We start from the raw sequence: 115,343 nt of genomic DNA on the forward strand, positions 1-115,343 counted from the left end.
CTAGAAATAGTTCTAGCGTTCATTTGCCAGGCATTCAGCGTAATTAAGTCTTGCTCCTTTGCAATCATTGGAATAATCGATTGCAGTGCAGGCATATAAAAGGCAGCTGCTATTTGCAATGTAATTAAAAATAAAATCATCCATACGACCGAATTGGTATAAAGTGCGATAAACATAAATAAAACACTCACTATTCGCCCAATACTTGCCATTTGTACAACCGTTTTTTTCTTCGATTGATCAATAATGCGACCTGCCATAGGCCCTACGACCAAGCCCGCTAAAATCCCACAAGAAATAATTAATGATTTGTGAAAGTCTGAAGGCACTACCTCTTGCATAAAGGCGAGATTTCCAATAATACCAGCCCATAAGCCGAGACCTACGACAAATTCACCTAATAAAATAATCCAAACATTTCGATTTCGCCACATGCTGTTCTCCTCGTTGTTCTTACAATGTCATAAAGTCTATCGTAACAAAATTTTAAATATTCGTACATAGCGATATAAAAAATTATGACTAGCTTCTATGCCATTCCGCCCAATTCTATCTTTTTTAAGAAGTATACTATTTTTCCTATAAAAAATACTCATCCAAAAGTTTGAATTATTCAAGGAAAAAACACCGTTTGATGAAATCATCAAACGATGTTTTTTATTAGGATAGTTCTAGTTTATGCACAAGCGCCTTTCTTCTACGCTCGATTATTTTTTGACTAATTAATGTCATGATAAATAATAAGCCTACAGTTGTGGCCATCATCCCTGCTATAGAGGTATCCCATAGCTTCGCTAAATAATAGCCAATGACAGAAGCACCAGCACCAAAGAGCATACTGTAAATAAACATTTGCTTAATCGTCTTACTAATTAAATAAGAAGTTGCGGCCGGTCCAATTAGCATGGCAACGACTAAAATGGCTCCTACGCTATCAAATGCTGCAACCGTTGTAAATGAAATTGAGGTCATAAATCCATAGTGGAGAAAGACAACGGGTATACCAATCGTTGCGGCATAGACAGGGTCAAAGGTTGCAACCTTCATTTCCTTAAAGAATAGTAGCAAAAATACAATATTGATCACTAATACAAGTAAAAGCATCCATACAGCCTTAGGCATGGCTAGACCTAAAATCGTCCATCGATCCCATGGAACGAAAGCAATTTCTCCCATTAAAACATGCTCTACATCCAAATGGACATTACTTGCAAATAATGTAATGAGCAGAACACCCGCCGCGAACAAGGATGTAAATACCACCCCTATCGCTGCATCCTCTTGAATACCTGAAGAATGTAATAATTGTACGAGATAAGCTGTTAAAATACCCGCAACTGCTGCACCTATTAGCATCCAAAAGCCATTCAATGATTGGGTAATGATATAGGCCATCACAATACCAAAGAGGACCGTATGGCTAATGGCATCGGCTATCATAGACATTTTACGCAAAATAAGAAAAACGCCTGCAATCCCACATGTTACACCCACTAATAAGCCAGTTAATACAACCCAAAACTCTATCATCCTATACCACCCTGCTTTCGAAATTGCATTTTTCTACGATATTTATTAATTTGACCAGCAGGACTTATAAAATAGGAGATAAAGAATATACCTGCCGCCACTAGAACGATAATTGGACCGGTTGATAATCCTGTTCGAATCGCGCTAATAAAAGTACCTGTCACACCTGAGATACCTCCAATCGCTGCACTCAATAGGAGCATCGTACTCAGTTTTTTCGTCCATAATTTGGCGCTTGCAGCAGGAATAATTAATAAAGCTGACATTAATATTACACCTACAGCTTGGATACCTGTAACAATCGTCATGACAATTAATACGGTTAGCGTAGCCTTTAAGGCCTCAATCGGTAAGCCAATTCCTTTTGCATAAACAGGATCAAAGATGAGTAATTTCCATTCCTTATAAAAGAACAGACTAACTAAAATAATGACAGCTGCACTGATGAACAGCCACATTAAATCAGCCTTTGTCATCGTTGCGGCTTTACCAAAAATAAAGTTATTAAGACCACTCTGGTTTCCAATTGGACTTCTATTAACAATAGTTAAAAACACAACACCGATGCCAAAAAATACGGTCAGTACTAACCCAATAGCTGCATCCGCCTTCAACTTTGAAAAAGATACAATCCATTGTATACAATACACAGATAAAGCAGATGTAATACCCGCTCCGAGCATTAAAATTGGTAATTCCTTTTGTCCTGTCAGGAGGAATGCAAGCGCGATACCTGGTAAGGCTGCATGTGCCGCAGCATCGCCCACTAAGCTTTGTTTTTGCAAGAAGGAGAAGGTACCTGTTATGCCTGCAGCTATACCGAGTAACATAGTGCCACTAAGTACCCACAATAAGTTACCACTTATCATCATGAACCCTCCCTACGCATGCTGCATCATGAATAGTTTACCACCATATGTTTTTTGCAATTGTTCTGGTGTAAAAACATCTTCTGTTGCACCTGATGCTAATATCGTTTTGTTTAATAGAATTGTATAATCAAAATATTCTTTGACCGTTTGAAGGTCGTGATGCACGACAAAAATACTTTTTCCCTGAGCCTTTAATTCTTTTAAAATATCAATGATCGTTTTTTCTGTTGCAGCATCGACCCCAGCAAATGGTTCATCTAAGAAATATATATCTGCATTTTGTGCTAAAGCTCTTGCTAGGAATACACGCTGCTGCTGTCCACCCGAAAGCTGACCTATAGAACGCTCTGCAAAGTCCAGCATCCCTACACTTGCTAATGCTTGCCGAGCGACTAGTTTATCCTGTTTCGTCGGTCTTTTAAATAAACCTGTATGGCCATATCTCCCCATTAACACAACATCGAGAGCATTTGTCGGGAAATCCCAATCAACGGCATTTCGCTGTGGTACATACCCAACTACTAAACTTTTCGGCTCAAATATTTTCCCTAAAATTTCTACTTTTCCAACTTTATTTGGAAGTTGATTTAATATTGCCTTTAAAAACGTTGATTTTCCTGCACCATTTGGCCCGATAATCGCAGCTAGATGACCTTTAGGAACCGTCACACAGGCATTTTCCAATACTGTTTTCTTATCATAAGCGACTGAAAGATTTTCCACTGTTAATGCATCCATTTTATCCACCTACTTTAATGCATCGACAATTGTGTCGATGTTATATTGATACATCCCTATATACGTACCTTCTGTTGTGCCTTCCGCACCCATTGCATCCGAAAATAGTTCTCCACCGATCACAATGTCATGTCCCTTTTCTTTAGCCCCTTCTATAACCGCCTTCATCGCTTTATCAGATACACTTGACTCGATAAAAATAGCCTTGATTTTATGAGCGACTAAGAAATCAACCATTTCCTGAACGTCTTTGACTCCATACTCTGAATCTGTACTTAAGCCTTGTAAGCCACGCACTTCAAAGCCTTGACTTCGACCGAAATAATTAAAAGCATCATGGGCAGTTACTAAAATCCTTTGTGTCTCTGGAATTTCTTCGACACGTTTTTTTGCATAGCCTTGTAAATCATCTAGCTTTTTTAAGTAAGACATTTCATTCTGTTGAAAATCCTCTTTGAATTCTGGGTATTCTTCTTGGAGTTGCAAACTGATTGCTTGGACAACTCCCTTCCAAAGCTCAATATCGAACCATATATGAGGATCATGTAGCATGGCATCACTATCACTAGCAAGTAATTGCTTAGTATCTAATGTTTCCCCAACAGCTAACACGGTTTTATCTTTTGCCATTTGTTCAAAAATGTCGAGCATCTGTCCTTCTAAATGTAAACCATTGTAAAAAATAACTTCGGCCTTATCCAATTTCGATAAATCGCTTTGGGTAGCCTTGTATAAATGGGGGTCAACCCCTGGTCCCATTAATGCTGATACTTGTAAATGATCGCCACTAATTTCTTTTATAGCATCTGCAATTTGTCCTGTTGTGGCGACAACAATTCCTTTTTTTTCTCCATCTGCTTCAGTTGAACAACCGAATAACAGAAGGGAGAGTGATAGTACGAATACACCTAACCATTGTTTCATTGACTTACCTCTACTTTCATTTTATTAGCCATTGCTTGAAAAAAAGCAGTCATGATGCACCTATAAAGGGGGTGGCGGACATGCCTTATTAAATCTTTTGGCTACGCCCGCCTTGTCAGACCTACATCATTACATGCATCGCTCTTTCTCATACAGCCACTTTATTTATATAATTTTCCGAATAAACTGGCGCCAGCTCATCCAGAAAAGGATTAATATTATGCCTGCTCCTACAGACTCTGTAAGTTTCCAAAGAATCGTAAGAAGTAATAAAACAACCATTGGAAGAATCGTCAGCTTGAATTCACCTAACTCTTTCATTCACGCACTCTTCTTTCTTTAGAGATATTTTGTTTCCCTTAGGAAAAATATATGCTTAAAACAAAAATAATTCAACTACTTTATGAAAATTTCTTTAAAAAAATTTTTTTCTAGAGGAAAATTTACTTTCGCCCAAACAAAAAAATCTCTAATGCTATGATTAGAGATTTTTAATAAAATAGTGATATTAAATATGGGTCAATCGTTGATTCCTAGCGGTTTCCCTATATATTCAAATGCATAAATATGTGTCCGAGTCAATTCAATGACGTCTGTTATTAAAGCTTCTTCTGATTTTTCATAGCCGCTTGCAATCCATTGCATCATTAAACCGTAGAAGCCATAAGAGGTATAATGTTTGAACATATCCATATTCACCGGTTGATTGTTTATGGTCTCAAAGTTAAATTGCTCTTGATAAATTTTCGTAATCGTCAAAGGCATGCGCGTATGCAATCCAGGAATCGTATCTTCAAAATTTAATAGCTCAAAAAATGTACGATTCTGATACATGTAATGAATAATATTAAATGAAGGTGCTTTGAGCTTCGTTGTGTACACTTTTTCCCCAAATAGATAGGGTTCCCCCACTGCTTGTTCTAGCCCATTCAACATCTGCTCTAGCAAATTTTCTGCTAGCTCAAATTTATCCTGAAAATGCACATAAAAAGTACTACGATTATAGCCTGCTTGTTCTACAATATCCTTTACTGTAATTGCCTGAAATCCCTGTTTTTTAATTAATTCAACTAAAGTGCTATAAAAATGACGACGGGTTCTTTCCTGTCTTTGTGTCCATTTTGTCACTATTTCTTCCTCCCTTTTAGACATTTTACATAGATATGTCTACTAGTTAGACAATTGCCATCACATTAATGATTGTTTCTGTTTTTTAGAGTTTTACAATAAAAGTACACCGTGATTGACACAGTGTGCAAGAAAATTTACTTTTATGGGAGTGTCATATATGGGGAAATTACAAGATAAAGTTGCAATTATTACAGGTGGTGCTTCAGGAATTGGAGCAGCAACTGCTGAATTATTTGTAGCAGAAGGTGCTAAAGTAGTACTGGTGGATCTTAATGAAGAAAAAGGCCAAGCATTTGCAGCCCAACTGCAGGCAGGCGGAGCAGAGGCTCTCTTTATGAAAGCGAATGTAACAGATGAAAATGAAGTGGCCGCTATTTATCAAACAACACTAGAGACATTTGGCAAAGTCGATGTTCTATTTAATAATGCAGGAATTGGACGAGTAACGCCAACTGAGGAGTTACCTTATGCAGAATGGCGTCAAACAGTGAATGTGGATTTAGATGGTGTATTTTTAATGGCACAGGCTGCCATTAAGGAAATGCTAAAAGCGCAAGGCGGGACAATTGTCAATACTGCCTCCATGTATGGATGGGTTGGTTCACCAGGGTCTGCAGCCTACAATGCAGCGAAAGGTGGCGTTATCAACTTAACACGTTCACTAGCACTAGAGTTTGCTACACGCGGTATCCGTGTCAATGCCCTTTGCCCTGGTTTTATTGATACACCAATTATTCCTGAAGAAAGCAAAGAGCCATTACGTCAAGTAACACCTATGCAACGTTTAGGTCAACCAGAGGAAATGGCAAAAGCCGTTTTATTCATGGCCTGCGATGATTCAACATTTATGACAGGCAACACATTAACGGTGGATGGTGGCTATACTGCCCAATAAATAACACTAAATAATCGCTTCCCCTTTAGAGGGTAGCGATTATTTTTTTATTGAGAAAAATTTGCAGTTTTTATCCATTTCCTGCAAACTATTAACATATCGAGCAGGAAAGGATGAAGATGACAAATGAAAAAATTAATAGCTATATTATTATTTTCCATTCTTATCGTAGGCAGCGCAAGCAATGTACAAGCTGCTGGCTTTAAAGATGTGTCAGAGGATCATTATGCCTATGAAGCTATCTTATGGGCAGAAGAATATGATATTGTGAATGGTTTTGCAGATGGTACATTTAAACCGAATGCTACTATTACCGAACAGCAATTAGCTAAACTTTTAGCTATTTTTTATGAGCTTGAATCTCCGATCGATGAATTAAAAAAACAGACCCCTTCTACCATCTGGTCGGATGAATTTTATAACCAGCTTGCTAGCTATGGTGTCCCTTTAAACGGCTATTTCGATAATCGGCTACGAGCTGCTACCGTGAAGCGTGGTGTCGTGGCACAGGCTATTACTCATTTAGCTAGTGGCAAAAAAGGATTAGATTCATCTATTCAATTTTTACTTGATTACTATATTTCTTCTGGACAAAATCCACAGTATGAAGACCGTAATTTACAAAAGTTTTATGGTGTGAGCAACAATATGACACGAGCACAGGTTGTGACAATGCTGTATCGCATGGATGAACGAAATTTTTATGAAATTTCAGGGGATGCACAAGCCATACATGACAATGCCAACAAATTATCGTTAAACACTCGTGCTAAAAATGCCCAAAATCAGCTCGATAAATCCATGCAACAAACTACACCTAACAAGAGTGCTTGGGAAGGCGTTTATACGTATTATTATAAATGGGGTAAAGGAACAAATGACTTTAACCGTCGAGATGCTATCATTTCAAACGCCACAAGCAATAGCTTTTCCATAGCTTTAACTGCGAATGATGGAACAGCTACAGGGAAAGTCAACGGAACTGCCACGATAACAAGCTCGAATAAGGCATTAATGAATAAGTCCTCAAACGGCAATCGTTGTGTTGTTGAGCTAGAGCGATTAACGAATAATGCGCTGAAAGTTACAGAAGTGGATTGTCGTGCAGAACGTAGTGAAGGCACCAATTATTCTGGTACTTTAAAACAACAATAGTACACAAGAGAGTCTGATTCGTTCAGGCTCTTTTTTGAGCACCCAAAATTTTATATTGCTCCTTGGCTATGGCAATAAAATCTAGAAGGCCAGGCTGCATATGTTTATCTTTATGCCAAGCAATGTCTGTAAAAATTGGTGCTAGGTTGATTGTCGAGTGAATTTCCTCTAATTGTCCATTTGCTAATTCCTTTTCTACGACCATTCTCGGTAAAAATGTAATACCTAAACCAGCTATCACACATTGCTTAATCGCTTCTATGCTCGCAAACTCTATCATTTGTAGAGGCAAAATATTTTCCTGCTGTAGCTGTGCTTCTAAATGATTGCGATAGGAGCACCCAGTTTCCGTTAGTAGCATGGTTTCTGTTGAAAGATGGGAAGCGACGAGAGGCTCCCTTCTAGCTTTCGAGGCACTCACAAAAATAAGCTGTTCTTCGAGTAAACGTTCTCGATGTAGCATCGCTGTTTCCTGATATGTATCTGTAATAAATGCCACATCTAACTTACCTGATTGCAATAACTCCTTGGCAATGTCAGTCGTATGCACAGGCTTAAATATAATTTTCACATGGGGATGCGCCTGTTGAAATTGCTGCAAAATGCTTGGCAGTCGATAAACACATTGACTTTCCTGTGCCCCTACTTTTAACACGACTTGTTCTTGTTCATTGGACATCGCCTTTTTAATTTCACGGTCTAGCTCTAGCATTTTTTCAGCATACTGTTGGAAACGCTTGCCTTCCTCTGTTAAAATAATCCGCTTCCCAAGCCTCTCAAAAAGTATAACCCCTAACTCTTGTTCCAATGTTTTAATTTGCGCAGTAATACTTGATTGAGCGTAGTCTAGGCGCTGTGCCGTTTGTGTAAAGCTTAATGTGTCTGCTGCTGTTAAAAATGTTTGAAGCTGCTTTATATCCATTTCCGCACCCCTCTTAATCAACTTTTTCGATATATTTTTATGAATCATTCCCTTTTATCGATAGTAAATCCAGTTTACACTAGCTCAGCAAAAGTGAACAACTTTTCAACCAAAGGAGGTTATAAACAGAAAAGGATTTGGAAACGTTATCGTCCAAATCCCTTTTTCATCTCATGCTATTGAAGTTTTTTTCGAAGACATTCGGCTGCTGACATCGCTTTTAAATCTTGAACTATATCTCCTGGTTTATTTCCTTCCCCTAAAATATATCCTTCAAATGATGTCCCCATAAAGTCAAAGATGTGTTGAAACTGCTGGATCATTGGTAGCCCTTTTATATAGGGCATATCACCACCAACTGCAATGACATATGCTTTTTTAGAAGACATATTGTCCTTGAAATTAGGGTAATTTGAATCTCTTATAGTTTGTGACCATCGATCAATAAAGTTTTTCATCTGCCCTGTCATGCTATACCAATAAATAGGTGTAGAAAATAGTAGAATATCATGCGGAAGTATACGTTCAATGATGGAATTATAATCATCATTGACTGTAGAAAAACCCTCCTCTGTATGGCGTTTATCTATTATAGGTAGAATTGAATAATCCTTAAGATAAATTTCTTCAACTTTTAAATCTTGAGTGACTAATTTTGTTAACGTTTCTGCATTGCCATTCGGACGATTTCCACCATAAATAACGGCTATTGACATGTTGGTGATCCCTTCTTCCTTAAAGTTTTCTAGTATTGTTCCCGAATAGTTATATCTTATTATGATTTCACAAATCGATAAAGATGATTATTTCGATAAAATGAATCGAAAAATCCGATTATAGAGCAGTGACTAGCATGGGAATTACATCATGAAAACTTTCAGAAAAAGGATTTTTTTAATGGGATAAGAACTACCTTCCAAATGAACAGACCACCACATTATAATGAATCAAAAATGTTCTTTACCCATTCAAGATACTCACGCATATAGTATTGCTGCTTAAAGCCATGATTCTGACCTTCCGCTACAATTACAGTGACATCACCATCTGCATTACGTGCGGACTGAATATATTCCTGTGGTCCTTTTACCCCTACAGCTGAATCCTTCGTTCCATAAGCAATAAATTGAGGGATATGAGCCGTTCTGAAATGCTTGGATAGATCAGTCTTATGCAAAAGCTCTTCTCGTTCTTCTGGATCTCTAACCACTTGATCATCAAAAGATGCAAAGAGCATTGGGACATTATAGCGGTACGTTAATGCCGGGTAAATCATAGCTGCAGTTGCTACTTGGTCATCAACTGCATCGATAGCATCCAGCTGATAATTTTTTGGAAGCCGTTTTTCTCCCTGAATGAGATTAATAAAACTTCCTGTTTGAAAACCTCCGGCACTAAAGCCTATCAATCCAATTTTATTAGGTTGTATTCCATAATCATTTGCATGGTAACGTAAATAACGGACAGCACGCTGCACATCTAATTGGGGAATGGGCCATTCATAGGGATTAGAACGATAATGTAGAACGAACGCGTTGATACCTGCCTTAGTTAATGATTCAGCGATATCCTTTCCTTCAGTAGTGCCGCCATCCATTTCCTTAAAGCCATAGCCACCACCTGGAATCACAATGACCGCACTATCACTGTTTGACACCGTATATGGAATCAAATAGGGCTCATCCTCATAGGTAGACTTTTCATAGCCTCCCTCAATTTCATGGACATATGTAAACGTATCAATGGCAGCCTCATTATTTTGATAGTCTTCTCCTACAATATGGCCGATAAATTTAAATGTAGCGAGCAGTCTATTAGGATTGCCTTTAATATTCATATCGTCTAGCTTGCTTCCAGAATGATTACCTGCAACTTCTTCTCCCCAAATTTCGACCTTTCGTTCAATATCGGCAACTGGCTTACCTGGTTTATTGCCAAATGGATTGATCTCAAGAAAAACATAACCAAATCCTATAATCAAAACCAATATAGCTAGCAATATTCCCACAAACTTGGCTGTTTTCTTCATTATTTTCATCATCATTAACCTCCGTCAGTAGAGAAAAAGTTAGACGAGCATCTACGAATTACCTAAAGATGATTTCCTTGACAACTCAAGCATCTTATTGGCCTTAGCCTTCGTATTTTTTACTTCACTATATGTGCCGCAGGTGAATCTTTTTCAAGTCTAAAATCAAATTTGTCCATGTTTTTATATTGAGGATCTAGATAACTAGTTGTCGCATCACTATTGGAAGCGATTTTAAACTTTTTAAACGAATCATACTCGGTATCCTTCCATATCCAAATACCATCCTGCCCTTTTTCTTGATGAAACACATTCCTCGCCAATTTATTATTTTTATTACTAGTAAAATAGTTGGCTATAAATATTCGAGAAGATCCAGCTGTTAGTATATTTTTTTCGATAATATTATTGTGAGTATCATGCTGTAATAAAAGCTGACCTCCATTTAATTCCATCGTATCATTACGGTAAATAATATTGTGAGAGATAGTTGAATTTTTCGTCCCTCCTCTTTCTTCATCATACCCACCAATCGATATTCCTGTGAAAAAATTATTATATACTGTATTATTTAGTACTTTTATATTATCCGCATACTTATTTGCATGTTCAGATGTTACTTCAATTCCGATATCATTCTTATAAAGCGTATTGTTCTCTATCGTTATATTCTTTCCACCATCGACATATATTCCCCCAGCAGAATAATTCTCGCCATATGCTGGATTACCATAGGAGGAAATTTCATAAACTTGATTATTTTTTACAACACCGTTTCGTACATAGTCCAATTTTTTATCATTTGAAATTCCTTCAAACCCAATCAGATCAATTCCGATATTATTGCTTCGACGGACTACATTATTTTCTATTGTAAATCCATCAATGTTCCCATTCAGGACCACCGATTCACTTGCACCTATTATTAAATCCTCCACTGTATTACCTATAATATTTATATCTCTCATTGAACCTGTTCCATAGACAGCGATTCCATGGCCATTTCCATCCTCGGCAAAGGTTTTTATCCTTTTCACATGATTATTTGCTACGGTAATATGGCTACTGGAGCCTGTTACATAGATTCCCATCACTGTTTCATCTAGTTGTTCCGTCGTTAAATCCTGGATCGTGAATCCACTAATGGTAATGTAATTTTTATTCTTTATCGTTACAAGAGTTGCATTATCGTCAGTATTCTTCATCGACTCTCCACTAAGAATAACTTCTTCATTTTCATACGCCCTGAAAATAACGGGGTTTAATTTTGTACCACTATGTATAACAGCAAGCTTTTCCTGATAAATGCCTTTCCGTATCAATACGGTTGTCCCTGCTTCCGCTTCTAATGCCGCCTTTTTTAGTGTTCGGTATGGGCTTAATTTTGTACCATTATTGGCATCACTTCCATTGCTGTCTACAAATATTGTCCTATCCTGTTTTGTTTCTGTATCATTCGTTGTTAAAACGATCATCACAGCAGCTATCATCAAAAAAAATAAAATCCATTTTTTCATATATTCTCCCTTTTCACGATAATTTCTAAAATCCTTTGTCGAAACGACGTTAAATGGTCGATTTTCTAATCACAATCTCTGCTAATACTAAATTAATTATAAAAGCTAACCATGTTGCTAACGAATATGAAAATCCATATGGAAGACCCGCTACATAATGCAATATCGTCACAAGTATGTAAATAGTTAGATTGGCAAACGTTAAGAAAAAGCTTCTTAGCATCCAGCTCCGATGACGATGAACTTGTCCTTTTCTTATAAAGCGATAACCGTTTATCGTCGTAAGCAACCAAAGTGTATTTAAAATGAAGAAACCAATCGTACTCCATATACCCCCATTTGCGTAGAGCGCTACATAATAGCCTGGAAGTATATTAAATACAATCACCATTACGTAGATTCGACCATTCCAGCGGTGTAGATGAGGGTTTTTCTTTCTCATCGCTCTCGAAAGACCTAATGGCCCAGTAATTAAAGCAATAATGGCTAAAGCAATATGCAGTTGGATCATGACAATCCATAATTTTGCATTCGGAAGTTCTATTTCCTTGTTCGAAAGAAATGTCGAAAATGTCGGATCGACCATAAAATTTTTAGATGTTGTATGTAAAATCCACATCACAGCTATCACCGATAAACTAATGACTAAGCCTTTTCTACTTCTCATGTCCTGCTTCCTCTCTGTTTGTAAAGTGCCCTTCGATCGATACACTAGTGTCCGATCAACATCGTACATCTGTCTATCTCAAAGTATCTATAAACAGTCTATCATTAAGGACTCTTCTTCCGATACTAATCATTAACCTTTGTTACTAGACAATTTTAAGCGAAAAAATGACCTAATCGCTTTTCGCAACTAGGTCGTTTTTTCTATGCTTCCACTGCTATATGCTGAAAGGTTGTTACATCAAATAACCCTGTATCTGTTAATTTTAAAGCAGGAATTACTGGTAATGCCACAAAAGAGAATGTCAGTAGAAAATGAAAATCTAAAGTTGGGTTGAGCTTCTGTAAAGCACCGTGTAAGCCAGCTAGCTGTTCCTTCGCCTGCTGTGCTGGTACATCTGTCATTAAGCCTCCAATTGTTAAAGGCATCTCCGCGAGAATTTCACCGTCTGCTACAATAACGAAGCCACCTTGGATTTCCTGAATGCGGGAAAGTGCCAGAACCATATCCTCATCATTTGTGCCTACAACAAGAGCATTATGTGAATCATGGGCTACTGTAGTAGCTACTGCGCCTTTTTGTAACCCAAATCCTTTCACAATGCCTAAGCCTGTCGTATGCAATTGATGATGGCGTTCGATAACCGCTAATTTCAATAAATCCTCCTCTACCGATGGGACAAATACGCCGTCTTTCACAGGTACATCTATGACTAAATGATTGGTAATTAGCTGATTAGGCACAATTTCCATCACATTCGCCTTCGTCCCCTTGGTGAATGATAATTGTAGTCTATCCTTTGTGATGCTTGGTAAATTAACAGAGTGATGAATATGGGCAGGAACTATTGTCTCCTGACGATTTGTCAGCATTTCCCCATTTTCAGCAACTTTATGACCATTCTTCCAAACTGCTTTTGCCTGCATCGTCGATAAATCATCTATACGCACAAAATCAGCCTTATAGCCCGGTGCCAATACCCCTCGATCAAATAAACGATAGCATTCTGCTGTGTTCACGGTTGCTAGCTGGATTGCCTGCAAAGGTGTCATCCCTTCTTCTATTGCCATCGCAACATCGTAATTGATGCTACCTTCATCAATCAGCTCATCCACATATTTATCATCCGTACAAAAACCAAAGCGGCGGGCAGTGTGTGGCTGAACAGCCGGTAATAAATCACGTAAATTCTTCGCTGCTGATCCCTCTCGAATCAGGACATACATCCCCTGCTCTACACGGTCAATGGCTTCTTCTGCTGTCACACATTCATGATCCGTCTGAATACCTGCAGCCCGATAGCCTGTAATTTGCTCACTTTGTAAGCCCGCACAATGCCCATCAATTACTAGATTGGCTTCCTTTGATAATAAAATTTTTTGAAGCATTCCCTCTTCTCCATTTAACACAGCCGGGAAATCCATAACCTCCGCTAAGCCACGAACTTGTTCATGGTGCAGAAATGGCTCCAAATCTTGGGCTGTTAATGTTGCGCCAGCGTTTTCAAACTGTGTCCCTGGCACACTTGAAGGAAGCATCACAAAAATATCCATATCCGCCTTTTGTGCATCATCCAGCATAAATTGGATTCCTTCTGCTCCTGCTACGTTTGCGATCTCATGTGGATCTGTCATCACGGTTGTAATACCATGAGGAATTAAGACACGACTGAATTCCCCCGGCGTTAGCATCGATGATTCAATATGTATATGGCCATCTATTAATCCAGGGATGACGTAGCTCCCCACTGCATCCTCTACCACTTTTGCATGAAATCTGTTGTTAGTATCCAGAGCCACAATCATGCCATTCTTCACAACAATGTCCGCTTTCTTCCACGTTAATGTAAAGACATCGGCAACTTGTGCATTTTTAAGAATAAAATCTGCCTCTAATTTACCTTGAGATGATAAAATATTTTGCGTTAATTGTTGTAATTTTGTTGTCATAGCCTATACTCCTTTTTCTTTTAAGAACTATCATGCCTGAAAGTTGTCTATCATTGCAACTATTAATCGTCAAGTCAGTAAAAAACGACCATTGTTTAATGGTCGCTCGAAAATTCTAGCTCTTTTGGTGGTTGTCCTTTTTTATTCATCAAACGCATACGAATAGGTTCAATTTTTAAGGTCACCATTTCATCCTGATTGCCAATAAAAATACTCGTGAAAATTTCTGCAATTTTATTTTTAATTCCTTCTTCGTGTACTTCTGTGAGCTTGCCCTCTATCTCCACATAGGAATCACCAAAGCCTCCATTTTCATAGCCATATAAAATATGGGTATATGGATTTTTACGGAGCTCCTCCATTTTTTCAGAATGCTTATTTGTCACAGTATATAACACAAAATCCTCATGCTGGAACGTCATATAGCGCGAATAAGGTTTCCCGTTTTCTACAGTAGCCATCGTTCCAATTTTTTCACGGTTCAAAACTTCTAAAATTTCTTCGCGTACAGAAGTCATTTCATCTCATCCTTTCTTCTATACCTATATTTTGCCCTTCTCCACCTAAAGCTAAACTGTTTTTTTTGAAAAATGTGAAATGACAAACTTCGGGCAATTTGAAAATCTCTTGTTATAATAATGGGATGGACAACAGGAATTTACGGATGAATGAGGGTTAAAAAATGAAACAAGCTTTTTTTACGCGCTGTTTATTTTTCATAACAGGCATTATCGTGCTATCTTTTGGCATCACATTAACCATTAAAGGGCAGCTTTTTGGCGTAGGCTCTTGGGATGTTTTACATATTGGCTTAACTAACACACTCGGGCTAACAATCGGTTCTTGGTCCATCATTTTAGGACTGGCTATTTTAGCGTTCGATATGCTAATAACAAAAAAATTCCCATTGCCAGGAACTTTTATCGATATGTTTTTAGCTGGCATCTTCATTGATATTTTTAATTATTGGCTACCTGATATCGACGGCTTTTGGATGCAACTTGTTTCTTACCTAACAGGCTTAGTATTACTAGGCTGGGGCTGTGGTATGTATATGGTGGCTAATTTAGGGATTGGTCCTCGTGATACCTTAATGCTAATGATGGTTCATAAACTTGGCTGGAGCGTCACACGTTCCCGTACAACCATGGAAGTTACGGTCGCTGTACTCGGCTTCTTACTCGGCGGTCCTATCGGCATTGGTACAGTGATAATGGCCTTTGGACTTGGACCAATTGTACAATTTGCCTTAACTTATAACGAAAAATTATTTATGAGATGGACAGGCGTGAAAAGCGCCGTCATTTAAGCTTTATGACAATGCAAAGAATGCATTGTCTTTTTTTAGGGAAATAAATAACAAGGAGCCATGTTGGGAAATGGCTCCTTGTTTCACGCTATGCTTCTGGCTCAGACGTATTTTGACCTGTCGCTTCAATCACTTCAGGCGTGTCGTCCACAGTGTCATCTTCTTGAACATTTTCAGCAGATGGTGGTGTAATCGTCACGAGTGTGTAGTCATCTTCTTGTAAAATTTCAAATGAAAATTGTTGACGTATATCTCCCACGTATAGGGACGTCCCAATTGCTACATTCGTGACATCGATTTCAATTGCTTCGGGAATTTCTGTTGGCTTTACTTTAATACGAACCTCACGATTAGGCTGTAGGAGGAAGCCTCCATCTGCTACTCCGATGGCATCACCCATTACAGTTACTGGAATTTCTACTTCCAGCTCTTCTGACATATTGATTGATTTAAAATCAACATGTTTAATATTCCCCTTTAAAGCACAGCGCTGAACTTCTGATAAAACAGCATTAATACGCTTTCCATCAACATCTAATTGAAAAACACTTTTTGTACCATGCGCTGCAAGCAATTTCGCAAATACTCTTGCGTCTAATGTAATGGCTGTTGATTCCATTTGAAAGCCATAGACAACACCTGGGATGGCACCGTTTTGTCGAAGCTGTGTTAAGGAGGATTGACGTCCTTTTTGGCGTTTATTGGCTGTTAAAACCGTATTCATCGTATATTTCCCCTTTCATGGAAACTAGTCTCATAAATGGTTTTGCCCTTTCCTCGGTTTTTTATACCTGCATGACCTGTTCAAAAAATGAGCAAAAAAAAGCACCTCTCTGTCTAAAGAACAAAGAAGGTGCCTGATGCTTACTTATAGTGCTACTTTTTGATTCAGTAAGTCATGTAAATCCTGCAATTTTTTAATTTCATAATGCGGTTCAATGCCACTTGTATTTTCAACATTGCGGATATTAAACCAACAAGTATCGATACCAGACTGTAAACCACCCTTTATATCGGATGTCAAAGAATCACCAATAATTAACGCTTTTTCTTTATCAAAATGATCAATTCGTTCAAACACATAATCGAAAAAGTCTGGCATAGGCTTTTGATAGCCCGTTTGCTCCGAAATAAAAATGCCTTTAAAATATTGCGCTAAATTCGCATCCACAAGGCGTTTATTTTGTGTAATGGTTACCCCGTTCGATACTACATATAAATGATAATGATTGGCTAGCTGAGCGATTACCTCATAAGCACCCTCAACATAATGGTGGGCCTCACGCAAATATTTTTGGAAAAGTGATTCAAAATAGGTCCCATCAATTTCTATGCCAAATTCCTTGAAAGCAATCGAAAAACGGGTATTATGTAATGTATTTTTCGTTACTTCTCCACGCTCAAACGCCCGCCACATCGACTCATTAATTTCTTTGTAACGTGCAATCATCTCGGAAGTAACTACTATGTTTTCTTCTTTAAACATGCGGTCAAGTGCAGCATTTTCAGCCAAATCAAAATCTAGTAACGTATCATCCACGTCAAATAATAATATTTCATATTTCGTCATGTCCGTACCTACTTTCTATGATGCATTGTGCTATTTTCTCTATCCATGATAACGTTTTTTTAGAAAAATAACAGTAAAACCACCTTTTTCAGAATAGTAGGACTTGTAGACGCTTTATCCTCATGGATTTCGGAGTTAATGGATTTGCGAGCATTTTCCTATCTTAGGTAAAAAAATGTTCATCTCATCCTAAAATAGCCCTTTCAGTAATTTCATATTTGAAATTATCGTTGAATATGAGACAATAGGATGCTAGAAAGGAAGATGTACGAAAGATGACGACCTTACAAAAAATAACGCCTGTCTTTGATCCATGGGAAGCGTATTTAGATGTTGAACAACATGGACAAATGACTCTATCTAATATTGAATTTACAACAACTAACCTTTGTAATATGCGTTGTGCACACTGTGCAGTCGGCTATACATTACAAAATAAAGACCCTGAGGCATTGCCAATAGATTTAATTTTACGTCGCTTAGACGAAATACCTCATTTAAAAACACTTAGTATTACAGGTGGAGAACCGATGATGAGTAAAAAGTCGGTCCAAAATTATGTGTTGCCACTTTTGAAATATGCTCATGAACGAGGTGTACGCACACAAATTAACTCTAATTTAACATTGGAGCCAGCACGATACTTATTAATTGCCCCTTATTTAGATGTATTGCATATTTCACATAACTGGGGTACGATTGATGAGTTTGTGGAAACGGGCTTTGCCATGATGGAGCGCAAGCCTACCTATGACCAACGTGCAGCTCTGTTCCAACGCATGATTGATAACTCAAAGATGCTTGCAGAACACGGTGTCATGGTTTCAGCAGAAACCATGCTAAACAAAAAAACTTTACCATACTTAGATCATATTCATCACCAAATTATCCATGAAATGAAATGTGCACGTCATGAGGTGCATCCAATGTACCCATCAGATTTTGCTAGTGCCCTCACATCCCTCTCACTAGAGGAAACACGTGAAGCAATCCATCATCTACTAGATATTCGTGATAACAATACATGGATGTTATTCGGAACACTGCCATTCTACCCTTGCAGTACGAATGAAGAAGATCGACGATTACTTCAACGTCTTCGTACAGCGAAAAACGTCACAATGCGTAATGATCCAGATGGCCGTTCACGTTTGAATATCAATATTTTTACGGGTGATGTCATCGTTACTGATTTCGGTGATACACCAGCTCTAGGTAATATTGTACATGACGAGCTTCCAGCTGTATTTGATAAATGGATGGCAACCGATTTAGCTAAATCACTCAATTGTCATTGTCCAGCTGTTAAATGCCTTGGTCCTAACGTTTTAGTAAAAAATATGTATTATCAAGATCAAGCGTTTGTTAGTGGCTCTGGCCGCGTTTAAGCGACTCATCACTAAAGAAACTCCCTCTTGAAGAATCTGTATCAAAAAGGAGTTTCTTTTTATTGTTTTTAAAAATTTTTTCAACTATGTATAAAAAATATGTCGTGGTCTATACTATTAAAGATTTCACTTCAAATCCTATGACTAGGAGGGTTAACCCGATGAGTGCGATTGATCGATAACTCAAAAGGACCATCAAAGCTGAGTAAAGTACAGTTCTTAGGAATATCTTAAGATTCTATGCGGAAGCGAGGCAGTGTGTCATGGAGTATTTAATGTAAGTGGTAATCGAACCCGGAAATTTTATTTCCGGGTTTTTCTATTTTATGTGGTAAAAAGCAGACAAGCCTAACCCCATAAAAAATCACCTCGAAGCGTAACAACGAGGTGATTTTGTTCTATAATAATTCCTTCGCTAGGAATTTATACGTATTTAAACGACTTGCTAATTCATATTGATTACAGTTCAGCATGACTTCATCAAAGCCATATTGTTCTTGTTCTTTCACTAAAAATGCGGCAATATCCTTTGGTGTACCGACAAGATTTGCTTTGCGATTATTGGCGATTGTCATTTTATCCATTTCTGTTAATGGATAATCCTTTGCTTCTTCAGGTGATATAGTTTGAATAATTTGCCCCTTCATCAGCTGAAGACGAGAAATATCGATTGGTTTTGCCAAGTATTCCGCTTCCTCTAAAGTGGGTGCCACCGTCGCCGCATAGGTCACAATAATTTGTGGCTTTTCCATATAATAAGAAGGCGTAAAATAGGCTTTATAGGCATCAAAAATATCCTTTGACATATTGCCTGTGAAAAATTGGGCATAGGAATAACCTACACCTAGCTGCCCGGCCTGCATCGCACTTTGACCACTTGAGCCTAGTAGCCACGCCTCTGGTAATGAAATATGAACGGGTGCCGCAACAACTTGATCATAGACATGTTCACCCGTTTTTTGGTTATTCATTAGCTTTAAAATAATTTCAAGCTTATCATATTGCTCGGTGAAGCGTTGTCTTCTTCCTTCTGCAAGCGCATAAATGGAGGCATGATCACCACCTGGCGCTCTCCCCACTCCGAAATCAATTCGATGAGGCGCTAATCCTGCCAATGTTTTAAAAACCTCAGCAATCTTATAAGGTGAATAATGCATCATCATGACGCCACCTGTCCCAATACGAAGTCGCTGTGTTTTGGCAGCTAGAAATGCAGCGGTTACTTCGGGAGCTGAACTTGCCAGCGACTGACTATTATGATGTTCAGCTAGCCACATACGATGATAACCGAGTTCTTCCCCTAATAAAGCTAGTTGTTCTGTACGTTGGAAGGCTTCCTCTGCCGAATGACCTTTTGGTATAGGCATTTGATCTAATATACTTAACTTCATTCAAAACATCCTCTCTGTCTGTAAGCTCCCCCTTTTAACTGTAATATAGTTCTGCTTATTTACAAAGCAAAAAACCTTACTCATAAGCTAGTTGTTTCATTTCCCACGTTTGATAGACCATGCCAACGAGTTTCTGTTTTTGTTCCGCATTTAAAACATTTTCATTAAATTTCATCGCACGAAGGGAAAATTGCTTTGTTTGTTCGTCAACAACGAATTGTAAAATAGCATGTCCTTTTTCATCTTGAAACGTAATATCCCCTGATAATTCTACAACTTGCTCCCCTGTTTTCGCTTGATAATATCGCCAATATGGTTCAAAGAATGCGTAGTTAAATGCATTACGAACCGTGACATCTGAAAAATTCTCCAAATAACCTTCTTTGACGATATCAATATACTCATGATCTGTTATATCTTTTTTTGCATTAAAGACATATCCAACAAGCATCCCCATAAACACGACACAGAGAAATACACGTATATGATTTCCTAAACTCATGTCATCACGTCCCCTTTACGTAAAAACACTATCATTTACATAATACATCAAATTTCTAACTCTAAGTAGAAAATATTTGATTATTGTAGAAATTATACGAATACTCTATTTTCAAGCTCCGCAAAATTATAGAAAGAGTATTTACAGTCCAACCTCAGTTCGCTACTATCAGATTATTATGATAGAAAAGAGATGACCAGTTGTGCCATTTGATTTAGATTTAAATATTTTAGTCATTCTAATCGTTTTTGGTTTTTTAGCCGCATTCATTGATTCAGTTGTTGGCGGCGGTGGACTTATTTCTTTACCAGCCCTTATGTTTGTAGGTCTCCCACCTTCTAGTGCTGTAGCAACCAATAAATTAGCAGGTACAATGGGATCACTTACGAGTACTTTGACATTTTATCGCTCTGGCAAGCTTGATATTAAAGCGGTCTATAAGCTATTTCCATTTGTCTTTTTCGGATCTATGCTTGGAGCATGGATTGTCCACTTAATGGATCCTAGTATCCTAAAACCGCTCATGCTGATGATGCTGGCTGCCGTAGCAATCTATACGATCTTTAAAAAAGATTGGGGAAGCATCACTACCTATAAAAAGTTAACACCAAAACGTTATTTCTTTTTTGTAGTAGTAATTACTGTCATTGGTTTTTATGATGGTTTTTTAGGTCCTGGTACAGGTTCATTCTTATTATTTGCCTTTCTCATGGTCGGTTTTGATTTTTTACAATCTGCAGGTAATGCAAAATTTTTAAATTTCGGTAGTAATGTTGCAGCCCTTCTTATGTTTATATACTTAGGGCAAATCAATTATGCCTATGGTTTACCAATGGGACTTGCGCAAATTGCTGGGGCCATTGTGGGCTCCAAATTTGCGATTAAACGTGGCAGCGGGTATGTACGTAAGTTATTTATTGTTGTGACCATTCTATTACTCTTAAAAAATACATATGACTATTTCTCATTATCATCTGTTATGCTGACGTATGCCAACAGTATAGAAGGCTAAAACTTATCTCATATTGGGGTAAGTTTTTTTTATGGCTTTCAACTTTTTCCCTCATTTCGTACGTCTAGTACATGTATACAATTTAACAATGTTAAAAAAGGAGCTTCTTTGGACATGAAAACAAGAAATGCATTTCAACATGAAGAGGTGTTTGTCCAATTCATTCGTGAACAAAAAGAGCGTTTTTATTTGCTCGCGTATAGCTATACAAAAAATGAACAGGACGCACTAGATGTTGTACAGGACAGTGTTCAAAAAGCCATGCTGTCATTAGATCGACTTGAAAATGTTGATTATATGAAAAGCTGGTTTTATAAAATAGTCGTTCGTACAGCCATTGATTTTTTACGAAAGCATAAACGCTTACAAGTAACTGATGATGATACTTTGCAATATTTAACCCCCGCTCAAGAGGATGTCTATGAAAACGTCGATTTAGAGCATGCGTTAGATGAGCTACCGCAAATGTATCGAGAGGTTGTGATTCTCCATTATTTCGAGGATTTAAAGCTCGCAGACGTTGCGAACATCCTCGATATTAAGTTAAGTACAGCCAAATCGCGTCTTTATAAAGCACTAAAACTATTGAAAATACAATTGGAAGATGTGAAGGGAGAAACTGCACATGGATAAAAAATTAAAAAATTTAGAAAAACAATATACAGATGTTTCTATTCCTAAGGAATTAGATTTGGTGGTAGAACGAGCATTAAAGCAAGGACGAAAAAAGAAAAAGAACCGTACTCCTCAATGGTTGCTTGGCTCGGCAGCGGCAGCTATGCTATTTACTGCTAGTTTAAATGTAAGTCCAGCAATGGCTCGAACACTTTCAGACATCCCTGTTGTAGGAAGTGTTATTAAAGTATTAACTTGGACAGAATATGAGGTGGCAGAAGATAATTTTGATGCCAATATTAAAGTACCTGCTATAGAAAATTTAGACAATCAAGATCTTGCCAATACATTAAATGAAAAGTATCGTGCAGAAGGGAAAGCTCTTTACGATGAATTTATCACTGAAGTCGGTGATTTAAAAGCCAGTGGGAGTGGTGGTCATTTAGGCGTTGATAGTGGCTTTGAAATTAAAACTGATAATGACCAAATTTTATCGATTGGTCGTTATGTGGTAAATACTGTCGGCTCTTCTTCTACTGTGATGGAATACGATACGATCGACAAAGAAAACGAAATTTTAATTACTTTACCTATGCTTTTTAAAGATAAAAATTATATTGAAGCTATTAGTGAAAATATTAAGGAACAAATGCGTACGCAAATCACCGAATCCAATCAGGATAAAGTTTATTGGGTGAAGGGTGCTGGCATGGCCGATGAAGATTTGATGGAGGAATTTACAGCCATTCAACCTGATCAGCAATTCTATATTTCAGATAAAGGGAAGCTTGTGATTTCCTTTGATAAATATGAAGTGGCACCAGGCTTTATGGGCGTTGTGGAATTTGAAATCCCAACAGACGTCTTAAAGAATGATCTTGTGAGCACAACATACATCCATTAATAACTAGGACTTAACGAGGTATTTGATGATAACATCATCAAATACCTCGTTTTTTTCATGGAGAAGAACCCATTTTCTGCTTATAAAGCTACTGTTTTTTGTCAAAGCTAATATGTATCAATCAATGTTAGAGGGTTTTCATCATGAAAAGTGTAGGATCCATCAGTATTTTACATGTAATCTTCCTATCAATGACCGTTATTGGCTTAAAAAATCATGTAACTATTATTCCTCCACTGCTAGACGCAGCCAAAAGAGATGGCTGGCTATCTGTATTATTTGCGGGGGGTATTATTTTCTTTTGGCTATTTTTATTAGTTTATATCCAAAAAAAATCGAAACAGGAACCCATTCGAGACTGGCTCAGTGAAAAAATTGGAAAAGTCGCTTCTACTACCATCATCTATATTGTCGCCATTTTTCTATTGATTATCGCAGCTTTTACAATGGTGGAAACATTACAGTGGGTAAATAGCACATTTTTACCACAAACACCCGTCCTTATATTATTGTTTGTTTATACTATCCTTTGCATTTTACTAGTGACAACTAGCTTACAAACGATTGTTATTGTCAATGTCTTTGTATTATTTGGAGTTGTAATCCTTGGTTTTTTTGTCGCCTTTACCAATATACAAGTAAAAGATTATAGCTTGTTGCGACCCTTTTTCGAGCATGGTTTTCAGCCTATCATACACGGTATGATTTTTCCTGCATCAGGGTTTATAGAGCTATTATTACTATTATTTTTGCAGCACCAATTTAAAGAACGTCTTCGTTGGTACCATTTCACGATTATTTTGGCTATCTTAATTGGCCTTACATTAGGTCCGCTAATTGGAGCTATTACTGAATTTGGGCCAAGTGAAGCATCGAAACAACGTTATCCTGCTTATGAAGAATGGGGATTAGTGACCATCGGACGCTATATTGAGCATCTAGACTTCTTCTCTATTTACCAATGGTTAACTGGGACTTTCATTCGTGTGAGCTTCCTGTTATATATTGTGGCAGACTTATTAAAAATGACGGGTGATCCGAAGCGTATCTGGCAAATGCTCGCTCCCCCCTTCTTCATCATTTGTTTACCGTTAATTATGTTAAATGAAAGCTTATTTTTAAAAGTAAAGGGACATTATATTTTAAGTGCTACGTTTATTTTCTTTTTTGCTTTATCAATTTTTTTCATTGTCGTTGCTTACTTATCGGATAAATCTTCTAAAAAGGGGAAAACTGAAGAACAAGACATGAAAAGTGGTGAATCATAATGTCTCAACAGGAGCATGAGTTTGATTTCAATACAATAAAAAAACTATTTCAAAAATCTGCAGATATACAATTTCAGGAATATAGCTTTAATGAACAAAAGGTACAATTTATCACTTGTGATGCCATGATTGATCAACAAATGCTGAACGGTGTCATTATCCAGCGGATCCAGTATTTATATGATCATTTGGATGACGTATCTTTTGAGGAAAATATAGCGAGGCATCTCCATGTTCCAAGCCTTCAGAAAATCGAAGATAAGGAACAGCTTATTTCATCCGTTTATAGTGGCTTCCTGTTGATGTATTTTGAGCAGGATAACCTTTTATACGCAAGTAATATCGCTAAAAAGCCTAATCGTAAGCCAGAAGAAACGCGTATGGAGGTTCTTATTAAAGGGCCAAGGGATAACTTTATTGAAGATATCCGCGTCAATATCGCTTTAATCCGCAAACGATTACCGACCAATTCATTTTGTGTCGAAAAGGTGGAGCTCGGAAAACGCTCAAAAACAACTGTTGCCATCCTGTACTTTGAAGATATTGTGGATATGGACATTTTGCATGGTATTAAGAAACAGCTAGCAGCGGTCGATACCGATATCGTTTTTAGTGGTGATTTATTAATGGAACGCGTTAATAAAAATTCAAAATTATTTCCAAAGTTCGATTATACAGGGCGACCCGACTATGCCGTTCAAGCATTAGCAAGGGGACGCTTTGTTATTTTCGTAGATGGGGTTGCTTATGGCATTGTCACACCTGTAAATCTTTTCTTATTATTGAAATCTGCCGAGGATAATGAATATCCGATCATTTTCAGCTCAGTAGAACGAGTACTACGGATAATCGGTATTCTTATAGGATTGCTACTGCCTGCCTTTTGGCTCGCTTTAACAACTTACCACCAAAATCAATTACCATTACAATTACTGGCAACTGTTGTACAAGCCAAGGCTGGATTACCCCTCCCTTCTTCACTTGAGATGCTCATCATGCTTTTGATGTTTGAATTGTTCCGTGAAGCAGGGCTACGGCTCCCTTCAGTTATTGGGGGAACCATCAGTGTTGTAGGTGGAATCATTATCGGAGATGCTGCAATACGAGCAGGTGTAACAAGCCCTGAAATGATTGTTGTCATCGCCATTTCTACTATCGCATCATTTACGTTGGTCAATCAATCACTTGTGACCTCAGTTAGTATATTACGAATTGCCTTCATCCTTGCTAGCGCCTTTTTGGGTTTATTTGGCTTCTTTGTTTCTTTATATTTAACAATTCTGTACCTAAGCAATATTCGCATTTACGGATACTCTTACATGAACCTTGCAACAGATTTAAACTGGTCCACCATCAAAAAATCTATTTTTCGTCTATCACCTAAAGGTTACTCGGAGCGCAATAAAGCTCTGGCTCCTCAGGATTCAACCCGTTCAGCTGATGCTCATAGCGTAGACAATAAAGACCAAGAAAATAACTAGCATCCCCTCATATATGGAGGAGATGCTAGTTATTTTTGGCTACATCTTTTGTATGCTCTCTTCGATGGATGCTAACCTCGATTGCCAATATCGCTTCATTTCTCCTCTTATTTGCTGATCGGCAAGATGTTCCTGATGAAAACTAATGGTCGTTTTATTATTTTCTTTGGAAAGGATTCGAATTTGTATGGTAGAAGGTCGTTGCCACCCCTCCTTTTGCCAAGTAAGACGAAGTTGCACAAGTGGTTTGACAATCCGAATTTCTCCTGTTCCCACCATTGTACGATATTGATGGCCAGGTTTAAGAATTATATTTTCCCCTCCTCCTATCCATGCATTTAAACCTTCCTCCCCTGTAATAAGAGACCATGCCTGCTGTTGCGAGATTGGAAACGTTTTTCTAACCCCTACTTGATAACCAACTGCTTTGGTTAATCCAATATTTTTGTGGCTGTCCATGTCTTAACCTCCATCTATTAATCTGTCATTTTCTATTCACTACTAGTAATTCCTCTCCTCTTCTAAAATTCCTTGTCCTATTAATCCTTATCCTTTGCGATAAATATTTAAAAATAGGAAAAGGCAGAAATGCGCTCACACATTTCTGCCTTTTAATCATCGAGCTGACAGGATGTTACGTCAGCTTTACATAATCATGTTGAATGCTTTGTTCGTTTTGTCCCTTACGGAATTGGATGTGATGGAGTTTCGCAAAGATTCCATTGTGAGCCACTAACTCATCATAAGTACCATCTTCTTCAATACCTTTTGGCGTCACGACCATTACCCGATCTGCGTTTCTTATAGTTGCCAGGCGATGGGCAATCACTAAAGTAGTACGGTTTTCAGCTAGCTCTGATAAAGATTGCTGAATAATCATCTCTGTTTCGGTATCTAATGCAGAGGTCGCTTCATCTAAAATTAAAATAGGTGGGTTTTTCAAGAACATACGCGCAATGGCTAATCGTTGTTTTTGTCCACCGGATAATTTCAAGCCTCGTTCTCCAATTTGCGTATCATAACCATCAGGTAGCTCAGCGATGAATGCCTCTAAATGGGCCTTTTTCGCTGCTTCACGAATTTCTTCTTCACTGGCATTTAGCATTCCATAGGCAATGTTTTCACGAATTGTCCCTGTAAATAAGAAGACATCCTGCTGTACGATACCAATTTGAGATCGTAAGGAAGCCTGAGTCATATTGCGAATATCGATACCGTCAATCGAAATAGCACCTTCTGAAACCTCATAGAATCGAGGAATCAACGAACAGATGGTCGTTTTACCAGCACCTGAAGGGCCAACAAATGCAATAGTTTGTCCAGCTTTTACATCGAATGAAATATCTTTTAAAACCTGTTTCGAAGTATCGTAATTAAAGTGAACATTATTGAAGGAAATATTACCATCTAAATGGTTAATGACCTTCGCATTTTCACGATCTTGAATTTCTGGTTCCTGCTCAATTAATTCACGGAATCGCTTAAAACCAGCCATTCCCTTCGGATAAAGCTCTAATAAAGCACTAATCTTATCAATTGGTTTTATGAGAACATTTGTATATAAAACAAAGCTCACTAGCTCCCCATAAGTTAATTTTCCATTAAAGCTTAGCCAAGCGCCGACTACTAACACCATTAATGTAAGGAGGCGTGTCATCATATAAATGCTCGAGTGAGTACCTGCCATTATTTTATAGGCATATAATTTAGCCGTACGGAAAAACCCATTCTGCTCCTTAAAGCGTTTGATTTCAAAATCTTCATTTGTAAAAGATTTCACAACACGGACGCCGGACACACTATCCTCTACACGTCCGTTAACATCAGCAATTTTGCCATACATCGTTTTCCAAGCATTATTCATTTTTATATTACTAAATGTCACAAGCCATGTTAAAAATGGCACCATGATTGCTGCAATTAGAGCGAGTGTTGGGTTCACATTAAACATAATGGCGAAGGCACCAACAAAGGTCATAATGGCAATGAATAAATCCTCAGGTCCATGATGGGCAAATTCCCCAATATCAAATAAATCATTGGTAATACGGCTCATGATATGTCCTGTTTTCGTATTATCAAAGAATCGGAATGATTGCCTTTGTACATGCGTAAATAATTCCTGACGCATATCTGTCTCAATATTAATCCCCAATTTATGCCCTAAATAGTTCACGATAAAGTTTAAAAACGTACTTATTGCGTACACTAGCAGCAATAATACACTTATTTTTACAATCATTCCCCAATCGCCTGTTGGTAATAGCTCATCAATAAACCACTGAACGGCTAATGGAAAGGCGAGCTCTAAAATGGCTACAATGATTGCACTTGAAAAATCGATGACAAACAATCGTTTATGCGGCTTATAATAGGAAAAAAATTTTCTATACATGTTTGTCTCCTTTCTAAGTTGTAAAAATTTCGCCTATCTTTTAATAGTACCATTTGTGCAAACGTAACGGAAAAGTATTTTTTCTCCATAGCAGTATATTTTTATTTACTTTCAGTTTTTCGCATGCTATGATTGGTGTAAGAATTGAATAGCTTTTGACTTTATTGTCAAAGGGGAGTAGCTAGCGGATGCGATCGAAGCATCTGATTCACATTCGTCATTACATGGTTCCTACCATCGGGTGTGATGGCATAAATTGTCTCACAGAATAATTTCTGTGCAACGAACAGTAAATTGCTTAGCAAGACCTTTGCCTATTTTTTAGGCAGGGGTCTTTTTCTTTTGCTTAAAATTGGGAAGAATATGTTAGAAGCAACCATTCATTTCTGTTCAATAATTAAAGGAGGAAACAAATTTGGAGGCAATTATTTTAGAATACGCATGGGTACTCGTCGTATTAATAGTATTAGAAGGATTGTTGGCAGCTGACAATGCAGTCGTCATGGCAGTTATGGTTAAGCATTTACCAAAAGCACAACAACAAAAAGCTTTATTATATGGATTGGTGGGGGCGTTTGTTTTCCGCTTCGCCGCATTATTCCTGATTACAACACTCGTTAATTTCTGGCAAATTCAAGCAATAGGTGCAGCTTATCTATTGTTTATGTCTATTAAGCATATTTATGATTCACGGAAAGCATCGCAAAGCTCCGATGATATCCAAGAGCCGAAAAAGCAATCCGGCTTCTGGATGACGGTTGTAAAAGTAGAACTTGCTGATATCGCGTTCGCGGTAGATTCTATTTTAGCTGCGGTTGCTATTGCTGTAACACTACCACATATCGGTGATTTTGATATTGGTGGTATTAATGCAGGACAGTTCGCCGTTATGTTCTTAGGTGGTATTATCGGGGTTATCATGATGCGATTCGCGGCTCGTTGGTTCGTGAAAGTTCTTGATAAATTCCCTTCACTAGAAACAGCTGCCTTCCTAATCGTTGGTTGGGTTGGTGTGAAATTAGCGGTGTTAACATTAGCACATGAAAAATTAGGCATTATTCCACATGAGTTCCCACATTCTACAATTTGGAAAGCTATTTTCTGGATTGTCCTAGTAGCAATTGCCCTAGGTGGTTACTTAATTGGGGTCAAAAACCAAAAAACTCAAGCACAATAATGATGAAAAAAATCGCCACGACCTATGTCGAGGCGATTTTCTATTTGAGGCTAAACAAATCGCCCTATCCAACTCCCCCACTAATACTTAACTTTACGAACGACACAATAGCCTTTTCCTGCCGTTGTATCGAAAAATAAAGAAGTGTAAATTTTCTAATTGAGAACGGATATCAATTAAGTTTTGCACATATTTCCATGAAATTTAAAATTTTTGTATGAAGAACCTCTAACATTGTATACTAGTGAAGAAGGCATTTACTGCAAAAGGAGGAAAACTTTTATGTTATCTGAAAAACTACACACAGCACTTAACGAACAAATGAATTTTGAATTTTACTCGGCCCATGCTTACATGGCAATGGCGGCTTATTGCACAGACCAGGATTACGATGGTTTCGCTAACTTCTTTTTAGTACAAGCCGAAGAAGAACGCTTCCATGCGATGAAATTTTACAATTTCTTAAGTAATATGGGCTACCGTGCAACCATTCAAGGCTTTGATAGCCCAGGCAATCATTTTGAATCGATTTTAGATGCCTTTAAAACAGCTCTTTCTCATGAAAAAGAAGTGACGCGCCGTATTTATAATTTATCTGATATCGCTTTAGACGAACGTGAGCATGCGACAATGGCCTTTTTAAAATGGTTCATCGATGAACAAGTAGAGGAAGAATCTACATTTGATACATTAATTCGAAAAATCGAACGTATCGAAAACGACTCCAACGCTATCTTTATGCTAGATGCAGAATTAGCTACGCGTACATTTACGCCTGATGCAGAAGCATAACTTACTTACTAAATTAGCGAACCCATGACAAAGGCTACGAAGTTTCATCAAAGAAGCTTCGTAGCCTTATTTTTAGGCTTTAAATACACTATAAAACTATAGCTATTTTTTTATAAGAAAAACGTCAACAATCAACGTTTCTCTTTTCTTTTTTTATGATTCTGCTGGCTCTCGAACTTCTCCATCAAACGCAGACCGATAAATAGCATAAATATCTTCTCGTTCTAATGGCATCGGACTTCGGGCTAAAATTCTTGTTTGCTTTGTTGCATCGTCCGTTAATTGTTCTAGGGCTTCTTCTGGTATAGTAAATCCCTTTAATGTGGAAGGAATTTTTACATCTTGAACGAGCTGTTGTAATGCATCCACACATTTATAGGAAGCCTCTTCTTGCGATAAGTAGGTAGATGCTAAACCCATGGCATCTAAAATATCTTTCATTCGTTTTTCACAGCTTTGACGAATATATCCCATGACATATGGTAAGAGCACGGCATTGGAATCACCATGGGCTATATGAAATTGACCTCCCAAAGGATAAGCTAAAGCATGCACACCAGCTACTCCTGCATTGAAAAAGGCCAAGCCAGCTAAATAACTGCCATAGCTCATATCTGAACGTGCCTGTTGATTTTCCCCTTCCAGCACAGCTGTACGAATAGAGCCACTAATTAGGCGAATAGCTTGTAGTGCTAGTGCATCCGTTACTTCATTGGCATTGACTGAAACATATGCCTCAATGGCATGTGTTAAAGCATCAACCCCCGTTGCAGCTGTTACCTTTGGGGGTAATGAAATCGTTAGCTCTGGGTCTACAATCGCACTGTCCGCCAATAAGTAGTCATGTGTCACAACATCTTTTGATGTGTCGAGGGACAGGACTGAAATATTTGTCACTTCTGAGCCTGTTCCAGATGTAGTTGGTATTAGAATCTTTGGTAATCCTTTATGTTCAAGTGCTTTTGTGCCTGTTAAATTTAAATAATCCGCTACTTTCCCATCATGTACGGCTAAAACAGCAGCAAGCTTAGCTAAATCAAGAGCACTTCCTCCCCCTAAACCGATGACCAAATCAAATTGATGTTTTCTAGTAAAATCAACTAGCTTTTCTCCAATAGCAAGTGGGGGCTCTGGGGCAATATCTGTATAAATGGTTGTTGCATATCCTTTTGTACGCAAGGGCTGCTGGACTTTATCTGCTAGCCCTAATTCCTTTAAAAGTGGGTCTGTGACAATTAAAATATTTGTAGCTTTAAATCTTTCTACTTCGGGCAGAAGCTGATTTAAACATCCCCAACCTGTATAGCTTACAGGCGTAAAGGTTAATTTATGCATGGCTTCTCTACTCCTATCTATTCATAATATCCTTCTGTCGATTTTCTAAATGATTTAAATTGGACAGGGTCATGACCAAACCAAACCTGAGAATTCGTTTCATTGGCAAGTCGGCGAATGCGTTCAACTGTAGAATTATAGCCAACCGAATCATATATAATGCCCGGTGGCTTAACAGGTGGGCCAAAGCTTTCCGCCGTATAGATGGCATCTGACGCTAAAATAATTCCACCTGTGTCTGGCATATTAATGTGCAGACCGAGCATACCCCACGCATGGCCACTACCAAAATTCAACACTTGAATACCTTCTGCAAGCTTCACATTATCTTCACCACGTTTAATAAGGCGCCATTGTAAATTATTTTTAATCCACATATCAATGTCGCCCCAAACGTAAGCACCGTCTTTAACATTTCTTGCATACGTTTGTAATGTGCCGTTAAACTCATCTTCTTGTACAATGATCGTTGCATTCGTAAATAATTCTAAGCAGCCTGCATGGTCGAGATGCAAGTGGGATGCTACAACAAATTTGATATCCTCAGGACGAACATTTAATTCTTCTAATCGATGATGTAAATAACATTCTTCTGGCATATTAATAGGGAACGCTTTTTGTGTAAATTCTCCCCAACGTCCATCGGGTCCCATAGCATTAGGATTACACGCCGTATCAAATAAAATTTTGCCCTCTGGATGATCAATAAGTACTGTATAAACAGGGAATTCTACAAATTCATTTGGTTGATTTGGATGATCGATTGTTGCCGGATTGTGCATGGCAATCATATAATTCTTATCCATTCGCATCGTACCGTTGTCCATTACATACAATTTTGGGTGTTGTTTGATCATTTTCATGTTTCCCATCTCCATTCGTGATTATTGGTTATTCCAAATAATGAGCTTCATTTCTGTCATTTCTTCCATTGCATATTTTATGCCTTCACGGCCTGTACCACTTTCCTTCACGCCACCATATGGCATATGATCTACACGATAAGTTGGCACGTCATTAATAAGAACGCCCCCTGCCTGTAATGCTTTGGAAGCTTTAAAAGCCGTCTCAATTGATGGTGTAAAAATACCTGCCTGTAGTCCATAATGAGAATCGTTAATAGCCTCTATTGCCTCCTCTATAGAAGATACTGAATTCACGATAACAACTGGCGCAAAAATTTCTTCACAGGATACCTTACTTTGTGAAGATACGTTCGATAACACAGTTGGCAATAAAACCTGATTGTCAATATAACCACCAGCAATGATTTTAGCCCCTTCAGCAACTGCTTCTTCAATCCACTCCTGGGCTCGTTGTTGTTCTGCTGCTGAAATCATCATGGCTATATCCGTTGTTTCATCAAGAGGATCACCAATGACTAGCTGTGCCGCTTTAGCGCTGAGCTTGTCTAAAAACTCATTTACGATACTTTCCATTACATATATTCGCTGCAATGAAATGCATACCTGACCTTGATTTGAAAATGCCCCCATAATCACTCGGTCCATAATCTGATCAAGTTGAACGCCTTCGTCAACAATCACTCCTGCATTCGACCCTAGTTCTAATGTTACCTTTTTTAAACCTGCACGATTTCGTAGCGAAACCCCTACAGCAGGACTTCCCGTAAACGTTATCATTTTCACATGAGGGTGTGCTAAAAATACATCTCCTACTAATTTCCCCTGCCCCGTCACTAGATTAAAAGCTCCCGCCGGTAAATTGGTTTGTGCCAATAATTTTGCTAGAAAATGAGCGGATAGAGCCGTTTGAGTAGCTGGCTTTAACACAATCGTATTCCCTGCTGCTAAAGCAGGACCTACTTTATGCGCAACTAAATTTTGCGGGAAATTAAACGGTGTAATTGCAGCAATTACGCCGATTGGCTCTCGAATGGTATAGGCAAAGCGCCCCTCCCCATTTTTAGAAGCGTCCATCGGAATCATTTCGCCCGTTAATCGTTTAGCCTCCTCTGCGGCAAATTTATAGGTTTCAATGGTGCGATCAATTTCAGCATAGGCATACTTGAGCGGTTTTGCTGATTCTAGTGAAATGATACTAGCTGCCTCTTCACGATTTTCCAAAAAGAGTGTCGATAAATGCTCCAAAATTTCTGCTCGTTGAAAAGCCGTTAACGCAGCCATGCTCTTCGCAGCAGCTTGTGCACTTGCAATGGCCTCATGCACATCTTGTTCAGTGGCCATTGCAAAATGGGCAATCACCTCTTGTGAATGCGGGGCTTGAACCTCCATATACTCTTCAGTTATCTTCCATTCTCCATGAATCCATAAGCCCCTTTTCAAGACTTATCTCACTCCTCCCCTTGATGGTTACGTATTCATTTCTGAAAATAAAGAAATGAATACGTAACCATTTTGGTGTAAAAAATAAACTGACGTTAAATCAGTTCATTTTTACACGTTGTATTTCTTGGGAAAAGTTTAACAGACTCTGTTTGTTGGATGCAAGTACTTTTTTTCTCCATAACCTCAAATAATTTTTCAACCGCTAAAAATCCTAAGTTTTCTTCTGATGTTATCCCTACTGTTGTCAAAGCAATGGAATGATGTTTACTAAGCTCCACATTATCAATGCCGATCACATTAAAATCCCTAGGAACCTGAAAGCCTCTTTCTAAACAAAGGTTCAAAATTTCTATAGCGATGGCATCTGTCGCTGCACAAATTGCTGTAGGTCTTCTGTCTAGTTTTAATAGTTCCTCAAAAGTCTTTTCGATATCTTCCTTATTCGTATTGGTAAAAAATGTAGGTATAGATTTAGCTTCTATTTCATGATCCTTTAGTGCCTTTTCAAACCCTTGGTAGCGACCAAAAAATGTACTCATTTGATGTGGACCACCAATCCAGCATAGTGATTGATGCCCTAATGACAAAATATGATTTGCTGCTAGATATCCTGCTTGCACATTATCTATTTCTACAAAATGTCTATTTTCTTGATGCTTACGATTAAACATAATAAATGGAATTCCTAGCTTTTCTAATTTAAAAAACAAATCATCTTGATAGAGCATCGAAGATAATATAATGGCATCTGCCTTCGTCTCTAAAACTGCATTGTAAATCGAGTGTAAATTATCTTCTGTACCAAAATAAACGTTAACTTTATAGCCACGGGCGTTGACATAATTAACGATAGCGGTCGTCGTATCAACAAAAAAAGGATTGTGTAAAGGACCTGATATTAATGTTATAATGCCTGTCTTTTTCTGAACAAGCGATCTAGCTATATCATTTGGAATATAGTTTAGGTCCTCAATCGCTTTCATCACTTTTTCAACTGTTTTTGGCTTTACTAGCTCTGGCGTATTCAACACTCTTGACACGGTTGTTTGAGATACACCAGCATGCTTTGCCACATCTTTTGAAGAAACCAAAAAACCACCCATTTCATTGTTGTAAAGCTATATTATACCATACATACCTATTGATGATAGGGAGTTAGGGGGTCACTATCTCTCATAAGGCTTTGTCACTTCACTCGCTTTGAAATTGTAGACAGGCTTGATCATCTTAATAATATCCACTGTTTCTCCAATCGCAGATGTAATTTCTGCCATAGGCTTATAGGCCATTGGTGCCTCGTCTAATGTTTCTTCATTGACTGATGTTGTCCAGATTCCCTCCATCGTCTCTTTAAAATCTTCCATATTCAACGCTTTTTTAGCGGCACGACGTGAGTACATACGTCCTGCACCATGTGGGGCTGAATTATTCCAATCAGCATTGCCTTTCCCTATACAAATAAGTGATCCATCGCGCATATTCATAGGAATGACAAGCTTCTCTCCTTTATTGGCTCGGACGGCCCCCTTACGTAGCGTCATTGTCTCCGTCTCAATATAGTTATGAATCGTATCAAATGTATCTATTAGCTGCCAATTCATATGTTTTGCAATGGTTTCAGCAATCGTCCAACGATTCATCTGCGCAAATTGCTGCGCGATTTTCATATCATGAATATAGTCATGGAAATGTTCGTCCTCCAAATAGGCTAACTCTTTCGGAACCACAGGGTGTTTCTCTTTATAGGCTTGAATCATCGCTTGGATTTCCTTTTCTCGCCCTTGTTGTTTCAAGTCCTCTATTTTTTCAGTCAACTCTTGCTGACGTAAATTGTCATAGGCTCTTTTTTGATGCCAGTTTGCTACTTTTGCCCCCACATAACGTGAGCCAGTATGAATTAGTAAATAGTATAGATTTTCCTCATCTTTAGCCAATTCAATAAAATGATTGCCTCCACCAAGTGTCCCTAACGATAGATTTGTATACTCATCCTTAAAGCCACTTGCTTTGAACTGTTTACCTTCGAACGCTAAAAATTGTCGGTCAGGCGATAGTTCCTTATGAACCTCTTGACCGCTCGGTACATATTTTCGAATGATCGTATCGAGTTTCTCATAATCAACCGCCGTTACATCTAATTGCGCTACAAATACACCACAGCCCACATCGACACCGACCAGATTTGGCACAACCCGCTCCTGTAGGTGAATGGTCGTGCCAATAACACAGCCTTTGCCTGCATGATAATCAGGCATAATACGTACCTTTGTACCTGACATAAACGCCTGATTCGTCAATTCTTGGATTTGATCGATCGCTGATGGCAATGCTGTTTCAGCATAAATTTTAGCCTCTGTGTAACGTCCTTTAATTTCAATCATTTTTACCCCTCCCTACCATTTATACGTATAAATGGGATGAAATGTTTCATTCCATAAAAAAACGCCCTAAAAGAATCATTCTTTTAGAACGTTTTGTAACATTTATTCTGCATATTGTATGGCTAGTTTATTTGGTATCTCTGGAATATCGTTCGATTTCACATCTTCTTCTTGTAACGTTAAGCATTGCTGTGGATACATTTCCTTCACATCAAAAGGTATAGCAATACTCTCCATTTTATTATTCATTTGACTACGTGCCAATAAACCGTTCCTCGAAAGATCGATGCTCAAAATAGCCTGCACCGTTTCTTCAAGCATTTCTAGATCCTTTGCTTTTAGTGGCATTTGTTCCTGCATTAAGAAAGGCTGAAGATGTTCCTTAATATAGCCCTGTGCTTCAATTAAACATGAAAATTCATTTAGTTTTTCAGCATACCGCTTTAATTGTCGCTTCTCTTTCGCACGTTGTTGATTTAATTCCTGCACTTTTTGTTCAATACGACTCATACGTTCCTTTACCAAATTGACTAAATAAGGTTGAATGTCTCGAACTGCTTGCAACATGGACGTTTCTGCTTGCAGTACATTGTCGTATTGAGCGACACAAACCACCTGTTGCTCATTTAATTTTTGCACACGCTCTTTGAAAAATTCATTTTGGGTATGCTGACCGAAGATAGCCTTCATCAGCCCTTTACCATGAATCTTTTTATGCTGTGCATCCAGGCGTTCATATTCTCGTGAATACTCACTGTGCATAGTACGATACTCCCGTAACATTTGTTGATAATATACAGCGATTTCAGTAAATTTTTCTACCTTCTCATCTTGTAAATAATCATGCTGCGAGATAGTTTGTAAGAGCTGATAAAGGGTTTGAACATGTGTAAATGTATTGGCCACCTGCTCATATTCTTGCTCATACTCCTTCACTATCGCTAAGTCACGCTGATAGCGAGAAAACTCAAATTGGGTATCGCCTGCGTATTTTTCAATATTCTCAACAGCAGACTGAAAAGGGTCACGTCGTGGAATTACAGTTAATTCGAAGCGGAACCGTTCAAGCCATTGTAAGAAGCGAATTAAAATGGCATAGGTTTTTTTTTCACTATTTTCAGCCACACGATGTATGTGAGCTATTAAATGGTCATATTGACTTTCCTGCCAAAGCTCGAGGTTGTCCGTTTGCTTGGCTGCCAGTGCATTCGTTGCGGAAATAGCTATAAAATCACTCATCAAATGGCCAATACGTTGTTGTTCAGCAGTAATAAATGCGTCTGCATGCTCATCAGCATCGATACCATTGATGACACATAAAGGCTCCACTCCTTTATGCTTTAACGTATCCATTAATAAAAGCTCAGCATCAATCGCCCTAGAGCCGGCTCGTAAAACCCAGAAAATCTCATCTACACGGTTCATCAGTGCTTCAGAGAAATAGGCCATTTCACCTCCCCCAGCTTCTAAGGAAACCGAGTCAATGATTGTCACAGATTTTAATAAGTCATTTTTTAAATATACTTCTAAGTAATCTAAATGTTCACGTAAAATCTGCGAAGCAAATGTATCACCTGTTGTCAGTAGTTCTAATTTACTAAGATCAAATATGGCTACAACACCATCTAAAAAATAGGCTTTAATCTCTTCTTGTTCGCCATATCGAATAAATGTATTGACACCTGTCGGATGTTGATCATTTACAGATAAAACCTCACGTCCGAGGAGTCCGTTGACTAGTGTCGTTTTGCCTACTCGTTGCTTACCGACAATTAAAATCATCGTTTGGTTATTAGCATCTTGAATAATACGATTTAAATGTTTAGCTGTATCTTTCACATATGTATTTTGGACAATAATACCGTACAATTGTCGAAGTTGATCAACAAATTGTGGCAATATATTATTCGCTGAGGTTGTATATTCGATTGGCGTATGGTCAATGTTCGTCATCCTCAAAACCTCTTTTCGTATGCATCTATAAGACCATTATAAATGATACTAATGCTTTACTAATATATAGATCAACGAAAAGAGGACAATATACTTATACATTTATAGGGCAAATAGGAGTTCATCCTTATACCGATACACAATCATTTCACATTTCATTCACAATTCAGACTAAAAGAAATAGCCAATTTTATGAATTTTACTAAAATTGCCAGCGTAAACAACCTTTATTATAGCTATTTAGTTCTACCTGTTCCTTTTGGAATACTATTCCCCGGTGCCCGCCATACGCGCGTAAACTTCACCAAGTGTGGGCATGCCCCCCTGTGCGCTAAATTTTTCAACAGACAATGAGGCAGCAAGATTAGCAAAGTACACTGCCTCATCTAATGATTGACCTTCTACTAAGGCATGAGCTAGTGCACCGTTAAAGGTATCACCTGCACCAGTTGTATCCACAACAGTCGTCATATAGCCTGGGATATGAACGGGAAATATACCATCAAAATAACGCGCACCATCACTTCCTAGCGTTATAATGAGCTTATTAGGATACTTTTCTAGCAGCTGATCGATGGGCTCGTTAAAAATTTCTGCACATTCTGTTTCGTTTGGCGTTAAATAGGCGATATCCTCCATCCACTGTCTATCAAAATTTGCCGCTGGTGCAGGATTTAATAATACTGGCACTCCCACCTCTTTACATAGTTGAATAGCATAGGCTGTTGTCTCTTTTGGAATTTCCAGTTGAATGATCACCATTTGGCTTTTTTGTAGCAACTCTTTGGATGCCTCAATATGTGTAGGTGCTAATTCATAGTTGGCACCAGGCACCACTACAATTCGATTATCTTGATTGTAAATAAGAATATTAGCAATACCTGTTGGAGCTGTAGCACTATGAACAATGGCATCTGTGTTTACTTGCTCTTGCAGTAAACCTGCACATAATGTTTCACCAAAGCTATCCTGACCGACACAGCCAATCATTGCCACATCACTCCCAAGTCGAGCAGCCGCAACTGCCTGATTGGCCCCTTTTCCTCCTGGAACAGTTTGAAATGCATGGCCAAGAATCGTTTCTCCTTGCTTTGGAAAAGCATTCATTTGTACAACTAAATCCATATTTAAACTTCCTATAACTGTAATCATTAATGTCCCTACCTTTCTTCTAAGCTCTATTTTAATGGAGAAAAAAGATCAAGGACAGGGTGTTTTAAAAGCTTTTTAAAGTTTTCCTAATAATCCTTTTCTAGCCTCACGTTCAATTTTACTATCACAATCTTCGCAGGAGAATTTTCCTTTCATATTTCTTTTATACAAGGTATATTTCCTTGTCCCTTCCACAACCTCAAACGTCTTTTTGCAAAAAATACAGGAAACTGAATAAGTAATCATAATCTATTCTCCTTTCAAATAACTTGCTACTTCCACATTATCAAAAAATACCATTTATTCACAATGTTTACATTCATAATATTCTTATCAAACTTATTTCTATTCACATTCTATCCATAATTAGTATGGTTATTTGCCAACGCAAAAAAAACTGAAGACAACGCTCAGTTTGTCTTCAGTCTCCAAAAATATATTAATAGGCTACTCGCTTCTCTTCATAAGCAGCGATATGGTCTTCGTATTTAATAGTTAAGGCAATCTCATCCCAACCATTTAGCAATGTTTCCTTGTAGTACGGATCAATTGTGAAATGATAGACTGTTCCATCATCATCTGATACCGTTTGTGCTGCAAGATTTACTTCCACTGAATATGGGTTTGCTTTGCCCTTCGCTAGAATTTCATCACATTCCGCTTCTGTTAGCTTAATAGGAAGAATCCCGTTTTTAAAGCAGTTATTATGGAAAATATCTGCAAAGGAAGGCGCAATGACGACATGAAATCCATAGTCCAATATGGCCCATGGTGCGTGCTCTCGAGAAGAACCACAGCCGAAATTATCCTGTGCCACTAGAATTTTTGACTCTTTAAATGCTGGTTTATTTAATACAAAATCTTTTATTTCATTGCCGTCTGCATCAAAGCGCCAGTGATAAAATAAATACTGTCCAAAGCCTGTGCGCTCAATACGCTTTAAAAACTCTTTTGAAATAATTTGGTCTGTATCCACATTTTTACGATCAAGTGGTGTAATAACACTATTTACGATATTAATTGGTTCCATTTTCAACATCCCTTCCGTGTAAAAACAAGCTTTACACAGTTTCCTTTACAAATTCACGTACATCTACAAAATGACCTGCAATTGCGGCTGCAGCTGCCATTGGTGGAGATACTAAATGTGTACGAGAGCCAGCTCCCTGACGCCCTTCAAAGTTGCGGTTGGATGTGGAGGCACAGCGTTCACCAGCTGGGACTACATCATCATTCATCGCTAAACACATGGAGCAACCTGACTCTCGCCATTCGAAGCCGGCGTTTGTAAAGATTTTATCTAAGCCTTCTGCCTCTGCTTGTTTTTTCGTAGTATGAGAGCCTGGAACAACGATTGCTGTTACATCACCATGTACTTTTCTTCCTTTAATAACATCCGCAGCTGCACGTAAATCACTAATACGCGAGTTTGTACAGGAGCCAATAAAGACATGCTGGATATCAATGGACGTTAATGGTTGCCCTTCCTCTAAGCCCATATAATCAAGAGCTTTTTGAAGTGCTGCCTTATCGGATTCATCTTTATAATCTGCTTGAGTTGGGACGTGACCAGAAACTCCTGTACCCATCGATGGATTAGTTCCCCATGTAATGATAGGCTCAATTTCTTCCGCATGAATAATACGAACTGTATCGTAAGTAGCATCCTCATCAGAAGCTAGGCTTAACCAATAGTTAGCTGCTTCCTCAAATTGCTCACCCTGTGGCGCATATTTACGACCACGAATATAGTCTACTGTTGTTTGGTCAGGGGAAATCAGCCCTGCCTTGGCACCAGCCTCAATCGACATATTACAAATCGTCATCCGTTCTTCCATGGACAGTTTGTGGATAGCCTCTCCAGTAAATTCCACAATATATCCTGTGCCGACTCCGATTCCGAACTTTGCAATAATGGCTAAAATGATATCTTTAGCGGCTACTCCGACTGATAGCTCCCCTTCAACACGAATTTCCATTGTCTTTGGCTTATTTTGCCATAATGTTTGCGTCGATAATACATGCTCTACCTCAGAAGTTCCAATACCAAAGGCAATTGCTCCAAATGCACCGTGTGTGGATGTATGTGAGTCACCACAGACAATCGTTTTGCCAGGCTGTGTAAGCCCTAACTCTGGTCCAATCACATGGACAATTCCTTGATCAGGATGGCCCATACCTGCCAGCTCTACACCAAACTCTTCAGCATTTTTGGCTAAAGTTTCAATTTGGTTACGTGCAATCGGATCATGGATGGTTGGTAAATTTTTTGTTGGAACATTATGGTCCATTGTTGCAAAGCTTAAATCTGGACGACGTACTTGACGTCCATTCATCCGAAGTCCCTCAAAAGCTTGCGGAGAAGTTACTTCATGAATTAAATGAAGATCAATATATAACAGGTCCGGTTTGCCCTCTTCCTGATAAACAACATGTTTACCCCAAATCTTTTCAATTATATTTTTACCCATTGTCTTCACCTATTTCTTTAAATATATGTTGTCATAATGCTTTGTGAAACAAAACTAGTATCAATTTCATTAATAACCTTGTCTGTCCATTCATTTGTTGATAAAACGCGACTGCCATCTCGGGCAAGATCTGCTGTAAAATAACCATCATCAAATACCGCACTTACGGCACGTTCAATTTCTGCTGCTTCTTCCTTTAAGCCAAACGAGTATTGAAGCATCATCGCTACAGAAAGAATAGTTGCTGCAGGATTTGCTACTCCTTGCCCTGCAATCTCAGGTGCTGACCCGTGTACTGGCTCATATAGGCCAAAGTTATCTCCACGAATAGATGCCGACGGTAATACACCTAAAGAACCGGTAATAACAGATGCTTCATCACTTAAAATATCCCCGAACATGTTTTCTGTAACTACTACATCATAGTGCCCAGGATTTGTAATCAGTTTCATCGCTACAGAATCTACTAGGTTATGTTCCACCAAAACATCTGGATATTCTTTTTTCTTTGCTTCTACGACTTCTCGCCATAAACGACTTGTTTCAAGAACATTCGCCTTGTCAACAGAGCATAACTTGCCTCCACGTAAACGTGCTAGCTCAAAGGCATTTTCAACGATACGCTCTACTTCTGCTTTTGAGTAAACAGTTGTATCAATTGCGCCATTTTCAGTACGCATACGTGGTTCCCCGAAGTATACGCCACCTGTTAGTTCACGAACAATCATTAAATCAACGTTTTCAGCTACCTCACGCTTCAATGGTGAAGCATCTAGTAAACTCGGGAACGCCTTTACAGGACGTAGATTAGCAAATAAATCAAAGTGTTTGCGAATTCGCAATAATCCCTTTTCAGGGCGTAATTCAGGTGGATTCTGATCCCACTTTGGTCCTCCAACTGCTCCTAGTAGAACCGCATCACTATTCTCACACATCTCAATAGTTTCATCTGGTAGTGGATTATTGTGTTGGTCGATGGCAGCGCCCCCGATTGTTCCATACCCTAAATGGAAAGTATGATTAAACCGTTTTCCAATCACTTGTAATACACGCACAGCAGAAGCAACAACCTCTGGCCCAATTCCGTCACCAGGAAGTACTGTAATTTTTTTCTCCATCATCAAAACACCCTTCTTTATATAGCGCATTCGCTAATTTAGTAAAGACGCTCACCAAATTTATGAATGATGAGCGTATTCAATTTTCTTGATTAACCATATACGCCATGATTATTGCATCCGACTTGTGAATGGTACCTCACACATTTCACCACTTGTAAAACTGGATGATTAATTAAACTGGATGTGCACGAAGACTTTCTTTTATTAAATGACGGTTAATAGCATTTAAATAAGCTTTCGCCGATGCTTCCAAAACATCCTGAGAGGAGTTGCGGCCAGTCGTCGATACATGATCATAACGAATATTTATAACAGCTTCACCAAGTGCATCACGGCCTTTACCCACTGATGTCACACGGTAATCAATCACTTGAACAGCACTTGGTACTAGCTGCTCTAGCGTGTTAAAAATGGCTTCTACTGACCCAGAACCAGTGGCAACTACTGTTTTCTCTAATCCCTCTGGTGTTAGCACAATGGCTGTGGCCGTCGGAATATTTTCTGTACCATATTGCACTTGAACCATTTTCAATTCAAATAGTGGCACATCCTCTAACTGAATTTGCTGTTCCGTAAGAAGAGTCAGTAAATCTTCCTCTGTAATTTCCTTTTTACGATCCGCCAATTTTTTGAATTCCACAAACGCCTTATTCAACTTTTCATCTGATAGATCAAAGCCCATTGTTTCAGCTCGATCACGGAAGGCTGCTCGACCAGAATGTTTTCCAAGAACTAACGGTATTTCACCTTCACCAATCAGTGCAGGTGAAATAATTTCATACGTTTCTGGATTTTTTAACACACCATCCTGATGAATTCCAGATTCGTGTGCAAATGCATTTTTCCCAACAATCGCTTTGTTTGGCTGAATCACAACGTTTGTCAATTTACTGACTAATTGGGACGTACGTTTAATCTCTTGCAGCTGTATCCCTGTCTCAACCTGATAAAAATCCTTCCGTATATGAAGGGCTACGGCAATTTCTTCTAACGCTACATTGCCTGCTCGCTCTCCAATGCCATTAATTGTTCCCTCCACTTGTGCAGCACCATTTTCAATTGCCGCCAATGTGTTGGCTGTTGCCATTCCTAAGTCGTCATGACAATGGGCAGAAAATTTGACTTTATCAGCGCCTTTTACGTTTTCCAGCAAATACTTAAATAATGCACCATATTCGTAAGGGGAGGCATAGCCGACTGTATCAGGGACGTTAATCGTTGTGGCCCCAGCAGCAACCACTTCATTCATAATTCGTACTAAAAATTCACGATCTGAACGGAATGCATCCTCAGCAGACCATTGTACAAGGGGGAAGTATTTTTTCGCATATTTAACCGCTTCAACCGCTTGCTCGATCACTTGTTCTGGTGATTTTTTCAGCTTGTATTCCATATGGATAGGCGAAGTAGCTAGGAAAATATGAATATGTGGTTGTTGAGCTACTTTAATAGCTTCCCATGTCGTATCAATATCCTTTTGGATACAACGAGCAAGGCCCGTTACGACTGAATTTTTTACTGTTTCAGCTATGCGATGGACTGCATCAAAGTCACCGGGTGACGAAGCAGGAAACCCTGCTTCAATTATTGTCACACCAAGGCGCTCTAACTGTTTAGCAATTTCTATTTTCTCTGCTGTATTTAAATTGATACCAGCAGATTGTTCACCATCGCGAAGCGTAGTATCGAAAATATCAATTTTTCGCACTTGTCGCCACTTCTCTTACCACTTTTTCTTTACCTTCGTTGATGAATGGCATCATCTCACGTAATTTTGCGCCTACTTCTTCGATTTGATGGTTCGCACCAGCCTCTTTGAACTTTGTATATTCAGGACGACCATTTTCATTTTCTTGAATCCAACGGCGAGCAAACGTACCATCTTGGATATCCGTTAACACATCTTTCATACGAGCTTTTACAGACTCATCGATGATGCGTGGTCCTGCCACATAATCTCCCCACTCAGCTGTATCTGATACGGAGTAACGCATTGTTGCCATTCCACCTTCAAACATTAAATCAACAATTAGCTTTAACTCATGTAGTGTTTCAAAGTATGCTAATTCTGGTTGGTAGCCTGCTTCCACTAACGTTTCAAAGCCTGCTTTTACTAGCTGCGTTGCGCCACCACAAAGTACTGCTTGTTCGCCAAATAGGTCAGTCTCTGTTTCTTCTTTAAATGTTGTTTCAAGAAGGCCACCACGTGCGGCACCAATGCCTTTACCGTAAGCAAGTGCTAAATCTTTTGCTTGGCCCGTTGCATCTTGATGGATAGCAAATAAACCTGGTACACCAGCACCTTCTTGGAATTGACGACGAACTAAATGTCCTGGCCCTTTTGGTGCTACTAAAAATACATCTACATCTGCTGGTGGTGTAATTTGCCCAAAGTGAATATTGAAGCCGTGTGCAAACATTAGCGCCTTCCCTGCTTGTAAATGTGGAGCAATTTCTGCTTCATACACAGCTTTTTGTCGCTCATCTGGTAGTAGAATTTGGATTACATCTGCTTCTTGTGCTGCTTCAGCCACTGTTTTTACGTCAACACCATCTGCTTTAGCAGCATCGAAAGATCCTCCTGGGCGAACCCCTACTACTACGTCAAAGCCTGATTCTTTTAGGTTTAATGCATGGGCATGACCTTGTGAGCCGTATCCGATAATAGCGATTTTCTTTCCTTTTAATACTTCCTCGTTAATATTTTGTTCATAGTACATTGTAGCCATTGTTGTTTCCTCCTAGAATTTGGTTTATTTTCACAGCTCTAGATGCATGACATTTTGGTAGTGCTCACATCTAAAGCTATCAATTTTATAGGCAAACTATTTTAAAATAGAGAGCTGCGGATTCGAGATCTTTTGTGTTTCACGAACTGAGGCAGTTGCCCCTGTACGTGTAAGTTCTTTAATGCCATATGGTCGAATTAGTTCAATAAAGGCATCTATTTTGTCTGGGTGTCCTACGACTTGATACGTCACTACATTTTTAGCTGTGTCAATTATTTGAGCGCGGAACGGTTCAACAATCGAATTCATTTCCAAGCGTAAATTGGGTGGTGAAATAACCTTTACTAGTGCTAGTTCTCGCAGAACAATTGATTTATCAGTAATATCATTAACCTTTAATACATCAATTTGTTTGGATAATTGCTTCACCAGTTGTTCAATTTTGCCTTCATCCTCTACATTGACAACAAAGGTCATTTTTGAAAAATTCGGTTGCTCTGTATGACCAACTGTAATGGATTCAATATTAAACTGACGTTTCATAAGTAAACCTGTTAATCGGTTTAACACACCACTTTGGTTAATCACAGTTACGGTAATTACTCGTTTCAATTCTTTTTCACCCCAATCATTTCATGTAGGCCTTTGCCTGGTGCTACCATTGGGTATACACATTCAAGCTGTTTCACACGACAATCGATTAACACAGGCTCATCAGAAAGTAATGCCTCTCGGAAAATAACTTCCGCTTCATCAATTGTGTTAATGCGATAGCCTTTAATGCTATACGCATCTGCCAATTTAACAAAATCCGGTTGGATTGGCATAAGTGAGGATGAATAGCGCTCTTCATAGAATGTTTCTTGCCATTGACGAACCATTCCTAAACAGCTATTATTCAAAATCACTATTTTTACTGGTAAGTTAAATTCCTGTAGAATGGACAGCTCCTGTGCAGTCATTTGAAACCCTGCATCTCCTACAATTGAAATAACTTTTTTGTCTGGCTTCGCAAATTGGGCACCAATTGCGGCTGGGAAGCCGAAGCCCATCGTACCAAGTCCACCAGACGTTACCCAGGCATGATCGTTATTTAAATGATAGTATTGCGCTGTCCACATTTGATGCTGCCCAACATCTGTTGTCACAATGGCATCACCCTCTGTAATTTTATGAACTAATCGCAATGCCTCTTGTGGTAAAATTTCCTGATCATGATCATTCTTGCAATACCATAATGGATAGTCATTGGCGTGATTTCTTAAATAAGCTAGCCAATCCGTTGTATCAGGACCATCGAAATCCTTTTTCAGTATCGCTTTTAATGCTTCTTTTGCATCTGCCACAATCGGAATATCTGTTGGTACGTTTTTACCAATTTCAGCAGGATCAATATCGATATGAACAATAGTCGCATTTGGTGCAAATGTAGCTAAATTACCTGTTAAGCGATCGTCAAATCGAGCACCAATATTAAGTAATAAATCTGCCTTTGTTATGGCTGTGTTCGCTGTTGCCGTTCCGTGCATGCCTGCCATCCCTAGGAATAATTCATGTTCGCCGTGGATGGAGCCTAAGCCTAGTAAAGTATTCGTTACAGGGATACGGTATTTTTCAGCGAATGCTGTTAATTCTTCACGTGCGTCTGCAAAAAGAACACCTGCACCAGCTAAGATGACTGGATTTTTTGCTAAAGAAATTGCTTGTATCGCCTTTTGGATTTGTAAGTAGTTAGGCTTATAGGTTGGTTGATAGCCTGGTAAATAAATTTCATCTGGTGCTTGAGGCGGATTTTCTACATCAAACAGCATTTGTGAAACATCCTTTGGGAAGTCAACGACAACTGGTCCCTTACGACCTGTGCTGGCAATATGGAAAGCTTCTTTGACAATACGTGGGATGTCATTTACATCTTGTACTTGATAATTATGCTTGGTAATGGGTGTTGTAATTCCCATAATATCCGCTTCTTGGAAAGCATCTGTGCCAATAACAGAAGTAGCAACCTGACCAGTGAATACCACTAAAGGTATGGAATCAATCATGGCATCGGCTATTCCTGTAACAAGATTTGTTGCGCCTGGGCCACTTGTAGCAATGACCACACCCGTTTTCCCTGAAACACGCGCATAGCCTTCCGCCGCATGGATGGCACCCTGTTCATGTCTTGTTAAAATATGACGGATTGGATTTTTATACATCGCATCATAAATTGGTAATACAGCACCACCTGGATAGCCAAAGATGATTTCAACGCCCTGATCGTGCAATGCCTGCACTAGTACATCGGCCCCGTCTTTTGCTTGATAGGTTTGCTCAACTGTTGCAGTTGTTGCTAATTGTTCTTTTTCATTGATTGAAACATTCGCACTCATCAATATGCCTCCTTTATTTCTTTCAAACTCACACATCAGTGTTGTAGATTAATGAAGTGTCACTAGCTGGTTAGTCTATGCGCTCCTCCTGATGAAGGAGTGTTAGCTCATTCCATTATGAAAATAATAAAAAGCCTTTTTCTCCACACGCAAAGAACTACCTTACGTAGGGATGAAAAAGACTTTCCATGGTACCACCCTTTTTTATAGCAAATAATTGCTACCTCGCGAATAAATGACAGCGTTTATGTGCACCCATGCGGAATATACCGCATCCAATAGGGTGTCATAAAACATTTATTCATTAATAACGAGCACTTTCGACTATGCCCGAAGCTATCTAATGGTGTAAACACGTTTAATAGCTCACTCCGAGGGGATGTCGGATCTAGTTGTATCGCCGGCTTCCAGCACGACCGGCTCTCTGGTAGATACAAGGCTCTAGAACCTTTAACCTCATCAACGTTTTCATTTATCTAGTTTTAAATCTTCATAACGCCACCAGTGGAAGCGTTCGTCACTAATTTTGAATATCTTGCGAGCCAACCTCGCTTGATTTTAGGCTCAAAGACCGGTAATTTTGCACGACGTTCAGCTAAAACTTCCTCTGAAACTTGTAAATTAATCGTACGATTTGGTAGATCAATTTCAATCAAATCTCCGTCTTCTACTAAAGCAATGGGACCACCTTCAGCAGCTTCTGGTGAAATATGTCCGATTGAAATACCTCGTGATGCCCCTGAGAAACGACCATCTGTGATTAATGCCACCTTTGTACCAAGGCCACGACCTTGAATCGCAGATGTTGGTGCCAGCATTTCTGGCATTCCTGGGCCACCTTTAGGACCTTCATAGCGAATGACGACTACATGGCCCTCTTTCACTATTCCATTATCAATATTTTCTTGTGCTGCCTCCTGTGAATCAAAAACGATGGCTTGACCTTTGAATACTTGGATGGAAGGATCTACTGCGCCGACTTTAATCACGGAGCCTTCTGGTGCAATGTTACCGAATAACACCGATAAACCACCTACAGCACTATATGGATTTTCTTTCGTTCGAATGACTTGATTATTCGTAATGTGATGATCTTTAACTAACTCACCCATTGTCATTCCTGCCACTGTTGGACGATTAGGATGTATAGCACCTGGAATAGACACCAATTCATTAATAATGGCACTTACACCACCAGCTTTATTAATATCATCCATTGAAATATCGGAAGCAGGCATGATTTTTGCTAAATAAGGTACTCGTTCTGCAACTTTATTAATATCCTCAATGTTGTAATCTATTTCTGCTTCATTGGCAATGGCTAATGTATGTAGAACCGTGTTAGTAGATCCACCCATTGCCATATCTAATGCAAAAGCATCGTCAATTGCCTCTTTTGTTATAATATCGCGAGGCTTAATATCTTCCTTTACCATACGAATTAATTGTTTCGCCGCTTCTTTAATGAGTTTATGACGCTCTTCAGAAGTAGCTACAATTGTTCCATTACCTGGTAAAGCAACACCTAGCATTTCCATTAAACAGTTCATAGAGTTTGCGGTAAACATCCCTGAGCAGGAACCGCAAGTCGGACAAGCATTATTTTCAATATCTAATAGCTCTTCAGCAGACATATTTCCTGATTTATGAGCACCGACACCTTCAAAAACAGACGTTAATGAAAGCTGTTTTCCTGATGCAGATGTACCGGCCTCCATTGGACCACCAGACACAAAAATCGATGGTACATTGGTACGAACTGCTGCCATAAGCATACCTGGTGTAATTTTGTCACAGTTTGGAATATAAAATACGCCATCAAACCAGTGTGCATTAATAACCGTCTCAGCTGAGTCTGCTATAATTTCACGACTTGGTAATGAATAGCGCATACCAATATGCCCCATTGCAATACCATCATCGACACCAATTGTATTAAATTCGAATGGAATACCACCCGCTTCAATAATGGCTTCTTTTACAACATCAGCGAACGTACGTAAATGAACGTGACCTGGTATTATGTCGATATAAGAGTTACAAACCCCAATAAATGGCTTGCCTAAATCTTTTGCTTTTACTTTACCTGTTGCATATAAAAGACTTCGATGTGGCGCTCGATCTACGCCTACTTTTATCATGTCACTTCTCATTTTAAACGCCCCTCATTTATTGCTTTCCATACTATGTTCGTTGCTATATACAAAATCAAAATCTTCTGTCTATTTATTTTTTGTTTATAGATAACAGCTTTCTAGAGTACTACTGCTGTAACGAACGTGTTAAATTGTTGTTATCATAGTACGAAAAAAAGGTCTCGTCAACACTATTTTTTGAATTGTTTAAACAATTCAAAAAATCTGTCAAAATTGAAATCGTTTACATGCTGATTAAGCATCAGTTTTATCTCGTTTTGATAAAAATTTTGACATTTCGTTCAAATTTTAATTTTTTAAAAATATAGAACAATAATTTTCTAAATAGGAACAAAGAGTTGGAAAGGGCGGAAAAGGAGATAGCGCTTACAATAGAAATAATTTTTTTAAATATCCTGTAAAAAACACATGATCGGGATCATATTGGTGTCGAATGTTTAAAAATTTTTCAATTTCAGGATATAATTCATAAACCTTTTGAGCGGTTAAATGATGTTGTTTGCCCCAATGTGGACGACCTTCATATTTCTGCATTAACGTATGCACCCATTTGAAATAGGGCTCCTCTGACATTCCTTTATACATATGGAAGGCGATAAAGGCTGATTCACGCCCCTGTGTAGGACTTAAAAAACCAGCTTCCCCTGCAGTTGTTCGACATTCTAATGGAAAATGAACATTAAAAACGCCCTTTTTAAAGGTTGCATGAATTTCCTCTAGACAAGCTTCAAATTGAGATAATGGGATAGCATATTCACTTTCCTGGAACTTCACACTACGAGGTGAAGGATAAATTTCATAGCTTATACCTATTTTTTCACTTTCCACCACATTAGCGGCTGCTATTTTACTCATGGCACCACTTAAAGCTGGTTTCCACTTACAAAGCTCAGACATCGCAAAAAAAGCACCATTTTCTACAATTTGTAGCTTGAGGTTTTCTATTTTCTTATTCCATTCGCTTTGAAAGACAGGAGCTACCACATTCATTCGCTTTACTTGAATCGTCTCACTTCCAGGGAAATAAAACCATTCCACATGACGATGTTGTTGGATATCCTCTGCAAACCCGGTGAGTCCATTCGCTAACGTATCTCTCGCCCCCACATAATGCAGTCCATATAATGGCATGACTTTAATCGTTACTTTGACAAGAATACCGAGCATTCCTAGCGATACATGATGCGCTTCAGACAAATCATCCAATCCTCGTCGATGCTCCTGATAAGTTCCCGTCCCATCCACAAACCCCCACGACATCACGGCTGAGGATAAGGAACCAAGTGTAACACCTGTGCCATGAGTCCCCGTTGATACGGCACCTGCAATAGTTTGCTCCTGAATATCTCCCATATTAATTAATGCAAATCCATGCTTTGCTAGCACTGGTCCAATTTCATATAAATAGGTTCCAGCCCATAATGTAGCCTCCTGCTTTTCCTCATTCACAGCGATTAATCCGCGCATATTATGTAAGGAAATAGCTATATGCTCCGGCATTGCCACAGCGCTAAACGAGTGTGCTGCACCTGTAACACGAATCGTCTTTGCAGATTCGCGTGCATGTTTAACAATCATTGAAACTTCTTCAATGGAATGCGGTAAATACATTTCACTTGGATAGGAAATAACATTCCCAGCCCAATTAGTCCATTTTTCTCCATTCTTCCATTTTTCTATAGAAAACATTGTCCATCCCCCCTGTATGTTGTATAAGATCCTACATACTTGTCCCCTCGAACACCATGTAATAATTGGAATCGTTCACAAAGCTCCCCAGCCTTGGCATGTCGAAAATAAATGGTATCACCTATTTCAATGTTTTTCCCTTTGACCTTAATCGGTGTTTGCACCTCTCCTGCCCCTTCTAAGCTAAGATATGCAAAATTGGTAGGTTCATAGAATACAGGTAACCGATCACTACCGATCGCACCAGATGCTGTATATCCCCCACCATGACAAACAACGATATTTTTTTCAGGCTGTCTCGTGACACGTAAGGCAAATCCGGCTGCTTTTTCAAGCTGCAAATGGGTAAATTGATCGAACAGAGCAGGGGCATAAAAGGCAGAACCTACCGTAATTTCAGTCACTTCTTTCTGCTGAGCTGTGTAAGTCATACTACCTGAGCCTCCTCCATTAACAAAACGTAAATTTGGAAAATAGGCTTTAATATGAGCGATAGCTAATCGACGAAATTGAGTGACCTGCTTTTTCGCCTGTGCTTGCATGGCTTCTATTACTCTACCCTTTACTACATTTGATGGACGATTACCAACACCAGCGATTTGCGCCTCATAGCCCATAGCCCCTACTACTTCAATAGAAGGATTATCTTTTATGGCTTGCAAAAATGGAGTTAACGTCTCAAGGGAATATAATGATGAACGTTTCGTACCAAAGTACAATAATTTGAAATCATTTGATACATTAATATCGATGCAAATTGGGACACGCACACCCATTTCATTCCCTAACTTCGCTAATAGTTGGATATGTTCCTGTCGATCAACCATAAACGTAACGGTTTTCCCCTCTTGAACAAAGTGCAATAATTGACGTATAGCCGTCTCTTCCATCACTGGATAGCCCAGTAATACATCATCAAACTGCTGCTGTAATAAAAAAATTGTCTCTGCAGCTGTAAAAGTCATAAACCCTGCTACATTCACAAGTTTATGTTGAATATAGCGAAGCACCTCAACTGAACGAATCGATTTTGTTGCTAGACGAATTGGTTTTCCCCCACATGCACCCTGTACAGTTTGAATATTTTTATCAAGTGCATCAAAATCCACCCACGCAAATGGCCGTTCCAAATGACCAAACGGTTGATCCCATCTTGTTGTCATTTAATCCCTCCCTTTTAAGTACTAAGTATTAGACATGTAATAGAATAAATCCTTTAATCAAAATAAAAACAACCGTGAGCAGTTAACTAACAATGCCAACACGGTTGTTTTTAAAATGGGACAAACATTTCATTCACCTTTCTATTAAATTGGTTACGATGCGTAGAGGAAATCCGCTGCTAGATTTAATAAAACTAACAAATGCAAGCCCGCAATTAGTAAACCTTGACGATTTAATCGTTTCATTACAGCCATATTCATATATAACACGCTCCTTTTTCACATTATATTCTTTTTTAGTTCATTTTTCAAACTATTCAAATAATGGAAAATTACCCATTTAAAAAGACTACCTATTAGCAAAGTGCTAAATAAATTTATGCATGGGCGATTGAGGTGATGAATCAAAAAAATTTTTACGAATGAATAGGCTGTTTTTGCAAATAATTTTAGAAAAGGCTCATTCATTTCTTTCGAAAGTAGGTGAATGTATTTTAGGTACGATTTGAAGGCGCAAACATACTATAGAAGTAAGCGATAATCGGTGTATGTATCATATAAAAGCTGTTCTATGTAATGTAGGCATTTTCACAACAATTTATGCAGATGATTTGGCTGTCACTCCGGCTAACGATCAATTGACATGGTGAAAGAGCTGCAAGGTTAACGACAGCCAAATAAAATCATGTAATTATTACTAAAAAAGATGGCAACGTTTAATCTGCTTCATTCAGGGTATAACTAAGTAATCGCCATTATATCTTAACTTTAAGGAGATGAGAAATATGATTAGTTTCATTTGGTATTTAATCATCGGAGGGATTCTTGGATGGTTAGCAGGCGTAATTTTAGGTAAGGATGTACCTGGTGGTATCATTGGTAATATTATTGCGGGGATTGTCGGTTCTTGGATCGGTAGTATGGTTTTAGGGAACTGGGGATGGAGAGTTAGTGATTTCTACGTATTCCCTGCGTTAATCGGTGCTATCGTGCTGATATTTATCGTAAGCCTTATTCTCAAAGGTATGCGTAAAGCAACTTAAATATGCGATGAAGAGCCATCCAATGTGATGGCTCTTTATTTTTCTTGATGTAAAAGAACTGCCGCTTTTAACTCATCGTGATAAGCGTTGTACAATTGATAGTAAGACAACACATCTTCCACATATTCCTCACTGTGATTATATTGAAAAACCGCCTTTTTAATTTCACCTTGTGCAGCACCATATTTCGACAAGTAATTAGCTGCACTAAAAACTGCATCCTCTATGTCATATGGATCAGCAACCCCATCGCCATTTGCATCAACTCCATATCCCCCGTATTTCGCAATGGTCTGCGGGCTCATTAGTTCAGTCTTGGATATATCACCCTTCCCTAAACCTGAGCAAGTGGGATGCTTCCAGCCAACAAATGTGCAAGGCATAAATTGCAGATGCCCTTCTGCACCTGCTGACGATACCATCGTTTTCACTGTCGAAAATCGAGTCTCAATGCGATGATGTGCAGCAAGTAAGGTCCAAGGTACACCATACTTCTCCTCCGCCGCTATGTATACAGGAATAAATTTTTCAGGAATGCTTATATCAAAATGCTCCTGAATTTCTTCTATCGCCTTTTCCTGAGCAAGCTTTTCAAAAATCGGTAAGGTTTGAAGCTCCTTCCACGCAAAAAAAGTAAGGACGTATACGGTTATTGCAATTGGAATCAATAATGCTATCATACCCAATTTTGTCGCGGGTGATAACATCGGTTTGTTATTCTTTTTTTTAGTCATAAGTCACACCTAATCTAGTAGTCTACTTCCATATTACCAAATTTTCCGAAATAAGTAGCGAAATTTTTTAAGTCATACAACCTAGCAGCATAGGACATCATTTCCACTACGAAAGCAGTTGAAAGACTTGGGAAAAATATAGTAAAATACAAATTGATTAATTTTTAGGATTATAATAGGGAGGAATTTTATTTTGTGGAAAGACTTTAAAGAATTTGCGATGAAAGGCAATATTATCGATTTAGCAGTAGCAGTTGTCATTGGTGGTGCTTTCGGTAAAATTGTAACCTCCTTAGTTGAAAATATCATTATGCCATTAGTTGGTGTGTTAACAGGTGGTATTGATTTAACAGCAAGCTTTGTCTACGGTTCAGGTGACGCCCAAATCAAATTAGGCGTATTTTTACAATCAATTATTGATTTTTTAATTATTGCGTTTGCAATTTTTATGGCTTTACGAATTATGACGAAGCTTACCAATAAAAAGGAAGAAGCAGTCGTGGAAGAACCAACTCCTGAGCTGGATGCCAAGGAAGAGCTTCTAAAAGAAATCCGCGATTTATTAAAAAAGGAACAAGCCTAATATCTATCGCTACTTCGAATCTGTCTCATTTCAATGAGGCAGATTTTTTTCATGAGTAGAAAAATACTTCCAATGGCTTTTCTTCAAATCCACACTGCTCGCTCAACGATTAATGAACTTACTTCCCAGTGAAGCCGCATTGTCAGACATAGAAATAATCCATCCCCCTATATAACCTACTATTCCTACGTGATTAACATAAAATAATCTAGCTAATTTTCTGAAATCACCCTTGTTCTTCTTGAATATCCATGTTAAATTGGTAACAATTATTGAGATTACTACTATTAAATGAAAAGCGAATAGTCCCGCTTTACATAATATTGGAGAAAAGAGTGACGTCATGACATTAAACAGAAGCATTGAAACAAAACTTGTACAACTAGGTAATTTAAGTGACCCAACAACGGGAGCGGTTAGTCCACCTATTCATTTATCAACCGCTTATAAACATGCTGGGATCGGGGAATCTACAGGCTTTGACTACACACGGACAAAAAATCCAACTCGTGCTCTTTTAGAAGCAGGCTTTGCTGATTTAGAGGGTGGCGATATGGGCTTTGCCTGTAGCTCGGGGATGGCTGCCATCCAATTAGTATTATCTATATTTAAACCAGGCGATGAATTAGTGGTGCCAGATGATTTATATGGCGGTACATATAGACTATTTAACTTCTTCGAAGAGACATATAATATTAAGCCTGTTTATTCAAAATTCGAATCAGTGGAGCAGGTAGAAGCATTAATAAATGAAAATACACGTGCATTATTCATCGAAACACCAACGAATCCGCTTATGCAGGAATTTGATTTACAAGTGTATGCTGAGCTTGCACATAAACATGGTGCTTTGTTAATTGTAGATAATACATTCTATACACCATACTTCCAACGTCCTATTGATTTGGGAGCAGACATTGTGCTTCACTCCGCAACAAAATATATTGGCGGACATAATGATGTCTTAGCTGGGATCGTAGTAGCTAAAGGCACAGAATTAGCTGAACGCATTGGCTTTATTCATAATGGTAGTGGCATGGTGCTTGGTGCTATGGATTCTTGGTTACTTATTCGTGGCTTAAAAACAATGCACCTTCGCTTAAAGCAACATGATGCCAATGCCAAGGCGATTGCTGCTTACTTAGAGGAAGAGGCACTAGTTACCGATGTCCTTTATACAGGAAAAGGTGGTATGCTGTCATTCCGCTTACAAAAACCAGAGTGGATTGACCCATTCCTTCGTAACTTAAAGTTAATTACTTTTGCTGAAAGTCTTGGTGGTGTGGAAAGCTTTATTACATATCCAGCTACTCAAACACATGCTGATATGCCTTATGAAGAACGAGTTGAACGTGGTGTTTGCGATCGTTTACTACGCTTCTCAGTTGGTATTGAGGAAGCAGAAGATTTAATCGCAGACTTACAACAAGTATTTGATATCCTAAGAAAAGAGGCATAATGATGAAGCAACATATAGAAACTAGCCTCATTCATGCGGGTGTTCGTGATGGCTACTCAAATAAAAAAGGGGCAGTTAATGTTCCTATGTACCTTTCCTCTACTTTCCACCAGGAGAGTATAGATGAGTTTGGAGAATATGATTATGCGCGTTCCGGTAACCCTACGCGCGATGCTCTAGAAAAAGCGATAGCAGAGCTTGAAGGTGGAGTTCGTGCCCATGCCTTTTCTTCAGGGATTGCTGCGGTTTCAGCCGCTTTAATGCTGTTATCACAGGGCGACCATATCGTCATGACTGAAGATGTTTATGGTGGAACATATCGTTTTGTGACAAAGGTATTACCGCGCTTTGGGATTTCCCACACTTTTGTAGACTTCACGGATTTAGCAGCCGTGGAAGCTGCAATAACGCCGACTACAAAACTGCTTTATATGGAAACACCATCTAATCCAACGTTAGGCATTACAGATATTCGTGGTGTAGTAGAGCTGGCGAAACAACACCACTGTCTCACATTTTTGGATAATACATTTATGACACCATTACATCAACGTCCGTTAGAACTAGGTGTTGATGTCGTTATTCATAGTGCGACGAAGTTTTTATCGGGGCATTCTGATATTATTGCAGGATTAACAGTCACAGCTGATGAAAAGCTAGGACAGGACTTATACTTTATCCAAAATTCATTTGGCAATATTTTGGGTGTACAGGATTCATTTACACTCTTACAAAACATTAAAACGACAGATGTCCGTTTTAGCCGTTCTGCACAATCTGCTCAAAAAATTGCTGAGTTTTTAGCAACTCATACACTGGTGGAACAAGTCTATTACCCTGGACTATCCTCCCATCCAGGTCATGACATCCATCAGCGTCAAAGTACAAGCTCTGGAGCAGTTTTATCTTTCCGCTTACCAAGCTATACCTCCGCAAAAGCATTAGTCGAGGCAATGAAAATCCCAGTTTTCGCTGTCTCACTTGGTGGTGTAGAATCCATTCTTTCCTATCCGGCAAAGATGAGCCATGCCGCTATGGAGCCTGAGGAACGTGCCAAACGTGGGATCACAGACGGACTATTACGTTTTTCTGTCGGACTCGAGCATGTAGATGATTTAATAGCCGATTTCGCACAGGCTTTAGAGGTCGCTGCAAAGGCTTAATTGAATAAACATTAAAACCGCGCCATTAATGACGCGGTTTTTCTGTACGCTCAATTTTTCACCTTAGCCAATAGGCGATATAAATAATCGCCATGCCCCTTTGCTAATAGTGTATCCTGCTCAGCTGATATCCAGTAAAAAGAAAAAAGTAAATCTGCTTCATTCAACCCAGTAGGATAATGTTGCCAGGTTTCCTTTGTGTCATCAGAGGTAGTTAAATGATAAAAATAACGTTTCTGTAAAACACCTGATGGATGGTTAAAGTAATCCTGTGCAATGAGCCCTTGAACAACAAGTGTTGTTAGGCCTGTCTCCTCCAGCATCTCCCGCTTTACGGCCTCTAAAGGTGTTTCCCCTTGTTCAATCGTACCTTTGGGAACTTGAATACCGGCCCCTACAGTATTTTGTTCAAATACGAGAACTTGAATTTGCTCCCCATGCTCTCTTGTAATATAGCCAAATGCTTTTTCAACTACTTGCATGAAGTCTTCCCCCTATCTAATTGTACGTTACAATAAAGATAAAAATTGGAATTTCAGGTGAAAAGTGTTGACACCTATTATACGTCAGATGCAAGAAAATGACATTACTTTTGTACAAGAAATTACTAGTCCAAGCCGGCATCATACCTCACTCTAACATTGCTTCTAGTCACCGATTTTAGAGGGTCTTATTGACTATACTGATCCGAGCAGAGATAGGCATACATTTTTCAGTCTTATGCATTCTGCTTTTGCCCAGTACTCTACCACATGCTTTATTTATGTAAGATTAATTTGTTCGGCCTGAATAACAAGCGCTGTTAATCCTGTTGTACTGCCAGATTCATGTGCTTGTCCTTGTTGCCAAAGAACACCATCTCCTGTTGCAATATCTACTCTTTTTCCATCCTCACCACAAACCCAGCCTTCACCTTGAATAACAATCAATAATTGTGGTACAGGTGCTTCATGCATGCCTACCACACCATTTGGCTCAATATAGATAAAGCCGATATTCGTGGGAACTGCCGTTTTCATGATTTTTTGATAATACGCATTTATGGACTTATAAGAGTGAATTTGATTCGCTAAATCTTGAGAAAAATGAAATCGTTGCATTGAATTTAATTCCTTTCACGCTAAGCTAATTCTTCCTGAGCAAATACTAATAATGTTCCATCCTTTTTTTTGATATAAAAAGCTAATGCATCATAGCCATTTCTTTTTACCGTCTCCCAATCTGATGTTTCACCATTCATTAACTGTACATTTCCTTGTTCATCGACCTCATAGTCATCCGCTTCTTCATCATAATCAATGTTATAAAAAAATGATAAGATCACTTCAGTGGCAGGCATATTATATAGCTGCAGAGGACGGCTGCTACGCTGTTCTTCTGTATAGTCATCACAAAACAACGCATTATAACCATGAAGAGTCGCATCAAAAAGCAAAATTTCCTCTGCTGTTAAAGGGTCCTTGGCAACGATTTTAGCAGTCGAACCTGAAATGAATGGTAAAACCTCCCCTTCTAAGGCTAATAAATCACCATAATACCAAATTTCAAATTTCCTATTATTTGAAGTAGAGCAAAGCTGTAATTGTGATTCGACCCCTTCTGGCTGTTGAATCCTTGTTGTGACATGCTGTAAATAAGTAGGAATAAGATTGTTCATAGTTGGTTTCACTCCCCTTTTTATTCAATTCCTTTTCAGTAGTATCATACATTACATTTTACACAAAAAGAAAAGCCCAGAAAATTTTCTGGGCTCGATGACACTTACTTTTCTAGCATGATTAAAACTGACGGGCCTTTGCTTCGCTTCGCAAGAGACGGTTATGAAGAGTGATCTCCGTTTCCCCGTTTACTTGCGATTTTGATCGCTTAATCCTTGACCAGTTGCGGTGGATTTTTTGAGATTTGGGGTCTAATTGTTCGAACCTACTCATTTTTCATCCTCCTCATCATTATAGATTTCATAAGTGAAATCTTTTTTATTATGACCAGCTAGGATGGAATTATACAACGACGAAAATACCCGCTTACGTTTTCATATTATTTATTTTCTTGTAGCCAAGTTAACGCATATTGCACATATAATTCTGTTCCAATGCGCAAACCATCTTCATCAATATCGAAATGACCATTATGATGTGCCCAGCGTGTATCTTTTTCTGTATTTCCAGAACCTACTAATGCAAAACAGCCTGGCACTTCATCTAAATAAAAGCTGAAATCCTCGCCACCCATCGTTGGGTCGTCTAAATGATAAGCTTCAGTACCAAAATGCTCAATCGCTAAACGTTCAACTAAGTCGGCACTAGCTTTATCGTTGTTGACGGCTTGAGTACCGTATTCATAAATCACCTCAGCTGTTCCACCATAGAGTGTTGCAACTTGATCAGCATAATGGCGAATTTGTGCTTCCATATGCGTACGAACGTCTTGATCGAAGCAACGTACAGTTCCTTCCAAAATAGCGTCTTCTGCAATTACATTGAAACGGGTACCGACATCCATTTTACCAATGGTTAAGACAGCTGGTCGAAGTGGATTGACCGTACGCGATACAACCGTTTGAACATTCAACGCAAAGGTCGAAGCAATCATCACTGCATCGATAGCATCATGTGGCGCTGCAGCATGACCACCCTGACCTTTGAAAGTTACTTTAAAAATATCGGCAGAGGCAAACGCAGGTCCTTTATTGCACTGGATTTTTCCTGTGTCTATTTGTGACCAAATATGAATACCGAATGCGTTATCTACACCTTCCATAGCGCCTTGCTCAACCATTGCTTTTGCCCCTGTAGCAACTTCTTCAGCAGGCTGGAAAATAAATCGAACTGTCCCTTCTATTTCGTCACGGACTGCATGTAAAGTTTTAGCGGCAATTAATAGCATGGCTGTATGGGCATCATGACCACATGCATGCATCTTTCCATTTGTTTTAGATCGATATGGAATATCCTCTCGAATTTCATAAACTGATAAAGCATCCATGTCTGCTCGTAGGGCAACTGTTTTTCCTTCCTTGTTCCCTTTTAATTCAGCAATAATACCTGTGGGTTCTGTTCGTCTATAAGGAATACCTAGCTTATCTAAATAAGCTGCTACATAATTCGTTGTTTCATATTCCTCCCACGAAAGCTCCGGCTCACTATGTAATTTTTGACGAATCGCCACAAGCTCGCTGTTAAGATTAGCAATGATAGGTTTAATAGTAGTCATGATTACTCTCTCCTTTTTTTATAGCCAATTGACGAAAATACCCGCTAGAATAACCGATGTTATGGTTACACTAATGAAGCCTCCAACAAGCATAGGTGGCAGCATACGACTGAGCAGCATTTCACGCTCTTTTTCATCTGCCGTCGATGATTTCACCACTTCATTCGTTAAAATATAATCTGCGGGGAAACCATATAGCGCTGTTAAGGAAACTGCAAACGCTAAGTTTGGGCTAACTTTTAATATTTTCCCTGCGATGAACGAGAAAATATACATACCGACTACAGCTAGGACAATCGAAACAACTAACGGCACAATAATACGCATTAGCATTTCGGGGGTTGCCTGTTTTAAGCCGTCGAATATAAAGAGCATTAAGCCCATAATGGCAAAGCCAAAGCCATTTGCTTTTTGTAATGGTTGTTTTTCTAAAAAACCAATTGTTGAAGCAAGTACACCAAATACTAAGCACAGTACTAGCGCATTAACTGTCACAATTGGAGCTAATACGGTCGATGTACCGTAGGCCAATAAACCAACAAGCGCTAAACGGAAAAATTTAAAATATTCTGTATTATAATTGGCAGGTATCATCCTAAATAATTTAGGCTGTTCAGTAGCAGCGTGTTCTTCTTCCTGAACTTGTGAAATCACATGTAGCTTACCTTGTTGGTGTTCTTTTAATAAACGTTTTGCTTCACGTTTTAATACAATTGAAGTAATTGGATAGCCTGCAAATCCTTGAATGACATAAATAACAATTGCAAAAACTGCTAAATCCTCTAGGCCAGCAGCTGAGGCACCTTCTGACATGACTAATGCAGCCACAATTCCTCCAACTAATGGTGGAACTGCCACAATCATTGTTTTCAAATCAAAAATCATGGCGCCAATGGTAAATAAAATAGCAATAATTCCTACAATACCGGCCAATGAAATGACAATTGCCTTCCACTGGTTTTTCAATTCCTTAAGTGACAGAAGTGTCCCCATATTGGTAATTAATAAATACATTAACATCGTGGCAACTACTGGACCGATCCCGGCAATACTAACAATATCTTTCGGGAAAAACGTCCAATAGCCGATTAAAAATAATACCGCACAGACGAACACAGATGGAATCCAAGCCTTTGTTCTTGTTGCGACAATATCTCCGATGTAAAGAATAGCAAGTACTATCGTCAGTGCTAACATTTGAGACATATTAAATAATTCTCCTTACCTATTAATTTTTTAATGTCCTCTATAATAATACTTATTATTCTAAAAATTCTATTTTTACAGAAAAGAAGCAAATCAGTACTTTTTCGAGCATATTCATGACATTAAATTTGTAGTTTACTAAATATTCGGTTTTTTTAAGTATTGATAAAAAGTAGGACCATACTTAATAGGCTCTACTTCATTTCATAAATTCTATGCTATTAATATATATAAAATAGTCATACAACATGCATAAATTATTGTCATTAGCACCAATCACAGCATAAACCCTCCTCTAAAACAAGCCACAGAGGAGGGTTTATGTTTATGCTAAAACAAGTTCAGGTTATGTTGGTCACTGTTTCTTCTCTAATAAAACGTTGACAATTTTCTCTAGTTGAAGATCTAAAGAATATGGATCCTCCATGACGAATTCATCATCGAATTCACCATACATATAGACATTGCCATTTTTCACAGCAGGGGCTCCTTGCCAAATAGGGCTATTTAATATCTCCTCCGCATCTTCTTGCGAATTCACATAGACAAATACATGATCGCCTAAATACTCGGGCAGCACCTCTAACGAAATATTTTCAAAGCCTTCTTTCATATTTAATGCTTGTTCTGTAGGAGGTAATTTCAACATCTGATAAATGGTATTACTACCATAATTCCCACCCTCAGCAGCTAACACAAACAAACCTGTAGGGCTTAATTGCACAATTGACACCGTTTCGCCTTCCTTAATGATACCTTCTATTTGTTTTCGAGCATCTTCTACCTTGCGTTCATATCCTTTTATCCATTCCTCCGCTTCTTGCTCTTTACCAAATACTTCAGCAATTCTTCTGAATTTTTCCAAAGGCCCTGCCGTTGAAAGTTCTTCCCAATACGGGATAAAAACTGTCGTTCCTATTTTTTCGTATTGTTCAATATTTTTTTCAATTGATCCAATAATTAAATCTGGCTCTAACATAATGAGTTTTTCCGGGTTCATTGGAAAATTACCTAAATTCTCAATTTTATCGAGTGTTTCTTGCGGAATACCAGATTTTTCTATCCACCCTTCCGTTAACATTCCTTCACGAACCCCGATTGGAATAATGCCTAGCTTTAATAGTTGTCCCATATATTGATCAGCCGCTACACGCTGTGGCTGTGCTGGAATTTCAACATCACCTCTTGGTGTAGAAACAATTCTTGTTTTCCCTTCCTGCATCACTTCTTGTCCACTATTCGCCTTTGTTTCTTGATTGGCAGCTGGTGTGGCTCCATTTGTAGTTGTTGCATTTGAGCATGCAGCTAATAATAATGATAGACACATAAACAACGTCATGGCCGTTACCTTCATGTTTTTAAACTTCGACATTTCGCTTGCTCCCTTTCGTTGATAATGATTTTCAATTTCATCATCAATATACCATTCGATATGATTTGGGAGAATAGCATATCTTCTTCTCCAAAGTGGCAATTCTTCATCTTGGCTTTTTTGTTTCCACGCTCTTTTAAATTGAGCTGGAGAAATGCCCTTATGTCGTTTAAAGCTTCGACTTAATGAATAGCCATCTGGATAGCCAACGTGATCAGCAATGTCCTGCAATGTCGCATCTGTTTGTACTAGCAATTTTGCTGCTTTATTTATACGCACGACACTCAAATAATGAATCGGGCTTGTATGCATTTTTTCTTTAAATAACTTAGATAAATAACCTACACTACAAGATAATTCCTGAGCCAGCTTTTCAAGCGTCAATGGCCTCTGATAATGTTCCTCTATATAACGAACTGCTTCTGTAACTATATCTGGCTTTATAGGGTGAATTCCCTGGGCATGCATTTGTCGTAGTAATTCATAAATATATTGATAAAACAATGCTTTTATATGTAAACGTTTCAGCTCTTTTTCATTGGGTTGTAGCCAAACCGTACTCATTTGCTCCACTTTATCAAGCAGAGTAAGTGGATTAGCTGGTGCGAAAGCATACTGGTATTGAAACGGATTGTCGTTTTCCAGCAAAGCTACAATTTCTTGTCGATTTGGTAACGGTAGAGTGGTTTTATAGAAAATCAGAAAATACTCAAATTCCTTCTCTGCTACAATCTGTATACAGACCCCTTTACCTGCATGAAAAGCATGAAAGGATTGTACCAAATGCCTATTTTTATCGACCCATATTTGAGCATCGCCTCTTTTTGTATACAGAAAGGCATTCGTAGGCAATGGATAAGGGCCGAATGCTTCTCCTTGTTCCATCATTGTAAAACGTATATCCATGATTTTAATGTACGCGTGATTCCACAAAAGTATATGGTCGCTTAATTTCATTTAGCTCAAGCACTCCTTCTAGTTTAACCATTGACATGGCTCTAGTTTAACAGAATTCTTGATAAATGATAATGATTCTCACACAAAAAGGACTTGTCATTGTTGCGATCAAGTCCTTCTTTGTATTGTTTATTTTTTGAATCGATTGCCTGTGTTCATATAGATCATTAAAAAAATCGTAAGCACTACAAAAAGAACAAGACCGACAATAAATAACCACTGTGTATGAAATAGTTCATTTAGCACCCATAAAAGTACACAAAAACAGTAGCCATACATCATCTTCCCCATAAATTTTGCAAGTGCTATTTCGTCATACGTATCTTTTTCGTCTTGTGACATTATGTTAAAGCCAGCAATTAAAAAAGTTCCTTTCCCCTGTGATAATACAAGGGCAAAGATGAGAAATGGAAGCATGATGATTAAATATACAAAAACACCCACAGTGTCTCAGCCTACTTTCCATTAATAAATTGTTGAATCGCTGGTAGTAAATCCTCATGTAGTGGAAGTGTTGGGTCTGCATACGTTGCTAAATTTGCGGCATAGTCTTCTGGTGCCTTTTTCAACACATGGTTCATCCCTTCCATATAAAGAAGCGTTGCATCAGGGTTACCTTTCTTCAATGCCTCTGCATCGACTTCCTTCACTTGTAAATCAGTCGTTCCTTGCACAAGTAGTACAGGACTCTTTACTTTTCCAAGCTCTGTGGCTGGATTATACTTTAACACGGAAATAAGGAAGGGCTGTACAGAAGGACGGAAGACTGCTTGTAATTCGGGCGAAATATTTTCCACTTGCGTTCCTTGCTTTAGAGCTGTCAAAATGTCCTTTGATTCTTTGAATAAATTTGGCGCTAGCTGACTTTTTAATTGCTCCACTAATACTTCATCCATTGGACGTCCAGCACCTGCAATCGAAACAAAGGATGCTACTCCTGTTTTTTGAGCCGCTAATAAACCAATTAATGAGCCTTCACTATGTCCAATGACATGAACACTTGTATAGGCTTTATTAGCCTGCAATGATTGGATGATTTGCACTGCATCTTCAACAAATTGGTCAAACGTCACATCTTCTTCTTTCGTCAAGAGTGCTTGATTATCCCCAATACCCCGTTTATCATAGCGTACAGTTGTGATTCCCTCCTGAGCCAAGCCTTCAGCCATCATTTTTAAACTATTATTTTTACCAGCTAAAACTGAATTACCATCCTTATCTGTCGGTCCAGAGCCAGCGATAATAACTGCGACGGGTGAAGGAGATGTCGCATTGGCTTTTTGAAGAGCCACTATGAGGTCACCTTGCTGAACGGGAATCTTTACTGTTTCATAAGTTACTGGTTCCTCTATATATGCTTGTAAGATAAGTGGGAAGGTCCCACCATTTTGTTGAAATGTAGCTTCTATTTGTTCATTTTTGAAAGTACCATTAATAGCAATTACTGAGCCGTTCAAATGAATGGAAATAGTTACCTGATCACCTGTATAGTTCACACTCTTCAACGGGAAATTAGATAGGCCCTGTGCTGGCACGGATAGAGTACCACTATTTTTCTGTAAATCAACAATGATGGGTAGCTGTCCATTCGGTGTTTCAATATTGCCTTCCCATTTTCCAATAAACTGTTCGCTCATGGCACTTTCCCCTTTGGTCTCTTTATTTTCTACAATCTCTTCCTTTTGCCCACAGCCAGCTAAAAGTAAAAGCGTACAGCATAACACTAACAATTTTTTCAATTTACTCTCCCTTTCTATGTGAATCTTACTAATAAGATTGGCCCTACTGCCCTACTGATTGTCATGTAACACCCTTTGTTTGCAAAACTGACTATCCCAGCAATGCCTTATTTTTCTTAGCTTACAAGGATGAATCGTATGTATTGGAATAAAAAATGCCCTTATCCAAAGGTGAAATGGTGGTGCCAAAAATGCCTACTATTTATAAGCATAATACCCCTACTTCCAATGTTTTAAAATTCACTGGAACAATTTCTCCCTTTTCGAGCAATTACACAGCTATTCCATTAATGGATAGGCTAATGGACATCAACCAGAATCTGTTCTATATAGAGTAGTACAGATTATTTTCATTGTCAAATGTAGGGATTATTGTAGTTTCTCCACCTCCCCCATTAAAAAGCAGCATAAAAAAGGATCCAGAAAAATTCTGGATCCATGGACACTTATTGCTTCTATTTGATTTTTTACTGGAATGGTTTACGCTTCACCTTAATCTACAGTGAAACAGAACTCTGCTTCACCTTTAGGCTTAAGTTTTAAGAAGCTTCAACCATCCACAGCTGTGGCGGACTTTCCTGAGATTCTTGGTCTTTGGGTGTTTGACTATTACTCATTCTGCATCCTCCCCATCAGGTTAGATTAATAAGTGTTTCCGCTCTTATTATGAACCATTCTCCATTTGTTTATGCATGATTATTTTCTTTACCGTTTACAACAAAAAATAATATACAACTCATGATTCTAATTTCTTCTCAACTTTTACGTCATTGTTCCATGGTTTATTTGTTGTAGCTGTTCTTCTCCCCATTCACAAAGTGCATCTAAAATAGGGATTATGGATTTCCCTTTTGAAGACAAACTATACTCTACCTTAGATCATTCTCTTAGTGAACGTACTAGGAAATCGGTTTTTTCTTTTTAATAATTTGTTTAGCAGAAATACAAAAACCCCAATTCCGCGTCTCCAGAATTGGGGATTGTCCTTCACGTATGTAAGGTACTCTTTTTCACGTCACCCTCTGGCTTTGTTGAAAAAGGATAAGGTTTTCATAGCGCCTCACAGGACGGCTTTAATGAATATCTATGCAAAAGTCACGAGGACATGCACGCAAAATTAATGTTGGACAACTAGACAAGCTTGGGCTTTTTCAATTTGAAATTTGACTTGGTCAAAACCAGTTCCCCCAAGGGAGTGACGGCGTCGGACAGCCGCTTCTGGCGCTAACACATCATAAATATCCGAATCAATTAGCTCACTTTCACGCTTCATCTCATCCAATGGTAAATCTAATAAGTAAATGCCTTTTTGAATACATGTGAACACAAGCTTACCTGTCACCTCATGTGCCTCACGGAATGGCATACCTTTTGTGGCAAGGTAATCAGCTAGCTCTGTTGCGTTCGAGAAGTCAGCATGAACAGCCTGCTGTAAGCGTTCCGTATTGACTGTCATCGTACGAACCATACCTTCAAAGATTTTCAGAGAACCAAGAATTGTATGCACTGTATCAAACATGCCTTCTTTATCTTCTTGCATATCTTTGTTGTACGTTAAGGGAGTCCCCTTTAAAACCGTTAATAAGCCCATGAGATTTCCATAAACACGCCCTGTTTTTCCTCGAATGAGCTCAGCCATATCAGGATTTTTCTTTTGTGGCATAATGGAAGAACCTGTTGAAAAGGCATCATCCAATTCGATAAATTTAAACTCATCTGTAGACCATAAAATGATCTCCTCAGCAAAGCGCGATAAATGAGCCATTAACAAGGATGCATTGCTTAAAAATTCTACAATAAAGTCACGGTCACTTACAGCATCCATTGAGTTGGCATAAACATCATTAAATCCTAGCAATTCTGCTGATTTTAAACGGTCTATTGGGAATGTTGTCCCTGCCATCGCTCCTGCCCCTAATGGCAAAATATCAATGCGTTTCATGGATTCTGTGAAGCGTTGCTTATCACGCTCTAGCATCCAAAAATAGGCCATTAAATGATGGGCAAAAGAAATTGGCTGAGCTCGTTGTAAATGTGTATAGCCCGGTGCAATCGTTTCAATATGCTCCTCGGCTTGGACTAATAAAGTTTGTTGGAATATAGCAATTAAATCAATCGTTTCCTGGACACGCTTTTTCAAAAAGAGATGCATATCCGTCGCAACTTGGTCATTACGGCTACGTCCTGTATGTAGTTTGCCACCAACAGGACCAATTAAATCAATGAGCATCTTTTCTAAATTTAAGTGTATATCTTCATTAGCAATGCTAAATTCAAGCTCACCTGCTATTGCTTTTTCTTTCAGTTGGGCAAGACCACTCAGTATGGCCTCTACATCAGCTGTTGGTAAAATCCCTGTTGCGCCAAGCATTGTGACATGTGCAACACTACCTTCAAGGTCCTCTAGCACAAGTTGTTGATCAAAGCCAATGGATGCACCGAATTCATCTACCCATGCTTCTGCTGATTTTTGGAAACGTCCACCCCAAAGTTTTGTCATGTCAGCTCACCTTTTCCTTTATTACTTTTCAAAAGGTGGAGGTTAAGCACAAATGCCTCACCCCACCCTGCTTATTACGATTACTTTTTATTAACAGCTGAGTTCACTACAGTTGGTAGACCCCATAGTTCGATAAAGCCTACAGCGGAAGCGTGGTTGAATTGATCTTCCTTCGAATATGTGGCTAATTTTTCATTGTATAGTGAATTTGGTGATTTACGTCCTTCTACAATGGCATGCCCTTTGTATAATTTCACACGCACTGTACCATTCACATATTGCTGTGATTGGGCAAGGAATGCCTCCAATGCATCACGTAATGGAGAGAACCATAAACCATCATAAATTAATTCAGATAATTTTTTCTCAATAACTGGCTTAAAGTGGGCTAATTCTTTAACAAGTGTTAAATCTTCAAGCTCCTTATGAGCCGTTAACAGCACCTTAGCACCAGGAATTTCATAAACCTCACGAGATTTAATACCAACTAAACGATTTTCAACGTGATCGATACGTCCAATGCCATGAGCACCTGCTACTGCGTTTAATTCCTGAATTAAATCAGCAAGCTTCATTTCTTTGCCGTTTAAAGCAACTGGTTTACCAGCCACGAATTCGATTTCCACATACTCTGCTTCATTTGGTGCGTTTTCTACTGAAACCGTTAAGCCATAAGCTTCTTCTGGTGGAGATACCCATGGATCTTCCATAATGCCCGCTTCATTTGCACGACCCCATAAGTTTTGGTCAATTGAAAATGGAGAATCTAATGTTGCAGGAATAGGTACATTATGTTTCATCGCATATTCAATTTCCTCATCACGGCTCCAGCCCCACTCACGTACTGGTGCTAATACCTCTAAATCAGGATTTAATGCTTTAATAGAAACTTCAAAACGAACTTGGTCATTTCCTTTTCCTGTGCAGCCATGAGCGACAGCATCCGCACCTACTTGGTTCGCAATCTCCACTAATTTTTTCGAGATTAATGGACGAGAAAGAGCTGACACTAATGGATACTTTTGTTCATACCATGTGTGTGCTTGTAATGAAATTAATGCATAGTTTTCAGCAAATTCATCCTTTGCATCCACCATATAAGATTCAACCGCTCCTACTTGTAGAGCTTTGTTTTTTACAAACTCCAAATCTTTCCCTTCACCAACGTCAAGACATACTGCGATAACGTCCCAACCTTGTTCTTTTAACCATGGAATGGCTACCGAAGTATCAAGTCCACCTGAATATGCTAGTACAACCTTTTTATTTGCCATAAAAAATGCGCCTCCATTGCTCTATAGATATGTATGTTTATACATTCAATTAAAAGTTTATACACGAATAGTATCATGTTATAAAAATAAAAACAAGTGTATTTTTATAAATTAATAGACTTTTATTTTTCTTATAAAAAGTCCGTTTACTCACATATTACTCTTAAGGAAATCAATGATATATACTCAAAAAAACGCTTTTTTACTATAGACATAAATGTATACTGTATAAATTACAACAAAAAAGAATCCAATGTATAAACTGGATTCTTTTGTCGCTAAATGGATAAATAAACTAAACGAACTCCTATACTGCCTCTAGTTCTCGTATTAATTGTTTTTTGGGAACCAATTGATTACAAGCGAAGGACAGCTCAACCACACATTAGTGTGGAAAACTTTATGATGTCATTGGCTAGGTTTATTCGACCAAACCTTCTTTGGATTCATCAGTATAAGTAGAAAGGCTGCTATTGAATACAGGATAGCATTATACATCATTAAAATAATTAAATTCTCGTTTATAATGCCTATAAAAAAATTGAAGAATTGATGGATCATTATAGGAATGATTAAATTTTGATTAATTGTATAGAAGGCTGTCATAATAATGGTCGTAGAAATGATCGAAAGCATAAAGAATATGATGTATTTTAGTAGCTCCAGCCCTGTAAACCCTGTTGTGAACCAAATAGGCAAATGCCAAATTCCCCACCAAAATCCTATGATGATTGCAGATTGTAATGACCCATATTTCTTTTGGAGCTCAAGCAATGCAAAGCCTCTCCACCCTAATTCTTCTCCTATAGGTCCTGATAATAAATTTTTAATGAAATAATAACTAAGCATTCCCCAGGAGGAAATAGTCAAAATAGCATCAGCTTTAGTATTATTCATAACAACAAATAAGATGATCATAAAGATAGTGGCTTGAATAAGCAGAGCAGAAAGAATGACAGAAAATCGAAGTTGATTTTTAAATTTTTGTTTCACATAATGAAAAAAATGCTGCCCTGGATAAATTTTAGGAAATAGTATGGCAAAGGCAAAAGTCGATGACCATGCAGATAGACAGCGTACTAGATCGAATACCCATGTAGGAAAGCCTAACATTTTGACGGCTCCTACAAGGCAAAAAAGTGGCAAAAAGATGATATTAGTCAAGATAATAAAACTCGCTACAGGTCTTTTTAGCTTCTTTTTTTTGTTCATATCATAAATCCCCCGTTTCGTTCTGAATACTTTCAGCTTAAACCTGGGGGTTGCTCACAGGTCAATACATATTTCCATCTATCACTCTATTTTATGGGAACATACATTTCTAAAAAAATTCGTTCTAGTCCTTCCTCGTAAGTAGCTAGTAATAAGTTAATATAAACGAGGCCTAAAAGTTCATAGCCATTTTCTTTGGCTACCCTTCTAATTGTCGCTTCCACTTGGTCGTCTGTATTTTTGCCACCCGTTGACCATCTTCCATCTTCAATGACCGTATATAAACAGGTAGGATGATATAAAACCTGCTCTTCTAGTGCTTTCTCGTTTTCTTCTAGCTTTCGCACAATCATAAATTTATCTTCCTGCATGCCTTGTTCATTAAACTGTATTACTCTTCTTAATGAAGTCAGGATAACCGCTTTTTTTAAACTGTCTGTGTTTTCTTTAAGTGCATCATATTCTTCATAAGCTGTGTAATGGTCTATTACGCCTAACATGGCTAGAGGCTTCATTTCTTTTATCGTAAAGGTACCTAAATATTGTTGAATTTTTTGGCAATCCTCTTGTGCATTTTGGAGTTTTTTTAACAGTAGGTTTTTATAGGCTATCTCCTCTAACACCTGTTGTTCTTTCTCCTCTAATAAGAGTTGGATTCCCTCAATGCTCATGCCATTTCTTACTTCTTGTATTCGTTTAATTTCTAAATCCAATTCTCGATAAAAATTGACGGTTGTTAAATTATATATATCCAATGGATTGTATGTTCTATAGCCATTCTCACTATTTTGTTGAGGCTTAACCAATTCCTTTTCCTCATAATATTTAATCGTATCTCTAGAAATGCCTAAAAATTTTGCCACTTGTCCAATTGTATACATAATACCCCCCTTTCTTAGCCAGTATGAAAAAACTGTAGACATGAAAAGTACATGCTTACAGTTAGATGTTCATTATTTTTTATGGAAAAATGATTTCCCTAACAACTCAATGGTTGCAGGTGCCAGTGCATACAACTTACTTGATAGCCCCATGATTTTGGGGAGATTGACCTCTCGAACTGGGCGCTCAATTGTTTTAATTGTCGCCTGTGCCACTTCATCAGCTGATAATAAAAATCTACCTAAAGATTCGCGATAGCCACTTTGATCATTGGCCTTGTCTAAAAATGGTGTATCAATCGGACCCGGGTGAATAGCTGTTACTTTTACATGATATGGCGCAAGCTCCATCCGTAGTCCATTTGTAAATCCTACAATTGCATGCTTGGTAGCTGCATAAACACTTGCTTTCGGAGTGGCGACCTTGCCAGCCTGAGACCCAATAAAAATCAAATGCCCTTGATTGCGCTCCATCATCGTAGAAGCTAACCGTTTAGCAAGGTAAATAGGCACACTAATATTCAATTCAATCATTTGTGCAATATCCGCATCCATTAACTTAGGAGCCTCAGCAAACTTTCCAACACCAGCTGAAAGGATGGCGACATCAATCGGTGGAAGCTGGGCACAAACAGCGTCGAGTGTATGTAAATGAGTTAAATCAGCTTGAATGGCTTTGGCTCCCAAACGTTCTAAAACTTTTAAAGCTACCGCATTGCGGCCTGTGGCATAAACGGTATGACCTTGCGCTACTAGTAACTCTGTTATTTTTAAGCCTACACCACTTGTTGCCCCTGTCACGAAGATCGTCTTACTATTCATATATAGTCCTACTTTCTTTTAAATAAATAGATGCCTTCTTCTGTTTTCGTTGACGTAATATAATTATTTGCCTCTAAATAATCTAGATGCCCCAACGTTTTGGACAGTGTTAAACCAAGCATATGCTGGAAGATAGCTGGATACAATCGTTTCGTCACTTGCACAACCGTTAATTGATCATCCCCTAGTAATTCACAAACTTTCATAGATTGCTGATGCTGTCTTTCTAGTCGTTTATCAATTAAGACCGGAATGTCTTGTAGTTCAGCCCCATGTCCTGTATACATCATTTTGACAGGTAATTGGCGTAAAATTTCTAGCGATTCATTATATTGTAATAATGATTTTGTGCGTCCCAATGAATGATCTAATGGTGGCTCAATTAAAGGGTTCGGCGTTATTTTTTCAAGTAATAAATCTCCGCCAATCACATGATGTGTTTGTTCATCCCAAAAAATAAAATGGCTTTGTGCATGCCCTAATGTTTCAATTGCCTTTAATCCTGGATGCCCAGGTACTTCATCTCCATCCGCCAAAATTTGTGTCAATGGACGTTCACCTACAAGCTCTAATTCGCGACGAACATGCACGCTTTTTGCAATATACTCTTGTGGCACCCCATGTTCAAATAAACGTTCACTGTAAAATTGCTCGTGATAACGTAAAAACTCCTCGTCATGACGAAGCCACTTATCATTATAGGCATGGCCTAAAATTTCAGCATGTGGAAATGCATCGACCCATCCTGCATGATCAGGGTGATGATGGGTGAGTACAACTTGTTCAATATCTCGCATATCGTAGCCTGCGGCGCGAATCCCCCATTTCAGAGCATCATAGGCTTCTACCGTTTTTGGTCCAACATCAAAAATGCTAAGTGCATCACCTTTCACAATAAATGCATTGACATCTCCTACTTCATAGGGTGTTGGTATTTCTATTTTGTATATAGACAAAGTTGTCTCCCCCTTTTTACTCGCTAGTGAATACTGATTCATTCTATTTTACAAGTTTTTTCTGTTTTCGTCATCTTCCTGTTGACAGGTTGCTTATCCATCACTATAATTTTGAATAATCTAATTATTAATGTGCGTTGAAGAAGCCGAGTACGTAATTGGTGAAGGTGTTAGAGAGTGTTACATTTGCTGAGAGTAACATCACCCACTCCCATTACCGAACCTATTTCTGAGCAGTTATGTAAACATAACCGTCTCCCTTGCGATAAAAGGGCTAAGAGTTGTGCCAACATTGGCAAACAAAGGTGGTACCGCGGAAACAAAAGCGTTTTCGTCCTTCTAAATAAGGACGAGAGCGCTTTTTTATTTTGAACTGGAGGTTTTATTCATGAAAAAAATTTTATTTATTGGTGCGGGCTCAATGGCAGAGGCATTGATTCAAGGGTGGATAAAGCAAAAGGTATTTTCACCACAGGAAATTTACGTCACCAATCGCTCTGACAAAGAACGTCTACATTTTTTACAAGAAACATATGGCATTCACTGCCTGTTTGATCAGGCCATTTTTCGTCAGGCAGATCTAATCATTTTGGCAATGAAGCCAAAAGACGCAATTGCAGCAATGCGTGAGTTAAAACCAAAAATCACAGCACAGTCTGCGATTCTGTCCATTCTAGCAGGTATTGGGATAGGGACGATTACTGAACTTTTAGGAAGCCGTCCAGTCGCACGAGTGATGCCTAACACGTCTGCCACTATCGGTATGTCCGCAAGCGGCATTGCCTTTAATAACGAAGTATCTACTGCACAGCGTATTCTTTTTCTCCAGTTATTAGAGGCTGTTGGCTCCGTTATTGAAGTCGATGAGGACCAATTACATGCAGTCACAGCCCTTTCAGGTAGTGGTCCTGCTTATATTTATTATTTAATGGAAGCGTTCGAGCGTGTAGGAACAGAGGTAGGTCTATCCAAAGATACAGTTCGATTATTGATGACGCAAACACTTGCAGGTACTGCTGAAATGCTCAAACAATCCGTAGATGAGCCAGATGTACTCCGCAAAAAAGTAACAAGCCCAGGTGGGACAACAGAAGCGGGGATTCAAGCGCTAGAGCAATATCAATTTAATGAGGCAATTGAAGCTTGTATTAAAGAAGCAGAAGCACGATCTCGTTCACTTGCAAATGGATAACATTAGGTGCAAAATAAAGTTTATCACTAGGAATTAGGGGGCTTTATTTTGAGTAAATTATTCGAACCTTATCAATTACAATCCATTTCCTTAAAAAACCGTGTTGTCATGGCACCGATGTGTATGTACTCAGCCGAGGATGATGGTATGGTCACACCGTTCCATCAAGTCCATTATGCGACACGAGCAGCTGGGCAAGTAGGATTAATCATTTTAGAAGCTACGGGTGTTGTACCAGAAGGTCGTATCTCCAACAAGGATTTAGGCATTTGGGATGACGCGCATATTGAAGGCTTACGTCAATTAGTAGAGGGCATGAAAGCATATGGGGCTAAAACAGGCATCCAGCTTGGTCATGCTGGACGTAAAGCGGCAATAGATGGCGACATTTTTGCCCCATCAGCAATTGCTTTTAGTTCAGACTATCAAACACCAACAGCCATGTCTGAAGAGGACATTCATCATGTGATTGAAGGGTTTAAACAAGCGGCTATTCGTGCTGCAAAGGCGGGCTTTGATGTACTAGAAATTCATGGGGCCCATGGCTATTTAATCAGTGAATTTTTATCGCCTGCTACGAACAAACGAGAAGATCAATATGGTGGCTCACAGGAAAATCGCTATCGTCTATTGCGCCAAATCATCGATGCTATTCGCAGTGTTTGGGATGGGCCATTATTGGTACGTGTTTCTGCAGAAGATTACGCAGAGGATGGCACTACAATCGAAGATTTCATCGTCTTTAGCCGCTGGATGAAGTCACAAGGAGTAGATTTAGTAGATGTATCAACAGGTGGTGTTGTCCCTGCTGCTATCAATGTTTTTCCAGGTTACCAGGTTTCTCATGCTGAAGCTATCAAACATGGGGCTGATATCCCTACTGGTGCAGTGGGCCTTATTACAACAGCCATTCAAGCCGAAGAAATTTTGCAAAATAATCGTGCAGATTTAATTTTATTAGCTCGTGTTTTACTCCGTGAGCCGTACTGGGCCCTCCATGCAGCTAAAGAATTAAGCGAAGAACTGCAACCACCCGTACAATATGTTCGTGGTTGGTAATCCTCGTTCCATAACAAAACAGCTTGTGCGTTCACAAGCTGTTTTTTAATTAGAACAGTGGATTTTGTTTGATTTCTTCATCAATAGCCTGTACTAATGCCTCCGCATCATCCGCAGTGACGATTTCTCCGTTCACAATAGCAAAAATACCTTGCTCACAGATTTCACAATGCGATGTACAACCCGATTCCTCCATCTCAATATCTTCACGTTCTAGTAAGACATCATATGCATCTGCCGCACCTAACGATAAATTCGTGATGCAAAACTCAACTCTATTTTTTAATGGCTGTGAATCTTTCTTCTTTTTAAAAAGAGAAAATACCATGTTTATTCCCCCTTACAAAACTATCATCTATCATACCATAATGGGACATATCTATGAAAACCCTTACAAACAATTCACGCACATTCCCCTCATTTTTGAACATCATGTGAATTATAAATAATTTCTAGTTAGTAATAGCTCTAGTAAATCATTTGGAACATTTGTCGATTCTTTATAGAACAAGTATACGGGTACATTTGGCAATGAAAAGCCTTCAAACGGTACACTATTAAAACGTCCCTCCATACGTTCCTTTCTTACAATCATACGAGGTAGAAAAGACATCCCTAACCCGTCTTTGATTAGTCTTTTGACGACATAGGATTGGGAAATTGATACTTGCCTCGTCAATATATAGTTTTCTCTTAAATTATGTAAAAGCTCATCCCAAATAGTTGGATGATGATGCGTAAATAATGTATATCTTTGAAATAGCTCTTCATAATCGATGTAAGCCCCTGTTTCATCATCATAAGCATCTAATGGAATTACTAATTCTAACGGGCTTTCAATAAGCAGCTCTTGATGCCAATGTCGATAGCGAGTTGGTAATAAAGAGATACCTATATGCGCTTGATGCTGTTGAACTAAATTTTCAATTTTAGCTGAATCCTCCACTAAAATCGAAATTTCCAATGCAGGGTGATCATTGATAAATTGATACAAAACATGCGGTAAAATGGTTTCCACCATTAAAGGGGTCATAGCGATAATAATCTTTTCCTGAATGCCTTTACTCACTAAACGAATGCGTTCAATACTTTGCTCCCACTGAAGGACGATTTGCTGTGCCTCGAGTTGAAAAAGCTTCCCGGCTTCAGTTAATTGGACACGGTTTCTTTCACGCTTAAACAATGGAACATGCAAAAATTCTTCTAACTGTTGAATGTGAACGGTGATACTTGGTTGTGAAAGATGAAGTTGTTGTGCCGCTGTTCGAAAATTACAAGTTTGAGCAGCTACAATAAAGGACTGTAACCATTTATACTCCATGTTTTCTCCTCCTTGATTACTATTTTTGATTAAGTTCATTACATATATTTAATTTACTAAATTATACAATAATAATAGACTGACTATTAAATAGATGATGCAAAAGGAGAGATATACATGTCTTATGCTACATTAAGTCGTCAATTTCGAATATTTGCCGAACAGGAATGTGTAAACTCTAGCCCCCTGTATGAACATTTAGCTAATAATATTGCTGTGGATGAGGAGCTATTAGAGATTGCCTCCATGATTCCACCCAATCAACCAGCACCCAATTTATTGTTGGCGGCTGTGCAATATTTATTGGGTTCCTTGAAAGATCCTTTAGCTAAGTATTACACGTCTTTTACAGCAACTCCACTTCCCATTCAAGAGGTTTACCCTGTCTTTAAGGCATTTGTAATGGCCCATACAGCACAATTAAAGTCATTGTTTCAAAAAAAACTTGTCCAAACCAATGAAATTCGACGTTGTGCCTATCTCTATCCGATGATGACTGACATTTATCACAAGCATCAACGACCATTAGCCTTCATAGAAATAGGAGCAAGTGCTGGACTCCAGCTTGGTATGGATCACTACAATTATTGCTACAATCATCAATTATCCATCATCAATACAGACAATGGATGTATCATACCTTCAGAAAACTGTGGGGAAACACTCCCTGCGACTGTGTCTAAGCCACCTGTTGTTTGTCAAAGGATTGGCATTGATTTAAATCCTATTAATCTCCGACAAAAGGAAGACAGTCAATGGCTGCAAGCTTTAATCTGGCCTGAACACCATGAACGTCGATTGTTGTTAAATGAAGCTCTCCCTATCTTCGGTCAATTAGATATTCAGTTAATAAAGGGTGATGCAATCCAACTAATAAAAGAGCTTAGTCAAACAATTCAGCAAGAGGCAATGTTAGTCGTTTATCATACACATGTCGCCAACCAACTGCCATTACCATTACGGCATGAATTAATGGAGCAATTAAAGGAAATAAGCATGGAACGACCTCTTTATCATTGCTATAATAATTTATTTGACTTACAGCTACATCAAGATTTTATGCATCTGGGCACCATCGAGTCGATTCGTACAATGGAACGACCAGATGGGCATGCACGCTGGTTTAAATGGTCCAACTGCTAGGATATACAATAAAAAGAAACGCTGTGTCCTATTGCTACACAGCGTTTCTTTTTATCTTTAAAAATCGTATTCAGCATCTTTTTTCGCACGAATTTCTGCAAATGCGTCTGTTACCATTACAGTATCCTCTGCTAACCGTTCAAGACGGAAAAGAACATCATCATTGACAATTTCTTTGCGTAAAAAGTCTTTTTCTTCTATAAATACGTAGGTTGGCACAATATGGGCCTTCATGTAAGCAAGAATCGGCTTTAATTGCTGCTCCACCATTAAGTAGTGCTTGGACGTACCTGCTGTGACAACAACACTGACCACTTTATCGCGAAAGGCATTGACTGGTAATAAGTCAAAGATATTTTTCAATGTTGCTGGGATGGATGCCTGGAATGTGGGCGTACCAATAACAATAGCATCCGCAGCCATGATGGTTTCTGTCACATATTTTGTATCGCCCTCATAGTCAAAATAATTACGTCCATCACTAAATACTAGTTGATAGTCAGCGAGATCCAGAAGTGTCACTTCATGCTCTGGGTATTTTTTTTGGACCATTTCGACAAATTTATGCATCGCTGTTCTTGTTTTTGAGCCGATAATAGAACCGGCAAGTGCGACCATTTTCATGACTGTTCGCTCCTTATTTTGCTGTATATTTTTTTATTGCAGGAATAATATCATTACCGATTATTTCAATATTTTTCATAATTTTATCGAAGGGCACGCCTCCAAAATCAATTTGAGCCATAAATCGTTGCATGCCATAAAGCTCATATTGATAAAGTAATTTCTCAATAATTTGCTCCTTGCTTCCGACCATTAACGCATCCCGTGTATCTGTTGCTTGTGCAAATTGTTGCTTTGGATAGCCTCCCCCACGAATCGCTTGGAAACCACCATTTAAATGTGGATACATCCCTTGCAATGCCTCTTTTGTGGTATCGGCTACATAAAACAGGCTTGTTGTGGCAACCGGCAATTCATTTGGATCAAAGCCTTGTCGCTCTGCCGCTTCTCGATATGCATCCACTGATGGCTTAAAGTTTGCAGCCGGCCCACCTAGAGTCGTTAGCATCATGGGAATTCCCATATATCCTGCCTTGATGGCACTTGCAGGTGGACCTCCGACAGCACGCCAAATCGGTAAGGAGCCACTTTTTGGCTGTGGTAAAATTTGAGCGTGATGAAGTGGAGCACGGAACTGTCCTTCCCATGTTACAAGCTCCTCTGCATTGATTTTCATGAGTAGCTCTAATTTCTCTTCAAACAGTTCTTCATAGTCATGTAAATCTACACCGAGTAAATGGTAGGCACCTACTCGGGAACCGCGACCTGCCACAATTTCTGCGCGACCATCGGATAATAAATCAATAGTTGCAAAATCCTCATATACACGTACAGGATCGGAGACACTCAGCACAGTAGCAGAGCTTGACAGCTTAACTTTTGATGTCGCTTGTGCTATGGCGCCCAACACAACTGTATGTGCTTGCGTTGTAAAATACGATTGATGACTTTCGCCTACTCCAAATACATCAATACCCGCTTGCTCCGCTAATTGGCTAGCTTCAACTAGTTCTTGTAGTCGTTGCTGGGCAGAAATTCGTTCTCCTGTTAGTGGGTTGGGAATATGGTCTCCTAAAGAATACAGTCCAAATTCAAGTCCTTGTGATTGATCAATACGATATTTTTCCATTATGCTTATCTCTCCTTATTCAAGCGGCTCTAAAATCGCTTCAATTTCTGCTCGTTTTTCCTCTAAAAATGGCGGAAGATCTAGCTCTTTTCCTAGTTCATCTACTGTGGAATCCACCGTAAACCCTGGGCCATCTGTCGCCATTTCAAATAGAATTCCGTTACGATCTCTAAAATAAAGACTTTGGAAATAATAACGATCGACGACACCTGTACTAGTCAAACCTAGTTCTTTAATTTTTGTATCCCATTCTTGAAGCTCCTCCACCGTTGCTACACGTATAGCAAGATGGTGAATACTCCCTTTACCTGGCTTTTCGCTTGGTCCTTCTAATTCTTTAACAAGAATCTCTCCAAGCACTTCTCCCTCTATCGATTGCAGGACTGTCCCTTGGTCATTTTCTGCAACAACGGTATAGTGAAATAAATCTTGGAGTAAATTCACAGTCCGTTGTAAATAACGCACCGTCATTTCAACTGTACCCATTCCTAAAATGCGGTGCTCTTCAGGAATTTCATTGCCATCCCATGGTTGCCATTGAGTTGGTGTTTCCTGACCATGATGATTTAATAACACCATTCTCAACCCTTCATGATCTTCAAAAAATAAGGCATCTTTCCCTGCATATGTGGTGATGTCACTATGTTCAACCTCAAGCTCTTGAAAGCGACCTTTCCAATATAGTAAACTCTCATAGCTTGGTACAAGTAGACCAATACGTGTTATCGCATTAGTTCCTCGCACTGTGCGGCCCGCAACAGGCATCTCAAAAAATGTTAATTCTGTTCCCGCTGAACCTGTTAAGTCCCCATAAAATAAATGATACATAGATGGGGAGTCTTGATTCACAGTTTTCTTCACACGTCGTAACCCTAAAATTTTTGTGTAAAAATGATTATTTTGTTTTCCATTTTTCGTTAGCATGGAAACATGATGGTGTCCACTTAATTTGTTCATTTGGCTGCTCCTCCTCAAAATCACTTGACTAAGCAAGTGATAGCGTAAAAAAAATTACACTTGTGGCAATTTTTTTTCCTGACTATGCTTTTCCAGCTTTGTCATGACTTTATATAAAGTTTTCATTTCTTCATCTGTTAATACGTCTTCAAAAAATGAGGATTGGAAGTGAAGCTGACTAGGTGTTGCTGCATCAATCATTTGCTCCCCTTTTGCCGTCAACGAAATCGCCTTCGTCTTCCAATTTTGCTTACGCTCAATCAGTCCCTCTTTTTCCAGTCTTGCTAGCATGCGAGACATTCCACCTTGTGTGACTGTTACTTTCTCTGCAAGTTGACATTGTGTAATAGGTGCATAGGTTTTTATTTGGATCAGCACATCAAATTGTGCAGTTGTTAAATCAAAACGTTTTAAAAATTCATTGGATAATTGATTACTCTGGGCTGTAAAGCGCATCATGCGAATCCAGGTTAAAGTACCTAATGTATGATTTTTCACGACTTTATCCTCCCTTCTGTTATCACTTTACCACGCAAGTGATAAAGTAGCAAGGAAAATATCTCGAATTTGAGATATTAAATAAATAGGGAATATCCCTATATAATGCCATGTGTGGTAATAGGATATAAATTGCCTTTAAAAGCAAATGATATTCTCCCTGTTTCTTCTGAGACGACCATAACGAGTGCATCGCTAACCTCACTTAATCCCAATGCTGCACGATGTCTTGTGCCTAATTTCCTTTCACCTGTATAACGCTCAGACAGTGGTAAGACATTGGCAGCCGATTCAATTTGATTATGATTGACTAATACAGCCCCATCGTGAAGAGGATTACCCGGGAAAAAAATAGATTCTACTAATGAATGAGTTAAGTCAGCACCTATATGAATACCAGGCTGGACTAGATTCTCCAAAGCGTCTTCCCGCTGGATCACAATTAAACCACCATGTCTTCTCAGCGACATATTTTGTACACTATGCGATAGTTCTGGATACTTTTCAGTAAACGGGGAAAGATAACAATTTAAATAAAACGTGGCTGCTTTCATTTCTATTGCCACAAACTTTTCTTTAATTTTTTCAAAATTGCCAAGGAGACAATTTGTATCTGTATCCATCTGTTGAACACTTTGCTGTAATGACATAATCACTTGGAGAAGCTCATCTTTTAATGTTTCTTTCATTGGTGAAAAATCACAATTTATTGAATTCACAAAAGGCACCTCTCTTTTTTATAAAAGCTTTTCTCTCTTAGTTTCTCAGGAAAAGCTATTTTTATGCGTCACAGAAAGTTAGAGCTAAGAAGTGGTCTTTTTCCCTACTAAGAAAGACAATAAAAGTCCGATCATAGTTAAAATAGTTGTCGCGAAAAAGGCTGCACGAATTCCACTTAGCATTGCATTTGTGGTACCCATCTGGAACTGAAGCGTAGTGACTGTGCTCATGATGGTAACTAATAACGCTGTGACTAACGCTCCTCCGACCATACGCAATGTGCTATTCATCGCTGTTCCATGAGCCATCAATGCTAGAGGTAATGCATTCATACCAGCCGTTGTCAAAGGCATCATTATCATGGAAATGCCCAATGAAATCGTAGTAAAAAGGAGTGCAAGTAACCAAAGACTTGTGTTCATTGATAGCCCTATTAACACACTTGATCCAAGCAACATACATGTAAATCCACCAAATGCTAAGCCTTTACCTCCAACCTTATCGAATATTTTACCTGTTATTGGCGACATAATGCCCATCACTAATGCGCCCATCAATAACACCAAACCTGTTTCAAGTGCGGTCAATTGACGGACATTTTGAATATAAAATGTTAACAGTATTTGCGTACCAATCATAAGTGCATAAACTAGGCTTGATAATATAGTTGTAATCGTGAAAATGGTCGATTGAAACACACGAAATTCTAGCATTGGCTGCGGTAAACGGAGCTGACGTCTAATAAATAAGACAAGCATAATGCTTCCCACTGCTAATGGTATCCATACCTGCATTGATAGAACCCCAACGGCTCCCGCTATACTGAAGCCATATAACAAACCTCCCCAACCAAAGGATGAAAACACGATAGAAAGACTATCTAGCTGCCCCTCTTTTTTCGTCGTTACATTTTTCATAAAAATAGTTGCTACCGTGAGGACAATAACGGAGACTGGCAGAACCGTAAAAAATAAATGCCTCCATGTAAGATGGTCTAAAATCCAACCTGCTAATGTTGGGCCAACTGCTGGGGCAAAACCAGTTACTAAACCAGCAAATCCCATAATGGAACCACGTTTTTCTTTTGGATACATCGTTAACAAAATGGTTTGCATTAAAGGCATAATGATTCCTGCACCGGATGCTTGAATGATTCTAGCAATCAATAAAACTGTAAAGGATGGCGCAAACGCTCCTAAAAATGTGCCTACACTAAATAAGGTTAATGCTACGATTAACAATAAACGGTTGGAGAAACGGCCGATTAAAAAAGCCGTTATTGGGATGAGAATCCCATTTGTTAATAAATATACGGTCGTAAGCCATTGAGCTAAATTGGCATCAATCTTGAAATCCTCCATGATTGGTGGCATGGCAATTAGCAATAATGTTTGATTGAGAATAGATACAAAGGCAGCGGATAATAAAATCGCTACAATTAAATTTCTTTTGTCGTTCATATTTCATTCCCCTTTTTGTTAGTTAGTAATCACTAACATTTTGGTTGAAAATAAATAGCCCTTAGTGAGGGAAAAGCTATACGCTTACTCCACTCACAAAAGTAGCTACTAATTGCTGAATAAAAGATTCTTTCTGATCCTTTAAAAAATGATTGTCCCATAATGCATTGGTTACAAAAAAACCAAAGAGGCTCGTTAAAAAAACAATCGCCTGCCCATAAGTATCGATTTCCTTTAACGTCCCTTGCGTAATTTTGGACTGGAAATAAGCAGCCAATAACTTTTGTAGCTGTTGGGTTTGGGTATTCGAAATAGACGCCATTAGTTCAGGTAGTCTATCACGATCTTGGGCTGCGATGAGAAAAATGGGTTTGTTTTTTTCCATATACGCTAAATACGTTTGACCAATTTGCTGGAGATCATTGACGAGATTACCTGATAACTCTTCGGCAAAAAAACGTTCAAAGTACGGAATATATGAATGGGTTTGAAGTACTGCCTGAAGAATGCCCATCTTAGTTTCAAAATGACGAAAAACAGTCATTTCACTAACACCAGCAGTAGTGGCAATATCTTTAACTGACACATTCGAATAGCCTTTTTCAGTCATTAAATCTGTAGCTGCCATAAGAATTTTTTCTTTTGTATCTTTTTTCATGCTCAGCCCCTCCAAAATGTTAGTCATGACTAACAAAAATATAAACAACTTTCCCCTCCTTGTCAAAAAAAACGTGTTACCTCTAGAACTAATTTTCTACAGGTAACACGTATACGGGGCTACATATGTCCAGCCCTAATCTTTCTCACAATACTAAAAGTCGTATATGTAGCAGCTGGTGCCAAGACGACAATAAAAATGATCCAGACAGTTAGATTATTTGTTGCTTTCAAAGTTTCATAATTTGTTATGACAAACATGATGAGACCGAATAGTAATAAATAGCTCAGCACATTTGGAAAAATAACGATTAGTCGTAATAGTGCTGGCGGCATCTTTTGCTGATTCATTTTAACCACACCCCTTTTTTCAAGTATACGGGAATTAAGTGATTGATCGTACTATATTTTTCCTTTTACTATAAATGTATAACATAAAAACATCTATTAGCTGGCATTCCAATTAATAGATGTTTTCCGATATTAAAGCAATGAATTGTTTTGCCAAGTATAAATCGCTTGATCGGAAGTTAGATACGTTTGCGGGAAAGTTTCCTGAGCCTCTGCCAAAAATGGCGGTAAATCTTGTGGAAGAAAGCGAGCACTTAAATGATTTAAAAGTAGATATTGTGCCCCTGCTTGCTGTGCCACCTTTGCTGCTTCCACATTGGTAGCATGACCATAATTGGCTGCTAAATCCGTAGTTGTGCCATCAAACGTAGCTTCATGGACAATGATGTCAGCACCCATTGATAGCTGTACAGCTTCTTCACAATATTTTGTGTCACCTAAAATGGTCAGTGTAAAGCCTTTTTTGGCTGGTGCAACAACATCTTTCGCTTGTATGACATCGCCGTTATCAAGCACGACATCATGCCCTCTTTTCAATTGTCCTAAAAGAGGTCCCTTTGGAACACCTAAATCCTTGGCTTTCTCGATTAATAATTCCCCAGGTAAATCCTTTTGTTCAATACGATATCCGTAGCATGGAACAACATGGCGCAATTCCTTCGCATAAGCCGTAAAACAATCATCCTCATATACAATCCCTTCTTGAACTTCTACAAAGTGCAAAGGATATGTTAAATGAGTCTTTGATAAGGAGAAAGTTTGTTCAATCCATTGCTGTAAGCCCGCTGGACCGAAGATCGTTAAAGGTTCATCTCCACCTTGAAACGAACGGGAGCTTAAAAAGCCAGGCAATCCGAAAATATGATCACCATGCAGATGCGTAATAAAAATTTTTGACACCTTCCGCGGCTTTAACGAGGTGTGTAAAATTTGATGTTGAGTCGCCTCTCCACAATCAAAAAGCCACATTTCACTTATTTCGTCTAATAGCTTTACCATCAGGGCACTCGTATTTCGTTCTTTGGAAGGCATGCCTGCGCCTGTTCCTAAAAAATGTAGCTGCACATATGCCACCTCACTTCATGTTTTATCGTTTTATTGTACCTTATTGGGCCCCATAAGAAAAACCTTTGGTAAAAGCTTTCTCCAAAGGTTTTGTCGTTTATTTTGGTTGCCAAGAAACAAGGGCTGCATGAAAATCATGACGATAATAATAGCGTCCATCTTTTTCTTCAATAAAAGGTTGCAGCGATTCCTCAACGTGTGCTTGTTGGATATCTGTATTTAATATTTTTTTACTTTGAGTCGTCACTAGTTGTTCATAGCTTTCATAAGCATAGACGCGTTCCAAAGGAATGATTTGACAATCAGCGTAAATATCCATTTCGTAGAGTAGATTTAAAAACTCTATATAATCTCTTCGGGGGAATTTGATCGTATAGCCATACTTTTCATATAATCGTTCATAGTGTGGCTGAATGGGCCCAGTCGTCATCCCTATAATGGCACGTTTCTTCGCGAGTCGATTCATATGCGCTAAAGCAGCTTTAATTTCATACATACGGTAAAAACAATTGACGCCTAAAACGATATCATGTGGCTCAATCTCCTCTTTTTCTAAACGCTCCCATTTTGCATGCACATAGGAAACGTGCTCCTGATGAGGCATACACTGCTGTAAGTACTGCAACATACTTTCGGAGCTATCTACACATGTGAGCTTGTTTACGCTATCTGCTAAAGGAAAGGTGTAATTTCCCCAGCCAGGTCCAATTTCTAATACAGAATGTTGGGGTTCAATACTTTTTTGCAGCTCCTGAAAAATACGTGCAGCATACGGATCCGTTTGCCCCATATTTTTTCGGGCAACAGATTGAGCCCAAAATTGCTCTTCTAGCTGATCATTCACCATACGCTCAGGCATATGCCCATGCCAGTCTTTCATACCTTCTTGCCATAATGCTTCGAAATTAATGGCTAATGGTCCTTTTCTTGTCATACAGATACCTCTATTGCTAATAATTCATATATTTTTTTCATATCAAGATTTGCTCGTACGTGACTAGCTAACATATTGTAGGCATCTTCTCTTCGTTCAGCATCACTTTTTACCTCACGAGGTAAGGCAGCTAATCCCTTTTTTACACGGATGTCATTGACAAGCTGACGGGTATACGTCCGATTATGGAATAAACCATGGAAATACGTACCAATCACCTGTTCATCTTGACTAATAGCGCCATCCTCTCGACCATCCTCAAGCTGTAAAAATGGTGTCACCTCATCACGTAAAATTTTTGTTCGTCCTAGATGAATTTCATAGCCCGTCAATATTTCCTGTCCTCTTGTGCCCGTCATTTGTACCGTTTTTTTATTGCCTACAAAAATAGTTTCCATTGGCAATAAACCAAGACCGTAAGCAGATTCACCATTGCCCTCTACCGCGTCTGGATCTAATAGCGTCTCACCAAGCATTTGAAAACCACCACAAATTCCAATAATTTTAGTGCCATGCTCCCTTAATCGGGCAATAGCTTGATCGAAGCCATTTGCCTTTAACCAGGCTAAATCATCCATTGTGCTTTTCGTTCCTGGAAGTATGAGCAAATCTGGTGTACCGAGTTCATGAACTTTTCCAATTAATCGAACCCCCACTTCCGGCTCATCAAAAAATGGATCGACATCTGTGAAGTTTGAAATACGGGGTAAACGAATCATCGCCACATCCACTGCAAACTCCCCTGGCTTTGGCTTTTTAAAGCGTAATGCGGATAAAGCGAGTGAGTCTTCTGCTTCAATATTGACCTCTAAATAAGGCACAACACCTAGCACTGGAATGCCTGTTTCTTGCTCCACCCATGCCAATCCATCATCCAATAACTCACGCATACCTCTAAATTTATTAATGATTAGCCCTTTTACTCGTGCCCGCTCCACCTCATCTAGCAATGCCAGAGTACCGACAATCGAGGCAAAAACCCCACCACGATCAATATCGGCAACAAGAATAACCGCTGCATCTGCTAAATGTGCCATTCGCATATTTGCAATATCACGATCCTTTAAGTTAATCTCTGCTGGGCTTCCTGCCCCCTCTAAGACAATGACATCATATGTATTTTGAAGCGTACGAACTGATTTTTCGACAATGGGCATCGCTTCCTGGACAAAATTATTGCGATATGTTTTGGCATCCATATTTAAAAAATGCTTTCCGTGGACGATGACCTCAGACATCATATCTTGCTTTGGCTTGAGCAAAATAGGGTTCATATCCGTTGTCGCAACAACACGAGCAGCTTCAGCCTGTACTCCTTGTGCACGACCAATTTCCCCACCGTCTATTGTTACAAATGAATTAAGCGCCATATTTTGCGATTTAAAGGGAACAACTTTAAAGCCATCATCCGAAAATATACGACACAACGCCGTACAAATCATACTTTTTCCAACATCGGAAGCTGTTCCTTGAATCATGATCGATTTTGCTGGCATAATCATTTTTCCTCCGTCATTATTGGTGTCACGCTGTCATATTTCTGTTCCTCGAGACACGATTATTTGCCTTCGTTCTGGTAGTAATCACTCTTATCCAACATGCGTTGCTCACCTAACTAAGAGTAATTCATCCACCCTGAAGGTGAAGATGCTTTAAAATTCAAGCCCCTTCACAGCTGGAATACCTTCATCATAATAATGCTTAGTAGCATCAATCGTAGAAACTAAATCAGCCATTGCTAGCAACGCAGGATTGGCACTTCGGCCTGTCACCACTAAATGCATAGTCGATGGACGTTGCTGAATTGCTTCGATAACTTCTGCCAGTGGAAGAACATCATCAATTGGAAACTTACTTATAGCCAATGCATTGTTTAGCTCATCTAGCACTAATAAATCAATGCTGTCATCCTGTAGAGCGGCTTTCGTTTTTTTCCATGCCTTTGCTAAGGCTGCACGATGCTCCTCAGGTGTTTTGGTCCAAGTGAAGCCAATGCCCATTTGTTCCATTTCCACTCCAAGCTTACGCAAGGCAATTTGCTCTCCGTACGTACGCTCAGGTGATTTAATAAATTGCATATAGCGCACATTTAACCCACGACCAACTGCACGTAAAGTAACACCTAGAGATGCTGTCGTCTTGCCCTTTCCTTCACCTGTATATACTAAAAACAAGCCTTTTCTTGCCATGCTGTTAGCCTCCTTACAGCCAAGTTGTTTTTTCTTCAAATGGTGTACGTTTCTTGTCGTTAAGCGCCTGTTCTTCTGGGTAGCCGATAAAAATCGTCCCTACCACTTTCTGTGCTTCACTAGCACCGATAAACGAATGCATGCGCGGATCATGAACAAGCCCAACACCACGTGTACGCCAAACAAAGCCAAGACCTAGCTCCTCGGCTGTTAGCCACATGGACATAATGGCACTGCAAACAGCAAAAACATTGTCCTCTGTCGCATCGGTATCACCCTCCACAACATCTGCTGTCACAACTATCGCAACAGGGGTTGTTTGTACAACCTTTAATGAGCTTTCCACTAAATTCGGCTTTGTAGGGAAGCGTTCCTGTAAATAAGCACTCGCCATTGCCTCATAGCGCTCCATTGCTTCACCTTGAATGACATAGAAATGCCAAGGCTCTCTCATTCTGTCATTAGGGGCAAATGTAGCTGCTTGTAAAATTTGTTCAATTTTCTCTTTTTCTACTAGCTGTGTTGTGTAATTTCGAATAGCTCGACGCTTTTTTAGTGCTTCGATAACTGTCATATTGCTTCCTCCTTCTGCTCTCCCAATGTGATGATTATGAAAAAGCAAGTCCCTGCTCTTCAAACCATTGAATTTTTTCACGTACATTGACGACATCACCCACTACAATCATGGATGGATTATGATATCCTTCTCGTTCAATAATGTGCGCAATTTCATCTAGTTGCCCTGTTATCGTTCGTTGTTGAGCAGTTGTTCCCCATTCAATAACCGCTACAGGTGTTGTGGCTTTACGTCCATTGTCGATAAGTTTTCGAGCTATGTAGGCAATATTGCCAACGCTCATATAAAAAGCGACCGTATCAATACCTGTTGCTAATGCTGGCCAATTTAAAAAATCCTGTCCTTTTTCTTCTCGGCCATGCCCCGTAACAAGGGCGAAGCTTGTGGCAAAGTCTCTATGTGTCACAGGAATTCCCGCATAAGCAGGAGCCGCAATCCCTGCTGTTATACCTGGCACAATTTCATAGGCAATGTCATGATTTTTCAAGATTTCAGCCTCCTCTGCACCACGGCCAAAGACAAAGGGATCGCCACCTTTAAGACGTGTGACAATTTTTCCTTGCTGCGCCTTCTCCACAAGTAAAGCATTAATTTCATCCTGAATGAGGTGGTGCCTCCCTGGTAATTTCCCACAATAAACGAGCTCCGCATCCTTTTTTGCGAAGTCTAGCAATGCTGGATTCACAAGACGGTCATACGCAATAATATCAGCCTTTTGGATACATTCCAGACCATAGACCGTAATGAGCTTTGGATCTCCAGGTCCTGCGCCAACGATATAAACTATTCCATCCTTCATTGCTTTTCTCCCATCAATAGTTGTTGTAAATAAGCTTCACGTCTATCCATCTCCCCTTGACGTGTCCATTCAAGGATGTTTGGCTCTAGCAACGCCTGTAATGCCGCACGTCTTTGTGGGCCTTTATCAAACTTGGCAGCAACCATTAAACGAGCTTGCTGCAAAAAGCATACGTAATCCTCATAGGCATCATCAAATTGATCCTCTAATTCTGCTTTAATTTTACGAGCTAGCCCGGGACTTGCTCCCGATGTTGAAACAGTTAACACGAAAGGACCACGACGAACTGTTGCTGGGGTAATAAAATCACTTTCACTTTGTCTATCTGTTCGATTCATTAATTGCCAATGCTGGGCTGCCTCTTGCACGGCTTCGTTAACTGCCAGGACATTTGTGGCAGCAATAATAAGGATTGCATCATCCAAATCACGTGGTTCAAACTCTTTTTGTTTCCAGGTAATTTGCCCCAATTCGGCTAGTGGCTGTAAATCTTCATGTAAGGCTGGGCTAACGATGACGATATTCGCCTTCGCTGGTAAAAGGGATGCCACCTTTTGTGTAGCTACGTGACCACCGCCTACGATTACAACCGTTTTATATTCTAGATTTATATGAATAGGAAAATAATTAGTCATCATTCTTCACCTTCTTGCAAGCTGTTAACCAATTGTCAACTAGCTTTGGGTTTGATACAAAATGAAAATGCGTATAACCAGCCACCAAATTCCCTACTTGATAGCCTTCTTGCTTTTTGCCAAAGCGTCCAATCGTTTCGTAGGCCGGTGTGTGATGGGAGCCACTATATTTGGAATAGTGGAATTCATGCCCCTTTGCCTGTTCCTCTGAACCAATTAAGAAATTATTGGCTGTACCAAAAATATCACGATAGCCAAGTGCTGCTAGCTTTGTTTGCATCGCTACTTCCCCTGGGATTACACCTATCATGTCATAACGCTCCCCATGGCTATTCGTAATAGCTTCTGTTAAATACATAAAGCCCCCACATTCAGCCAATGTCGGTAAACCTTTGTTGATGGCATCACGTATAGATTGTTTGGCCTTCGTATTTGCCGCAAGTGTCTGCGCAAACTCTTCAGGAAAGCCACCCCCTATATATAAGCCATCCGCCTCTGCTGGTACTGGCTCATTGGCTAGTGGTGAGAAAAAGTGTAATGTCGCACCTTTCGCCCGTAGTAACGCCAAATTTTCTTCATAATAAAAATTAAATGCCGCATCTTTTGCTATAGCGATACAAATATTTTGTGTAGGCTCCTCTGTAAATAATTTGCCTGACTCCTGAAGTACAGGTGCCTTTGTTATGTCAAGTAATTGCTCTAAGTCAATGGTTTCAGCCATTAGGTCTCCTAGCTTGTCAAAAAATGAATGAAGCTCTCCTCTTTCAATAGCAGGGACTAACCCTAAATGACGACTTGGAATATCAATCCCTTCCTCGCGCTTTAAGTAGCCGATGACAGGAATTCCACATTCTTGTTCAATAGCAGCCTTGGCAATTTCATAATGGCCAACACTACCAACCTGATTTGCTATTACACCAACGATATTTGGTTTATCGGATAATAATTGAAATCCTTTGACAACTGCCGCAACACTTCTAGCCATACTTGCACAATTCACGATTAAAATAACTGGACTCTCTGTTACTACACTAATATCTGCTGCAGAGCCAGCATCTGATAATGGACTTTTACCATCATAAAAGCCCATGACACCCTCGATAATAGAGACGTCTGCATCCCTACTGGCGCGAGCTACAATATCACAAACTGCTTCATGCGAGAACATCCAGCTATCAATATTGCGTGATACTCTACCTGTTACGGCCGTATGATAGGTTGGATCGATATAATCAGGTCCACATTTAAAGCCCTGCACGACTTTCCCTTTATTTTGTAGAGCCTTCATCAGTCCAATAGTAAAAGTAGTTTTACCTACACCACTGCCTGTCCCAGCTAGTACAAAGCGATTTGTTTGCATGGACTTCCTCCTTAAAATAGGTATCTAGCAACTGAAATCGTAGCATTACCTGATTTTTTCTTTTCTAAAATGAGTGATTTGACTTGGGCATAACGCATAGCCGCAGGTTCACTGACGCCATATGCCCCTGTATATTTAAAGACAGTTTCTGAAGGTGATGGGAACTCAATTTCGTTTAATTCTGTTGGTGAATAGGTAACGAACTCCCAATCATATTTTTTTGTAATATCTAGGAAGCATTGCTCATCTTTCTTCAGATCGATTGTACAAAGTGCCTTCACACTTTTTTTCGAAAGCTTAAGCTCTGCCAGGGTTTCATCAATGACTTGTTCAATCTCCTCAATAGATGTACCACGATTACAGCCCATGCCTAGGATAATTGATTTTGGTCGATAAATGACACCATTTTCAAGCAAAACCTCTTCTTCTCGTTCAATTATACGGTCCGTTATTAATAATGTTGCATGAGGTTTAGCCTCTATGGCCATCCGTGTAGATGGATATATTTTAATTTGCTCTGGCATTGGGGTATCACGCATCCACCAATCCCGTTCACCAGTTTCCTGTACTATAGCCACATGTTCCTCGTTGACGACAGAAGCACTGACAGGCGTTAATTTATCGGCACTATCCCAAACCCACCCAAAGCGTGCACCAAATAGATCGACAGGAATAGTCTTTTGCACATCGGAAGCCGTTGTAATAATAGGGTTGGCACCAAGAGCTGCCGCTACCTCATGTGTTAGTTCATTGGCACCGCCAAGATGGCCTGACAAGACACTTATTACGTTTTCGCCTCGATCATCAATCACTACAACACCCGGATCAGTCTTTTTATCCTTTAAAATGGGTGCGATCATTCGTACAACTGCACCTAAAGAAATAATTAAAATCAACCCTTTGTATTGTTTAAATAGAGTCGGCAAAAGCAAACGCACTGTTCCAGTAAACAGTTGAATATGCTTTTCCTCCTCATCGCCCTGTTCAAATTTACTCATATAATACAAATCACTTGCTGCAAACGTTTGTTGGAGTCGACGTCCTATCTGAACACCGTGCTTTGTAATCGCTACAACCGCATATGCATGGCGCTGATCAACTTCTGGTAATATCCCCTCTTGTAACTCAATCACTTGTCTTCACACCTTTTCTAAAGCCATGTGTAAAGGTTGCATCATATAATTTCGAGCGATATTGATCCTTATCATGAATATCAGGGTCTAGCGCCCAGCCCGCTAGGATCATCGCATGCTTACGGATGCCATTCACGCGCATTGCTTCATCTAATTCGATTAATGTCGTACGAACAATTTTTTGATCTGGCCAAGAAGCACGTTGAATCACCGCTACCGGTGTGTCATCAGCCCAACCAGCACTTTGTAGTTCTTTGACAATTTTCTTTGTGAGCGTCGCACTTAAGAATAGAGCAATTGTACAATGATGGCTTGCTAAATCACGTAATTTTTCAAATTCGGGTACAGGAGTACGCCCTTCTGCACGAGTTAAAATTAAAGTTTGTGTTAAATCAGGAATCGTTAGCTCAGCCCCAATTGCCGCTGCTGAGGCAAAAACAGAGCTAACCCCTGGAATAACTTCGTAGCCAATATCTTGCTTTTTTAAGAGTGCAACTTGTTCCATAATCGCTCCATACATGGCCGGATCACCTGTATGCATGCGAGCTACTATTTTCCCAGCATGAACCCGATCAGCCATCACAGCGACCATTTCCTCTAAATGCATACCAGCTGTTCGAATAATTTCCGCATCTGGTCGAGCTTTCGCAATGAGATCTTCACTCACTAATGAATCTGTATACATCACAACGTCTGCTGTTTGTAACATATGTAAGCCTTTAACTGTAATTAAATCTGGATCACCAGGACCCGCGCCGACTATATAGATCTTCTTCATTATTTACGCACCACCATTAATGTTAAGTATTCTAAATCGACACCATCCAACTCGCGTACATCCCAAATGACTTCTTCGTCAGATGTTACCTTTGTCACAACAGATGCTTTATCCAGTAAATCTAAATCACGTAGTACCTGTAGCATTAAATCAATTACTTTTGCCACTTTAATAAAGACCACAGCATCATGACTTTCAATAGCTTCACGCATTGCCTCATAATCATCATAGGCAGGAATGATCGCGACACGGTCATCACCATCAGCTAATGCAATGCCAAGTCGAGAAGCGGAGCCATTAAATGAGGATATCCCCGGAACCGTACGAATTTCTACATCTGGATGCATATCCTGCATTAACTTCATCATATGGATAAACGTACTATATAATAACGGATCACCTTCTGTAACGAAGGCTACATCCTTGCCTTCCTGTAATTTTTCATATACAAGCTCGACTGACTTTGTCCATTCACGCTCAAGGACAGCTTCATCCTTCGTCATAGGAAATACAAGACCAAGCATATCTTTTTCCTCTGGATTAATATACACGTCTACAATACGATGGGCATAGCTCTTACTGCCTCTCAGTTTTTTGGGATAGGCAATAACAGGTGACTCTTGAATCACACGAAACGCCTTCACTGTAATTAATTCTGGATCGCCAGGACCGACGCCCAAGCCATATAAAACACCTAAATTAGTCATGATTTTCTTCCTTTCGATAAGCCGAAATAATATATATTGGATTTAATGGCACAAAGCGTGTCATATCTAAGATCGGTTTACTACGCGCAAGCTGTGCCTGTAAAATATCAACCGCAAAATCACAAGCCTTAAACGCTTCCACTGCTTTATATAAATTTTCAATTGTCGCTGCATTTAAAACAATTCGACCATTTGGTTTTAAGCGGTGACAGCACAATTGTAGTAATTCGACCATTTCACCACCAGTCCCACCGATAAAAATGGCATCAGGGTCTGGGAAATGTTCGAGTCCCTCTGGAGCTTTACTATGAATTGCTGTTATATCCACACGGAATTTTTGCTGATTGTGTAGACAGTTCTCTAAATCAGGTGCATTTTTTTCAACGGCGTATACTTGCCCCTCAGGTGCAAGCTTACCTGCTTCAATGGCCATAGATCCTGTACATGTACCAATATCCCAAATAACACTATCCTGTTGAAGTTGCATCGCCTGTAAGCTTAAGACACGAATCTCTTTCTTGGTAATGAGTCCTTTATCTGGTTTTCGTTGTGAAAACTCTTCATCATCAATACCGAGTGTGTAGCGCTTTGGTTCAACCGTTTGTTGTAAAATAACTACGTTTAAAGGGGAAAATTGGGCAGTCTCCATTTCATCTAGCGAATACCAACCATATTTTTCATCTTCACCCTGTAGATTTTCGGCTACAAATGCACGATATTCGGTCATACCAAAATGCTTTAAATAACGTGCGAGCGCATTTGGGCTATTTTCAGCATCTGTTAACAGAGCTATTTTCTTTTTCCCATCAATGCGCTGTGCCAAGCCTTTCATAGGTCGTCCATGAATACTTGTGACATAAGCATCCTGCCAGCTTTCTCCCATTTTCGCAAAGGCTAGCTGTACGGAGCTCATATATGGATAAACCTCCAAATCGAGCTTTTTCGCTAAATAACCTCCCACGCCGTAAAACAATGGATCTCCTGATGCGAGAATAATCGTATTTCTTGTTTCCTCTGACAATCTCTCAACAAGTGCTGAAAGACCTCCTTTGATCATGATTTTTTCCCCTGTAAAATGCGGGAAGAAATCAAGCACGCGCTCACCACCAACAAGTACCTCACAGTCTTCAATCCACTGGCGGTATTGTGGGAGTAAGCTTGCTAACCCGTTATCCCCGATCCCAATTAATTTCATCGATCGATGCAATGTCATCAGCCCTTCCTAATAATTGTCCCTGCATCGAATAAATCGATGTGGAAAGTGTTAAACCGCTCTTTATATGATGAATGGAGGAATAGCAGCATGCCTCACACAAACGATGGAAAAATGATTCATACCCCTTTTCCATCATAATTTCACCTACTTGCGACGCTGTGTTGGCCTCTCGTATTTCGGCTATTGTGTCTGCATCTGCCCCTACATCTTCTGCAAGTTGTGCTAAAAAGTTAAAATCAATTGGAGCACTTTTGGAATGCACCATCATTACCCCTTGTGCCACCTTTGAAAATTTCCCCATCATCCCGACAAGGGACACTTGTTTAATACCGAGTCGCTTACAATGCTTTAAAGTAAAGCCAACAAAATCACCCATTTCAACAAAAGCTTCTTCCGGTAAATGGGGGTATTGTTTCATCCCAAATTTTTCACTGCGACCACCTGTTGTCACTACTAAATGCTCACAGCCAGCCTCTTTAGCGACGCTAATGGCCTGTACAATACTAGCCATATACGCAGAACTTGAAAAAGGCACGACGGTTCCCCTTGTGCCTAAAATCGAGATGCCTCCAAGTATACCAAGACGACCATTTAACGTTTTTTTCGCAATCTCCTCACCCTTAGGTACGGAAATCACTACGTTAACCCCTCGTGTTATTTGAAATTCGTCCAATACTCCTTGAACAGTGCTGTGAATCATTTTCCGTGGGACAGGATTAATGGCTGCCTCTCCAACAGGCACTGGTAAGCCGGGCTTTGTGACACGCCCGACTCCAATCCCTCCATCTAAATGAATACCAGGTGTCTCTGCCCAGCTCACAGTACCGACGATGAGTGCCTGATGTGTGGCATCTGGGTCATCACCAGCATCTTTAATCGTTTCACAGCTGACGGCATTGTTTTCAAATAGGCATTTTTCAATGGTAAAGGTCGCATCCCTACCTATTGGCAAATGAATCGTGCTTGTTTCTTGCTCTTCATTTGTAATAAGGGCGAGTAAAGCTGCCTTTGTTACTGCAGTTGCACAGGCTCCTGTTGTATAACCGTGACGCATGTCCTTAGGATCCTTTTTTGGCTTCCGCTCCATTATTTTTTCGCCTGTTCATCCGCTAAAAGTGAAATGGCATTTAATGCGGCAACCGTCACTGTACTACCGCCTTTACGACCAACATTTGTAATGTACGGAATACCTTCAAGTTTTAGCAGCTCCTCTTTCGATTCAGCCGCAGACACGAATCCTACAGGCATACCAATAATTAAATCTGGTTTTGCTAAGCCTTCCTTAATTAAACGAATCAATTCTAGTAATGCAGTTGGGGCATTACCAATAGCATAAATACCGCCTTCATGCAATTTCGAGGCTTTTTGCATGGATATAATGGCACGCGTTGTATTTTGCTTTTTCGCTTCTACAGATACATCCTCATCCGCAATATAGCAATGTAAGTCGCCACCATGTTTTTGGAAACGTTTCTTACCAGAACCACTTTCAATCATTTGCACATCCGCAATTACATGACGCCCTGCCAGAATAGACTTAACACCTGCCTCAAGTGCTCCTGGTGTAATAATAACGCTACGACCTAGCTCAAAGTCAGCCGATGCATGGATAATACGGCGCACAACCTTCCATTCATCTTCTGAAAAGTCGTGCTCTCCCATTTCCTCCGCGATAATCGAGAAACTGTAATCGTAAATTTTATCTGGGTCTACTGTTAATGGTTTGAAATCTGTTTTAAAATCCATTGTTATTGCCTCCTAAAGGGTATGTTGTACAGCCTGTAACACTTCTTCAAAAGTGGAATATTGCTGGCCATATATAATATCGGGTCTTGCAATAAGAATTGTTTCTATAGAACAAGCAAGGGCTGCCTCTAGCTTCTCGTCTACTGAGCCGACTTTGCCGCTTTCCTTGGTAATCATTAAGGTCACTCCATATTGACGGAATAATGCTTCATTTAATTCCTTTGAAAATGGGCCTTGGATGGCTACAATATCTCGCTGTGCCACACCGAGCGCCTCACATTTTTCCATATTGTCAAGTCGTGGCAGCATACGAGCAATGACTCTTGTATTTTCTAAGCCTTGTAAAACTTTCGTAAATGTAGCAAGCGTTTTACTACCTGTTGTCAGCATAATGACACCACGCTTTTCTGCTGCTAAATGAGCTGCTTCCTCATAATCCTTCACGACTGTTATAAGTGGGTGTGCATAATGTTCATGAGCACGTTCATAGCGAATATAAGGCACTTGCGCTTTTTCGGCTGCTGCCATGGCATTTTTCGATGCCTCTTCTGCAAATGGATGAGAGGCATCTACCACTAATTGAAAGCCTTGTTCCGATATAATAGTCGCCATTTCTTCCGCTGTAAGTCGCCCTATTAAATAAGGTAAGCCAGCATCAGCAAGACTAGAGGCTGCCGATTCCGTCACAACGGTGGCAGTTACAGCATGTCCCGTCCTTTGCAATTCAAGGCCTAGATTCCTTGCATCACTCGTCCCTGCTAACATGAAAATCATTTTACTGGCTCCTCTTCATGATGATGGTGGTGATCATGGTCATGGTCATGGTCATGGTCGTGTTGGTGGTCATGGTCATGGTCGTGGTCATGGTGGTGATGGTGATGTGCATGCCCATGAATAGCGGCGTAAGCCCGATAATCTTCAAGATCCTTCATACCTGTTGATGTACCATTCACCGCTTGCTCAATACGTTCTAATAGAACATTTTGTAAACGTTCATGGTAGCCAAAGTAGTTGGCAATTTGAATCTCACTTGCTGGAAATTGCTCATTGAATTTCTCACACATAACATGCATACGCTCCATTAGAATACCCGTGAATAAAAAGTAAGGAAGCATAATAATTTTCTTAGCACCGAGTTTGACACAGCGTTCGATGCCTTCTTCAACACGTGGGTCCGTTACGCCCATAAAGGCACTTTCTACGTATTTAACAGGTAGTTTTTCCCATAGCAATCGTGTGATTTTATAGAAATCTCCATTTGCATAAGGATCACTGCCTCCTCGAGCAATTAATAAAATGGCTGTGTCTTCGTGTTCTTGTTCAGTATCAAATCCAATTTCAACTAAACGATCTTGTAATATCGCAAATATTTCTTCATGAATGCCAATTGTTTGACCATATGTGAATGTGATATTCGGATAATGCTCACGAGCATGCTCGATTTCTGCCGGAATATGTAACTTGGAATGACCTGCATGAAGTAAAATAATTGGGATGACATGTACCTCTGAAGCACCTTTTTTCACACAGTTTGTAATACCTTCTTCAATATTAGGAGAAGCAAATTCAAGGAAGCATGTTTCCACTAAATATTGTTCATCAATGCGAGATTTCATTTGCTCGATAAATGTACGCACCTCATCATTTCCTGCTGCTAAACGGCTGCCATGGCCAACAAATAATATAGCTTTCATCTCTTTTCTCCTCACTAGTCGCCGCACGGAGCTGGCTCTATTTTTATTTTGGAAGACATATCTTGATACGTAAAATGCAATATCTTTTTCACCCGCTTGAAGTATTTAAATAGACGTTCGTTTGGATGCGCATTAGCTTTATATTCTTCAATAATATCTGTAATTAACGGGATTAATTGATCAGGCTCCAAACCTTCTACAACAGGCTGTGCTGCATGAGCCGTACGTCCGACTGGTTTCGCTCCAATAAAGACATCAAATTTACTTTTGCGATAAACAATGCCAATATCATCAAACACGGCTCGATAACAAGCCATCCCACAGCCATTGAAGCCAATATTTAACGTTTTCGGTAATGACATACCGCCAAGCTTTTCTTGAATTTCCTCCGCATATGGAATGGAATCTGCTTTTTCACCGTAGCAAAAATCGCAAGCCTTCAACGACAACACATCACCAATTGGTGCTAATAAAAAGCCTACTTCCTGTAATTTCTCAGTGATACGTTCAGGCGTTGTTGTAGGTATTTTTAAATGGATTTGATGATCTGGTGTATATTCCATTGATCCTTCTTCTCCTACAACCTCTGCTAACGTCATCATTTGCTGTGGTGTGAAAAATTTATTGGCCACGCCAGGGCTCACTGCCAATTCAAAAATTGATTCTATTTTTTGTTGTACAAGCTTTGGCGTAGCCTTGATAGCACTTGTTCCCTTTACCATTGCAAGCGCCGCTGTAGCCATTTCAAGTGCTGTTTTTTTCGGCTTTGGCATAACGGCTATACTGGGTTTATTCATTCTCCCTGCATTAGGGTCTGCCGCAAAGTCATTTCGTGCTGTTCCTGTCTCTTGATTCATCGCCCATGGCTCATTTTCTTCCCGTAAGCGTTGATGTGGACGTAATGGCTGTTTTTCCTCGCCAAGTGTATATTTACGTTGGTAGCCACGCGGTGTAATCATTTTATTATCATAGAAGAACGTAGATGAGTTTCCGATAATAACCGTTGTCAGCATACCAATATCATGTTCCAGCATTTCTGCCAATGTCGTCATCGTCACTTCCTGACGTTCTCGATAGGCACTTTTTACAAGTCCTACGGGTGTGTCAGGAGAACGATATTCTAAAAGAATTCGTTGTGCTTCGACAATTTGTCTTGTACGGCGACCACTTTTAGGATTGTATAAAGCAATAACAAAATCGGCCATAGCTGCGGCTTCCACACGCTTCGCAATTAAATTCCACGGCGTGAGATGGTCACTTAAACTAATGGTACAAGCATCATGCATAATGGGTGCACCAAGTAAACTAGCACATGAATTGATAGCTGAAATACCCGGGACGATCTCCACTTCAATACCAGTTGCCTCTGTCCAGCCTAGCTCAATTAATACTTCATACACTAATCCCGCCATACCATAAACGCCCGCATCTCCACTCGAAATGACCGAAACAATACTTCCTGCTTCTGCTTGACGAACGGCCTCCTGAGCACGTGACACTTCCTCTGTCATACCTGTACTGACAATGGATTTTGCGCTGACTAAATCTTGAATCAGCTCAACATAGGTTTTATAGCCTATGATCATATCACTTTGTTGTAAAGCCTCTACTGCACGTGTCGTAATATGCTTAAAGTCTCCAGGCCCAAAGCCTACTACGAAAATTTTCCCTTTTTGCGCCATGTTTTTACCCCTCTTTCACCTTTTCAATCCCTTTAATGGCTGTCGTTTGCGCTGTTCGCTGTAATGTCCCTTCTCGAAGTGTAAAAACATGATCGTTATATAAGGAATCATGATGCAAATCCTGTACAAGTGTTCTCGCATGCTCCGTTGATGGTACACGATACCAATTCCCCTGAGGGTAAGCAATCACAACACAAGCATCCTTGCATCGTCCATTACAGCGCGTTCTTGTCGTATGTATTTCTTTATCTAGTGCGTTACGCTGTATTTCATCTCGTATAGCTTGGGTAATTTCCTCCCCATCCTTGTTCATACAGCTACTGCCATTGCAAATAAAGAGATGTGTTTTCATCCCCTCTAAATTCCACGTTGTCATCTTATATCTCCCCTCATTTGCTTTTGGAAAAAAGAAAAAACCTTTACTCTGCCGAAGAGTAAAGGTTTGTAGAAGCCAAATAAAAACGAATAGATTGAAAGACAGATCCTCGCTTTTGCTTCAACTTCTCCCTCCGAAAAGTTTGCATGCACAATCTGATAAGCAGGTTTCCTGACTTAAGCTTCATTTTACTGTCGCACCTTCCCTAGTTTGCCCAGGTGGCATTGCGATTTCATCAGCTATTACAGTAGCGGGGGCTGTATTGGACTTTCACCAATTTCCCTATTATCTCGAGTTCTTCGAGCACTTATCGACGTTTTATATGAAATTTTTAATCGTATTTATAATAGAAAACTGTCTTAATCATATCTTATTATTTTAAAATTTCAATATTTCTTTAAAAAATCATGACAAATTTATCAATTTCATAGGAGGGTTGAAAGCTATTAAAAAATTGAATTTGCCCTCTTTAATCCTAAAATACGTTAGTTATCAGAATTTTCGACATTGATATTCTATTTTTAATTTTTCATAAAAAAAGTATAGCATATTTATGGAAATTCGTGATACACTTTGTCGTGAAATCTCACAACTTACAATTTTTCGGTGTAAAATGCTCGTCATTTTGCTTAAAAGGGAAGCCGGTTTAAGTCCGGCGCGGTCCCGCCACTGTAATAGGGAGCTTTATAGAACATGTCACTGTCCAATGGATGGGAAGACCTATAAAGTGTTGAACTAGAGCCAGGAGACCTGCCGACAATAAGTGATCGTTTCAGCCTACGAGGATAGGTGTGCGGCTTAGCAAATGAAAATGTTATTTGCTTTTTTAGCTATGCACTTTTCCAACAACGGAAAAGTGCTTTTTTATTACGCACGCTACATTCTAAAAATCTATTTACAGTTTGGAGGAAGAAAATTGAAGCTGTCTTGGTGGAAACTTAGTTATTTTCTATTGGCTTTTTTAATGGTGCCAAAGCGTGCCTTCGCCATGCATATCATGGAAGGTTTTTTACCAATCGAATGGGCGATTTTTTGGTGGGTAATCTCCATCCCATTTATTATTTTAGGATTGCGCTCTATTCGTAAAACAATTGAAGAAAACCCTGAAACAAAAATGATTCTGGGGCTGTCCGGTGCGTTTGCCTTTGTCCTATCAGCCTTAAAAATCCCTTCAGTTACAGGGAGCTGCTCACATCCAACAGGAGTAGGTCTCGGAACAGTCTTATTTGGACCGTTAGCGATGAGTGTCATCGGGACAATTGTTTTATTATTCCAATCTTTACTTTTAGCACATGGTGGGATCACAACATTAGGGGCTAATGCTTTTTCGATGGCTATCGTAGGCCCGTTTATCGCCTACTTTGTATTTAAAGGGGCGCAACAAATGGGGTTATCGTTTTCATTAGCTGTTTTCTTTGCGGCCATGCTTGGGGATTTAGGTACATATGTGGTGACTTCCGTTCAATTAGCACTAGCCTTCCCATCTGAAGTTGGAGGCTTTATGGCTTCCTTTACAAAGTTCGCAAGTATTTTTGCCTTAACACAAATCCCATTAGCTGTGAGTGAAGGAATATTAACAGTTATTGTCATGAACTTCTTGAAAAAATATAATATTAGCGAATTAAAATCTTTACGTGTTTTCTCTACAAAGGAGGCGCACTAATATGAAACGAAATTTATTACTTTTAGCCATCGTGGTGCTATTGGCCATTATCCCTCTTTTCGTCCAAAAGGGAGCAGAATTTGGAGGAGCCGACGGTGAAGCAGAAGCAGCCATTGGGGAAATCAATGCAGAATATGAGCCATGGTTTGATAGTTTATGGGAACCACCTAGTGGTGAAATTGAAAGCTTATTATTCGTGCTACAAGCAGCTATTGGTGCTGGTTTTATCGGCTACTTTATTGGCTATATGCGTGGCAAGCATAAAGAAGGTTAAGGATTATGTTACTCATTGATAAGTATGCGTATCTCAATAAGCTAGCGTTCGTTCATCCGCTAGAAAAAATGATATTTTCATTAGGACTACTTTTATTCACGCTTATTATGAGAGATGAACGACTTTCACTCATTACATTTTTTGTAATGAGTGCTTTTATCATTTGGGGCGCGAAAATTCCACTAAACTATTATGCGAAGCTATTATTACTACCTTGTTTTTTCTTATTCACAAGTCTCTTATCCATCATTATTTCGATAGCGCCAGCAGCGCATACATTACCAGCCCATATGGGGGCATTTACGTATATGAACTGGACAATTTTTATTGGGAGAGCCAGTATCGCTACCGCCCAGCAACTATTCTTTATTGTACTTGGCAGTATAAGTTGCTTATATTTTTTAATTTTAACGACATCAGTACAAGGAATATGTTATGTGCTCCGACAATGGCGGCTCCCTACTTTATTAGTTGAGCTAGTAGAACTCACCTATCGTTTTATTTTTATTTTTTTAGAAAGCATGCAAAAAATTCATTTGGCCCAGCAAGCCCGGCTTGGCTACCACTCACCCATGCAATGGTTACGTTCAGTATCCATGCTAATTGCCGCGTTGTTTATTGAAATGTTTCAGCGCAGTCGAGAGCTTAATCATGCCATGCAGGCCCGTGGTGGTGAAACTGTTTATTGGCATGAAACGGGCGCCTATAGCAAAAAAAACTGGCTTGGCATGACGGCTATGTTTTTATTCCTCATCATATATGGAGGGTACTTCTCATGACAGCATTTTATTTTAAACTTAACAACTTGTCGTATGCCTATGCAGATGGTACGAAGGCTTTGACAGATATTACATTAAACATTCCAAAAGGGAAAAAAATCGCTATACTCGGTCATAATGGAGCAGGAAAATCCACTTTATTTCAGCACCTTAATGGTATTTTGAAACCAACAGCTGGGACCATTTCATTTGATGGGGAAAAGCTTCAATATACTAGAAAGGCATTAAAGGCTCTCCGCCAACAGGTTGGAATCGTCTTTCAAGATGCTGATAATCAGCTTTTTTCAGGAACTGTTAAGCAAGATATCGCCTATGGTCCAATGAATCTAGGATGGTCTACGGAAAAAATTGAAGAAAAAATAGCTTGGGCTATTGCACAAACTGAAGTGACAGAGCTACTAGATAAACCCATTCACTTTTTAAGCGTAGGGCAGAAAAAGCGTGTCGCCATGGCAGGTGTATTAGCGATGGAACCGACTGTCCTTTTATTAGATGAACCAACGGCGGGTCTTGATAGCTATTACGCTACACAAGTTTTTCAATACTTAGCCAAAGTAGAAGACCATGAAAGAACGATTATTCTTGCGACTCACGACATTGCCCTTGCCTATGAATGGGCCGATCAAATCATTGTTATGGAGGCAGGAAAAATTATTTATAATGGTGACCCTGTCGCCTTATTTTATGAAGAAGAATTGCTAAAACGGGCACATCTTGAACGACCATGGGTATTTGACATGGCTTTGGCTCTACAAAAAAAGAAATTATGGCAAGAAAATATTTCAGTTCCTCGCTCTAAGCATGACTTACTGCAATTGATTGAACAGCTATATGTAGAGGTGTAATGGGTATCATCCATAAAAAGTAACGGACAGTTCGTTTTAAAATTACAGAGAAAAATTTTCCTCATTTGCGAAACTTTTCTAACGTTTATCCGTATTAGTATAGTCGAGACATATTATAGAACATCAAGGAGAGATACAATTGAAAAGTTGGTTTAAAAAATCAGTCGCTGTCGTAGCATCCGCTGCATTAATGGTTCCTGTCGTTTCAGCTTTTGCTGAGGAGACACCACAACAAAGTGCGAAGAACGTATTAGCAAGCAATTCACAACATGCAGGTAAGAATCTTACAAATGAAGACAAATGGATGAGTAAGGATACGATTATTATCAAGCATTCTGGCCTTGATAAAAACGTACATAAAAAAATCGGATCTAAGGTCATCCGCTCCATTCCTTCATTAGGCTATGATGTGATTCAACTTAACAAAGGTGTATCCATAGAAAAAGCCGTCTCTTACTATTTAAAGCAGCAAGGGATTACAAGTGTATCCCCTAGTTATGTCTATCATTCTTTCAACAAAGAAACTGACCCAAAGAAACAAGATATGTATCATCTAAGCCTCTTGCAAATGGATCAGGCTCTAGCATTAGCTGGGGAACATGACGTAACAGTAGCTGTCATCGATTCTGGTGTTGATTTTAAACATCCCGATCTAAAATCTCAAGTACTCACACCTTATAATGCAGCCGCACCGGCAAATACATCTTATCCAGGTGATCATGGAACACATGTTGCTGGGATTATTGCGGCAGCTAAAGACAATGGCATTGGTGGACATGGAATTAATCCACAAGCGAAGCTACTACCTATTGATGTCTTTAACGGAAAAGAAGGAGCAAATGATTTTATCATTGCACAAGGTATTCTGTACGCTATTGAGCAAGGTGTTGATGTCATTAATATGAGTTTAGGAGGCTATGGTGAATCCCCACTTATGCAGGATGCTGTTCAAAAAGCTATTGATAGTGGCATTACGATTGTCGCAGCGGCTGGTAATGAGTCGACGGATGAATATTCCTTCCCTGCTTCCTATGAAGGTGTAATTAGTGTTGGTTCCACGAATGATCGTAATAAGCTATCAAGCTATTCCAATTATGGTCCCTCTGTCGATGTCGTGGCTCCTGGCGAAGACATCTACAGTACTGTACACGATGACAAAAAAGGAGCATCTTTTGTCAAGTTTAGTGGTACTTCCATGGCATCTCCCGTAGTGGCAGGCATCGTGTCCCTACTTAAATCAAAGCATCCGAATTTAAAGCCACATGAAATTGAAGCAATTCTTGAGATAACAGCACAAGATTTAGGTAAAAAGGGTTATGATCTTACTTATGGTCATGGGCTTGTCGATCCAGTGAAAGCCTTACAGTTCGATTTAAATAAATTACCTAAACATTATTCTGAATCTAAAGAAGAGCGTATCAAAAATGCCAAAGTTCTTGCTAAAAATACATTAAATATTGAACAAGGTGTTTTCGAACAGCAAGACGAGAAAAAATGGTACAAGGTTGAGCTAGAGGCAAATGAGTATGCTCAGCTAACATTAAAAGGCGCAGATCAATACGACTATGCCTTCGATTTATACTTTTACCCTACTACTGAACAAGGTGAAGTAGAGCCTATTAAAGTTAATGATGTTCGTGTAGGAAAAAAAGAAGGTCACCTTTTTAAAGCAGACCAAAAAGGAACGCTGTTAATTGGTGTGAAAGATCATAATGGCAGTTATAGCTTAAAAGGCAAATCTACTTATATCTTTACAGCACAAACTGCGAAAAACTCGAATTTGCCAATTGATGCTTTAAATAAGTCTTCCATGCAGCCTATTAAAAAGTTCCCATATAATACGGCAGGTAAAAACTATACCCTACTATCCAAAGATCAACAAAAGGATGAAGATTATTTTACGTTTTCAGTAACAAAACCAACAACATTGAAGTTTGATTTGTCTGGAATTCCAGGTGTTACTGCCTCTATGGATCTTTACTTAAAAGAGGATTTCAATCCGATCCCACCAGAAGAGATAAAGCAAGCTAAAAAAGAGGAAATTGAAGAAGAGGAAGCCTTCCCTATTCAAAGTTCCTACGGTGCAGCTAAAGGTGAAGCCGTTAGCATGATTATCGATGCTGTTCCAGATCAAGAATACATTTTAAGTGTATCTAATGAAAGTAATAGTGAGTTTTCAATGGAGATGTTTTTCAGTGGTGGCATTGAAAAAGAGGAAACAGTCAGTGAGTCTATGATTCCATACACATTAAAAGGTGAGGTTGTTACACTTCCACCCGATGAGGATGGACTACCTTTAGAGGAAGCCATGTACGACGAAAACATCTCTCTCGACCAATTACCAATAACGCCAAGTACAACAAAAAAGCGAAATGAAATTGAAGGCATGATGAGTATGCTCATGAATTCCTTTACAACGGACAATTTAGAAAATGTTGATCCGATTATTAAGCAAGCTATTCGCTTCAACATTGGTGAGGATCAAAAAGCTTATTTCCAAACAGACTATGATGAGGACTACTTCTTATTTAAAACAAAGGAAGATGCCCTTTATAGTTTTAGCTTTAACAAAGGTGCTGGCCAAATGCCTGCTGGTACTGTCTTTGAATACGATGAAAAAGCAAAGGAACTAATTCCTGTTTCGTCCTTAACCAATGATATGGGCTTACTTTCATTGCTTCTTGGCTCAGCTGGTAATGAAAACGATGCAAAAGTAATGGCATTGAAAAAGGACAAAACATATGTAGTAGCCGTTGTAAATGCTGGGGAACGTTCTATTGAGCCATATACGTTGAAAACAAGTAAAATCGGTGATATTCCAAAAGATTATAATCCTGATAATTATGAAGAAGCAAAGGCTCTAAAAATTCAACCAGGTACAACTTATAAAGATCATCTAATTTATCAAGACGATGAGGATTACTATTATTATAAGCAAGATGGTAATGATGAAATTATGAGTTTATTAATTTCCTCTGTTCCATTTACCAATGAACAATTAAATCAATTGCCAAAAGAATTACTGAAGGACTTGAAATTTGCAGGTTCGATTATTGAAGATACAAATGGCAATATGAAAATTGATCCGAAAGAAATGGAGACCGCCATTCCATTTGGACTGAGCGATAATATTCTTGAGATACTCCTTGGCATGGTAGGAACGACAGACGTAAATACATCCTTTAAGGCTAAAAAGGATCGAGGTTACTTTATTCAAGTCAATAGCACAGGGCTTGGCCAATTGTCCATTCAGCCCTACACATTGACGATGTTCGACCATAAACGAGCAGACGAAGATGCAGATTCCCGATTAGTGAATGGTGTACCAACCAAACCATTAGCTCTTATGAAAGAAGACGACAAATGGATAGCTACTCACTATTTAAATGCGGGTATACCATTTGGTGATAAGGATTACTTTGAATTTAACAACGTCCAAAAACGTGATGTCTTCTTCTCACTTCAAACAGAAAAAGCACTAGATGGTGTGATTCGAGTGATAGATGCAAACGGAAAAACAGTCAAAACTTTAGATCTTTACGGAGCTGGAGATGCTGAGGTAGGTACAATTGAACTGGATGCAGGTAAATACTATATTGAAGTTAGTGAATATTATGGCCAAGCAAGTACACAGCCATATACGTTAGAAATTAAATAAAATCAATAAAATCCCCTAGATAACGGAATATCTAGGGGATTTTTATACATAAAAGCATCTTCATACTACACTAAAATGCTTATTACATAAAATATTTGACATAATTACAGTATTCATCTTGCTTCATATGAAGCTTTTCATACAGCTTACGCGCGTTCACATTATCTGCTGCTGTTTGCAGTGTCACATAACGAGCATATTGTTGCTCACAATATTGAAAAACTTTTTCCATCAATGCCTTGCCCACCCCTAGGCCTCTAGCATCTTCCGTAACATAAATATCGTTCAAAATATAGGCACGCTGTAACGCTATGGAAGAAAACGTTGGATATAATTGTGTAAATCCAATCATCTTGCCGTCTACTTGCGCCATAAAAATGACCGACTCTTTGAGGGCCAATCGTAATTGTAAAAACGCCTTAGCGCTACTTACGTCCGATTCAATACCATAAAACTGACGATATTCATCAAATAGCTTTGTTAACTCTTCTAGTTCGTTCATCGATGCTTGCACTATTTCCATTCTTGTCTCCCCTTGTGTCTTCCCATGATTGTTTCTACCATTATAAAGCTAGTTTTATTATATAGGAAAAAATGGCACAAAGAAAAGAATACTCCTCTCCATCGAGAGAAGCTCTACTTTTTTTCACTTAAATATGCAGCGACACCTTTCACGATATGCTGCCAGTTTAATTCCTTCCGCGCATCGGCCTGTAGCTGAAGACAAGTATTTTCTAACAATGCTTCCTGATGTGCGACTTGCTGCAACGTCCGAGCAATACTTTCCCAATCATGTGTTGGATGAATACGTCCAAAGCGTTGTTGTTGGGTAATATCAGCAGCCCCATCCACATCGGTTGTCACAATATAACAACCGTTTTTAGCCGCCTCTGCAAAAACATGTGCAAAGCATTCAACCGTAGATGTTAAGCAAAAGATTTTTGCCTTACGATACTCCTCCTCTAGCTGCATCTTGTCTGAAATTGGCCCTACCATTGTGACTTGCGCAGGATAAGGATGACTATCCAGTAATTGTTTTATTTCCTGCTGAAACGATTCAGACATAGGTCCTACCAAACGAAGCTCCCAGTCCGTCAGCTGTGCTGCTAGAAAGGCTTTTATTGTAAAAATGGTCTGCTTCTCTGGTGCATCTAATCGGCCCACTGATAGAATTCTATTTTCTTTTTCATGAAATTGCACGGGCTCTGTGTCAAAATACTCATAAAAGCCATTTGGGATATGTTGAACATCTAATTGTGAAAACTCTCGAATGTCAGTTTGAATCGATACACATTCGGAGGTCAGAAGATCACAAAGCTGTAGCAATTCTAGAAAGTATGGATAGGTTTTTAATCGACTTAACCAAAATCGATTAACATCTAACTTCATATAAACTTTGCCATTCGGATTAAACTGCTTATATGTTTGAAGAATGGACAGATAGGATGGGTATGGTCCTATAGCAAATACAAGATCAATGTTCTTGGCATGCTTCACTAAATAAGCATTCATATTGGCAACATAATCAATCCCTATTGGAACCTGCTCAAATTTAACAGCCGGAAAAGATTGTTGCAGAAGGGTTTCATTCATTTCTGTCGTCACTATACTAACTTCATAGCCTAAATACTCCCCTAGTAAAATAGGCACAAGACAAAGATCTTTGAAAATGTGTGCATCGGAAAGTTTAGCTGATTCCACGCTACAAATAAATGCGATCCTTTTTGTCATCGAATCCCTCTTTCTTAAAAAGCGCTCTTTCCTAGTTTATGCCCACACCTGTCAAACGTGTATAACTTAGTAAAATGTCACAACGATCCCCATAGTTCTCTAGCAAAAATAAAGGTAATCCATAAAATTACTCTCTTAAAAACCTTATGATAGCAAGCAATTGCCTACAATAGCCCTCTATCCACGCATATTGTAATAAAGAATCTGTTCAGTAAACATGAAGAACTAAACTACTTAATCAGGATGGAGGGATAAAATGAAAATAAGCTTTTTATCACCTACTTATAATAGCGAAGAATGGATCCTAACAATGCTTGACAGTATTCCTAAAGAATATGCCTATGAAATTATCGTTGTAGATGACGGCTCCACCGATAAGACGTTAGCTATTTTACAGGACTATCAAAAAAACTGTACAGCGTTAAAAATCATCGTTCATCCAACGAATCTAGGTGCAAGCGTGTCCTATAACCGATGCATCGCTGAAGCAACAGGTGATTATATCGCCATCATCGATAGTGATGACCACTATTTACCTGCCATCCGCAATGTATTAGCACAGGTGGATGGTGAATTTGATATTTACTATTACAACATGATCATTAAGAATGGCTATGCGTTTATTAAAGATGAATCCAATCGTTATTCCTTGCCAGGACAATTTAAAATCATACGAAGAAGCTTTATCGGAGACGCGAAGTTTACTATACGTAAAGATATTGCAGGAGATTGGGATTTTAATTGTGCGCTCATGGACAAAAATCCAACTAGTAAATATACCCATGAATACGCTTATTGGTACAACTATCCACGAGAAAACTCAGAATGCGATTTGCATGAAAGAGGATTGAAATAACATGATGAATGGACCTAAGCATGTGGGAGGTGTAACAAGCCAGACAATGTTTAAAGATAAAATTTTACTGATTACGGGAGGAACAGGATCTTTTGGTAATGCGGTACTAAATCGATTTTTAACTACGGATATTAAGGAAATACGGATTTTTTCAAGGGATGAAAAAAAGCAAGATGATATGCGAAAGCTTTATCAAAACTCTAAAATTAAATTTTATATCGGGGATGTACGTGATTTACAAAGCCTCCACCCTGCGATGTATAACGTAGATTATGTGTTCCATGCTGCGGCCCTCAAGCAAGTTCCCTCTTGTGAATTTTTCCCTTTAGAGGCTGTTAAAACAAATATCTTAGGAACAGATAATGTTTTAACTGCGGCAATTCAAGCTGGCGTTAAAAAGATTATTTGTCTATCTACAGATAAGGCGGCATACCCTGTCAATGCGATGGGGATATCCAAGGCGATGATGGAGAAGACATTTATTGCTAAATCACGGATGGTCGACCCAAAGCAAACATTGATTTGTGGTACACGATACGGGAATGTAATGGCTTCAAGAGGCTCAGTCATACCACTTTTCATCGAACAAATAAAAGCTGGTAAACCTTTAACTATTACCGATCCAAATATGTCTCGTTTTATGATGAGCCTGGAGGAAGCAGTCGAATTGGTGTTATATGCATTCTCACATGCGCAAAATGGCGATATTATGGTGCAAAAATCACCCGCTGCTACGATTGAGAATTTAGCACAAGCTCTCCTTGAAATTTTCCAAGTGAACAATGCGATTCATATTATCGGCACACGGCATGGGGAAAAACGGTATGAAGTATTATGTACAAAGGAAGAAGCAGCAAAAGCCATAGATTTAGGTAATTTTTACCGAATCCCAGCAGATAATCGAGATTTGAATTATGGAAAATATCTGGATGAAGGCTCTCCTAAAATTACCTTATCGGATGAATATAATTCCAATAATACACAAATGTTAAACGTGATGGCTATTAAAGAAAAATTACTAACCTTATCTCTCATTCAAGAAGAGCTTCTCCATTGGACTGGAGGAACACCATGAAATTTTTAGTGCTCGGCGCTTCTGGCATGGCAGGTCATACCATTTCCATCTACTTACGGGAGCAAGGATATGATGTGACAACGTATACGAGAACTGCTTTCGCTTATGGAAATAATATTACCGGTGATATTACAGATTTGAACTTTTTACGCTCACTTCTTCAAGGCCATCCGTATGATATCGTTATTAATTGTATCGGTATGTTAAATCAAGCGTGTGAGGCAAATCCTGAGAAAAGTATTTTCTTGAATAGTTATTTACCACATGCTATCGTATCTCTCCTTGAGAATCGCCAGACGAAGCTTATTCATATGAGTACTGATTGTGTATTTTCAGGTGAAAACGCACCCTATTATGAAAATAGTGTACAGGACGGCACTACCTTCTATGACCGGACAAAGGGTTTAGGCGAAATTGATCATACCAAGCATTTAACATTCCGTAATTCAATTATTGGCCCTGATTTGAAAATGGATGGAATTGGGCTTTTCAATTGGTTTATGCACCAAAAAGGTCCGATTCACGGCTATACGGGTGCTATTTGGACGGGGGTCACGACCCTCACCCTAGCGAAAGCTATGGAGCAAGCGGTGCAGGAAGAATTAACTGGACTCTATCATCTTGTCAATACATCGCCTATATCCAAATACGATCTGCTTCATTTATTGAATAAGCACTTTATGGACCATACAATAAAGATTACTCCACATCAGCTTATTGATATTAATAAAACATTAATAAATACTAGAAACGATTTTTCCTTTACAGTCCCTAGCTATGAAGAAATGATAATTGACATGAAGGAATGGATTTTGCAGCATAAGGATTTATATCCTCATTATATTTCTTAAAACTTCAACTCTATTACGAGTATCGTTACTCATAATGGAGTTTTTCTATTGAATGACTGTGCCCACTGGCAATTGTCCTTCCTTGATCCAATTTTCTACAAAACGATTGAAGAATGCAGGCTGGGCTAATGATATTCCATGCCCTATGTTGTTCAGCATGATTCCTTTTGCATTTGGATGATTTTGTACAAGCGCTTGTGCGGATTTTTTCATTATTTTTTTCTCTTGATTGCCAACAGTAATTAAAATATGACCCTGTGCATTGTGGAAATTACGTGGGATTGAAAACGTCATATTTTCTTGTAAAACTTGAATTAATACATCGTATGTCATCTTAGAGCTATCATAAAAATAGCGGTCAAAATAGCGATCATCGATGTATAAGGTTTTCGCCTGAAGTTTTGCGAAGGTTTTATTTTTGATAAGCGGGAATGATAGTCGGAGAAACGGCCGAATCATCCTTGCTGTAGTAGGAGAAGGAATAACAAGAGCACTATTAATAATCGAAAAGTCAATTAAACTGGGCTTTATGCTTAACATTTGTATGGCAATTTGAGCGCCTAATGAAAAGCCAATAACAATTACCTGCTTGCCATTCGCTTTTTCCTCTAAGAGCTGTACGAGATGTTGTGCACTTTGTTCAATAGAAAATGACTGATCGGACATAAGCTCAGGCACTACGCAGTGATAATTGGAGAAGTGTTGAATTTGTTGTTCCCACATCCATCCCCCAACACCACCCCCATGAAGAAACATCATCACTGGACCGTCGAAATGGCCATACTCTTTATATTGCATAATGGATACATGCACCTACTTTCTTTCCGATTTAGCTTCTTAAAAGCTTGTTTGAGATTGATTGGGTGTCTAGGTTTTTGTATTTCCTGGGCAATTGTTAACGCATGTTTTTTTCGTTGCAGAAATTAATTGCCTCAACCTGTCAAAATGCGTATCATTTACAAATGATCATCCCAAAAGTCCTTACTAAAACTCGTGTTTGCTTGATGCTTCCCTGCTGGTTTTACAATATCAGAACCTCTCAAAATGACACCTTTTCCAAATTTTTGTTCAATTTGATCTACCAATTTAATAATCGGTTCGTCTTTAATATGTTCTTCAAAATCAAAAAAAGTTAGCTGCTGAGTCATCTCTTTAATGTCACTTACATTGGAAATAGTTACACCCAATAATCGAACAGGCTCCTCATTCCAGTTTTTAGTAAACAGATTCCACGCCTGTTCAACTATATCCTCTTTTGAAAATATCGCGTTATTGACCGATTTACTCCGAGTATACGTTTCCCAAGAAGCTGTACGAATGATAATACTCACAGTCACTCCAGCGAGCTTTTTAGCCTTCAATCTTTCTGCTACCTTTTCAGAAAGGGTTGTCATTATTTTACATAATTCATCTCGGTCAGTCGTATCATGAGATAATGTTGTCGAATTCCCTACACTCTTCGTATCATATATTGCTTCTGGGTCAACAGGTCGGTCATCCACGCCATTGGCCTTCTGTTTCAAGCGAAGTCCATTGATACCAAACTTCTGTTTTAATGTGTATTCATCAGCCGCAGCTAGTTCTCCAA

Annotated in this window: 112 protein-coding genes, 1 pseudogene, 2 riboswitches and 1 other annotated feature (2 of these 116 cut by a window edge); of the genes and pseudogenes, 26 read left to right on the plus strand and 87 right to left on the minus strand. The window is 39.1% G+C overall.

The features are described from left to right. The 7 genes from AC07YC_RS09305 to AC07YC_RS09335 form a co-directional block, all read right to left on the minus strand. Window positions 1-434 carry the 5' portion of an MFS transporter gene (locus tag AC07YC_RS09305; protein ID WP_494919144.1) on the minus strand. Its footprint begins 754 nt before the window's first position, so the window shows 434 of its 1,188 coding nt (coding positions 1-434); the start codon lies at window positions 432-434; its stop codon lies beyond the left edge, outside the window. Window positions 435-660: 226 nt separating this feature from the next. After that, complete coding sequence (locus AC07YC_RS09310) at window positions 661-1,530, minus strand: metal ABC transporter permease (RefSeq protein ID WP_336635055.1); 870 nt, start codon at window positions 1,528-1,530, stop codon at window positions 661-663. After that, window positions 1,527-2,399: a metal ABC transporter permease gene (locus AC07YC_RS09315; RefSeq protein WP_494919146.1), complete on the minus strand. Its 873-nt coding sequence runs from the start codon at window positions 2,397-2,399 to the stop codon at window positions 1,527-1,529. Before AC07YC_RS09315 ends, AC07YC_RS09310 begins: the two co-directional genes overlap by 4 nt. A gap of 12 nt (window positions 2,400-2,411) precedes the next feature. Next, window positions 2,412-3,140, minus strand: coding sequence for a metal ABC transporter ATP-binding protein (locus AC07YC_RS09320; RefSeq protein ID WP_025116239.1), 729 nt, complete (start codon window positions 3,138-3,140; stop codon window positions 2,412-2,414). 9 nt (window positions 3,141-3,149) lie between these two features. Then, the gene (locus AC07YC_RS09325; protein ID WP_336635057.1) at window positions 3,150-4,064 is read right to left on the minus strand and encodes a metal ABC transporter solute-binding protein, Zn/Mn family; all 915 of its coding nucleotides are present in this window, start codon (window positions 4,062-4,064) and stop codon (window positions 3,150-3,152) included. Window positions 4,065-4,229: 165 nt separating this feature from the next. After that, the gene (locus tag AC07YC_RS09330) at window positions 4,230-4,385 is read right to left on the minus strand and encodes a hypothetical protein (RefSeq protein ID WP_008180975.1); all 156 of its coding nucleotides are present in this window, start codon (window positions 4,383-4,385) and stop codon (window positions 4,230-4,232) included. 198 nt (window positions 4,386-4,583) lie between these two features. Next, window positions 4,584-5,216 (minus strand): TetR family transcriptional regulator, encoded by a 633-nt coding sequence (locus AC07YC_RS09335; RefSeq protein WP_336635058.1) that lies wholly within the window; start codon window positions 5,214-5,216, stop codon window positions 4,584-4,586. 136 nt (window positions 5,217-5,352) lie between these two features. Here AC07YC_RS09335 and AC07YC_RS09340 point away from each other — a divergent pair, with 136 nt between their 5' ends. Together AC07YC_RS09340 and AC07YC_RS09345 are read left to right on the plus strand one after the other, a co-directional pair. Further along, the gene (locus AC07YC_RS09340; RefSeq protein WP_036126683.1) at window positions 5,353-6,090 is read left to right on the plus strand and encodes an SDR family NAD(P)-dependent oxidoreductase; all 738 of its coding nucleotides are present in this window, start codon (window positions 5,353-5,355) and stop codon (window positions 6,088-6,090) included. Between the two features lie 126 nt (window positions 6,091-6,216). Then, the gene (locus tag AC07YC_RS09345) at window positions 6,217-7,245 is read left to right on the plus strand and encodes an S-layer homology domain-containing protein (protein ID WP_494919148.1); all 1,029 of its coding nucleotides are present in this window, start codon (window positions 6,217-6,219) and stop codon (window positions 7,243-7,245) included. Between the two features lie 22 nt (window positions 7,246-7,267). Here AC07YC_RS09345 and AC07YC_RS09350 read toward each other — a convergent pair whose 3' ends face one another. From AC07YC_RS09350 to AC07YC_RS09380, 7 genes are all read right to left on the minus strand, one after another. Further along, a complete protein-coding gene (locus tag AC07YC_RS09350) occupies window positions 7,268-8,167 on the minus strand; it encodes a LysR family transcriptional regulator (protein WP_494919289.1) in 900 nt (299 codons plus the stop codon). A gap of 176 nt (window positions 8,168-8,343) precedes the next feature. Further along, the gene (locus AC07YC_RS09355; protein ID WP_494919150.1) at window positions 8,344-8,883 is read right to left on the minus strand and encodes a flavodoxin family protein; all 540 of its coding nucleotides are present in this window, start codon (window positions 8,881-8,883) and stop codon (window positions 8,344-8,346) included. 221 nt (window positions 8,884-9,104) lie between these two features. Then, window positions 9,105-10,208 carry an alpha/beta hydrolase gene (locus AC07YC_RS09360; RefSeq protein ID WP_494919151.1) on the minus strand — a complete coding sequence of 368 codons (1,104 nt, stop codon included), beginning with the start codon at window positions 10,206-10,208 and terminating at the stop codon, window positions 9,105-9,107. A gap of 107 nt (window positions 10,209-10,315) precedes the next feature. Continuing rightward, window positions 10,316-11,713, minus strand: coding sequence for a right-handed parallel beta-helix repeat-containing protein (locus tag AC07YC_RS09365; RefSeq protein ID WP_494919152.1), 1,398 nt, complete (start codon window positions 11,711-11,713; stop codon window positions 10,316-10,318). Between the two features lie 49 nt (window positions 11,714-11,762). Further along, window positions 11,763-12,380 (minus strand): DUF2306 domain-containing protein, encoded by a 618-nt coding sequence (locus tag AC07YC_RS09370; protein ID WP_494919153.1) that lies wholly within the window; start codon window positions 12,378-12,380, stop codon window positions 11,763-11,765. A gap of 203 nt (window positions 12,381-12,583) precedes the next feature. Beyond that, on the minus strand, window positions 12,584-14,329 hold the full coding sequence (gene ade, locus AC07YC_RS09375) for an adenine deaminase (RefSeq protein ID WP_494919154.1): 1,746 nt from the start codon (window positions 14,327-14,329) through the stop codon (window positions 12,584-12,586). A 95-nt stretch (window positions 14,330-14,424) separates the two neighbouring features. Further along, window positions 14,425-14,847 carry a pyridoxamine 5'-phosphate oxidase family protein gene (locus AC07YC_RS09380; protein WP_036126690.1) on the minus strand — a complete coding sequence of 141 codons (423 nt, stop codon included), beginning with the start codon at window positions 14,845-14,847 and terminating at the stop codon, window positions 14,425-14,427. 164 nt (window positions 14,848-15,011) lie between these two features. Here AC07YC_RS09380 and AC07YC_RS09385 point away from each other — a divergent pair, with 164 nt between their 5' ends. After that, window positions 15,012-15,638, plus strand: coding sequence for a YczE/YyaS/YitT family protein (locus AC07YC_RS09385; RefSeq protein WP_025116225.1), 627 nt, complete (start codon window positions 15,012-15,014; stop codon window positions 15,636-15,638). An 88-nt stretch (window positions 15,639-15,726) separates the two neighbouring features. Here AC07YC_RS09385 and AC07YC_RS09390 read toward each other — a convergent pair whose 3' ends face one another. Both AC07YC_RS09390 and AC07YC_RS09395 read right to left on the minus strand, forming a co-directional pair. Then, on the minus strand, window positions 15,727-16,362 hold the full coding sequence (locus tag AC07YC_RS09390) for a 50S ribosomal protein L25/general stress protein Ctc (RefSeq protein WP_336635067.1): 636 nt from the start codon (window positions 16,360-16,362) through the stop codon (window positions 15,727-15,729). 144 nt (window positions 16,363-16,506) lie between these two features. After that, a complete protein-coding gene (locus AC07YC_RS09395; RefSeq protein ID WP_494919155.1) occupies window positions 16,507-17,208 on the minus strand; it encodes a YjjG family noncanonical pyrimidine nucleotidase in 702 nt (233 codons plus the stop codon). A 275-nt stretch (window positions 17,209-17,483) separates the two neighbouring features. Here AC07YC_RS09395 and yfkAB point away from each other — a divergent pair, with 275 nt between their 5' ends. Continuing rightward, a complete protein-coding gene (gene yfkAB / locus AC07YC_RS09400) occupies window positions 17,484-18,596 on the plus strand; it encodes a radical SAM/CxCxxxxC motif protein YfkAB (protein WP_336635069.1) in 1,113 nt (370 codons plus the stop codon). Window positions 18,597-18,994: 398 nt separating this feature from the next. Here the strand turns inward: yfkAB and AC07YC_RS09405 are convergent, their stop codons facing one another. Both AC07YC_RS09405 and AC07YC_RS09410 read right to left on the minus strand, forming a co-directional pair. Next, the gene (locus tag AC07YC_RS09405) at window positions 18,995-19,987 is read right to left on the minus strand and encodes an LLM class flavin-dependent oxidoreductase (RefSeq protein WP_494919156.1); all 993 of its coding nucleotides are present in this window, start codon (window positions 19,985-19,987) and stop codon (window positions 18,995-18,997) included. Window positions 19,988-20,063: 76 nt separating this feature from the next. Beyond that, entirely contained in the window at window positions 20,064-20,489 is a 426-nt protein-coding gene (locus AC07YC_RS09410; protein WP_494919157.1) for a hypothetical protein, read from the minus strand. A 202-nt stretch (window positions 20,490-20,691) separates the two neighbouring features. On the opposite strand from AC07YC_RS09410, the gene AC07YC_RS09415 reads away from it, so the two are divergent. The 5 genes from AC07YC_RS09415 to AC07YC_RS09435 all read left to right on the plus strand — a co-directional run bounded on the left by AC07YC_RS09415 (window position 20,692) and on the right by AC07YC_RS09435 (window position 25,769). Further along, window positions 20,692-21,501: a TSUP family transporter gene (locus AC07YC_RS09415; protein ID WP_494919158.1), complete on the plus strand. Its 810-nt coding sequence runs from the start codon at window positions 20,692-20,694 to the stop codon at window positions 21,499-21,501. A gap of 114 nt (window positions 21,502-21,615) precedes the next feature. Beyond that, window positions 21,616-22,134, plus strand: coding sequence for an RNA polymerase sigma factor SigV (gene sigV, locus AC07YC_RS09420; RefSeq protein WP_025116216.1), 519 nt, complete (start codon window positions 21,616-21,618; stop codon window positions 22,132-22,134). Further along, on the plus strand, window positions 22,127-23,020 hold the full coding sequence (gene rsiV / locus AC07YC_RS09425) for an anti-sigma-V factor RsiV (protein WP_336635071.1): 894 nt from the start codon (window positions 22,127-22,129) through the stop codon (window positions 23,018-23,020). Before sigV ends, rsiV begins: the two co-directional genes overlap by 8 nt. 143 nt (window positions 23,021-23,163) lie before the next feature. After that, window positions 23,164-24,288, plus strand: a complete 1,125-nt coding sequence (locus AC07YC_RS09430) for an endospore germination permease (RefSeq protein ID WP_336635072.1) — start codon at window positions 23,164-23,166, stop codon at window positions 24,286-24,288. Beyond that, the gene (locus AC07YC_RS09435) at window positions 24,288-25,769 is read left to right on the plus strand and encodes a spore germination protein (RefSeq protein WP_336635073.1); all 1,482 of its coding nucleotides are present in this window, start codon (window positions 24,288-24,290) and stop codon (window positions 25,767-25,769) included. Before AC07YC_RS09430 ends, AC07YC_RS09435 begins: the two co-directional genes overlap by 1 nt. A 39-nt stretch (window positions 25,770-25,808) precedes the next feature. Here the strand turns inward: AC07YC_RS09435 and AC07YC_RS09440 are convergent, their stop codons facing one another. Both AC07YC_RS09440 and AC07YC_RS09445 read right to left on the minus strand, forming a co-directional pair. Further along, window positions 25,809-26,228: an SRPBCC family protein gene (locus AC07YC_RS09440; RefSeq protein ID WP_494919160.1), complete on the minus strand. Its 420-nt coding sequence runs from the start codon at window positions 26,226-26,228 to the stop codon at window positions 25,809-25,811. A 175-nt stretch (window positions 26,229-26,403) separates the two neighbouring features. Further along, window positions 26,404-28,164 (minus strand): ABC transporter ATP-binding protein, encoded by a 1,761-nt coding sequence (locus AC07YC_RS09445; protein ID WP_336635075.1) that lies wholly within the window; start codon window positions 28,162-28,164, stop codon window positions 26,404-26,406. A gap of 415 nt (window positions 28,165-28,579) precedes the next feature. Between AC07YC_RS09445 and AC07YC_RS09450 the strand changes: the two genes are divergently transcribed. Next, window positions 28,580-29,341: a TerC family protein gene (locus AC07YC_RS09450; RefSeq protein WP_494919162.1), complete on the plus strand. Its 762-nt coding sequence runs from the start codon at window positions 28,580-28,582 to the stop codon at window positions 29,339-29,341. A gap of 282 nt (window positions 29,342-29,623) precedes the next feature. Beyond that, complete coding sequence (locus AC07YC_RS09455) at window positions 29,624-30,133, plus strand: ferritin (RefSeq protein WP_336635077.1); 510 nt, start codon at window positions 29,624-29,626, stop codon at window positions 30,131-30,133. A 153-nt stretch (window positions 30,134-30,286) separates the two neighbouring features. On the opposite strand, the gene AC07YC_RS09460 is transcribed toward AC07YC_RS09455, so the two are convergent. The 18 genes from AC07YC_RS09460 to AC07YC_RS09545 all read right to left on the minus strand — a co-directional run bounded on the left by AC07YC_RS09460 (window position 30,287) and on the right by AC07YC_RS09545 (window position 52,967). Continuing rightward, window positions 30,287-31,468, minus strand: a complete 1,182-nt coding sequence (locus AC07YC_RS09460) for an iron-containing alcohol dehydrogenase (RefSeq protein ID WP_494919163.1) — start codon at window positions 31,466-31,468, stop codon at window positions 30,287-30,289. 17 nt (window positions 31,469-31,485) lie between these two features. Beyond that, on the minus strand, window positions 31,486-32,331 hold the full coding sequence (gene ahlS / locus AC07YC_RS09465; RefSeq protein WP_370689946.1) for an AhlS family quorum-quenching N-acyl homoserine lactonase: 846 nt from the start codon (window positions 32,329-32,331) through the stop codon (window positions 31,486-31,488). 21 nt (window positions 32,332-32,352) lie between these two features. Next, entirely contained in the window at window positions 32,353-33,774 is a 1,422-nt protein-coding gene (locus tag AC07YC_RS09470) for an aldehyde dehydrogenase family protein (RefSeq protein WP_494919164.1), read from the minus strand. A gap of 95 nt (window positions 33,775-33,869) precedes the next feature. After that, window positions 33,870-34,868 (minus strand): LacI family DNA-binding transcriptional regulator, encoded by a 999-nt coding sequence (locus AC07YC_RS09475; RefSeq protein ID WP_494919165.1) that lies wholly within the window; start codon window positions 34,866-34,868, stop codon window positions 33,870-33,872. A gap of 75 nt (window positions 34,869-34,943) precedes the next feature. Next, entirely contained in the window at window positions 34,944-36,158 is a 1,215-nt protein-coding gene (locus AC07YC_RS09480) for an RtcB family protein (protein WP_494919167.1), read from the minus strand. Between the two features lie 102 nt (window positions 36,159-36,260). Further along, window positions 36,261-38,111: a dynamin family protein gene (locus tag AC07YC_RS09485; protein WP_494919168.1), complete on the minus strand. Its 1,851-nt coding sequence runs from the start codon at window positions 38,109-38,111 to the stop codon at window positions 36,261-36,263. Between the two features lie 267 nt (window positions 38,112-38,378). Beyond that, entirely contained in the window at window positions 38,379-39,263 is an 885-nt protein-coding gene (rbsK, locus tag AC07YC_RS09490) for a ribokinase (protein ID WP_494919169.1), read from the minus strand. Window positions 39,264-39,338: 75 nt separating this feature from the next. Beyond that, on the minus strand, window positions 39,339-39,509 hold the full coding sequence (locus tag AC07YC_RS09495) for a hypothetical protein (protein WP_008180501.1): 171 nt from the start codon (window positions 39,507-39,509) through the stop codon (window positions 39,339-39,341). Window positions 39,510-39,702: 193 nt separating this feature from the next. After that, window positions 39,703-40,293: a 3-isopropylmalate dehydratase small subunit gene (leuD, locus tag AC07YC_RS09500; RefSeq protein ID WP_336635084.1), complete on the minus strand. Its 591-nt coding sequence runs from the start codon at window positions 40,291-40,293 to the stop codon at window positions 39,703-39,705. 31 nt (window positions 40,294-40,324) lie between these two features. After that, the gene (gene leuC / locus AC07YC_RS09505) at window positions 40,325-41,734 is read right to left on the minus strand and encodes a 3-isopropylmalate dehydratase large subunit (RefSeq protein ID WP_494919170.1); all 1,410 of its coding nucleotides are present in this window, start codon (window positions 41,732-41,734) and stop codon (window positions 40,325-40,327) included. Window positions 41,735-41,751: 17 nt separating this feature from the next. Continuing rightward, on the minus strand, window positions 41,752-42,852 hold the full coding sequence (gene leuB / locus AC07YC_RS09510; RefSeq protein WP_043990737.1) for a 3-isopropylmalate dehydrogenase: 1,101 nt from the start codon (window positions 42,850-42,852) through the stop codon (window positions 41,752-41,754). A 175-nt stretch (window positions 42,853-43,027) separates the two neighbouring features. Next, on the minus strand, window positions 43,028-44,563 hold the full coding sequence (locus tag AC07YC_RS09515) for a 2-isopropylmalate synthase (RefSeq protein ID WP_494919171.1): 1,536 nt from the start codon (window positions 44,561-44,563) through the stop codon (window positions 43,028-43,030). Then, a complete protein-coding gene (gene ilvC, locus AC07YC_RS09520; protein WP_008180491.1) occupies window positions 44,550-45,584 on the minus strand; it encodes a ketol-acid reductoisomerase in 1,035 nt (344 codons plus the stop codon). Before ilvC ends, AC07YC_RS09515 begins: the two co-directional genes overlap by 14 nt. Window positions 45,585-45,680: 96 nt before the next feature. Continuing rightward, on the minus strand, window positions 45,681-46,196 hold the full coding sequence (gene ilvN, locus AC07YC_RS09525) for an acetolactate synthase small subunit (protein WP_025116198.1): 516 nt from the start codon (window positions 46,194-46,196) through the stop codon (window positions 45,681-45,683). Then, complete coding sequence (gene ilvB / locus AC07YC_RS09530) at window positions 46,193-47,959, minus strand: biosynthetic-type acetolactate synthase large subunit (protein ID WP_336635087.1); 1,767 nt, start codon at window positions 47,957-47,959, stop codon at window positions 46,193-46,195. Before ilvB ends, ilvN begins: the two co-directional genes overlap by 4 nt. Before the next feature lie 482 nt (window positions 47,960-48,441). Further along, window positions 48,442-50,112, minus strand: a complete 1,671-nt coding sequence (gene ilvD / locus AC07YC_RS09535; RefSeq protein ID WP_324728392.1) for a dihydroxy-acid dehydratase — start codon at window positions 50,110-50,112, stop codon at window positions 48,442-48,444. Window positions 50,113-50,481: 369 nt separating this feature from the next. Next, complete coding sequence (locus AC07YC_RS09540; RefSeq protein WP_336635089.1) at window positions 50,482-51,804, minus strand: D-arabinono-1,4-lactone oxidase; 1,323 nt, start codon at window positions 51,802-51,804, stop codon at window positions 50,482-50,484. Beyond that, window positions 51,792-52,967 carry an amino acid deaminase/aldolase gene (locus AC07YC_RS09545; protein WP_494919173.1) on the minus strand — a complete coding sequence of 392 codons (1,176 nt, stop codon included), beginning with the start codon at window positions 52,965-52,967 and terminating at the stop codon, window positions 51,792-51,794. The genes AC07YC_RS09540 and AC07YC_RS09545 overlap by 13 nt, the downstream gene beginning before the upstream one ends. A gap of 785 nt (window positions 52,968-53,752) precedes the next feature. On the opposite strand from AC07YC_RS09545, the gene AC07YC_RS09550 reads away from it, so the two are divergent. Further along, window positions 53,753-54,010 (plus strand): GlsB/YeaQ/YmgE family stress response membrane protein, encoded by a 258-nt coding sequence (locus tag AC07YC_RS09550; RefSeq protein WP_004231402.1) that lies wholly within the window; start codon window positions 53,753-53,755, stop codon window positions 54,008-54,010. Window positions 54,011-54,045: 35 nt separating this feature from the next. Here the strand turns inward: AC07YC_RS09550 and AC07YC_RS09555 are convergent, their stop codons facing one another. Further along, complete coding sequence (locus tag AC07YC_RS09555; protein ID WP_036148911.1) at window positions 54,046-54,744, minus strand: lytic transglycosylase domain-containing protein; 699 nt, start codon at window positions 54,742-54,744, stop codon at window positions 54,046-54,048. 193 nt (window positions 54,745-54,937) lie between these two features. Between AC07YC_RS09555 and mscL the strand changes: the two genes are divergently transcribed. From mscL to AC07YC_RS09570, 3 genes are all read left to right on the plus strand, one after another. Beyond that, entirely contained in the window at window positions 54,938-55,327 is a 390-nt protein-coding gene (gene mscL / locus AC07YC_RS09560) for a large conductance mechanosensitive channel protein MscL (protein WP_008180473.1), read from the plus strand. Window positions 55,328-55,670: 343 nt separating this feature from the next. Further along, window positions 55,671-56,786 (plus strand): methionine biosynthesis PLP-dependent protein, encoded by a 1,116-nt coding sequence (locus AC07YC_RS09565; protein WP_208705773.1) that lies wholly within the window; start codon window positions 55,671-55,673, stop codon window positions 56,784-56,786. Window positions 56,787-56,788: 2 nt separating this feature from the next. Then, window positions 56,789-57,949 (plus strand): aminotransferase class I/II-fold pyridoxal phosphate-dependent enzyme, encoded by a 1,161-nt coding sequence (locus AC07YC_RS09570; protein ID WP_494919174.1) that lies wholly within the window; start codon window positions 56,789-56,791, stop codon window positions 57,947-57,949. A 50-nt stretch (window positions 57,950-57,999) separates the two neighbouring features. Here AC07YC_RS09570 and AC07YC_RS09575 read toward each other — a convergent pair whose 3' ends face one another. From AC07YC_RS09575 to AC07YC_RS09650, 16 genes and pseudogenes are all read right to left on the minus strand, one after another. Beyond that, window positions 58,000-58,431 (minus strand): NUDIX hydrolase, encoded by a 432-nt coding sequence (locus AC07YC_RS09575; RefSeq protein ID WP_494919175.1) that lies wholly within the window; start codon window positions 58,429-58,431, stop codon window positions 58,000-58,002. A 279-nt stretch (window positions 58,432-58,710) separates the two neighbouring features. Further along, complete coding sequence (locus tag AC07YC_RS09580; RefSeq protein WP_494919176.1) at window positions 58,711-59,049, minus strand: cupin domain-containing protein; 339 nt, start codon at window positions 59,047-59,049, stop codon at window positions 58,711-58,713. 20 nt (window positions 59,050-59,069) lie between these two features. Continuing rightward, on the minus strand, window positions 59,070-59,606 hold the full coding sequence (locus AC07YC_RS09585) for a hypothetical protein (RefSeq protein ID WP_494919177.1): 537 nt from the start codon (window positions 59,604-59,606) through the stop codon (window positions 59,070-59,072). Window positions 59,607-59,727: 121 nt separating this feature from the next. Then, window positions 59,728-59,880: a YpzG family protein gene (locus AC07YC_RS09590; RefSeq protein WP_004231380.1), complete on the minus strand. Its 153-nt coding sequence runs from the start codon at window positions 59,878-59,880 to the stop codon at window positions 59,728-59,730. A 106-nt stretch (window positions 59,881-59,986) separates the two neighbouring features. Then, window positions 59,987-61,165 carry an amidohydrolase gene (locus tag AC07YC_RS09595; protein WP_494919290.1) on the minus strand — a complete coding sequence of 393 codons (1,179 nt, stop codon included), beginning with the start codon at window positions 61,163-61,165 and terminating at the stop codon, window positions 59,987-59,989. Between the two features lie 15 nt (window positions 61,166-61,180). Continuing rightward, the gene (locus AC07YC_RS09600; RefSeq protein ID WP_494919178.1) at window positions 61,181-62,368 is read right to left on the minus strand and encodes a hypothetical protein; all 1,188 of its coding nucleotides are present in this window, start codon (window positions 62,366-62,368) and stop codon (window positions 61,181-61,183) included. Window positions 62,369-62,723: 355 nt separating this feature from the next. Continuing rightward, window positions 62,724-64,646, minus strand: a complete 1,923-nt coding sequence (locus AC07YC_RS09605; RefSeq protein WP_494919179.1) for an AraC family transcriptional regulator — start codon at window positions 64,644-64,646, stop codon at window positions 62,724-62,726. Between the two features lie 180 nt (window positions 64,647-64,826). Further along, window positions 64,827-65,141 carry a DUF3784 domain-containing protein gene (locus AC07YC_RS09610; RefSeq protein ID WP_336635097.1) on the minus strand — a complete coding sequence of 105 codons (315 nt, stop codon included), beginning with the start codon at window positions 65,139-65,141 and terminating at the stop codon, window positions 64,827-64,829. 11 nt (window positions 65,142-65,152) lie between these two features. Next, entirely contained in the window at window positions 65,153-66,436 is a 1,284-nt protein-coding gene (locus tag AC07YC_RS09615) for an alpha/beta hydrolase (RefSeq protein ID WP_494919180.1), read from the minus strand. Window positions 66,437-67,198: 762 nt separating this feature from the next. Beyond that, window positions 67,199-67,300: pseudogene (locus AC07YC_RS09620) on the minus strand (winged helix-turn-helix transcriptional regulator); the annotation flags it as partial. 253 nt (window positions 67,301-67,553) lie between these two features. Continuing rightward, the gene (gene argH / locus AC07YC_RS09625; RefSeq protein ID WP_494919182.1) at window positions 67,554-68,936 is read right to left on the minus strand and encodes an argininosuccinate lyase; all 1,383 of its coding nucleotides are present in this window, start codon (window positions 68,934-68,936) and stop codon (window positions 67,554-67,556) included. An 80-nt stretch (window positions 68,937-69,016) separates the two neighbouring features. Continuing rightward, window positions 69,017-70,210 (minus strand): argininosuccinate synthase, encoded by a 1,194-nt coding sequence (locus AC07YC_RS09630; protein ID WP_336635100.1) that lies wholly within the window; start codon window positions 70,208-70,210, stop codon window positions 69,017-69,019. A gap of 408 nt (window positions 70,211-70,618) precedes the next feature. After that, a complete protein-coding gene (locus AC07YC_RS09635; RefSeq protein WP_494919183.1) occupies window positions 70,619-71,422 on the minus strand; it encodes a CPBP family intramembrane glutamic endopeptidase in 804 nt (267 codons plus the stop codon). 86 nt (window positions 71,423-71,508) lie between these two features. Continuing rightward, window positions 71,509-72,303 carry a MerR family transcriptional regulator gene (locus AC07YC_RS09640; RefSeq protein ID WP_494919184.1) on the minus strand — a complete coding sequence of 265 codons (795 nt, stop codon included), beginning with the start codon at window positions 72,301-72,303 and terminating at the stop codon, window positions 71,509-71,511. A gap of 72 nt (window positions 72,304-72,375) precedes the next feature. After that, window positions 72,376-73,125 (minus strand): SDR family NAD(P)-dependent oxidoreductase, encoded by a 750-nt coding sequence (locus tag AC07YC_RS09645; protein WP_494919185.1) that lies wholly within the window; start codon window positions 73,123-73,125, stop codon window positions 72,376-72,378. A gap of 8 nt (window positions 73,126-73,133) precedes the next feature. After that, entirely contained in the window at window positions 73,134-74,123 is a 990-nt protein-coding gene (locus AC07YC_RS09650; RefSeq protein WP_494919186.1) for an MBL fold metallo-hydrolase, read from the minus strand. Window positions 74,124-74,209: 86 nt separating this feature from the next. Further along, window positions 74,210-74,423: a binding site (T-box leader), on the plus strand. Between the two features lie 46 nt (window positions 74,424-74,469). Between AC07YC_RS09650 and proC the strand changes: the two genes are divergently transcribed. Both proC and namA read left to right on the plus strand, forming a co-directional pair. Beyond that, window positions 74,470-75,273, plus strand: a complete 804-nt coding sequence (gene proC / locus AC07YC_RS09655; protein ID WP_336635105.1) for a pyrroline-5-carboxylate reductase — start codon at window positions 74,470-74,472, stop codon at window positions 75,271-75,273. A gap of 48 nt (window positions 75,274-75,321) precedes the next feature. Further along, window positions 75,322-76,332: an NADPH dehydrogenase NamA gene (namA, locus tag AC07YC_RS09660; RefSeq protein ID WP_494919188.1), complete on the plus strand. Its 1,011-nt coding sequence runs from the start codon at window positions 75,322-75,324 to the stop codon at window positions 76,330-76,332. A gap of 49 nt (window positions 76,333-76,381) precedes the next feature. On the opposite strand, the gene AC07YC_RS09665 is transcribed toward namA, so the two are convergent. Both AC07YC_RS09665 and AC07YC_RS09670 read right to left on the minus strand, forming a co-directional pair. Further along, window positions 76,382-76,660 carry a YuzB family protein gene (locus tag AC07YC_RS09665; RefSeq protein ID WP_008178310.1) on the minus strand — a complete coding sequence of 93 codons (279 nt, stop codon included), beginning with the start codon at window positions 76,658-76,660 and terminating at the stop codon, window positions 76,382-76,384. A 111-nt stretch (window positions 76,661-76,771) separates the two neighbouring features. Further along, the gene (locus AC07YC_RS09670) at window positions 76,772-77,653 is read right to left on the minus strand and encodes a LysR family transcriptional regulator (RefSeq protein ID WP_494919189.1); all 882 of its coding nucleotides are present in this window, start codon (window positions 77,651-77,653) and stop codon (window positions 76,772-76,774) included. Between the two features lie 117 nt (window positions 77,654-77,770). Here AC07YC_RS09670 and AC07YC_RS09675 point away from each other — a divergent pair, with 117 nt between their 5' ends. Next, window positions 77,771-78,796 carry a DUF2332 domain-containing protein gene (locus AC07YC_RS09675; RefSeq protein WP_336635109.1) on the plus strand — a complete coding sequence of 342 codons (1,026 nt, stop codon included), beginning with the start codon at window positions 77,771-77,773 and terminating at the stop codon, window positions 78,794-78,796. A gap of 57 nt (window positions 78,797-78,853) precedes the next feature. Here AC07YC_RS09675 and AC07YC_RS09680 read toward each other — a convergent pair whose 3' ends face one another. The 26 genes from AC07YC_RS09680 to AC07YC_RS09805 all read right to left on the minus strand — a co-directional run bounded on the left by AC07YC_RS09680 (window position 78,854) and on the right by AC07YC_RS09805 (window position 102,023). Then, window positions 78,854-79,420: an NADPH-dependent FMN reductase gene (locus AC07YC_RS09680; RefSeq protein ID WP_336635110.1), complete on the minus strand. Its 567-nt coding sequence runs from the start codon at window positions 79,418-79,420 to the stop codon at window positions 78,854-78,856. Between the two features lie 13 nt (window positions 79,421-79,433). Next, the gene (locus AC07YC_RS09685) at window positions 79,434-80,489 is read right to left on the minus strand and encodes an LLM class flavin-dependent oxidoreductase (RefSeq protein WP_494919190.1); all 1,056 of its coding nucleotides are present in this window, start codon (window positions 80,487-80,489) and stop codon (window positions 79,434-79,436) included. Window positions 80,490-80,504: 15 nt separating this feature from the next. Continuing rightward, entirely contained in the window at window positions 80,505-81,446 is a 942-nt protein-coding gene (locus AC07YC_RS09690) for a ring-cleaving dioxygenase (RefSeq protein WP_494919191.1), read from the minus strand. A gap of 54 nt (window positions 81,447-81,500) precedes the next feature. Next, window positions 81,501-81,905: a MarR family winged helix-turn-helix transcriptional regulator gene (locus tag AC07YC_RS09695; protein WP_375135775.1), complete on the minus strand. Its 405-nt coding sequence runs from the start codon at window positions 81,903-81,905 to the stop codon at window positions 81,501-81,503. 137 nt (window positions 81,906-82,042) lie between these two features. Continuing rightward, the gene (cdaS, locus tag AC07YC_RS09700) at window positions 82,043-82,663 is read right to left on the minus strand and encodes a sporulation-specific diadenylate cyclase CdaS (RefSeq protein WP_080709156.1); all 621 of its coding nucleotides are present in this window, start codon (window positions 82,661-82,663) and stop codon (window positions 82,043-82,045) included. An 84-nt stretch (window positions 82,664-82,747) separates the two neighbouring features. Next, the gene (locus tag AC07YC_RS09705) at window positions 82,748-84,124 is read right to left on the minus strand and encodes a DHA2 family efflux MFS transporter permease subunit (RefSeq protein WP_494919192.1); all 1,377 of its coding nucleotides are present in this window, start codon (window positions 84,122-84,124) and stop codon (window positions 82,748-82,750) included. 76 nt (window positions 84,125-84,200) lie between these two features. Continuing rightward, window positions 84,201-84,782, minus strand: a complete 582-nt coding sequence (locus AC07YC_RS09710) for a TetR/AcrR family transcriptional regulator (RefSeq protein ID WP_494919193.1) — start codon at window positions 84,780-84,782, stop codon at window positions 84,201-84,203. A 119-nt stretch (window positions 84,783-84,901) separates the two neighbouring features. Then, window positions 84,902-85,132: a hypothetical protein gene (locus AC07YC_RS09715; protein ID WP_008178293.1), complete on the minus strand. Its 231-nt coding sequence runs from the start codon at window positions 85,130-85,132 to the stop codon at window positions 84,902-84,904. 132 nt (window positions 85,133-85,264) lie between these two features. Further along, window positions 85,265-86,197, minus strand: a complete 933-nt coding sequence (gene rnz, locus AC07YC_RS09720; protein ID WP_494919194.1) for a ribonuclease Z — start codon at window positions 86,195-86,197, stop codon at window positions 85,265-85,267. Between the two features lie 97 nt (window positions 86,198-86,294). Beyond that, window positions 86,295-87,131, minus strand: coding sequence for a class I SAM-dependent methyltransferase (locus AC07YC_RS09725; protein WP_494919195.1), 837 nt, complete (start codon window positions 87,129-87,131; stop codon window positions 86,295-86,297). Continuing rightward, window positions 87,128-88,627, minus strand: a complete 1,500-nt coding sequence (locus tag AC07YC_RS09730) for a cobyric acid synthase (RefSeq protein ID WP_494919196.1) — start codon at window positions 88,625-88,627, stop codon at window positions 87,128-87,130. Before AC07YC_RS09730 ends, AC07YC_RS09725 begins: the two co-directional genes overlap by 4 nt. 156 nt (window positions 88,628-88,783) lie before the next feature. Then, window positions 88,784-89,320, minus strand: coding sequence for a cob(I)yrinic acid a,c-diamide adenosyltransferase (locus tag AC07YC_RS09735; protein ID WP_043990458.1), 537 nt, complete (start codon window positions 89,318-89,320; stop codon window positions 88,784-88,786). Window positions 89,321-89,333: 13 nt separating this feature from the next. Next, window positions 89,334-89,894 carry a nitroreductase family protein gene (locus AC07YC_RS09740; protein WP_336635120.1) on the minus strand — a complete coding sequence of 187 codons (561 nt, stop codon included), beginning with the start codon at window positions 89,892-89,894 and terminating at the stop codon, window positions 89,334-89,336. Window positions 89,895-89,928: 34 nt separating this feature from the next. After that, complete coding sequence (gene cobA / locus AC07YC_RS09745) at window positions 89,929-90,696, minus strand: uroporphyrinogen-III C-methyltransferase (RefSeq protein WP_336635121.1); 768 nt, start codon at window positions 90,694-90,696, stop codon at window positions 89,929-89,931. Then, a complete protein-coding gene (locus AC07YC_RS09750; protein ID WP_494919197.1) occupies window positions 90,693-91,331 on the minus strand; it encodes a precorrin-2 dehydrogenase/sirohydrochlorin ferrochelatase family protein in 639 nt (212 codons plus the stop codon). The genes cobA and AC07YC_RS09750 overlap by 4 nt, the downstream gene beginning before the upstream one ends. Further along, entirely contained in the window at window positions 91,324-92,691 is a 1,368-nt protein-coding gene (locus AC07YC_RS09755) for a cobyrinic acid a,c-diamide synthase CobB (RefSeq protein ID WP_494919198.1), read from the minus strand. The genes AC07YC_RS09750 and AC07YC_RS09755 overlap by 8 nt, the downstream gene beginning before the upstream one ends. Window positions 92,692-92,702: 11 nt before the next feature. After that, the gene (locus AC07YC_RS09760) at window positions 92,703-93,824 is read right to left on the minus strand and encodes a cobalt-precorrin 5A hydrolase (RefSeq protein WP_494919199.1); all 1,122 of its coding nucleotides are present in this window, start codon (window positions 93,822-93,824) and stop codon (window positions 92,703-92,705) included. After that, window positions 93,817-94,602 (minus strand): precorrin-4 C(11)-methyltransferase, encoded by a 786-nt coding sequence (cobM, locus tag AC07YC_RS09765; protein WP_025116158.1) that lies wholly within the window; start codon window positions 94,600-94,602, stop codon window positions 93,817-93,819. The genes AC07YC_RS09760 and cobM overlap by 8 nt, the downstream gene beginning before the upstream one ends. Next, window positions 94,602-95,309 carry a precorrin-2 C(20)-methyltransferase gene (gene cobI, locus AC07YC_RS09770; protein ID WP_008178274.1) on the minus strand — a complete coding sequence of 236 codons (708 nt, stop codon included), beginning with the start codon at window positions 95,307-95,309 and terminating at the stop codon, window positions 94,602-94,604. The genes cobM and cobI overlap by 1 nt, the downstream gene beginning before the upstream one ends. Beyond that, window positions 95,302-96,504 carry a precorrin-6y C5,15-methyltransferase (decarboxylating) subunit CbiE gene (gene cbiE / locus AC07YC_RS09775; protein ID WP_494919200.1) on the minus strand — a complete coding sequence of 401 codons (1,203 nt, stop codon included), beginning with the start codon at window positions 96,502-96,504 and terminating at the stop codon, window positions 95,302-95,304. The genes cobI and cbiE overlap by 8 nt, the downstream gene beginning before the upstream one ends. Then, on the minus strand, window positions 96,479-97,612 hold the full coding sequence (locus AC07YC_RS09780) for a cobalt-precorrin-5B (C(1))-methyltransferase (RefSeq protein WP_336635125.1): 1,134 nt from the start codon (window positions 97,610-97,612) through the stop codon (window positions 96,479-96,481). Before AC07YC_RS09780 ends, cbiE begins: the two co-directional genes overlap by 26 nt. Beyond that, window positions 97,612-98,271 (minus strand): precorrin-8X methylmutase, encoded by a 660-nt coding sequence (locus AC07YC_RS09785; RefSeq protein ID WP_008178269.1) that lies wholly within the window; start codon window positions 98,269-98,271, stop codon window positions 97,612-97,614. Before AC07YC_RS09785 ends, AC07YC_RS09780 begins: the two co-directional genes overlap by 1 nt. 12 nt (window positions 98,272-98,283) lie before the next feature. After that, the gene (cobK, locus tag AC07YC_RS09790) at window positions 98,284-99,045 is read right to left on the minus strand and encodes a precorrin-6A reductase (RefSeq protein WP_494919202.1); all 762 of its coding nucleotides are present in this window, start codon (window positions 99,043-99,045) and stop codon (window positions 98,284-98,286) included. Then, window positions 99,042-99,965: a sirohydrochlorin chelatase gene (locus AC07YC_RS09795; RefSeq protein ID WP_494919203.1), complete on the minus strand. Its 924-nt coding sequence runs from the start codon at window positions 99,963-99,965 to the stop codon at window positions 99,042-99,044. The genes cobK and AC07YC_RS09795 overlap by 4 nt, the downstream gene beginning before the upstream one ends. Before the next feature lie 14 nt (window positions 99,966-99,979). Then, complete coding sequence (gene cobJ, locus AC07YC_RS09800; RefSeq protein ID WP_494919204.1) at window positions 99,980-101,647, minus strand: precorrin-3B C(17)-methyltransferase; 1,668 nt, start codon at window positions 101,645-101,647, stop codon at window positions 99,980-99,982. A gap of 4 nt (window positions 101,648-101,651) precedes the next feature. Further along, window positions 101,652-102,023, minus strand: coding sequence for a (2Fe-2S) ferredoxin domain-containing protein (locus tag AC07YC_RS09805; protein WP_336635129.1), 372 nt, complete (start codon window positions 102,021-102,023; stop codon window positions 101,652-101,654). A gap of 144 nt (window positions 102,024-102,167) precedes the next feature. After that, window positions 102,168-102,349: riboswitch (cobalamin riboswitch) on the minus strand. 261 nt (window positions 102,350-102,610) lie between these two features. Continuing rightward, window positions 102,611-102,795, plus strand: a riboswitch (cobalamin riboswitch). Between the two features lie 144 nt (window positions 102,796-102,939). Here AC07YC_RS09805 and AC07YC_RS09810 point away from each other — a divergent pair. From AC07YC_RS09810 to AC07YC_RS09830, 5 genes are all read left to right on the plus strand, one after another. Further along, a complete protein-coding gene (locus AC07YC_RS09810; protein ID WP_494919205.1) occupies window positions 102,940-103,686 on the plus strand; it encodes an energy-coupling factor ABC transporter permease in 747 nt (248 codons plus the stop codon). Window position 103,687: 1 nt separating this feature from the next. Beyond that, window positions 103,688-103,960 (plus strand): energy-coupling factor ABC transporter substrate-binding protein, encoded by a 273-nt coding sequence (locus AC07YC_RS09815; RefSeq protein WP_008178258.1) that lies wholly within the window; start codon window positions 103,688-103,690, stop codon window positions 103,958-103,960. Between the two features lie 5 nt (window positions 103,961-103,965). After that, window positions 103,966-104,739, plus strand: coding sequence for a cobalt ECF transporter T component CbiQ (gene cbiQ / locus AC07YC_RS09820; RefSeq protein WP_494919207.1), 774 nt, complete (start codon window positions 103,966-103,968; stop codon window positions 104,737-104,739). Next, a complete protein-coding gene (locus AC07YC_RS09825; RefSeq protein WP_494919208.1) occupies window positions 104,736-105,584 on the plus strand; it encodes an energy-coupling factor ABC transporter ATP-binding protein in 849 nt (282 codons plus the stop codon). Before cbiQ ends, AC07YC_RS09825 begins: the two co-directional genes overlap by 4 nt. 139 nt (window positions 105,585-105,723) lie before the next feature. After that, window positions 105,724-109,242 (plus strand): S8 family peptidase, encoded by a 3,519-nt coding sequence (locus tag AC07YC_RS09830; protein WP_494919209.1) that lies wholly within the window; start codon window positions 105,724-105,726, stop codon window positions 109,240-109,242. A gap of 82 nt (window positions 109,243-109,324) precedes the next feature. Here AC07YC_RS09830 and AC07YC_RS09835 read toward each other — a convergent pair whose 3' ends face one another. Both AC07YC_RS09835 and AC07YC_RS09840 read right to left on the minus strand, forming a co-directional pair. Then, window positions 109,325-109,765 (minus strand): GNAT family N-acetyltransferase, encoded by a 441-nt coding sequence (locus AC07YC_RS09835; protein ID WP_336635133.1) that lies wholly within the window; start codon window positions 109,763-109,765, stop codon window positions 109,325-109,327. A 113-nt stretch (window positions 109,766-109,878) separates the two neighbouring features. Continuing rightward, window positions 109,879-110,973 carry a glycosyltransferase gene (locus AC07YC_RS09840; RefSeq protein ID WP_494919210.1) on the minus strand — a complete coding sequence of 365 codons (1,095 nt, stop codon included), beginning with the start codon at window positions 110,971-110,973 and terminating at the stop codon, window positions 109,879-109,881. Between the two features lie 256 nt (window positions 110,974-111,229). On the opposite strand from AC07YC_RS09840, the gene AC07YC_RS09845 reads away from it, so the two are divergent. From AC07YC_RS09845 to AC07YC_RS09855, 3 genes are read left to right on the plus strand one after another with little or no spacing between them, the layout of a single operon-like run. Further along, window positions 111,230-111,829: a glycosyltransferase family 2 protein gene (locus AC07YC_RS09845; protein ID WP_336635135.1), complete on the plus strand. Its 600-nt coding sequence runs from the start codon at window positions 111,230-111,232 to the stop codon at window positions 111,827-111,829. 46 nt (window positions 111,830-111,875) lie between these two features. Beyond that, complete coding sequence (locus AC07YC_RS09850; protein ID WP_494919211.1) at window positions 111,876-112,904, plus strand: polysaccharide biosynthesis protein; 1,029 nt, start codon at window positions 111,876-111,878, stop codon at window positions 112,902-112,904. After that, entirely contained in the window at window positions 112,901-113,755 is an 855-nt protein-coding gene (locus AC07YC_RS09855; RefSeq protein WP_494919212.1) for an SDR family oxidoreductase, read from the plus strand. The genes AC07YC_RS09850 and AC07YC_RS09855 overlap by 4 nt, the downstream gene beginning before the upstream one ends. Before the next feature lie 45 nt (window positions 113,756-113,800). On the opposite strand, the gene AC07YC_RS09860 is transcribed toward AC07YC_RS09855, so the two are convergent. Next, on the minus strand, window positions 113,801-114,553 hold the full coding sequence (locus AC07YC_RS09860; protein ID WP_336635137.1) for an alpha/beta fold hydrolase: 753 nt from the start codon (window positions 114,551-114,553) through the stop codon (window positions 113,801-113,803). Between the two features lie 158 nt (window positions 114,554-114,711). Continuing rightward, window positions 114,712-115,343 carry the 3' portion of a DNA polymerase IV gene (locus tag AC07YC_RS09865; protein ID WP_494919213.1) on the minus strand. 604 nt of this gene lie beyond the right edge of the window, so only the last 632 of its 1,236 coding nucleotides appear in the window; its start codon lies beyond the right edge, outside the window — the gene reads right to left on this strand; the stop codon is at window positions 114,712-114,714.

The organism is Lysinibacillus sp. GW247-5R2A, from assembly GCF_059424475.1.

What these genes read in the sequence shown, in the direction of transcription:
- AC07YC_RS09310 (WP_336635055.1), bottom strand. Translation starts at nt 1,530, where the DNA reads ATGATAGAGTTTTGGGTTGTATTAACTGGCTTATTAGTGGGTGTAACA.
- AC07YC_RS09315 (WP_494919146.1), bottom strand. Translation starts at nt 2,399, where the DNA reads ATGATAAGTGGTAACTTATTGTGGGTACTTAGTGGCACTATGTTACTC.
- AC07YC_RS09320 (WP_025116239.1), bottom strand. Translation starts at nt 3,140, where the DNA reads ATGGATGCATTAACAGTGGAAAATCTTTCAGTCGCTTATGATAAGAAA.
- AC07YC_RS09325 (WP_336635057.1), bottom strand. Translation starts at nt 4,064, where the DNA reads ATGAAACAATGGTTAGGTGTATTCGTACTATCACTCTCCCTTCTGTTA.
- AC07YC_RS09330 (WP_008180975.1), bottom strand. Translation starts at nt 4,385, where the DNA reads ATGAAAGAGTTAGGTGAATTCAAGCTGACGATTCTTCCAATGGTTGTT.
- AC07YC_RS09335 (WP_336635058.1), bottom strand. Translation starts at nt 5,216, where the DNA reads ATGTCTAAAAGGGAGGAAGAAATAGTGACAAAATGGACACAAAGACAG.
- AC07YC_RS09340 (WP_036126683.1), top strand. Translation starts at nt 5,353, where the DNA reads ATGGGGAAATTACAAGATAAAGTTGCAATTATTACAGGTGGTGCTTCA.
- AC07YC_RS09345 (WP_494919148.1), top strand. Translation starts at nt 6,217, where the DNA reads ATGAAAAAATTAATAGCTATATTATTATTTTCCATTCTTATCGTAGGC.
- AC07YC_RS09350 (WP_494919289.1), bottom strand. Translation starts at nt 8,167, where the DNA reads ATGGATATAAAGCAGCTTCAAACATTTTTAACAGCAGCAGACACATTA.
- AC07YC_RS09355 (WP_494919150.1), bottom strand. Translation starts at nt 8,883, where the DNA reads ATGTCAATAGCCGTTATTTATGGTGGAAATCGTCCGAATGGCAATGCA.
- AC07YC_RS09360 (WP_494919151.1), bottom strand. Translation starts at nt 10,208, where the DNA reads ATGATGAAAATAATGAAGAAAACAGCCAAGTTTGTGGGAATATTGCTA.
- AC07YC_RS09365 (WP_494919152.1), bottom strand. Translation starts at nt 11,713, where the DNA reads ATGAAAAAATGGATTTTATTTTTTTTGATGATAGCTGCTGTGATGATC.
- AC07YC_RS09370 (WP_494919153.1), bottom strand. Translation starts at nt 12,380, where the DNA reads ATGAGAAGTAGAAAAGGCTTAGTCATTAGTTTATCGGTGATAGCTGTG.
- ade (WP_494919154.1), bottom strand. Translation starts at nt 14,329, where the DNA reads ATGACAACAAAATTACAACAATTAACGCAAAATATTTTATCATCTCAA.
- AC07YC_RS09380 (WP_036126690.1), bottom strand. Translation starts at nt 14,847, where the DNA reads ATGACTTCTGTACGCGAAGAAATTTTAGAAGTTTTGAACCGTGAAAAA.
- AC07YC_RS09385 (WP_025116225.1), top strand. Translation starts at nt 15,012, where the DNA reads ATGAAACAAGCTTTTTTTACGCGCTGTTTATTTTTCATAACAGGCATT.
- AC07YC_RS09390 (WP_336635067.1), bottom strand. Translation starts at nt 16,362, where the DNA reads ATGAATACGGTTTTAACAGCCAATAAACGCCAAAAAGGACGTCAATCC.
- AC07YC_RS09395 (WP_494919155.1), bottom strand. Translation starts at nt 17,208, where the DNA reads ATGACGAAATATGAAATATTATTATTTGACGTGGATGATACGTTACTA.
- yfkAB (WP_336635069.1), top strand. Translation starts at nt 17,484, where the DNA reads ATGACGACCTTACAAAAAATAACGCCTGTCTTTGATCCATGGGAAGCG.
- AC07YC_RS09405 (WP_494919156.1), bottom strand. Translation starts at nt 19,987, where the DNA reads ATGAAGTTAAGTATATTAGATCAAATGCCTATACCAAAAGGTCATTCG.
- AC07YC_RS09410 (WP_494919157.1), bottom strand. Translation starts at nt 20,489, where the DNA reads ATGAGTTTAGGAAATCATATACGTGTATTTCTCTGTGTCGTGTTTATG.
- sigV (WP_025116216.1), top strand. Translation starts at nt 21,616, where the DNA reads ATGAAAACAAGAAATGCATTTCAACATGAAGAGGTGTTTGTCCAATTC.
- rsiV (WP_336635071.1), top strand. Translation starts at nt 22,127, where the DNA reads ATGGATAAAAAATTAAAAAATTTAGAAAAACAATATACAGATGTTTCT.
- AC07YC_RS09430 (WP_336635072.1), top strand. Translation starts at nt 23,164, where the DNA reads ATGAAAAGTGTAGGATCCATCAGTATTTTACATGTAATCTTCCTATCA.
- AC07YC_RS09435 (WP_336635073.1), top strand. Translation starts at nt 24,288, where the DNA reads ATGTCTCAACAGGAGCATGAGTTTGATTTCAATACAATAAAAAAACTA.
- AC07YC_RS09440 (WP_494919160.1), bottom strand. Translation starts at nt 26,228, where the DNA reads ATGGACAGCCACAAAAATATTGGATTAACCAAAGCAGTTGGTTATCAA.
- AC07YC_RS09445 (WP_336635075.1), bottom strand. Translation starts at nt 28,164, where the DNA reads ATGTATAGAAAATTTTTTTCCTATTATAAGCCGCATAAACGATTGTTT.
- AC07YC_RS09455 (WP_336635077.1), top strand. Translation starts at nt 29,624, where the DNA reads ATGTTATCTGAAAAACTACACACAGCACTTAACGAACAAATGAATTTT.
- AC07YC_RS09460 (WP_494919163.1), bottom strand. Translation starts at nt 31,468, where the DNA reads ATGCATAAATTAACCTTTACGCCTGTAAGCTATACAGGTTGGGGATGT.
- ahlS (WP_370689946.1), bottom strand. Translation starts at nt 32,331, where the DNA reads ATGAAAATGATCAAACAACACCCAAAATTGTATGTAATGGACAACGGT.
- AC07YC_RS09480 (WP_494919167.1), bottom strand. Translation starts at nt 36,158, where the DNA reads ATGATTGAAATTAAAGGACGTTACACAGAGGCTAAAATTTATGCTGAA.
- AC07YC_RS09485 (WP_494919168.1), bottom strand. Translation starts at nt 38,111, where the DNA reads ATGACGAACATTGACCATACGCCAATCGAATATACAACCTCAGCGAAT.
- rbsK (WP_494919169.1), bottom strand. Translation starts at nt 39,263, where the DNA reads ATGATTACAGTTATAGGAAGTTTAAATATGGATTTAGTTGTACAAATG.
- AC07YC_RS09495 (WP_008180501.1), bottom strand. Translation starts at nt 39,509, where the DNA reads ATGATTACTTATTCAGTTTCCTGTATTTTTTGCAAAAAGACGTTTGAG.
- leuD (WP_336635084.1), bottom strand. Translation starts at nt 40,293, where the DNA reads ATGGAACCAATTAATATCGTAAATAGTGTTATTACACCACTTGATCGT.
- leuC (WP_494919170.1), bottom strand. Translation starts at nt 41,734, where the DNA reads ATGGGTAAAAATATAATTGAAAAGATTTGGGGTAAACATGTTGTTTAT.
- leuB (WP_043990737.1), bottom strand. Translation starts at nt 42,852, where the DNA reads ATGGAGAAAAAAATTACAGTACTTCCTGGTGACGGAATTGGGCCAGAG.
- ilvC (WP_008180491.1), bottom strand. Translation starts at nt 45,584, where the DNA reads ATGGCTACAATGTACTATGAACAAAATATTAACGAGGAAGTATTAAAA.
- ilvB (WP_336635087.1), bottom strand. Translation starts at nt 47,959, where the DNA reads ATGAGTGCGAATGTTTCAATCAATGAAAAAGAACAATTAGCAACAACT.
- ilvD (WP_324728392.1), bottom strand. Translation starts at nt 50,112, where the DNA reads ATGAGAAGTGACATGATAAAAGTAGGCGTAGATCGAGCGCCACATCGA.
- AC07YC_RS09540 (WP_336635089.1), bottom strand. Translation starts at nt 51,804, where the DNA reads ATGTTTTCTATAGAAAAATGGAAGAATGGAGAAAAATGGACTAATTGG.
- AC07YC_RS09545 (WP_494919173.1), bottom strand. Translation starts at nt 52,967, where the DNA reads ATGACAACAAGATGGGATCAACCGTTTGGTCATTTGGAACGGCCATTT.
- AC07YC_RS09550 (WP_004231402.1), top strand. Translation starts at nt 53,753, where the DNA reads ATGATTAGTTTCATTTGGTATTTAATCATCGGAGGGATTCTTGGATGG.
- AC07YC_RS09555 (WP_036148911.1), bottom strand. Translation starts at nt 54,744, where the DNA reads ATGACTAAAAAAAAGAATAACAAACCGATGTTATCACCCGCGACAAAA.
- AC07YC_RS09565 (WP_208705773.1), top strand. Translation starts at nt 55,671, where the DNA reads ATGACATTAAACAGAAGCATTGAAACAAAACTTGTACAACTAGGTAAT.
- AC07YC_RS09570 (WP_494919174.1), top strand. Translation starts at nt 56,789, where the DNA reads ATGAAGCAACATATAGAAACTAGCCTCATTCATGCGGGTGTTCGTGAT.
- AC07YC_RS09575 (WP_494919175.1), bottom strand. Translation starts at nt 58,431, where the DNA reads ATGCAAGTAGTTGAAAAAGCATTTGGCTATATTACAAGAGAGCATGGG.
- AC07YC_RS09580 (WP_494919176.1), bottom strand. Translation starts at nt 59,049, where the DNA reads ATGCAACGATTTCATTTTTCTCAAGATTTAGCGAATCAAATTCACTCT.
- AC07YC_RS09585 (WP_494919177.1), bottom strand. Translation starts at nt 59,606, where the DNA reads ATGAACAATCTTATTCCTACTTATTTACAGCATGTCACAACAAGGATT.
- AC07YC_RS09590 (WP_004231380.1), bottom strand. Translation starts at nt 59,880, where the DNA reads ATGAGTAGGTTCGAACAATTAGACCCCAAATCTCAAAAAATCCACCGC.
- AC07YC_RS09600 (WP_494919178.1), bottom strand. Translation starts at nt 62,368, where the DNA reads ATGTCTCAAATGTTAGCACTGACGATAGTACTTGCTATTCTTTACATC.
- AC07YC_RS09605 (WP_494919179.1), bottom strand. Translation starts at nt 64,646, where the DNA reads ATGGATATACGTTTTACAATGATGGAACAAGGAGAAGCATTCGGCCCT.
- argH (WP_494919182.1), bottom strand. Translation starts at nt 68,936, where the DNA reads ATGACAAAACTTTGGGGTGGACGTTTCCAAAAATCAGCAGAAGCATGG.
- AC07YC_RS09630 (WP_336635100.1), bottom strand. Translation starts at nt 70,210, where the DNA reads ATGGCAAATAAAAAGGTTGTACTAGCATATTCAGGTGGACTTGATACT.
- AC07YC_RS09635 (WP_494919183.1), bottom strand. Translation starts at nt 71,422, where the DNA reads ATGAACAAAAAAAAGAAGCTAAAAAGACCTGTAGCGAGTTTTATTATC.
- AC07YC_RS09640 (WP_494919184.1), bottom strand. Translation starts at nt 72,303, where the DNA reads ATGTATACAATTGGACAAGTGGCAAAATTTTTAGGCATTTCTAGAGAT.
- AC07YC_RS09645 (WP_494919185.1), bottom strand. Translation starts at nt 73,125, where the DNA reads ATGAATAGTAAGACGATCTTCGTGACAGGGGCAACAAGTGGTGTAGGC.
- AC07YC_RS09650 (WP_494919186.1), bottom strand. Translation starts at nt 74,123, where the DNA reads ATGAATCAGTATTCACTAGCGAGTAAAAAGGGGGAGACAACTTTGTCT.
- proC (WP_336635105.1), top strand. Translation starts at nt 74,470, where the DNA reads ATGAAAAAAATTTTATTTATTGGTGCGGGCTCAATGGCAGAGGCATTG.
- AC07YC_RS09665 (WP_008178310.1), bottom strand. Translation starts at nt 76,660, where the DNA reads ATGGTATTTTCTCTTTTTAAAAAGAAGAAAGATTCACAGCCATTAAAA.
- AC07YC_RS09670 (WP_494919189.1), bottom strand. Translation starts at nt 77,653, where the DNA reads ATGGAGTATAAATGGTTACAGTCCTTTATTGTAGCTGCTCAAACTTGT.
- AC07YC_RS09675 (WP_336635109.1), top strand. Translation starts at nt 77,771, where the DNA reads ATGTCTTATGCTACATTAAGTCGTCAATTTCGAATATTTGCCGAACAG.
- AC07YC_RS09680 (WP_336635110.1), bottom strand. Translation starts at nt 79,420, where the DNA reads ATGAAAATGGTCGCACTTGCCGGTTCTATTATCGGCTCAAAAACAAGA.
- AC07YC_RS09685 (WP_494919190.1), bottom strand. Translation starts at nt 80,489, where the DNA reads ATGGAAAAATATCGTATTGATCAATCACAAGGACTTGAATTTGGACTG.
- AC07YC_RS09690 (WP_494919191.1), bottom strand. Translation starts at nt 81,446, where the DNA reads ATGAACAAATTAAGTGGACACCATCATGTTTCCATGCTAACGAAAAAT.
- AC07YC_RS09695 (WP_375135775.1), bottom strand. Translation starts at nt 81,905, where the DNA reads ATGATGCGCTTTACAGCCCAGAGTAATCAATTATCCAATGAATTTTTA.
- AC07YC_RS09705 (WP_494919192.1), bottom strand. Translation starts at nt 84,124, where the DNA reads ATGAACGACAAAAGAAATTTAATTGTAGCGATTTTATTATCCGCTGCC.
- AC07YC_RS09710 (WP_494919193.1), bottom strand. Translation starts at nt 84,782, where the DNA reads ATGAAAAAAGATACAAAAGAAAAAATTCTTATGGCAGCTACAGATTTA.
- AC07YC_RS09715 (WP_008178293.1), bottom strand. Translation starts at nt 85,132, where the DNA reads ATGAATCAGCAAAAGATGCCGCCAGCACTATTACGACTAATCGTTATT.
- AC07YC_RS09725 (WP_494919195.1), bottom strand. Translation starts at nt 87,131, where the DNA reads ATGACAAGAAAAGGACCATTAGCCATTAATTTCGAAGCATTATGGCAA.
- AC07YC_RS09730 (WP_494919196.1), bottom strand. Translation starts at nt 88,627, where the DNA reads ATGCCAGCAAAATCGATCATGATTCAAGGAACAGCTTCCGATGTTGGA.
- AC07YC_RS09735 (WP_043990458.1), bottom strand. Translation starts at nt 89,320, where the DNA reads ATGGCAAGAAAAGGCTTGTTTTTAGTATATACAGGTGAAGGAAAGGGC.
- AC07YC_RS09740 (WP_336635120.1), bottom strand. Translation starts at nt 89,894, where the DNA reads ATGACAGTTATCGAAGCACTAAAAAAGCGTCGAGCTATTCGAAATTAC.
- cobA (WP_336635121.1), bottom strand. Translation starts at nt 90,696, where the DNA reads ATGAAGGATGGAATAGTTTATATCGTTGGCGCAGGACCTGGAGATCCA.
- AC07YC_RS09750 (WP_494919197.1), bottom strand. Translation starts at nt 91,331, where the DNA reads ATGACTAATTATTTTCCTATTCATATAAATCTAGAATATAAAACGGTT.
- AC07YC_RS09755 (WP_494919198.1), bottom strand. Translation starts at nt 92,691, where the DNA reads ATGCAAACAAATCGCTTTGTACTAGCTGGGACAGGCAGTGGTGTAGGT.
- cobM (WP_025116158.1), bottom strand. Translation starts at nt 94,602, where the DNA reads ATGAAGAAGATCTATATAGTCGGCGCGGGTCCTGGTGATCCAGATTTA.
- cobI (WP_008178274.1), bottom strand. Translation starts at nt 95,309, where the DNA reads ATGACTAATTTAGGTGTTTTATATGGCTTGGGCGTCGGTCCTGGCGAT.
- cbiE (WP_494919200.1), bottom strand. Translation starts at nt 96,504, where the DNA reads ATGAAATTAATTGGGATCGGGGATAACGGGTTAGCAAGCTTACTCCCA.
- AC07YC_RS09780 (WP_336635125.1), bottom strand. Translation starts at nt 97,612, where the DNA reads ATGGAGCGGAAGCCAAAAAAGGATCCTAAGGACATGCGTCACGGTTAT.
- AC07YC_RS09785 (WP_008178269.1), bottom strand. Translation starts at nt 98,271, where the DNA reads ATGGATTTTAAAACAGATTTCAAACCATTAACAGTAGACCCAGATAAA.
- cobK (WP_494919202.1), bottom strand. Translation starts at nt 99,045, where the DNA reads ATGATTTTCATGTTAGCAGGGACGAGTGATGCAAGGAATCTAGGCCTT.
- AC07YC_RS09795 (WP_494919203.1), bottom strand. Translation starts at nt 99,965, where the DNA reads ATGAAAGCTATATTATTTGTTGGCCATGGCAGCCGTTTAGCAGCAGGA.
- cobJ (WP_494919204.1), bottom strand. Translation starts at nt 101,647, where the DNA reads ATGGCGCAAAAAGGGAAAATTTTCGTAGTAGGCTTTGGGCCTGGAGAC.
- AC07YC_RS09805 (WP_336635129.1), bottom strand. Translation starts at nt 102,023, where the DNA reads ATGACAACGTGGAATTTAGAGGGGATGAAAACACATCTCTTTATTTGC.
- AC07YC_RS09815 (WP_008178258.1), top strand. Translation starts at nt 103,688, where the DNA reads ATGAAACGAAATTTATTACTTTTAGCCATCGTGGTGCTATTGGCCATT.
- cbiQ (WP_494919207.1), top strand. Translation starts at nt 103,966, where the DNA reads ATGTTACTCATTGATAAGTATGCGTATCTCAATAAGCTAGCGTTCGTT.
- AC07YC_RS09825 (WP_494919208.1), top strand. Translation starts at nt 104,736, where the DNA reads ATGACAGCATTTTATTTTAAACTTAACAACTTGTCGTATGCCTATGCA.
- AC07YC_RS09835 (WP_336635133.1), bottom strand. Translation starts at nt 109,765, where the DNA reads ATGGAAATAGTGCAAGCATCGATGAACGAACTAGAAGAGTTAACAAAG.
- AC07YC_RS09840 (WP_494919210.1), bottom strand. Translation starts at nt 110,973, where the DNA reads ATGACAAAAAGGATCGCATTTATTTGTAGCGTGGAATCAGCTAAACTT.
- AC07YC_RS09845 (WP_336635135.1), top strand. Translation starts at nt 111,230, where the DNA reads ATGAAAATAAGCTTTTTATCACCTACTTATAATAGCGAAGAATGGATC.
- AC07YC_RS09850 (WP_494919211.1), top strand. Translation starts at nt 111,876, where the DNA reads ATGTTTAAAGATAAAATTTTACTGATTACGGGAGGAACAGGATCTTTT.
- AC07YC_RS09855 (WP_494919212.1), top strand. Translation starts at nt 112,901, where the DNA reads ATGAAATTTTTAGTGCTCGGCGCTTCTGGCATGGCAGGTCATACCATT.
- AC07YC_RS09860 (WP_336635137.1), bottom strand. Translation starts at nt 114,553, where the DNA reads ATGCAATATAAAGAGTATGGCCATTTCGACGGTCCAGTGATGATGTTT.